Source organism: Streptomyces sp. CA-288835 (assembly GCF_050936385.1).
In the GTDB taxonomy this organism is placed as follows: domain Bacteria; phylum Actinomycetota; class Actinomycetes; order Streptomycetales; family Streptomycetaceae; genus Streptomyces.
In genome coordinates this window covers 962,634-1,076,745 of the sequence record NZ_JBNJMW010000001.1, presented here as the reverse complement: position 1 = coordinate 1,076,745, position 114,112 = coordinate 962,634, and the positions used below count along the sequence as shown (strand labels likewise).

The 114,112-nt window shown below is 69.9% G+C and carries 98 protein-coding genes and 5 pseudogenes (2 of these 103 only partly in view); 45 read left to right on the top strand and 58 right to left on the bottom strand.

Annotation, left to right across the window (positions count from 1 at the left end; genetic code table 11):
* A protein-coding gene (locus tag ACQEVY_RS05045) for a helix-turn-helix transcriptional regulator (RefSeq protein WP_432945223.1) crosses the window boundary here: on the top strand, window positions 1-15 show its final stretch. 834 nt of this gene lie to the left of the window's left edge; 15 of the gene's 849 nt are visible here — the last part of the coding sequence; its start codon lies off the left edge, out of view; its stop codon occupies window positions 13-15.
* Window positions 16-21: 6 nt separating this feature from the next.
* Here the strand turns inward: ACQEVY_RS05045 and ACQEVY_RS05040 are convergent, their stop codons facing one another.
* From ACQEVY_RS05040 to ACQEVY_RS05030, 3 genes are all read right to left on the bottom strand, one after another.
* Window positions 22-456: a hypothetical protein gene (locus ACQEVY_RS05040; RefSeq protein ID WP_432945221.1), complete on the bottom strand. Its 435-nt coding sequence runs from the start codon at window positions 454-456 to the stop codon at window positions 22-24.
* A 79-nt stretch (window positions 457-535) separates the two neighbouring features.
* Window positions 536-2,116 carry a tryptophan 7-halogenase gene (locus ACQEVY_RS05035; RefSeq protein ID WP_432945219.1) on the bottom strand — a complete coding sequence of 527 codons (1,581 nt, stop codon included), beginning with the start codon at window positions 2,114-2,116 and terminating at the stop codon, window positions 536-538.
* Window positions 2,113-10,257 (bottom strand): SDR family NAD(P)-dependent oxidoreductase, encoded by an 8,145-nt coding sequence (locus ACQEVY_RS05030; protein ID WP_432945217.1) that lies wholly within the window; start codon window positions 10,255-10,257, stop codon window positions 2,113-2,115. The genes ACQEVY_RS05035 and ACQEVY_RS05030 overlap by 4 nt, the downstream gene beginning before the upstream one ends.
* A gap of 203 nt (window positions 10,258-10,460) precedes the next feature.
* Between ACQEVY_RS05030 and ACQEVY_RS05025 the strand changes: the two genes are divergently transcribed.
* The 7 genes from ACQEVY_RS05025 (at window position 10,461) to ACQEVY_RS04995 (ending at window position 17,273) form a co-directional block, all read left to right on the top strand.
* Complete coding sequence (locus ACQEVY_RS05025) at window positions 10,461-11,681, top strand: acyl-CoA dehydrogenase family protein (RefSeq protein ID WP_432955062.1); 1,221 nt, start codon at window positions 10,461-10,463, stop codon at window positions 11,679-11,681.
* A gap of 66 nt (window positions 11,682-11,747) precedes the next feature.
* A complete protein-coding gene (locus tag ACQEVY_RS05020; protein ID WP_432945215.1) occupies window positions 11,748-12,206 on the top strand; it encodes an RrF2 family transcriptional regulator in 459 nt (152 codons plus the stop codon).
* Between the two features lie 168 nt (window positions 12,207-12,374).
* Entirely contained in the window at window positions 12,375-13,253 is an 879-nt protein-coding gene (locus ACQEVY_RS05015; protein WP_432945213.1) for an alpha/beta fold hydrolase, read from the top strand.
* Between the two features lie 163 nt (window positions 13,254-13,416).
* On the top strand, window positions 13,417-13,824 hold the full coding sequence (locus ACQEVY_RS05010) for a winged helix-turn-helix transcriptional regulator (RefSeq protein ID WP_432945211.1): 408 nt from the start codon (window positions 13,417-13,419) through the stop codon (window positions 13,822-13,824).
* 483 nt (window positions 13,825-14,307) lie between these two features.
* Complete coding sequence (locus tag ACQEVY_RS05005) at window positions 14,308-15,651, top strand: SCP2 sterol-binding domain-containing protein (protein WP_432945209.1); 1,344 nt, start codon at window positions 14,308-14,310, stop codon at window positions 15,649-15,651.
* A gap of 55 nt (window positions 15,652-15,706) precedes the next feature.
* Window positions 15,707-16,669, top strand: a complete 963-nt coding sequence (locus tag ACQEVY_RS05000) for a PDR/VanB family oxidoreductase (protein ID WP_432945207.1) — start codon at window positions 15,707-15,709, stop codon at window positions 16,667-16,669.
* A gap of 232 nt (window positions 16,670-16,901) precedes the next feature.
* A complete protein-coding gene (locus ACQEVY_RS04995; RefSeq protein ID WP_432945205.1) occupies window positions 16,902-17,273 on the top strand; it encodes a DUF1330 domain-containing protein in 372 nt (123 codons plus the stop codon).
* Between the two features lie 325 nt (window positions 17,274-17,598).
* Here ACQEVY_RS04995 and ACQEVY_RS04990 read toward each other — a convergent pair whose 3' ends face one another.
* The gene (locus ACQEVY_RS04990) at window positions 17,599-18,303 is read right to left on the bottom strand and encodes a GntR family transcriptional regulator (protein ID WP_432945203.1); all 705 of its coding nucleotides are present in this window, start codon (window positions 18,301-18,303) and stop codon (window positions 17,599-17,601) included.
* A gap of 159 nt (window positions 18,304-18,462) precedes the next feature.
* Between ACQEVY_RS04990 and ACQEVY_RS04985 the strand changes: the two genes are divergently transcribed.
* The 7 genes and pseudogenes from ACQEVY_RS04985 to ACQEVY_RS04955 all read left to right on the top strand — a co-directional run bounded on the left by ACQEVY_RS04985 (window position 18,463) and on the right by ACQEVY_RS04955 (window position 25,166).
* Entirely contained in the window at window positions 18,463-18,996 is a 534-nt protein-coding gene (locus ACQEVY_RS04985) for a YbhB/YbcL family Raf kinase inhibitor-like protein (protein WP_432945201.1), read from the top strand.
* An 8-nt stretch (window positions 18,997-19,004) separates the two neighbouring features.
* Window positions 19,005-19,697: a metal-dependent transcriptional regulator gene (locus ACQEVY_RS04980; RefSeq protein ID WP_432945199.1), complete on the top strand. Its 693-nt coding sequence runs from the start codon at window positions 19,005-19,007 to the stop codon at window positions 19,695-19,697.
* A gap of 305 nt (window positions 19,698-20,002) precedes the next feature.
* Window positions 20,003-20,545 carry a hypothetical protein gene (locus ACQEVY_RS04975; RefSeq protein WP_432945197.1) on the top strand — a complete coding sequence of 181 codons (543 nt, stop codon included), beginning with the start codon at window positions 20,003-20,005 and terminating at the stop codon, window positions 20,543-20,545.
* 325 nt (window positions 20,546-20,870) lie between these two features.
* A complete protein-coding gene (locus ACQEVY_RS04970; RefSeq protein WP_432945195.1) occupies window positions 20,871-21,968 on the top strand; it encodes an NmrA family NAD(P)-binding protein in 1,098 nt (365 codons plus the stop codon).
* Window positions 21,969-22,579: 611 nt separating this feature from the next.
* A pseudogene (locus tag ACQEVY_RS04965) lies at window positions 22,580-23,777 on the top strand (RNA-guided endonuclease InsQ/TnpB family protein).
* Between the two features lie 57 nt (window positions 23,778-23,834).
* Window positions 23,835-24,401: a tripartite tricarboxylate transporter permease gene (locus tag ACQEVY_RS04960; protein ID WP_432945193.1), complete on the top strand. Its 567-nt coding sequence runs from the start codon at window positions 23,835-23,837 to the stop codon at window positions 24,399-24,401.
* A 195-nt stretch (window positions 24,402-24,596) separates the two neighbouring features.
* The gene (locus ACQEVY_RS04955; protein ID WP_432945191.1) at window positions 24,597-25,166 is read left to right on the top strand and encodes a TetR/AcrR family transcriptional regulator; all 570 of its coding nucleotides are present in this window, start codon (window positions 24,597-24,599) and stop codon (window positions 25,164-25,166) included.
* A gap of 101 nt (window positions 25,167-25,267) precedes the next feature.
* Here ACQEVY_RS04955 and ACQEVY_RS04950 read toward each other — a convergent pair whose 3' ends face one another.
* From ACQEVY_RS04950 to ACQEVY_RS04935, 4 genes are all read right to left on the bottom strand, one after another.
* The gene (locus ACQEVY_RS04950) at window positions 25,268-26,302 is read right to left on the bottom strand and encodes a 2Fe-2S iron-sulfur cluster-binding protein (protein ID WP_432945188.1); all 1,035 of its coding nucleotides are present in this window, start codon (window positions 26,300-26,302) and stop codon (window positions 25,268-25,270) included.
* Window positions 26,299-27,567: an aromatic ring-hydroxylating oxygenase subunit alpha gene (locus tag ACQEVY_RS04945; RefSeq protein ID WP_432945186.1), complete on the bottom strand. Its 1,269-nt coding sequence runs from the start codon at window positions 27,565-27,567 to the stop codon at window positions 26,299-26,301. Before ACQEVY_RS04945 ends, ACQEVY_RS04950 begins: the two co-directional genes overlap by 4 nt.
* Before the next feature lie 45 nt (window positions 27,568-27,612).
* Window positions 27,613-29,664: an FAD-dependent oxidoreductase gene (locus ACQEVY_RS04940; protein WP_432945184.1), complete on the bottom strand. Its 2,052-nt coding sequence runs from the start codon at window positions 29,662-29,664 to the stop codon at window positions 27,613-27,615.
* Window positions 29,665-29,891: 227 nt separating this feature from the next.
* Entirely contained in the window at window positions 29,892-30,674 is a 783-nt protein-coding gene (locus ACQEVY_RS04935) for an IclR family transcriptional regulator (RefSeq protein WP_432945182.1), read from the bottom strand.
* A gap of 266 nt (window positions 30,675-30,940) precedes the next feature.
* Here ACQEVY_RS04935 and ACQEVY_RS04930 point away from each other — a divergent pair, with 266 nt between their 5' ends.
* From ACQEVY_RS04930 to ACQEVY_RS04920, 3 genes are read left to right on the top strand one after another with little or no spacing between them, the layout of a single operon-like run.
* Entirely contained in the window at window positions 30,941-32,095 is a 1,155-nt protein-coding gene (locus ACQEVY_RS04930; RefSeq protein WP_432945179.1) for a quaternary amine ABC transporter ATP-binding protein, read from the top strand.
* Window positions 32,088-33,032, top strand: a complete 945-nt coding sequence (locus tag ACQEVY_RS04925; RefSeq protein WP_432945177.1) for an ABC transporter permease — start codon at window positions 32,088-32,090, stop codon at window positions 33,030-33,032. Before ACQEVY_RS04930 ends, ACQEVY_RS04925 begins: the two co-directional genes overlap by 8 nt.
* Window positions 33,033-33,072: 40 nt before the next feature.
* Window positions 33,073-33,996: a glycine betaine ABC transporter substrate-binding protein gene (locus ACQEVY_RS04920; protein WP_432945175.1), complete on the top strand. Its 924-nt coding sequence runs from the start codon at window positions 33,073-33,075 to the stop codon at window positions 33,994-33,996.
* A 31-nt stretch (window positions 33,997-34,027) separates the two neighbouring features.
* Here the strand turns inward: ACQEVY_RS04920 and ACQEVY_RS04915 are convergent, their stop codons facing one another.
* A complete protein-coding gene (locus tag ACQEVY_RS04915) occupies window positions 34,028-35,752 on the bottom strand; it encodes a CocE/NonD family hydrolase (protein WP_432945172.1) in 1,725 nt (574 codons plus the stop codon).
* A gap of 68 nt (window positions 35,753-35,820) precedes the next feature.
* Entirely contained in the window at window positions 35,821-36,507 is a 687-nt protein-coding gene (locus ACQEVY_RS04910; RefSeq protein WP_432945170.1) for a DUF3159 domain-containing protein, read from the bottom strand.
* Window positions 36,508-36,699: 192 nt separating this feature from the next.
* On the opposite strand from ACQEVY_RS04910, the gene ACQEVY_RS04905 reads away from it, so the two are divergent.
* Together ACQEVY_RS04905 and ACQEVY_RS04900 are read left to right on the top strand one after the other, a co-directional pair.
* Window positions 36,700-37,443, top strand: a complete 744-nt coding sequence (locus ACQEVY_RS04905; protein ID WP_432945168.1) for a MerR family transcriptional regulator — start codon at window positions 36,700-36,702, stop codon at window positions 37,441-37,443.
* Between the two features lie 46 nt (window positions 37,444-37,489).
* Window positions 37,490-37,785: pseudogene (locus ACQEVY_RS04900) on the top strand (transposase); the annotation flags it as partial.
* A gap of 84 nt (window positions 37,786-37,869) precedes the next feature.
* Here the strand turns inward: ACQEVY_RS04900 and ACQEVY_RS04895 are convergent.
* The 3 genes from ACQEVY_RS04895 to ACQEVY_RS04885 form a co-directional block, all read right to left on the bottom strand.
* Window positions 37,870-38,613, bottom strand: coding sequence for an ASCH domain-containing protein (locus ACQEVY_RS04895; protein WP_432945166.1), 744 nt, complete (start codon window positions 38,611-38,613; stop codon window positions 37,870-37,872).
* A 63-nt stretch (window positions 38,614-38,676) separates the two neighbouring features.
* Window positions 38,677-39,183: an NAD-binding protein gene (locus ACQEVY_RS04890; RefSeq protein WP_432945164.1), complete on the bottom strand. Its 507-nt coding sequence runs from the start codon at window positions 39,181-39,183 to the stop codon at window positions 38,677-38,679.
* 21 nt (window positions 39,184-39,204) lie between these two features.
* Window positions 39,205-39,891: a TetR/AcrR family transcriptional regulator gene (locus ACQEVY_RS04885; RefSeq protein ID WP_432945162.1), complete on the bottom strand. Its 687-nt coding sequence runs from the start codon at window positions 39,889-39,891 to the stop codon at window positions 39,205-39,207.
* Between the two features lie 99 nt (window positions 39,892-39,990).
* Here ACQEVY_RS04885 and ACQEVY_RS04880 point away from each other — a divergent pair, with 99 nt between their 5' ends.
* The 4 genes from ACQEVY_RS04880 (at window position 39,991) to ACQEVY_RS04865 (ending at window position 42,553) form a co-directional block, all read left to right on the top strand.
* Complete coding sequence (locus ACQEVY_RS04880; RefSeq protein WP_432945160.1) at window positions 39,991-40,929, top strand: NADP-dependent oxidoreductase; 939 nt, start codon at window positions 39,991-39,993, stop codon at window positions 40,927-40,929.
* 34 nt (window positions 40,930-40,963) lie between these two features.
* Window positions 40,964-41,644: an SDR family NAD(P)-dependent oxidoreductase gene (locus tag ACQEVY_RS04875; protein ID WP_432945158.1), complete on the top strand. Its 681-nt coding sequence runs from the start codon at window positions 40,964-40,966 to the stop codon at window positions 41,642-41,644.
* Window positions 41,645-41,766: 122 nt separating this feature from the next.
* Window positions 41,767-42,138: a DoxX family protein gene (locus ACQEVY_RS04870; RefSeq protein WP_432945155.1), complete on the top strand. Its 372-nt coding sequence runs from the start codon at window positions 41,767-41,769 to the stop codon at window positions 42,136-42,138.
* A 31-nt stretch (window positions 42,139-42,169) separates the two neighbouring features.
* On the top strand, window positions 42,170-42,553 hold the full coding sequence (locus ACQEVY_RS04865; protein WP_432945153.1) for an NAD(P)-dependent oxidoreductase: 384 nt from the start codon (window positions 42,170-42,172) through the stop codon (window positions 42,551-42,553).
* A 35-nt stretch (window positions 42,554-42,588) separates the two neighbouring features.
* Here ACQEVY_RS04865 and ACQEVY_RS04860 read toward each other — a convergent pair whose 3' ends face one another.
* Both ACQEVY_RS04860 and ACQEVY_RS04855 read right to left on the bottom strand, forming a co-directional pair.
* On the bottom strand, window positions 42,589-43,266 hold the full coding sequence (locus ACQEVY_RS04860; protein WP_432945151.1) for a response regulator: 678 nt from the start codon (window positions 43,264-43,266) through the stop codon (window positions 42,589-42,591).
* Window positions 43,263-44,468, bottom strand: a complete 1,206-nt coding sequence (locus tag ACQEVY_RS04855; protein ID WP_432945149.1) for a sensor histidine kinase — start codon at window positions 44,466-44,468, stop codon at window positions 43,263-43,265. The genes ACQEVY_RS04860 and ACQEVY_RS04855 overlap by 4 nt, the downstream gene beginning before the upstream one ends.
* Window positions 44,469-45,024: 556 nt before the next feature.
* Between ACQEVY_RS04855 and ACQEVY_RS04850 the strand changes: the two genes are divergently transcribed.
* On the top strand, window positions 45,025-47,223 hold the full coding sequence (locus tag ACQEVY_RS04850; protein ID WP_432945147.1) for an MMPL family transporter: 2,199 nt from the start codon (window positions 45,025-45,027) through the stop codon (window positions 47,221-47,223).
* A gap of 58 nt (window positions 47,224-47,281) precedes the next feature.
* Here ACQEVY_RS04850 and ssuE read toward each other — a convergent pair whose 3' ends face one another.
* The 9 genes from ssuE to ACQEVY_RS04805 form a co-directional block, all read right to left on the bottom strand.
* Entirely contained in the window at window positions 47,282-47,839 is a 558-nt protein-coding gene (gene ssuE, locus ACQEVY_RS04845) for an NADPH-dependent FMN reductase (RefSeq protein WP_432945145.1), read from the bottom strand.
* Between the two features lie 29 nt (window positions 47,840-47,868).
* Window positions 47,869-49,254 carry an FAD-binding oxidoreductase gene (locus ACQEVY_RS04840; protein WP_432945143.1) on the bottom strand — a complete coding sequence of 462 codons (1,386 nt, stop codon included), beginning with the start codon at window positions 49,252-49,254 and terminating at the stop codon, window positions 47,869-47,871.
* 49 nt (window positions 49,255-49,303) lie between these two features.
* The gene (locus ACQEVY_RS04835) at window positions 49,304-50,407 is read right to left on the bottom strand and encodes an LLM class flavin-dependent oxidoreductase (protein WP_432945141.1); all 1,104 of its coding nucleotides are present in this window, start codon (window positions 50,405-50,407) and stop codon (window positions 49,304-49,306) included.
* Window positions 50,408-50,414: 7 nt separating this feature from the next.
* Complete coding sequence (locus tag ACQEVY_RS04830; RefSeq protein WP_432945138.1) at window positions 50,415-51,398, bottom strand: ABC transporter substrate-binding protein; 984 nt, start codon at window positions 51,396-51,398, stop codon at window positions 50,415-50,417.
* 23 nt (window positions 51,399-51,421) lie between these two features.
* On the bottom strand, window positions 51,422-52,165 hold the full coding sequence (locus tag ACQEVY_RS04825) for an ABC transporter ATP-binding protein (protein WP_432945136.1): 744 nt from the start codon (window positions 52,163-52,165) through the stop codon (window positions 51,422-51,424).
* Between the two features lie 5 nt (window positions 52,166-52,170).
* Complete coding sequence (locus ACQEVY_RS04820) at window positions 52,171-53,073, bottom strand: ABC transporter permease (protein WP_432945134.1); 903 nt, start codon at window positions 53,071-53,073, stop codon at window positions 52,171-52,173.
* A 37-nt stretch (window positions 53,074-53,110) separates the two neighbouring features.
* Window positions 53,111-53,971 carry a sulfurtransferase gene (locus tag ACQEVY_RS04815; RefSeq protein ID WP_432945132.1) on the bottom strand — a complete coding sequence of 287 codons (861 nt, stop codon included), beginning with the start codon at window positions 53,969-53,971 and terminating at the stop codon, window positions 53,111-53,113.
* Window positions 53,968-54,714: an alpha/beta hydrolase gene (locus tag ACQEVY_RS04810; protein ID WP_432945130.1), complete on the bottom strand. Its 747-nt coding sequence runs from the start codon at window positions 54,712-54,714 to the stop codon at window positions 53,968-53,970. The genes ACQEVY_RS04815 and ACQEVY_RS04810 overlap by 4 nt, the downstream gene beginning before the upstream one ends.
* Before the next feature lie 198 nt (window positions 54,715-54,912).
* Window positions 54,913-55,074: a hypothetical protein gene (locus ACQEVY_RS04805; RefSeq protein WP_432945128.1), complete on the bottom strand. Its 162-nt coding sequence runs from the start codon at window positions 55,072-55,074 to the stop codon at window positions 54,913-54,915.
* Between the two features lie 96 nt (window positions 55,075-55,170).
* On the opposite strand from ACQEVY_RS04805, the gene ACQEVY_RS04800 reads away from it, so the two are divergent.
* Entirely contained in the window at window positions 55,171-56,052 is an 882-nt protein-coding gene (locus tag ACQEVY_RS04800; RefSeq protein WP_432945126.1) for a LysR family transcriptional regulator, read from the top strand.
* A gap of 97 nt (window positions 56,053-56,149) precedes the next feature.
* Here the strand turns inward: ACQEVY_RS04800 and ACQEVY_RS04795 are convergent, their stop codons facing one another.
* From ACQEVY_RS04795 to ACQEVY_RS04730, 14 genes and pseudogenes are all read right to left on the bottom strand, one after another.
* On the bottom strand, window positions 56,150-56,572 hold the full coding sequence (locus tag ACQEVY_RS04795; RefSeq protein WP_432955061.1) for a nuclear transport factor 2 family protein: 423 nt from the start codon (window positions 56,570-56,572) through the stop codon (window positions 56,150-56,152).
* Window positions 56,573-56,577: 5 nt separating this feature from the next.
* Window positions 56,578-57,384: an MBL fold metallo-hydrolase gene (locus ACQEVY_RS04790; RefSeq protein ID WP_432945124.1), complete on the bottom strand. Its 807-nt coding sequence runs from the start codon at window positions 57,382-57,384 to the stop codon at window positions 56,578-56,580.
* Window positions 57,385-57,443: 59 nt separating this feature from the next.
* Window positions 57,444-57,566: pseudogene (locus ACQEVY_RS04785) on the bottom strand (DsbA family protein); the annotation flags it as partial.
* Between the two features lie 187 nt (window positions 57,567-57,753).
* A complete protein-coding gene (locus tag ACQEVY_RS04780; protein WP_432945122.1) occupies window positions 57,754-58,284 on the bottom strand; it encodes a MarR family winged helix-turn-helix transcriptional regulator in 531 nt (176 codons plus the stop codon).
* 68 nt (window positions 58,285-58,352) lie between these two features.
* The gene (locus ACQEVY_RS04775) at window positions 58,353-60,311 is read right to left on the bottom strand and encodes a DUF2264 domain-containing protein (RefSeq protein ID WP_432945120.1); all 1,959 of its coding nucleotides are present in this window, start codon (window positions 60,309-60,311) and stop codon (window positions 58,353-58,355) included.
* A gap of 34 nt (window positions 60,312-60,345) precedes the next feature.
* Window positions 60,346-61,326, bottom strand: a complete 981-nt coding sequence (locus tag ACQEVY_RS04770; protein ID WP_328773951.1) for a hydroxyacid dehydrogenase — start codon at window positions 61,324-61,326, stop codon at window positions 60,346-60,348.
* A gap of 83 nt (window positions 61,327-61,409) precedes the next feature.
* Complete coding sequence (locus ACQEVY_RS04765) at window positions 61,410-62,279, bottom strand: carbohydrate ABC transporter permease (RefSeq protein WP_432945118.1); 870 nt, start codon at window positions 62,277-62,279, stop codon at window positions 61,410-61,412.
* Entirely contained in the window at window positions 62,276-63,253 is a 978-nt protein-coding gene (locus tag ACQEVY_RS04760; protein ID WP_432945116.1) for a carbohydrate ABC transporter permease, read from the bottom strand. Before ACQEVY_RS04760 ends, ACQEVY_RS04765 begins: the two co-directional genes overlap by 4 nt.
* Before the next feature lie 9 nt (window positions 63,254-63,262).
* A complete protein-coding gene (locus tag ACQEVY_RS04755; protein WP_432945114.1) occupies window positions 63,263-64,573 on the bottom strand; it encodes an ABC transporter substrate-binding protein in 1,311 nt (436 codons plus the stop codon).
* Window positions 64,574-64,760: 187 nt separating this feature from the next.
* A complete protein-coding gene (locus tag ACQEVY_RS04750; RefSeq protein WP_432945112.1) occupies window positions 64,761-65,876 on the bottom strand; it encodes a LacI family DNA-binding transcriptional regulator in 1,116 nt (371 codons plus the stop codon).
* A 248-nt stretch (window positions 65,877-66,124) separates the two neighbouring features.
* Entirely contained in the window at window positions 66,125-67,528 is a 1,404-nt protein-coding gene (locus tag ACQEVY_RS04745; RefSeq protein WP_432945110.1) for a UDP-glucose dehydrogenase family protein, read from the bottom strand.
* A gap of 194 nt (window positions 67,529-67,722) precedes the next feature.
* Complete coding sequence (locus tag ACQEVY_RS04740; protein ID WP_432945108.1) at window positions 67,723-68,898, bottom strand: right-handed parallel beta-helix repeat-containing protein; 1,176 nt, start codon at window positions 68,896-68,898, stop codon at window positions 67,723-67,725.
* Window positions 68,885-70,843, bottom strand: a complete 1,959-nt coding sequence (locus ACQEVY_RS04735; RefSeq protein WP_432945106.1) for a right-handed parallel beta-helix repeat-containing protein — start codon at window positions 70,841-70,843, stop codon at window positions 68,885-68,887. The genes ACQEVY_RS04740 and ACQEVY_RS04735 overlap by 14 nt, the downstream gene beginning before the upstream one ends.
* Window positions 70,844-71,043: 200 nt before the next feature.
* Window positions 71,044-72,273, bottom strand: a complete 1,230-nt coding sequence (locus ACQEVY_RS04730; protein WP_432945104.1) for a glycosyltransferase family 2 protein — start codon at window positions 72,271-72,273, stop codon at window positions 71,044-71,046.
* A gap of 572 nt (window positions 72,274-72,845) precedes the next feature.
* Here ACQEVY_RS04730 and ACQEVY_RS04725 point away from each other — a divergent pair.
* Window positions 72,846-73,997 (top strand): acyl-CoA dehydrogenase family protein, encoded by a 1,152-nt coding sequence (locus ACQEVY_RS04725; RefSeq protein ID WP_432945102.1) that lies wholly within the window; start codon window positions 72,846-72,848, stop codon window positions 73,995-73,997.
* A 130-nt stretch (window positions 73,998-74,127) separates the two neighbouring features.
* Here ACQEVY_RS04725 and ACQEVY_RS04720 read toward each other — a convergent pair whose 3' ends face one another.
* A complete protein-coding gene (locus ACQEVY_RS04720) occupies window positions 74,128-74,343 on the bottom strand; it encodes a hypothetical protein (protein ID WP_432945100.1) in 216 nt (71 codons plus the stop codon).
* Window positions 74,344-74,527: 184 nt separating this feature from the next.
* Here ACQEVY_RS04720 and ACQEVY_RS04715 point away from each other — a divergent pair, with 184 nt between their 5' ends.
* A complete protein-coding gene (locus tag ACQEVY_RS04715; protein WP_432945098.1) occupies window positions 74,528-78,343 on the top strand; it encodes an XRE family transcriptional regulator in 3,816 nt (1,271 codons plus the stop codon).
* Between the two features lie 24 nt (window positions 78,344-78,367).
* Here ACQEVY_RS04715 and ACQEVY_RS04710 read toward each other — a convergent pair whose 3' ends face one another.
* Entirely contained in the window at window positions 78,368-79,345 is a 978-nt protein-coding gene (locus ACQEVY_RS04710; protein WP_432945096.1) for an NAD(P)-dependent alcohol dehydrogenase, read from the bottom strand.
* Window positions 79,346-79,449: 104 nt separating this feature from the next.
* Here ACQEVY_RS04710 and ACQEVY_RS04705 point away from each other — a divergent pair, with 104 nt between their 5' ends.
* The 5 genes from ACQEVY_RS04705 to ACQEVY_RS04685 all read left to right on the top strand — a co-directional run bounded on the left by ACQEVY_RS04705 (window position 79,450) and on the right by ACQEVY_RS04685 (window position 82,787).
* Window positions 79,450-80,124, top strand: coding sequence for a TetR/AcrR family transcriptional regulator (locus ACQEVY_RS04705; protein WP_432945094.1), 675 nt, complete (start codon window positions 79,450-79,452; stop codon window positions 80,122-80,124).
* Between the two features lie 113 nt (window positions 80,125-80,237).
* Entirely contained in the window at window positions 80,238-81,107 is an 870-nt protein-coding gene (locus ACQEVY_RS04700) for an alpha/beta fold hydrolase (protein ID WP_432945092.1), read from the top strand.
* Between the two features lie 142 nt (window positions 81,108-81,249).
* Window positions 81,250-81,486, top strand: a complete 237-nt coding sequence (locus ACQEVY_RS04695; RefSeq protein ID WP_432945090.1) for a hypothetical protein — start codon at window positions 81,250-81,252, stop codon at window positions 81,484-81,486.
* Complete coding sequence (locus ACQEVY_RS04690) at window positions 81,486-81,869, top strand: toxin Doc (RefSeq protein WP_432945088.1); 384 nt, start codon at window positions 81,486-81,488, stop codon at window positions 81,867-81,869. Before ACQEVY_RS04695 ends, ACQEVY_RS04690 begins: the two co-directional genes overlap by 1 nt.
* A gap of 105 nt (window positions 81,870-81,974) precedes the next feature.
* Window positions 81,975-82,787, top strand: a complete 813-nt coding sequence (locus ACQEVY_RS04685) for an SAM-dependent methyltransferase (RefSeq protein ID WP_432945086.1) — start codon at window positions 81,975-81,977, stop codon at window positions 82,785-82,787.
* A 160-nt stretch (window positions 82,788-82,947) separates the two neighbouring features.
* Here ACQEVY_RS04685 and ACQEVY_RS04680 read toward each other — a convergent pair whose 3' ends face one another.
* The 8 genes from ACQEVY_RS04680 to ACQEVY_RS04645 form a co-directional block, all read right to left on the bottom strand.
* Window positions 82,948-87,039, bottom strand: a complete 4,092-nt coding sequence (locus ACQEVY_RS04680) for an amino acid adenylation domain-containing protein (RefSeq protein WP_432945084.1) — start codon at window positions 87,037-87,039, stop codon at window positions 82,948-82,950.
* A gap of 65 nt (window positions 87,040-87,104) precedes the next feature.
* The gene (locus tag ACQEVY_RS04675; RefSeq protein WP_432945082.1) at window positions 87,105-87,929 is read right to left on the bottom strand and encodes an SDR family oxidoreductase; all 825 of its coding nucleotides are present in this window, start codon (window positions 87,927-87,929) and stop codon (window positions 87,105-87,107) included.
* Window positions 87,930-87,952: 23 nt separating this feature from the next.
* Window positions 87,953-88,669, bottom strand: coding sequence for a thioesterase II family protein (locus ACQEVY_RS04670; RefSeq protein WP_432945080.1), 717 nt, complete (start codon window positions 88,667-88,669; stop codon window positions 87,953-87,955).
* 249 nt (window positions 88,670-88,918) lie between these two features.
* Window positions 88,919-89,728, bottom strand: a complete 810-nt coding sequence (locus tag ACQEVY_RS04665; protein WP_432945078.1) for a creatininase family protein — start codon at window positions 89,726-89,728, stop codon at window positions 88,919-88,921.
* A complete protein-coding gene (locus ACQEVY_RS04660; protein ID WP_432945076.1) occupies window positions 89,725-90,726 on the bottom strand; it encodes an aldo/keto reductase in 1,002 nt (333 codons plus the stop codon). The genes ACQEVY_RS04665 and ACQEVY_RS04660 overlap by 4 nt, the downstream gene beginning before the upstream one ends.
* 16 nt (window positions 90,727-90,742) lie before the next feature.
* Entirely contained in the window at window positions 90,743-92,068 is a 1,326-nt protein-coding gene (locus ACQEVY_RS04655; protein WP_432945074.1) for an NAD(P)/FAD-dependent oxidoreductase, read from the bottom strand.
* A gap of 3 nt (window positions 92,069-92,071) precedes the next feature.
* Window positions 92,072-92,386, bottom strand: a complete 315-nt coding sequence (locus tag ACQEVY_RS04650; protein WP_432945072.1) for a MocE family 2Fe-2S type ferredoxin — start codon at window positions 92,384-92,386, stop codon at window positions 92,072-92,074.
* Window positions 92,387-92,567: 181 nt separating this feature from the next.
* Entirely contained in the window at window positions 92,568-93,629 is a 1,062-nt protein-coding gene (locus ACQEVY_RS04645; protein ID WP_432945070.1) for a fatty acid desaturase family protein, read from the bottom strand.
* A 286-nt stretch (window positions 93,630-93,915) separates the two neighbouring features.
* On the opposite strand from ACQEVY_RS04645, the pseudogene ACQEVY_RS04640 reads away from it, so the two are divergent.
* The 4 genes and pseudogenes from ACQEVY_RS04640 to ACQEVY_RS04625 all read left to right on the top strand — a co-directional run.
* Window positions 93,916-94,053, top strand: a pseudogene (locus ACQEVY_RS04640) (DUF899 domain-containing protein); the annotation flags it as partial.
* 156 nt (window positions 94,054-94,209) lie between these two features.
* Complete coding sequence (locus tag ACQEVY_RS04635; protein WP_432945068.1) at window positions 94,210-95,283, top strand: hypothetical protein; 1,074 nt, start codon at window positions 94,210-94,212, stop codon at window positions 95,281-95,283.
* A gap of 19 nt (window positions 95,284-95,302) precedes the next feature.
* On the top strand, window positions 95,303-96,268 hold the full coding sequence (locus ACQEVY_RS04630) for a zinc ribbon domain-containing protein (RefSeq protein ID WP_432945066.1): 966 nt from the start codon (window positions 95,303-95,305) through the stop codon (window positions 96,266-96,268).
* Window positions 96,269-96,301: 33 nt separating this feature from the next.
* A pseudogene (locus ACQEVY_RS04625) lies at window positions 96,302-96,856 on the top strand (DUF899 family protein); the annotation flags it as partial.
* Between the two features lie 243 nt (window positions 96,857-97,099).
* On the opposite strand, the gene ACQEVY_RS04620 reads toward ACQEVY_RS04625, so the two are convergent.
* The 3 genes from ACQEVY_RS04620 to ACQEVY_RS04610 all read right to left on the bottom strand — a co-directional run bounded on the left by ACQEVY_RS04620 (window position 97,100) and on the right by ACQEVY_RS04610 (window position 99,544).
* Window positions 97,100-97,570 (bottom strand): nitroreductase family deazaflavin-dependent oxidoreductase, encoded by a 471-nt coding sequence (locus ACQEVY_RS04620; protein ID WP_432945064.1) that lies wholly within the window; start codon window positions 97,568-97,570, stop codon window positions 97,100-97,102.
* A gap of 103 nt (window positions 97,571-97,673) precedes the next feature.
* Complete coding sequence (locus tag ACQEVY_RS04615; protein ID WP_432945062.1) at window positions 97,674-98,531, bottom strand: enoyl-CoA hydratase/isomerase family protein; 858 nt, start codon at window positions 98,529-98,531, stop codon at window positions 97,674-97,676.
* A gap of 662 nt (window positions 98,532-99,193) precedes the next feature.
* A complete protein-coding gene (locus tag ACQEVY_RS04610; protein ID WP_432945060.1) occupies window positions 99,194-99,544 on the bottom strand; it encodes a winged helix-turn-helix transcriptional regulator in 351 nt (116 codons plus the stop codon).
* Between the two features lie 150 nt (window positions 99,545-99,694).
* Between ACQEVY_RS04610 and ACQEVY_RS04605 the strand changes: the two genes are divergently transcribed.
* A complete protein-coding gene (locus ACQEVY_RS04605) occupies window positions 99,695-100,060 on the top strand; it encodes an MBL fold metallo-hydrolase (RefSeq protein WP_432945058.1) in 366 nt (121 codons plus the stop codon).
* On the opposite strand, the gene ACQEVY_RS04600 is transcribed toward ACQEVY_RS04605, so the two are convergent.
* From ACQEVY_RS04600 to ACQEVY_RS04570, 7 genes are all read right to left on the bottom strand, one after another.
* On the bottom strand, window positions 99,993-100,331 hold the full coding sequence (locus ACQEVY_RS04600; RefSeq protein ID WP_432945056.1) for an inner-membrane translocator: 339 nt from the start codon (window positions 100,329-100,331) through the stop codon (window positions 99,993-99,995). The genes ACQEVY_RS04605 and ACQEVY_RS04600 overlap by 68 nt on opposite strands.
* A 164-nt stretch (window positions 100,332-100,495) precedes the next feature.
* On the bottom strand, window positions 100,496-100,990 hold the full coding sequence (locus ACQEVY_RS04595) for a PaaI family thioesterase (protein ID WP_432945054.1): 495 nt from the start codon (window positions 100,988-100,990) through the stop codon (window positions 100,496-100,498).
* 43 nt (window positions 100,991-101,033) lie between these two features.
* The gene (locus ACQEVY_RS04590; RefSeq protein WP_432945052.1) at window positions 101,034-102,008 is read right to left on the bottom strand and encodes an LLM class flavin-dependent oxidoreductase; all 975 of its coding nucleotides are present in this window, start codon (window positions 102,006-102,008) and stop codon (window positions 101,034-101,036) included.
* 27 nt (window positions 102,009-102,035) lie between these two features.
* Entirely contained in the window at window positions 102,036-104,450 is a 2,415-nt protein-coding gene (locus ACQEVY_RS04585; RefSeq protein WP_432945050.1) for a GNAT family N-acetyltransferase, read from the bottom strand.
* Between the two features lie 49 nt (window positions 104,451-104,499).
* Window positions 104,500-105,579, bottom strand: coding sequence for an amidohydrolase family protein (locus tag ACQEVY_RS04580; RefSeq protein WP_432945047.1), 1,080 nt, complete (start codon window positions 105,577-105,579; stop codon window positions 104,500-104,502).
* A gap of 70 nt (window positions 105,580-105,649) precedes the next feature.
* On the bottom strand, window positions 105,650-106,615 hold the full coding sequence (locus tag ACQEVY_RS04575) for an electron transfer flavoprotein subunit alpha/FixB family protein (RefSeq protein WP_432945045.1): 966 nt from the start codon (window positions 106,613-106,615) through the stop codon (window positions 105,650-105,652).
* A 42-nt stretch (window positions 106,616-106,657) separates the two neighbouring features.
* Window positions 106,658-107,443 (bottom strand): electron transfer flavoprotein subunit beta/FixA family protein, encoded by a 786-nt coding sequence (locus ACQEVY_RS04570; RefSeq protein ID WP_432945043.1) that lies wholly within the window; start codon window positions 107,441-107,443, stop codon window positions 106,658-106,660.
* 175 nt (window positions 107,444-107,618) lie between these two features.
* Between ACQEVY_RS04570 and ACQEVY_RS04565 the strand changes: the two genes are divergently transcribed.
* The 7 genes from ACQEVY_RS04565 to ACQEVY_RS04535 all read left to right on the top strand — a co-directional run.
* On the top strand, window positions 107,619-108,926 hold the full coding sequence (locus ACQEVY_RS04565) for a phenylacetate--CoA ligase family protein (RefSeq protein WP_432945041.1): 1,308 nt from the start codon (window positions 107,619-107,621) through the stop codon (window positions 108,924-108,926).
* Window positions 108,926-109,636: a hypothetical protein gene (locus ACQEVY_RS04560; protein WP_432945039.1), complete on the top strand. Its 711-nt coding sequence runs from the start codon at window positions 108,926-108,928 to the stop codon at window positions 109,634-109,636. The genes ACQEVY_RS04565 and ACQEVY_RS04560 overlap by 1 nt, the downstream gene beginning before the upstream one ends.
* A gap of 153 nt (window positions 109,637-109,789) precedes the next feature.
* Entirely contained in the window at window positions 109,790-110,704 is a 915-nt protein-coding gene (locus ACQEVY_RS04555) for an SDR family oxidoreductase (RefSeq protein WP_432945037.1), read from the top strand.
* 11 nt (window positions 110,705-110,715) lie between these two features.
* Window positions 110,716-111,192, top strand: a complete 477-nt coding sequence (locus ACQEVY_RS04550) for a Zn-ribbon domain-containing OB-fold protein (RefSeq protein WP_432945035.1) — start codon at window positions 110,716-110,718, stop codon at window positions 111,190-111,192.
* A complete protein-coding gene (locus tag ACQEVY_RS04545; protein ID WP_432945033.1) occupies window positions 111,189-112,340 on the top strand; it encodes a thiolase family protein in 1,152 nt (383 codons plus the stop codon). Before ACQEVY_RS04550 ends, ACQEVY_RS04545 begins: the two co-directional genes overlap by 4 nt.
* Window positions 112,341-112,354: 14 nt before the next feature.
* The gene (locus tag ACQEVY_RS04540) at window positions 112,355-113,599 is read left to right on the top strand and encodes an acyl-CoA dehydrogenase family protein (protein WP_432945031.1); all 1,245 of its coding nucleotides are present in this window, start codon (window positions 112,355-112,357) and stop codon (window positions 113,597-113,599) included.
* Window positions 113,596-114,112 carry the 5' end (the start) of an acyl-CoA dehydrogenase family protein gene (locus ACQEVY_RS04535; RefSeq protein WP_432945029.1) on the top strand. 599 nt of this gene lie beyond the right edge of the window, so 517 of the gene's 1,116 nt are visible here — the first part of the coding sequence; its start codon is at window positions 113,596-113,598; its stop codon lies off the right edge, out of view. Before ACQEVY_RS04540 ends, ACQEVY_RS04535 begins: the two co-directional genes overlap by 4 nt.

The following is a 114,112-nucleotide window of genomic DNA, read 5'->3' as shown; positions in this document are numbered from 1 at the left end:
CAGGTTCACGAGTAACTCAACTCAAGGACGCCAGCCACCGTGGCCCAGCCGCTCCTGCTGCCGTACACGCCGCCTCATGGTGATCGCGGGGATACCGAGCCCCACCAGCACCGGGACCGCGGCGGTGATTCCGAACCAGAGGAAGATCGCGAGATAGCCGTAGACGGCGTTGTCCACGTGCGCGTCTGCCTTCACCAGAAGGAAGAAGCTGGCCACGAACGCGACCACCATCAGCCCCGCGAGGGCGATCGAGAGCCAGAGCAGGATGCCGGCCCAACGCCGGTACCTGGCACTGACTTCCTGGATCTGTGGTGGCCCGTATCCGCCGGGTGGACCGTACGCGCCGGGCGGTCCGTACCCGTTGGGCGGCCCGTACGCGCCGGGTGGCCCGTACCCGCCGGGCGGACCGGGCAAGGGCCTTGGCGCCGGGTGTTGGGTCGGCCATTGATCAGGCATGAGGCCCAGTTCTACGGGGCGTGGCACCGGAACGCCAGCTTCCGCCGCCACCGCACGTACCGCGCCGGAAGGTCGTGGATCACCGCGCGCCCGGATCCGCCCAGGCCAGGCCGTCCTCCGTGGCGACCAGGCCGCCGGGAGACAGGGGTGCCTCGTCCTCCAGGGGGCCGCCGAAGAGGCCTCGTTCCTGGAGGATCGTGCCCTCCTGGAACACCTGGCGGATGTTGGGGGACTCGAAGAGGGGGTTGCGCAGGCCGTCGGAGTCCGGGAGGCGGCCCACCGCCTGGTCGAGGGCCGAGGAGGCCGCCGTCAGGCGGGTGCCCGCCTGGCTGGGAGCGGTGAGCGAGGCGTCGCCGGACGCCAGGCCGCCCACCAGCTCGACGAACGCCTCCAGTTCCGTGGCGCCGACGTTGGTGACCTTGCGTGCCTTCCAGAAGTACGAGCGCTCGTCCTGGTGCATGTCGTAGAAGGAGACCAGGAACTCGTAGAACAGGGCGTACTCGTGGCGATAGCGAGCCTCGAACTCGTCGAAGCAGTGGTCCTCGTCCAGAGTTCCGGCAGTTCCGGCGGTTCCGGCGGTTCCGGCGGTTCCGGCGAGGACGGTGTTGATCGACCGGGCCGCGAGCAGGGCGCCGTACGTGGCGAGGTGCACACCGGAGGACAGGACCGGGTCGACGAAGCACGCCGCGTCACCGGTCAGCACCATGCCGGGCCTCCACAGCCGGGACTTCCAGTACGACCAGTCCCTGCGCACCCGCACCTGGTCGTACGGTGCCTCGGTCGCCTGCGGGACCCCGTCGAGGAGGCCCCGGACTTCGGGGCACGAGTCGATCAGGCGCCGCCACGCCGCCGCCGGGTCCCGCTGGATCGCCGCCGCGTTCTCCCGGCTCACCACCGCTCCCACGCTCGTCAGGTCGTCCCGGAGCGGGATGTACCAGATCCAGCCCTCGTCGAAGGCGGCGCAGAAGATGTTGCCGTCGTTCGGCGCCGGCAGGCGCTGGCCGCCGGCGAAGTAGCCGAACACCGCGATGTTCCGGAAGAAGTCGGAGTACGTCCGCTTCCCGCCGACGTGCGTGTGGATCCTGCTGCCGTTACCGGAGGCGTCCACGACGTACCGGGCCCTCGCCTTGCGTGTCCCGCCGTTCGGGCCGGTCCAGGTCACGCCGCGGACCCGCTCCTCGTCGGCGAGCACGGTCGTGACGCGGCAGCCTTCCCGTACGTCCACGCCGACGCGGCGGGCGTTGTCCAGGAGGATCGCGTCGAACCGGGACCGTTCGACCTGGTACGCGAACGAGGTCGGGTCGGCCAGCCGGGGTGACAGCGCGAAGGAGAACTGCCACGGATCCCGGTTCCGTCCCCACCGGAACGTACCGCCGCGCTTGAGCTTGAAGCCCGCCCGTGCCACCTCGTCCTCGACGCCCAGGATGCGGCACACGCCGTGCACGGTGGAGGGGAGCAGCGACTCCCCGATCTGGTACCTGGGGAACCTGTGCTGCTCGACGAGGAGAACGCGGTGGCCCCGCATGGCGACGGCCGCCGAGACCGTCGCCCCGGCCGGACCGCCTCCGACGACGATGACGTCGTACTCCTCGGCCTCCTCCGCGTGCTTCCCCTCCGCGTTCCTCTCCGTATTGCTCTCTGTGTGCTTCGAGAAACTCACTGATTTCCTTTCGCTGTACGTGAGTTCGCCGTGCGTGAGGCGATCCAGGTACGGATGGCGGATGCCGTGGTCCCGGCGTGCTCCCGCATCATCGTCAGGTGGTCGCCGGGCACGTCCACGCAGTCGTGCGGCAGCGGCCAGGACGTCCGCCAGTTCCCGTTCCGCGCGTCCGCGGACGCCACCATGGACGGGGCGGGCTCTGTCGCGCGCACCAGGAGGATGGGGGTGTCGACCGGCTCGGGTTCCCAGCCGAGGAAGATGCGGTTGTACGCGCCCATCGCGGCCAGAGCGCCGTCGTCGTCCGCGGTGAAGGCGGGCTGTCCGAGGCCCTGGACTGACGGGGCGGCCAGGGAGACCAGCCAGTCCTTGTCGGTGTTGTCCTCGTTGATGTGGTACGTGTCGATCAGGACGAGGCCGGCGGGAACCGTGCCGATGCTCTCCAGGTGGTGGGCCACGGTGTGGGCGACATTGCCGCCCGCGGAACTTCCCACGATCACAAAAGGCTTGTCCCCGACATGCCGCAGCACGGACTCGGCCTGCGTACGAGCCAGCGTGGCGTGGTCCTCCGGCACCGCGGTGCCCGTACCTATGCCGGGGTGCGGGAATTCCAGGACGTCCAGTTCGCCCTGGAAGTGGCCGTGGAAGTGGGGGAATTCGCCGCCATCGGACGGGTGCGAGGGGTGGTAGGCCGGGAAGTAGACGATCGTCGGGCGGTCGGAATCGCCGCTTCCGTCGGCGCGGCGGATCGGGGGCAGGGCGTGATCGCGGCATGCGGCGACACCGTACGTCGGCAGCGCGTAGGACGCGGTGACCAGCATGTGCATCGCCGCCACCGCGCGACCGCTCTCGCTGACCTTCCGGAACAGCGAAGAGAGGGTGTGCGTATGCGGCTTCCGCGTGTGCCGCTCCGGCTCCGGCGCGGGCAGCGCATCGTCCAGCAGACCGAGCAGATGCCGGGCCAGTCCCTCCGCCGTGGGGTGCTCGAACACCGCGGCGGCGGACAGCCTGAGCCGCAGGGCCATACTCAGCCGATTGCGGACCTGAACCGCCGTCAGGGAGTCGAAACCAAGATCGGCGAAGGTCTTGCCGGTCGGCAGTGCGGCGGCGTCCCGGTATCCGAGGACCGCGGCCACGTCACCGCGCAGCAACTCCGCGAGCGCCACCTCCCGTTCACTGACGGGCAGGTCGGCCAGCCGCTTCCGCCACGCTCCCGGTTCCAACACCTGACTCGTGGGGCCGGTTCCGGGATCGGAGCTGGCTGCCGTCGGGCGGACCGGGCGCACCAGCCGTCGCAGCAGTGGCGGGAGGTCATCTCCGGCGGATCGGAGGCTTGTCCGGTCCAGCAGGATCGGGGCCAGTACGGGCTCTCCCGCGCCCAGCGCCGCGTCGAACAGCGCCAGCCCCTGCGCCGGGGAGAGCGCCCGGAACCCATCGCGGGAACGGGAGGCCGAGGACTGTCCGCTCTCTGCGAGCTGGGCGGCCATACCCCCGCCGAGCTCCCACAGTCCCCAGGCCAGGGAGACGGCCGGCAGCCCGAGTGCGGTGCGATGGCGGGCGAGCGCGTCCAGGAAGGAGTTCGCCGCCGCGTAGTTGCCCTGGCCGGCCCGGCCCAGCAGGCCCGACGCCGAGGAGAACAGGACGAACGCCGACAGGTCCAGATCCCGGGTCAGTTCGTGCAGGTTCCAGGCCGCGTCCGCCTTCGGCCGCAGTACCGCCGCCATCCGTTCGGGGGTCAGCGCGGCCAGTACGCCGTCGTCGAGCACGCCCGCGGCGTGCACCACGGCGGTCAGCGGGGGCTCGCAGCTCTTGATCACCTCGGCCAGCACGGCGCGGTCGGCCGCGTCACAGGCGACGATCTGGACTTCGGCTCCCAACTCCTCCAGTACGGTGCGCAGTTCGTCGGCGCCGGCCGCCTGTGGGCCGCGACGACCGGTCAGCAGTAGATGCCGTACGTCGTGCGAGGTGACCAGGTGCCGGGCCACTTCGGCGCCCAGGGCTCCGGTGCCTCCGGTGATCAGTACGGTGCCGTCCGGACCGAACGAGCCGCTTCGGGTGTTTTCGCCATCCGTGGTCGCCCCGACCAGTCGTGGAACTGTCATCTGCCCTGCGCGGATGGACAGTTGGGGCTCGCCGGTGGCAACGGCGGTGGGGAGCAGGCGCAGGGATTCGGGTTGACCGTCCACGTCGACCAGGACGACGCGGCCGGGTAGTTCCGACTGCGCCGTACGCACCAGTCCCCAGACCGCGGCGCCCGCGAGGTCCGGCACCGGTGCGGTGGCGTCCCTCGTCACCACCACCATCCGTGACCCTGCGGTCCGCGGATCGTCCTGCCAGTTCTGCAGGGTCTGAAGCACCCTGCCGGTGAGGAGGTGTACGGCGGACGGCGGGTCGGAATCCGTCGCCGGGCCGAGTGCCGCGAGGGCCACGATGCCCGCTTCGGATGCCGTGGGGTCCTTGCTGGTGGGGAGGAACTCGCCGAGGTTCAGTTCGTCCGGGCCGAGGACCGTCCAGACTCCGTGGTCCGCGTCTGTGGGCGGCTCGACGGCGACCCAGTCCGGGCGCAACGGGGCGCGTCGTACTGCCTCGTCCGCCAAGTGGCCGTGTCCAGCGGGAAGTTCGCGAGTGGAGAGTGAGTCGATCCGTGCCACCGGGCGGCCTTCCGGGTCGGCCAGCGTCAGTGTGACCGTGTCCGTTCCGGCCGGGGCGACGCGTACGCGCAGCTCTGAGGCTCCGGCGGCGTGCAGACGTACGCCGTTCCACGCGAACGGCACCCGAACCGCGTCGGGTTCGGGGTCGGCGAGCAGGACGCTGTGCAGTGCCGCGTCCAGCAGCGCCGGATGGATCCCGAAGCGATGGGCGTCCGCCGTCTGCGGCTCGGGCAGCCGTACCTCCGCGAACAGTTCCTCGCCGCGCCGCCATATCGCCCGTACGCCCCGGAAGGTCGGCCCGTAGGCGAAACCGCCGTCCGCCAGGGTGTCGTACGCGTCGGAGAGGTCCATTTCAGCGGCGCCCTCGGGCGGCCAGGTCGTCAGCCCGCTGTCCGCCTCCTGGGGCGCCGCCTGGCCCAGCACTCCGGTGGCATGCCGGGTCCAGTCCGCCTCCGGGCCTTCTGCCGCGGATTCCTCGGGCCGGGAGTAGATGTCGACCGGGCGGCGGCCGGAGTCGTCCGCCGCCCCCACGACGGCCTGGACGCGTATCCCGGTCGCGGCGGGCAGTACGAGCGGTGCCAGGATTACGAGTTCGTCCAGCATGTCGCAGCCCACCGCGTCGCCCGCCCGGACGGCCATCTCCACGAACGCCGTCGCGGGTACGAGGACCGTCCCGGCGATCACATGGTCGGCGAGCCAGGGATGGTGCGCGGTGGAGAGTAGCCCGGAGAGCACGGTCCGGTCGGTGCCCGGTACCGCGAAGGCCGGACCGAGCAGTTGGGCGTCGGCCGTTGTCTCGGGGGTGTGCGGTACGTCGAGCCAGTAGCGCTGCCGTTGGAAGGCGTACGTCGGCAGGTCCACCTGCCGCGCCCCGGTGTTCGCGTACACCGTCGGCCAGTTGACCTTGACCCCGCGTACGTGCAGGCGGGCCACGGCGGACAGCAACGTCTCCGTTTCCCGCTCACCGCCCCGTGTGGCCGAGACGCACCCTCCGGCGACACCACCGTCTGCGGCGGTCAGGCACTCCTCGGCCATCGCCGTGAGCACAGGACCTGGCCCGACCTCCAGAAATGCGGAAACCCCATCGTCGTCAAGGCACCGCACGGCGTCGGCGAACCGCACCGGCAGGCGAGCGTGCCGTACCCAGTACTCGGGGGAGCACAACTCCTCGGCGTCCGCCTGCCGCCCCGTCACGGCGGAGATCACCGGAATCCGCGGCGGCCGGAAGGTCAGCCCTTCTGCGACCCGGCGGAACTCGTCGAGCATCGGCTCGATCAGAGGCGAGTGGAAAGCGTGGCTGACGCGCAGGCGTACTGTCCTGCGGCCGCGCGCCTCGAACCCGGCCGCGACGGCGAGTACGGCGTCCTGCGCGCCGGAGATCACCACCGACTCGGGCCCGTTCACGGAGGCGATCGCCACCTGGTCCCCGACGTTCGCCAGCGCGGGCAGGACCTCCGCCTCGGCCACGTGCAGCGCGACCATCGCCCCGTCCTCGGGCAACGCCTGCATCAGCCGCCCGCGCGCCGCGACGAGCGCCGCGGCGTCGGCCAGGTCCAGGACACCGGCGACGTGGGCCGCCGCCAGTTCCCCCACGGAGTGACCGGCCAGGAAGTCGGCCCGCACGCTCCAGGAGTCCAGCAGGCGGAACAGGGCGACCTCGAAGGCGAACAGAGCGGCCTGAGTGAAGTCCGTACGATCGAGCAGGCGGGCCTCAGGCGCATCCTGCTCGGCGAACATCACCGTACGCAGCGGCCGTTCGAGACGTCCGTCCAGCTCCCGGCACACGTCGTCGAAGGCCGTGGCGAAGGCAGGGAACGCCGCGTACAACTCCCGCCCCATACCAGCGCGTTGAGCTCCCTGGCCGGTGAACAGGAACGCCGTACGGACACCCGGATCCGCGATGCCGCGCACCGCGCCACCATTCGCGCCCTCGCCGAGTGCCCGCAGCGCCTGAAGCATCTGCGCCCGGTCGCCAGCCGGAACCGTCGCCCGGTGGGGCAATCCTGACCGTGACACGGCCAGCGTGAACCCGATGTCGGCGCCGGACAGTTCAGGCCGGGTCTCGACCGCGGCTGCCAGCCGTCGCGCCTGGGCGCGCAGGGCGGTTTCGTCGGCTCCGGAGAGCAGCCAGGGGACCGCACCGTCGTACGGCACGTCACTGCCACGCGGAACTTCACTGTCGTACGGAACTTCACTGTCGTACGGCATCTCCTTCTCGGAGACCGGTCCGCCGGGCGACGGCGGCGGCTCCTCCAGGATCACGTGCGCATTGGTCCCGCCGATCCCGAAGGCCGAAACCCCGGCACGCCGCGGCCGGTCCGCCGACGGCCACGGCCGGGCCGAGGTGAGCAGTTCCACCCGGCCGGACGACCAGTCCGCGTGCGGGGTAGGGGTGTCCACATGCAGGGTGCGGGGCAACTCCCCGTACCGCATGGCCTGCACCATCTTGATCACGCCGGCGACTCCCGCCGCCGCCTGGGTGTGCCCGAGGTTGGACTTGACCGATCCCAGCCACAGCGGCGGCTGCTCCTCGGTCCGTCCCTGGCCGTACGTGGCCAGCAGCGCCTGTGCTTCGAGGGGGTCACCCAGCGTGGTGCCCGTGCCATGGGCCTCCACCGCGTCCACGTCGCCCGTGCGGAGCCCGGCGTCGGCCAGCGCCTGCCTGATCAGTCGCTGTTGTGCCTGCCCGTTGGGCGCCGTCAGTCCGTTGGACGCGCCGTCGGAGTTGACCGCGGAACCGCGCAGCACGGCCAGCACCGGGTGACCGTTGCGCCGGGCGTCGGACAACCGCTCCAGCAGCACCAGTCCCGCGCCTTCGCCCCAGGCGGTACCGTCCGCCGACGACGAGAACGACTTGCAGCGCCCGTCGGGGGAGAGGCCGCGCTGCCTGCTGAACGCCAGGAATGGCCTCGGCGTCGCCATCACGGTGACCCCGCCGGCCAAGGCCAGCGAACACTCGCCCGAGCGCAGCGCCCCGGCCGCCCAGTGCAGCGCCACCAGCGAGGAGGAGCACGCGGTGTCGACCGTGATCGCGGGACCGCGCAAGCCGTACGCGTACGAGATCCGGCCGGAGGCCACGCTGCCGGCCGAGCCCAGGCCCAGATGCGCCTCCAGTTCGTGGGAGCGGGTGAACCGGGCGGAGTAGTCGCCGTACATCACCCCGACGAACACCCCCGTGTCGCTCTCCTTCAGCGACGCCGGGTCGATTCCGGCCCGCTCCCAGACCTCCCAAGAGGTCTCGAGGAGCAGCCGCTGCTGCGGGTCCATGGCCAGCGCCTCACGGGGCGAGATCCCGAACAGCCCCGCGTCGAACTCCGCGGCCCGGTGCAGGAATCCGCCGCTGCGGGTGTACGTGGTGCCGATCCGGTCGGGATCGGGGTCGTACAGGGTGGCGGCCGGATCCCAGCCCCGGTCGGCCGGGAACTCCGAGATCGAGTCCTTGCCCTCCGACACCAACTGCCAGAGTTCTTCTGGGGAGTTGACGTCGCCGGGATAGCGGCAACCCATGGCGACGATCACCACGGGGTCCTCGTCGTCCGGTCCGGGATCCCGGAGAGCCGGGGCGTGGCGGTGGGTCTCCGGGGAGAAGAGGGCGTCCCGCAGGTACCGGGCCACATCGGCCGGTGTGGGGTGGTCGAAGACCAGCGTCGTCGGCAGGCGCAGTCCGGCCCGTACGCTGAGCCGGTCGATCAGCGTGAGGGCGCCCATGGAGGTCAGCCCGAGGTCGGTGAAGGGGCTGTCCGCGTCGAGCCGGTCGTGGGGTGCGCGTCCGAGGACCGTGGCCGTCTCGGCGAGTACCGTCTCGTGGAGCGCGCGTTCCTGTGCCTCGCGTGAGAGGGGCAGGAGCCGGTCGCGCAGGGATCCGTCGGCCGGGGCCGCCGTCAGGGAAGCAGAGGCGGCGAAGCGCATGTCGGGCGCGGGCCGGGCGAGGCCCGGGACGACCGCGTGACGGGCGATCTTGCCGGACGCGGTGCGCGGGAGGGCGGCGATCTCGTGGATCTCGGCGGGAACCTTGTAGTCGGACAGCCGGGCGCGGCAGTCGGCCAGTACCCGCTGGTGGTCGATCCCGTCCGGGCCGGGGACGAGGAAGGCGACCGGTACCTCACCGAGAACGTCATGCGGCCTGCCCACCACCACGGCGTCGGTCACACCGGGACAGCGCAGCAGAACCTCTTCGACCTCCGTGGGATGGATGTTCTCGCCACCACGGATGATCAGTTCGCTGACCCGGCCGGTGAGGACGAGATGCCCGTGCTCGACGCGGCGGCCGAGGTCCCCGGTGCGGTACCAGCCGTCCTTCAGCGCGGCGGCCGTCGCCTCGGGCTGGTTGTGGTACCCGGACATGAGGCCCGGTCCGCGCACCCAGATCTCGCCCTCGTCGCCGTCCCTGACATCGTTGCCCGAGCCCGGGTCGACGACCCGTACGTCCATGCCCGGGACCGGCGGTCCGCAGGAACCCTCGACTCGGGGACCCTCCGGCCGGTTCACGGCGATCATGCCGCAGGTCTCGGTGCTGCCGTACGCGTCGAGCAGCGGCGCCCCCAGCGCCTCCTCCACCGCCCGGCGCAACGACGGGGAACTCGGTGCGCCCGCCACGATGCACGTCCGCAACCCTGTTGGGGATGCCGGGGCCTGTCCGGCCGACGCCACCAGCTGGTGGTACGTCGCGGGCACCCCGGCCAGGACGGTGAAGGGACCGCCGAGTTCCTCCGGCGGTGCGTTGAGTGCTCCCAACAGACCGCCGGGCGGCAGGAGTTCGTCCGCGATCCTGGCGCTCGCACCGACCGCCGTCACACCCAGGATCGCGAGGGAGTGGCCGAAACTGTGGAACAACGGCAGTGGCCAGAGCAGCCGGTCCTCGGGTGAGAGCCCGAAGATTGGCGCATAGCAGGCCGCCACCGACCACAGGGCGCTGCGCTGCGTGGACAGCACGCCCTTGGGGCGGTGGGTGGTGCCGGAGGTGTAGAGCATCCAGGCCGGCTCGTCGAGCCCGAGATCGTCCCGGGGCGCCTGACCGGGCTCGTCGGCCTCGGCCGCGCTCTGGAAGAGGACGGTGCCGTCGGGGGCGCCCGCAGGGACGGGCCCCGTACCGGTGAGCAGGACGCGCAGCCGGCGGTACGCGGGACCCAGGCGCCCCAACTGCGCAAGGTGCGCGGAGTCGGTGACGACCACGGAAGCGCCGCTGTCCTCGAGGAAATGGGCGAGCTCGGAGTCGGAGCACCGGGGATTGAGAGGGACGCCGATCGCTCCCGCCCTGACAGCGGCGAGGCAACTCTCCACCATCTCCACGCAGTTACCCAGACAGAAGGCGACCCGGTCACCGCGGCCGACGCCCGTCCGGGCGAGATACGCGGCCAGCCTGCCGGTGCGCCGCTCCAACTCGGCGTAGGTGACGCTGCGTAAGGAGTCGGCGAAGGCGACACGTTCCCCCGATTGCTCGGCGTGCGCCTTCAACAACTCCGGCAGCGGCCGGATCAGCTCGTCGTGCCTCATGTGCCTGCCTCTCCGGGGAGCCGTCAATCTCCTTGATCTACAACCCTGTTGAGCGTACGTCGATCAGGGCGTGGAGATCGAGAAAGCGGATCGGACCTGTCGGTGTTTCCGGCGAATACGCGCCCCGCCTGCAGCCGATTCCCTAGTATCCCTACTGATTTACTAGGGAAACATGGATGCCGATCGACAAGGCGAGTAGACGGATGACGTACATCGAGGAGACCGCCGACGAAGGGGCCGGGCACGCACACCTGTTGCGTACGGCCCGTGAGCTGGCAGACGACCTGGCCACAGACGCCGTCCTGCGTGAGCAGGCCGGCAAAGCGCCGTTCGACGAGGTCGCCCGACTGCGTGAGGCGGGGCTGCTGAGCCTGCTGGTGCCGGCCGAACACGGCGGAGGAGGCGCGGACTGGCGTACGGCCTACGCCGTCGTCCGGACGATCTCCGCGGCCGACGGGGCGATCGGCCAACTACTCGGCTGCCACCTCTTCCTGTCCTACAGCGCCCGGTTCTTCGCCGCCCCCGCCCAGGCCGCCCGCATCGAGGGGGAGTCCGCGGCGGGGCAGTGGTGCTGGGGCGGCGGCATCGCCGCCCACGAGCCGCGACTCACGCTGACTCCGACCGCGGACGGCTATCTGCTGGACGGCCACCGGAGTTACGCCGCCGGAGTCGCAGTCGCCGACCGCCTTCTCGTCCGTGCCGCCCGGTCCGACACCGGCGAACCGCTGGCCGTCCTCGTCGATCCCGCCCACCCCGGCGTCGTATGCGGCAACGAAGGGGACACCTTCGGCCAGCGGCTGGCGGCCGGTGGCAGCGTGGAGTTCGACTCCGTACCGATCACGGCTGACGACGTGTTCGGCTCCCTCTCCTCGGACGAGGGCGCCCTGTCACCCTTCGCCGGACTGGCCGCGCCGACCGCACGGCTGGTTTCCGCACAGTTCTGTCTCGGCGTCGCCGAAGGGCTGCTCGCCGAAGCCCGCGAGTACAGCAGGACCGTCGACTCCTCCTGGCAGCCGACCCCGCAACGGTCCTGGCCAGGCAGCCCGCCGCAGGACCCGTACGTGCTGACGGCCTACGGCGAACTCGCCGTCGCCGCACACGCCGCATCCGCCCTCTCCGACCAGGCGGTGGACGCTCTGATACGTGGCCTCGCGCGGGGCGAGGACCTCAACGACGACGAATGCGCGGAGATCGCCGTACGTGCAGGCGCGGCCGAAGTCGCCGCCTCCCGGGCTGTGCAGGAGATCACCACACGTGCCCTGGACGCCATCGGCGCCCGCGCCGCCTCCTCGCGGCACGGATTCGACCGCTTCTGGCGCAACGCCCGGACCCACACCCTGCGCGAGCCCGTCGGCGACCGACTCCGCGAGGTCGGGGACTACTTCCTCAACGGTGCGCACCCGCCGTTCACGCTCCCCTCCTGACCGCGCGCCGATCCCGCGATCGGTGACCGGTGACGGTCGTACGCCGCAGTGGCGGATAATCGCGGCATGCGGATCTCGGCGAAGGCGGACTATGCGGTACGGGCGGCGTTGGAGCTGGCTGCGGCAGGTGAGGAAACGTCGGTCAAGGCCGAGGCGATCGCCCAGGCGCAGGGCATCCCGCACAAATTCCTGGAGGGCATCCTGGGCGACCTGCGCCGAGGCGGTCTCGTAGTCAGCCAACGGGGCGGAAAAGGCGGCTACCGGCTGGCCCGCCCCGCGAACGCGATCGCCATCGCAGACGTGATCCGGGTCGCGGACGGACCACTGGTGTCCGTACGGGGCGTACGCCCGCCCGAGCTCTCCTACTGCGGTCCCGCGGAATCCCTGCTGCCACTGTGGATCGCGGTACGCGCCAACGTCCGGAAGATCCTCGGCGAGGTCACCCTGGCCGACGTGGCCGCGGCCAAACTGCCCGACGAGGTCATGGGCCTGGCCGAGGACCCCGGGGCCTGGACGAATCCCTAGGCAATCCTGGCCACCAGCTCGCTGGCATCTGGGACAACGAGGCCAGCGTCGGCAAGGACAGGGATCGCGCTCACCGACCCGCATCAGCTCCTGCTTGTACTTGCGCCTCAAAACCGATCGGTTTACCTGATTGGAAACCGATCGGTTTATCAGTCAGGAGTCGGCGAGATGTCCAACCACGAGTCGCGGCCCACGATTCACATTCCGGGGACCACCAGCCACACCATCGCCCCACGTGCGGGACGCCATGGCCGCGAGGGAACCCTGCGCTACCTCAAGGCGGGCACCGGTGCCCCCTTGGTCCTGCTGCACACTCTGCGGACGCAGGCCGAGCACTTCCGCCACCTCATCCCGCTGATCGCGGACCGGTACACCGTGTACGCCCTCGATCTGCCGGGGATGGGCTACTCGGAGATCGTGCCCGGCGCGTCGTACGAAGAGCCGGCGCTGCGGGCGGGAGTCGAGCGGCTCCTGAGCGAACTCGACCTCTACGACGTGACGTTGGTCGGGGAGTCGTTGGGCGGGGTGCTCGCCCTGACCACCGCGGCCGATCTCCCGGAGCGGGTACGGCGCGTCGTCGCGGTGAACGCGTACGACTACCGCGACGGCATCGCCCGCTCCAGTGTCCTCGCGCGCGTGGTGACCGGCGGGATCATCGCTCCTGGGGTCGGCCCGGTGATCGCCCAGCAGGAACCCAAGCCCGTCCTGCGCAGAATCCTGCAGGGCGGTGTGGGCGACAAGACCGCTTTTCGGGAGGACTACCTGGACGAGCTCCTCCAGTCAGGCAGGCGTCCCGGCTTCCCGATCGTCGCCCGCGCTCTGTACCGAAACATGGCCGGCCTCATCGCGGCCCGCGCGCGCTACCCCGAGGTCAAGGCCCCCGTTCACCTCGTCTACGGGGAGAACGACTGGTCCCGGCCCTCGGACCGCGAGGCCAATAAGAGGCTGCTGCCCGCCGCCGATTTCACACAGGTGCCAGGAGCGCACCACTTCCTCGCGCTCGAGAGCCCGGAGGTGGTGGCCGACCTGTTGAACGCGGTGGCATGATCGCCCCCAGAGCGCTGTGGCCACTCCCATTCCGTACGGGGATGGAGCGTGATGAACTTCGACTCGAAGCCGTCAGTTGCTTGACGCAACGTGCTAAATTCGCAGCATGTTGGGCCGAACATACGACAGTCAACTGTGCTCCATCGCCCGGACTCTGGAGATCGTGGGCGAGCGCTGGACCTTGCTGATCATTCGCGACGCGCAGCTCGGCCTGCGCCGGTTCGAGGAATTTCAGGACAGTCTCGGTATCGCCCGCAATGTACTCACCAACCGTCTCTCCAAGCTGGTCGACGACGGGCTGCTGGATCGGGTCTGTTACCAGGAGCGGCCCGCCCGCTATGAGTACCGGCCGACGGGCAAGGCCAAGGACTTGCTCACGGCGGTGCTTTCTTTGATGCACTGGGGCGATGAGCACGCCGGGGATCCGGCCGGCCCTCCGCGGATCACGAACCATGTCGGATGCGGAGGTAACGTTCGGGAACAGCTCGTGTGCACCCACTGCGGAGAAGTGGTGGGCCCGGACGCCGTTCAGCTGCTTCCCGGCCCGGCACTTTCCGACTCGCCGGCCTGACATCCGAGTTCCTCGATGGACTCGCCACCACCAGCTGGGGCGTGTACCGAGTCGCGATCAGTGCGCGGCCCGTGTGACGTCTGTTCCGCCGCCGGGAATCTGCTTCGACATGCCGCCCGATTGCTTTGCCGACGCCGCGGTAAGCCGCCCTTCTGTCGCCTTCTTAGGCAGACGCGGTGGTGGACGGCCGGCCAGATGACGAGCTCGTGCCGCATCTCCCACCCCTCCCTGCCAGGCGTGAACTACCAGAGCACACCCCCTTTCCGCTGCCGTAGCTGCTAGAAGTACGCGCCGTTCCCGCGGTTCGGCGCATGTGGCACGCCGAACTACCCCTCTGTGCTGGGCAGTTGCAGCCGCATCCAGCAGAAGACTCAGCGGGATGATCACAGCTCGACCGTAAGTTGCTTCACGAAACTCACCCAGCTAGGGTGCGAGTTGCTTCATGAAACTCGTACGTATCCCGCCCCCGTGAGGTGACGCTCGATGGCCAGGAAAAGGCTCGAAGACCATCCCACCGTCGTCCAAGCCCGTCGGCGCGACCGCATGGTTGCCCGCCCCGCCGAGCCGCTGGACGCGTCGTGGCTGCGCCAGCTGTGTCTCGACGCGGGTGCGGACGACGTCGGCTTCGTCGAGATCGACCGGCCGGACATCGCCGACCAGCGAGAGGACCTGAGCGCCGCGCTGCCGGGCGTCCGAACGCTGATCAGCATCGTGTCCCGAATGAACCGGGAGAACATCCGCACTCCCGCACGCTCGGTCGCCAACCTGGAGTTCCATCACACCGGCGACCACTCCAACGAGGTCGGCCGGCACGTGGTGGGCGAGCTGGAAGCGACGGGCGTGCGCGCCATCAACCCCGCGATGGGTTTTCCGATGGAGATGGACAAGTTCCCCAGGAAGGCGTGGGTCGTCTCGCACAAGCCGGTCGCCGTGGCGGCCGGGCTCGGCAAGATGGGTATCCACCGCAACGTCATCCACCCGAAATTCGGCAACTTCATCCTGCTCGGCACGATCCTCATCGACGCCGAGGTCAGCGAATACACCCGGCCTATCGAGTACAACCCCTGCCTGGAATGCAAGCTGTGCGTGACCGCCTGCCCGACCGGGGCGATCGCCTCCGACGGCCACTTCAACTTCTCCGCCTGCTACACGCACAACTACCGCGAGTTCATGGGTGGCTTCGGCGACTGGGCCGAACAGGTCGCCGAAAGCCGCAACGCACACGACTACCGCTCGCGAGTGAGCGACAGCGAGAGCGCCTCGATGTGGCAGAGCCTGTCCTTCGGCGCCAACTACAAAGCTGCCTACTGCATGTCGGTCTGCCCGGCCGGCGAGGACGTCATCGGCCCCTGGCTGGACAATCGCAAGGCACATCTGACCCAGGTCGTGCGCCCACTGACCGACAAGGAAGAGACCGTCTACGTCGTCCCGGGTTCCGACGCCGAGCAGCATGTGGCCGACCGCTTCCCGAACAAGCGCACAAAGCATGTGGCGATGAGTCTGCGTGCGAACAGCATCGACGGTCTGGTGGAAGGCCTGCCGCTGATCTTTCAGCGCGAACAGGCCAAGGACATGTCCGCCACCTACCACTTCACCTTCACCGGCGACGAGTCCCGGCAGATCACCGTGACCATCCGCGACCGCGAACTCGATGTCTCCGACGGACATCACGGCGAACCGGATCTCAGGATCACCGCCGACACGCGCACCTGGCTGCGCTTCCTCGCCAAGCCGTCACTGTTGGCGTGGGCACTGGTACGTCGCCAGATCAAGCTGCAGGGATCCCCCCGACTACTGCGCGACTTCGGCCGCTGCTTCCCGTCCTGATCAGTCAGGAAGAAAGCATCACCGAATTATCACTGTGAGAAAGGAAATGCGGATCATGAGCACTCTCAGCACCGAAGTCGAGCTCGACCTCGTATTGGAACGGAAGGAAACGATGGCCGAAGGCGTCGTGCTGCTGACGCTGCGTGACCCGGAAGGCCGTCCACTGCCGGAATGGCAGCCGGGAGCACACATCGACCTGATACTGCGAGCCGACCTGGTCCGGCAGTATTCACTGTGCGGGGACCCGGGGGACCGGTCCCGTCTTCAGGTCGCGGTGCTGCGTGAACCGGAAAGCCGCGGCGGTTCGAGTCACGTGCACGACGGGCTCACCGAGGGTGAGTCGGTGCGCATCCGCGGGCCACGCAACCACTTTCCGCTCGTGAAGGCCAAGAAATACTTGTTCATCGCGGGCGGCATCGGGATCACCCCCATTCTGCCCATGCTGGCAGCCGTCAACGCGACCCGCGCAGACTGGCGCCTCCTCTACGGGGGCCGCACCCGAGCTTCGATGGCATTCGGCGAGACCCTGCAGCGGGCCTACGGAGATCGGGTGAGCCTGCGGCCCCAGGACGAGTACGGGCTGCTGGACCTGCCTTCGCTACTCGGCAAGCCGCAGCGGAAGACAGCCGTCTACGCCTGCGGTCCGGAACCGCTGCTTGCGGCTGTCGAGGCCGGCTGCGAGAAGTGGCCGAGCGGATCTCTGCACCTGGAGCGCTTCGCCCCGAAGAAGGACGCCACCGCCGGGCCGCAGAGCAGCTTCGAGGTCGAGCTGGCCCAGTCCGCCAGAAAGCTGATGGTCTCTGAGGACATATCCATTCTTGAGGCCGTCGAAGGTGCCGGTGTGCCGGTGATGACATCGTGCGAGGAAGGTATCTGCGGAACCTGCGAGACGAAGGTGTTGTCCGGGGAGATCGACCACCGCGACTCGGTCCTGGACGCCCAAGAGCGCGCCGCAGGCGACACCATGATGATCTGCGTCTCCCGAGCCAAGGGCAACCGCCTGGTCCTCGACCTCTGACGGCTGGTTTCCGCAGCACACGAGGCCAAGGTGGCACCGAGGCGGTTCCCTGAGGTCTGCGACAGGTAGCCAGGGCAGGGAGGCGCCGGCACGGCCAGATGCCGCCGGAGCACCCAGCTGCAAACCAGCGACGAACCGCGAGGCCCCTGCGTGCACCGTCTTCGCCCAGACTTGCGCGCGAAAACCGATCGGTAGCGAACACCAGTTTCCTGAGACCGGAGAGGTATTGGCAATGAGTGAGAATTCGCAGAAGAAGAAGTTTTACGCCCTGAACATGTTCGACGTGGTCGACGTAGAGAAATACCTTGCGTATTTCAGTCGTTTGCCCGAAGTGGCTCCGCAATATGGTGGTCGCATGGTGGCGTTCGGTCGTTTCCGGGAAGATGTAGTCGGTGACCTCGCGCCACGGCAGGTTCTGTTTCTCGTTGAATGGGAGTCCGAGGATGCGTTCAACAGCTTCCGGGACGATGCGGAATTGGCCGACTTGCATCCGTTGCGGGAGAACGGGACGGCGTCCTATATCTGGCAGACGTTCGATGGTTCCGATATGAGCGACCCCGCCAACGTATCGCTTGACGATGTACTGGCGGTGCTCAAGCCTTAAAACCCGCATCGCCACGGAGCCGGAGCCGATGAGCCGACTGATGTCGGCGTTCGCAGGAAAGTGCCCCGCCCGGTAAGGGCGAACGTGCCCACCAATAGCGGCGGTGTCGTGTCGTCACTGCGCAGGACTGGACGACCTGGACGACGGCCCTTCGACCTCCACACACGCAGAGTCCGCGTGGTCCAGGCGTTCCACCGCCTTACTCCGCCGGTGGAGCGCCCGCCGCACAGGCCGCGGCCTGAGCATCACCCGGCGGTCGGCTGGAGGCAGTTCCGGTGGCGCTCATCGGAGACTGCGGCCCGTCCGGCCGGGTTGGTGAGGCACGTCAGGCGTCCTTCGGGGGTTCGTGATGTGTACGGCCGGTGAGTGCGGCCGCGGTCTGGGTGAGGTGCTGGGCCAGGACCTCGGCCGCGGTGTCGGCGTCGCGGGTCAGCGCCACCTCTTCCAACCGGCGATGCTCGTCAATGCCGTCCCGTTCGGGGGTGCGGTGCGCCGCCCAGCGGCGAGCCAGCTCGCTCGCGGTCCACATCCGGTCGAAGGTCTCCAGCAGGACGGCGTTGCCGCAACCTTCCAGCAGGGTGCGGTGGAAGACCCGGTGGGCTTCGGACCATGCGCCGCTGTAGTAGGCGCCCTCCTCCGGCACGTACGCCGGGGTGCGGGCCAGACGGTGGTGGGCGGCTCGTACGCGGGCCTCCCAGTCGACGTCGCCGCGCTCGATGGACATACGCAGCACGACCGGTTCGATGGTCCGGCGGGCCTCCGCGATCTCCTGCCAGCGGCGGTCGGAGAGGGCCGGAACGGCAAAGCCGCGGTTGGGCAGCCGGTCGGCGAGGCCCTCACCGACCAGCCGCACGAGCGCCTCGCGCACAACGGCCAGGCTCACGCCCTGCTCCTTGGCCAGGGCCTGCGGTTTGAGGGGGTCACCGGGGGCGTAGTCCCCGCGCATGATCGCGTCCCGCAGGTGGGCGTAGACGTGCTCGGAGAGCATCTGCTTCCCCGGCGATGTCGAGGTGTGGGCCGTCTGAGTCATGTCGCCATCATAGACGATCCAGTAAATAATCGATTATTGATGTTATGGTCGATCCAGGTGGCCGATCAAAGGCGCCTGCGGTGCCGCTGCGCGACGCTGCGGGCCCCGTCGGCCGCATCGCCGCCACACCCCACAGCACGGTCAGAAAGGAACGACGCGATGAGCGCCAACGACCCCTTCGCCCGCCTCCCCGAGGCGGCCTCCTTCACCGTCACCAGCACCACCGTCACCGACGGCGCCTCCTGGTCGCCCGAGCAGTTCTCCTCCGGCGTCCCCGGCGGGAAGGACCTCTCCCCGCAGCTGTTCTGGAGCGGCGCCCCGGAGGGCACCAAGAGCTACGCCGTCACCGTCTACGACCCCGACGCCCCCACCGGCTCCGGGTTCTGGCACTGGGCGGTCGCCGACATCCCCGCCACCGTCACCGAGCTGCCCGAGGGCGCCGGCGACGACACCGGCTCGGGCCTGCCCGAGGGCGCCTTCCAGCTGCCCAACGACGCCCGCGCGGCCCGCTTCATCGGCGCCGCCCCGCCGGCCGGGCACGGCCCGCACCGCTACTTCATCGTGGTGCACGCCCTCGACGTCGAGTCCATCGGCGTCCCGGCCGACGCCACCCCGGCCGTCCTGGGCTTCACCATGGCGGGCCACATCCTCGGCCGCGCGGTCCTGACCGCCACCGCCGAAACCCCCGCCTGACACACGGCATGTCCCAACTCATCGACACCACGGAGATGTATCTCCGAACCATTCTGGAGCTCGAGGAGGAAGGAGTGGTCCCCTTGCGCGCCCGCATCGCCGAGCGCCTGAACCAGAGCGGCCCCACCGTCAGCCAGACCACCGCCCGCATGGAGCGCAACGGCCTGCTGCACGTCGCCGACGACCGGCACCTGGAGCTGACCAAGGAGGGCCGACGGATCGCCGTACGCGTGATGCGCGAGCACCGGCTCGCCGAATGCCTGCTCCTCGACGTGATCGGGCTGGAGTGGGAGCAGGCCCACGCCGAAGCCTGCCGCTGGGAGCATGTGATGAGCGAGGCCGTCGAACGCCGCATCCTTGAGCTGCTGCGGCACCCGACCAAGTCGCCCTACGGCAACCCGATCCCGGGCCTGGAGGAACTCGGCGAGAGGCCCACCGTGGATCCGTTCCCCGGCGAGAGCATGGTCAGCCTCAGCGACCTGGAGCCCGGGCCGAACGGCGCAAGCGCCGTCGTGCGGCGCATCGGCGAGCCGATCCAGACCAACCCCCAGCTGATGCACACCCTGCGGCACGCCGGGGTGCGGCCCGGCGCGGTCGTGAGCGTGACGTCGTCGCCCGGCGGCGTGATGGTCGGCAGCGGCGGCAAGGCCGCCGAACTCCCCACGCAGAACGCCGCGCACGTCCTGGTGGCCAAGCGCTGAACCCAGCCGGCCGCCGACCCGTTGCCGCGGCCCGTGCAGGCACGAGGATGGCCCTCGACCACCACCATGGCCGAGGGTCATCCTCGTCTGTGCGGTGAGAACTCGACACGTGGCCCCGGCACCCACAGCGGGAGCACTGGTCAAGTTGAGCCGTACCTGCCTGGGCACATTCGGTTGTACGCCGCCAGCTGACGAGTCGTCGGCTGGCGAAGGGTATCTCCGACAAGCGCGGACTCCATTGACGGGCGGCGGCGGCCATGCCGGCGACGGAGGTGTAGCCGCCGTCGACCAGACCCTGCCCGGGCATGGATGCCAGGCAGGGTCTGGCTTTCCGCGCCGGAGACGACGGTGGCTACGTCGGTGATGATGTTGGCGCGCTTGTCGTCGCAGCCCTCGGGCACGCGCGCGAGGTGGCCGGTCCAGTAGGTGCCGCCGCGGCGCGTCCAGCGGGCCTCGGTCTCAAGCGGCGACTCGATCCGTATCCGAGAGGGCTGCTGGCCACCGCGCTCGGTGCGCGGCCGGAACCGTCCGCGCCCGACCACCAGAAAGTGCTGCACCAGGATCGTTCGGAGCTCCTGGACCCGCGCCGGAACGGCGCCGCCGGGGAAGCGGGCGTGAAGCCGCTTGAGCAGTTCGCGGGCGTCGGCCCCCGCCTACCCGAGGCGGGCGACGGGGTGGCTGGGCCGGGAGCGCAGGCGCACCGGCCGCCCGTAGCGTTCGGCCCCCTCGGCGTGACCAGCTCATCCAACAGCTCCGGTGCGTCTCGGGCCATGTCCTCCAGCGCGGCGCGGACGGCCTCGGTCTCCCGCTCCAGGCGGGTCAACTCCCGTGCGGCGGACGGGACATAGGTGGAGTCGGTGCGCTGCTTGCCACGCCCCTTGAGCAGGCCGGCCCGCCGGATCCGCGTGAGCGCGAGGCTCTGCATTCGGTCGGCGCGGTCACCCTCGGCGAACCGGTCGCGGAAGTCGGACAGGACACTTGCCGCTTGGAAACCGATCGGTGTACGGTGTGGGAAACCGATCGGTTTCCGCGGCGCTTATGGCCCACGAGCATCGTCGTAGCGTCAGTCGGTCGGTGCTGTTGATCGCCAAGCCGAGGCAGGGAGCAGTCCCGAATGCGCCGCGCCCGGCGCGTGCTGATCGCGTACGTACTTAACGTCCGGAGTGAAAAACCATGTCTTCTCATGCCACCTCCACCATCTTCGTCATCGGCGGTACAGGGGCCCAGGGGATGCCCATCGTCCGCGCTCTTGTCGCCGACAAGAAGTACTCCGTCCGGGTCCTCACCCGGGATGCCACCTCCCCCCGGGCCCAGGCTCTCCTCGCGCTCGGCAACGTCTCCATCCTCGAGGGGTCATTCGCCGACGAGGACGTGCTGCGTGAAGGATTTCGCGGCTGTGACGGGGCGTTCATCAACATCGACGGGTTCAACACCGGCGAGAAGGCCGAGACCTACTGGGCCATCCGCACGTACGAAATAGCGATCGAAGAAGGAATCAAGTTCTTCGTCTACGGAAACCTCGACTACGCCCTCAAGAAGTCAGGCTACGACTCCAGGTTCCGCACCGGCCACTATGACGGCAAGGGCCGCATGGCCGAATGGGTACTGTTCCAGAACGAAAAGAACAGGGACCGCATGGGAGCAGCGGTCTTCACCTCGGGTCCCTACATCGAGATGGTGATCTCGCCGCTCACGCCCATGCAACCCAGCATCGAGGACGGCGTCGTCACCTGGCGAGTTCCGCTTGGCGAGGGAGCCGTTCCGCATGTCGCTCTCGAAGACTGCGGATTCTATGTCCGCTGGCTCTTCGACCACCCGGAACGGGCCAATGGCATGGACCTCGAAGTCGCCATCGAGCACATGACCTACACCGATATGGCCGCGGCATTCGAGAAGGTCACCGGGCACCCGGCCCAGTACATCGACACCGATCTGGACACCTATTGGAACAGTCCGGACCTGAAGGGGATCGCTGATCACCCTGCCGGATACAACGCCGATCCCAACGACAAGAGCACCATGAGCTTCCGCGACAATTTCACGGGCTTCTGGAACGTGTGGAAGCACGGAATCATCACCAGGGACTACGCCCTGCTCGACGAAATCCACCCCAACAGGATCCGAAGCGCTGAGGAGTGGTTCCGTCGCGAAGACCAGCTGGGAAGGGAACTCGGCAAGGGAAGTCTCTGGGAGAGGGTCCAGCCGGAGAACTGGAGCATGGACTCCGCGGTCCTCAAGAGCAGCGCGGATTTCAGGACGGGCAAGTTGTAGACGGACGCGATCGGCGCCGCCCACGGCCCGTCCAACATGGTCAGGAGCGGGCGATCGGGCATTCCGGCAGGGGAGTGCTTCCACTCCGACAGGCCGACGTGCCGATGACGTACGCCCGGGCCGCTGCACCCCCGACCCGGGCTCGCAGGCTTGCGACGCCGCGAAGGCGGCTTGGAGGCTGAACTCATGCCCCAGGTGGCACAGCGACCGCCGTCTGGTGAGGACAAGCTGACCAGTGGGTCCCGGCAGTTGACCGCGTCCGTCATCGGACGGTTCGGGCAGGCGGGCTGGAGGTTCCGATCCTTGAGGCCGGCAGCGGGCCGCTGGTCCTCTGCCTCAGTCCCAGCGCTGCCCGAAACTGGCCAAGTGCGGTGACGGCACGGACACGGTCGTCACAGCCGGCCTGGTCAACGGTTCGGGCAGCGGCTGTCCCGTCGGGCGGACGCCCTACGTCATCTGGATTCCTCCGTGGATACCCCCGCCTTCAGGCGGGGGAGGAAACGGACCCCTGCGGAGTAGGGCGGGGAAAGCCGATTCGCCTCCTGGGCGGACCGGCGTCCATCGCCAACTACCCGCACATGGTCACAAGTTGGTGTGCTAGTTTTTGAGCCATGGCCACTGGCGTGAAGCGGGCCTTCAAGTACCGCTTCTATCCGACCGATGCGCAGGCAGCCGAGCTGTCGCGCACCTTCGGATGCGTGCGCAAGGTCTACAACATGGCCCTCGCCGCCCGTACCGAGGCCTGGGCCAGGCAGGAATAGGGTCAACTACAACCAGACCTCGGCCCTGCTGACGGCATGGAAGAAGACCGAGGAACTGGCCTACCTCAACGAGGTCTCCTCCGTCCCGCTGCAGCAGGCCTTGCGGCACCTGCAGAGCGCCTTCGCGAACTTCTTCGCCAAACGCGCCCAGTACCCGCGCTTCAAGGCGAAGAAGACCTCCCGGGCGAGCGCGGAGTACACCTCCTCCGCCTTCCGGTTCCGCGACGGCCGGCTGACACTGGCGAAGATGGCCGACCCGCTGGACATCGTCTGGTCCCGTCCCCTGCCCGACGGAGCCGTGCCGACCACGGTGACCGTCAGCCAGGACAGCGCCGGACGCTGGTATGTCTCGCTGCTGTGCGAGGACCGGTACGTGAAGCCGCTCGCGGCTGCCGATACGGCAGTGGGTATCGACGTCGGCCTGGACCACCTGCTGACCCTCTCCACCGGGGAGAAGATCGCCAACCCCCGGCATGAGCGCCGCGACCGCGAGCGCCTGGCCAAGGCCCAGCGGGAGCTGTCCCGCAAGGCCAAGGGCGAGGGCGCCAACCGGCGCAAGGCCCGTCAGAAGGTCGCCAAGATCCATGCCCGGATCGCCGATCGCAGGCGGGATGTGCTGCACAAGCTGACCACTCGACTCGTGCGTGAAAACCAAACGCTCGTGATCGAGGACCTGACCGTACGCAACATGGTCAAAAACCGGAGCCTGGCCCGCGCCATCTCGGATGCCGCGTGGTCCCAGTTCCGCAGCATGCTGGAGTACAAGGCCGACTGGTACGGGCGGCAAGTGGTCGCGGTGGACCGCTTCTTTCCCTCCTCCAAGCTGTGCTCCGCCTGCGGCAGCCTCGCTGAGGCGATGCCGCTGCATGTCCGTACCTGGACGTGCAGCAGTTGCGGCACGGCCCATGACCGGGACGTGAACGCGGCGAAGAACCTTCTGGCCGCCGGGCTGGCGGTGTCTGTCTGTGGAGCCGGTGTAAGACCTCAACGGAGAACTCCGGGCGGGCAGTCGGCGACGAAGCAGGAAACCCCACGGCGCGAGCCGTAGGAATCCCCTCGATCACGAGAGGGAGGAAGCCAACGACTCCATGTACATCGGCTCGGCTTGGCCGGGCCGACCGGCGGCGGCGGTCGGCGGTCGGGAGGGGAGGGGATCGGGAACCTGTTCCTGATCATCCTCAGCATGCCGCTGATCGGGCTGTTCGTCCGCGTGCTGCGCGTCCGGGCCAGCGTCCTGGCGCCGCTGACCGTGCTCATCACCATGATCGGCGTCTACACGATCCGCTCCAGCATCTTCGACATGCTCGCCGTGGTCGTGCTCGGCGTCGCCGGCTACCTGATGAAGAAGGTCGGCTTGCCACCCGGCCCGCTCGTCCTTGCCTTTGTGCTCGGCAACCTGCTGGAGACGGACTTCCGGCGCTCGATGCGGATGTTCGACGGCGACGTGACCGGCTTCCTGGGCCGCCCCGTCTCCGCCACGCTGCTCGCCTTGGTGGTCGTCTTCGCGGTCGCCGTGCCCCTCCTCAGCCTCCGCAAAAAGCGCCGACAGCCCGCACCCCCCGACACCACGACCACTGTGGAGCGAACCCCGGACCACCCCCGCACGGCGGCCGAACCCGGCGGCCCCAGCGAGGAGCGACACCATCCGGGCTCGCCCCTGGACCGGCCGTGAGGATGACGCCTCGTCGACCTGCACAGTCGGGCGGCCGCACCCGGCGTCAACCCGCCTGCGGGCACTCCCGGCGGGACATGCTCCACGCGCTCCGACACACCTACGCGAGCTTCCCCAGGCGTCGCCGGGCCTCTGCCCGGAACCGTGGGAAACCGATCGGTTTGCTTTTTCTCTGCTTCGGGTTAACCTCGCGATATGACCACCGAAGTGAAACTGAGCCCCAGGGAGCGGCTGCTGGAGGCGGCGGCCACGCTCACCTACCGAGACGGCGTCAGCATCGGCGTCGAGGCGCTGTGCAAGGCGGCGGGGGTGTCCAAGCGCTCCATGTACCAGCTGTTCGAGAGCAAGGACGAACTCCTGGCCGTAAGCCTGAAGGAGCGCGCCTCCGCCTACGTGGCAACTCTTCTGCCCGCGGCGGACGACGGCCGGTCGCCCCGCGAGCGGATCCTGCACGTCTTCGGGCAGGTGGAATCGCAGGCAGGGGCACCCGAGTTCCGAGGCTGCCGATACCTGGCCGTGCAGATCGAACTCAAGAACCAGAGTCACCCCGCGAGCCAGGTCGCCCATCAGGTCAAGGCGAACCTGACCGCCTTCTTCCGCACTGAGGCCGAGCAGGGCGGGGCGAGCGATCCCGACCTGCTGGCCCGGCAGCTCAGCATGGTCTTCGACGGCGCCAGCGCCCGCGCGGGTATCCAGGCCGACAACCTGACCGGGCTCGTTGCGCCCACGGTGACCACCCTGCTCGACGCGGCAGGCGTGCGCTGACGCATCGCACCTTCAGAGACCTCGCCGATCAGGTCATTACCTTGCGCCTCGGCGGCCGCCACGGCGACGTATCCCTGCATCTGTATCAGCAGCACCCGGCATCATGCCTCGATCACAAGGTCCTCCAACGGCTTCGAGCAGCAGAGAAGGACCTTGTTCTGGGCGATCTCGCGCGGGCGGATGCCTCCGTTGTGCCGCATGTCGACGGAGCCGGAGAGCAGGGTCGCCTTGCAGGTGCCGCACATGCCCTGGGCGCAGGAGGCCGGCAGGCTGAGGCCGGCTCGGGACGCGGCGGCGAGGAGTGCCGTGTCGGGGTCGCATTCGATCGTGCGGCCGCTGCGGGTGAACTCGACCTTGAAACCGGCGGAGGTTCCGGCGGCGGGCGGGGCGGTGGCCGCGGCGGCCTGTGTCTCGAAGGTGAAGCTCTCCTCGTGGTAGTGGTCCATGTCCAGGCCCGCGTCCGCGAGCATGGCGCGGACGGCGGCCATGTAGCCGGTGGGGCCGCAGGTGAAGACCTCGCGGTCGAGGAAGTCGGGGGCGACCTGGCGCAGCGTTTCGAGCGTCAGCCGGCCGCGGTATCCGCCCCAGGGCGCGTACGGCCGATCCTCCTCGCAGACGTGGACCACGCGGATGTTGGGCGCGGTCGCGGCGATGAGGTCGAGTTCGTGGCGGAAGACGATGTCCGCCGGGGTCCGGGCGCTGTGCACGAACACCACGTCGGCCGGATCGGCCAGGTCGTACAGCGTCCTGGTCATGGCCATCGACGGGGTCACGCCCACGCCCCCGGACAGGAAGAGGTACTTCGACGCCGGATGGCGGGCCGTCGAGAAGTCGCCGAGCGGGCCGTGCGCGCGCACGGTGTCGCCTGGCTCGAGGTGGTCGTGCAGCCAGTTCGACACGAGTCCGCCCGGTACGCGCTTCACCGTGATCGTGAGCAGGAAGGGGCGGGTGGGCGGGGAGGAGATGGTGTAGCAACGCTGGACCGGCCGGCCGTCGATGTCCACGGTCAGTGTCACGAACTGGCCCGGGTCGTGCCGGAACAGCCGGGGTTCGGCGTACTCGAACACGAAGGTGGTGACGTCGTGGGTGAGCGGGTGGACCTGACGGCACACCAGCAGTTCTTCGCTCTCGGTCATCGCTGCCGCTCCAGGTGTGACAGGTGTGCCTTGAGCCGGGTCACGTACCAGTTGACGAACGCCTCGACCTGCTCCTCCGCCGGGGCGTACGGGCCCGGTACATAGGCCGGGCTGCTCACGCCCCGCTGGGCGCGCTCGACGAAGACGGCGTCCTGGTCGTTCGTGGCCTTCCACACCTTGGTGAGCGTGCCGAGGTCGTAGTCGACCCCTTCGACGGCGTCGGCGTGCACGAGCCAGGTGGTGCGCACGAGGGTGCGGTCGGGGCCGAGGGGGATCGAAGAGAACGTGATGGCGTGGTCGGCCATGAGGTGGAACCAGGCGTTCGGCTGGGTGTGGAAGGACAGTCGGCCCAGGCGGGCGGTGGGGAAGCCGGCCAGCAGGCGCTTGCAGGCAGTTGTGCCGTCGAGCGTGTAGGACTCGCCGGCCCCGTCGAGGGGTTCGCGCTGGATGCGGAACCCGGTGGGGCGGGTGTCCAGTTCCTCGATCGTGGCGTAGGGCAGGCCGAGTGACTCGTAGGTCGTGCGCGCTTCGGCGTCGGCCCGCTGGAAGCGCTCGTACGTCGGGCGCAGTACCGCCGGGATGTCCTGCTCCTGGTAGCCGTAGATGGGGAAGTAGCAGGCCTGGAGCTCGGGGTGGCCGGTGCAGTGGTAGCACTCCCGGTTGTTCTCCAGGGTCAGCTTCCAGTTGGCGTTCTCGATCAGGTCGGTCTGCGTGGCGACCTTCGCCTTGGCCAGGTTGTGCGGTGCGAGGTACGGCTCGACGCGGGCGGCGATCTCGTCGAAGTCGGCGGGGGGTTCGGCGGCCAGGCAGATGTAGACCAGTCCGGCCAGGGTGCGCACGTGGACGGTTCGCAGCCCGAAGCAGGACGGGTCGAAGCCGGGTGCCTGGGACTCGGCGTGCAGCAGCTTGCCGTCCACGCCGTACGTCCAGTGGTGGTATCCGCAGACGATGTTGCCGACCGAGCCGCGGTCCTCGTTCAGGATGCGGGCGCCGCGGTGGCGGCAGACGTTGTGGAAGGCCCGTACGTCCTCGTCGTCGTCGCGCACGACGATGACCGAGTACGGCCCGATGGTGACCGTCACATAGTCGCCGGGCTCGGGGACCTCCGCCTCGGCGGCGACGAACAGCCAGTGCCGGGCGAAGATCGCATCGATGTCGAGGCCGAAGAACTCCTCGCTGACGTAGAACGGGGCCTCCAGGCTGTGTCCGACGGGACGCCGGGCGACGAGGTCGCGCACTTCGGCGTCGGGTGTCGCATGGTTCATCGCAAGTCTCCGGTGAATCTCAGGAGTTGAAGTGGCGTTCGGCGCTCAGATCGGCAGGCACAGCCGAAGTGCGTCGTAGATCGCGGCGTGGATGTTGCGGGAGGTGACGGCGTCGCCGATGCGGAACAGCTGGTAGCGGCCTTGCTCGTTGCGAATCACCGTCTGTTCGCGGTGCGCCAGCAGGGCGCGGAGGTCGACTTCGCCGAGGTTGGTCGAGCCGGGGAGGAGATCGACGTACAGCTCGTCGTTCGGCAACGTCCCGTGTTCTACGACGACTTGGTCGACGATCCGCTCGGTCTCGGCCTCGGTGTACTCGCTGTAGAGGGTCGCGGCGAGCCGTCCGTCTGCGGTGCGGCGTACGGCGCGTAGCCGCTGGGCGAGCGTGGTGACGACGTCGTGCGCGGTGAAGGCCCGTAGGTAGGCGGGGGAGTTCATGCTGCCGACGTCGGGGGCGAGGGTGCGCTCCGGGGTGACGTACTCGATCCAGGCGCCGGATTTTGTGAGGACCTCCACGGCGTCCATGGCCGGGTAGCCGCCGTGGTCGTCGTAGACCAGGATCTCTCCGCGCGGATTGCGCAGCGAGCCCGTCAGCACGTCCCAGGTGTCGGAGACCAGGCCTTCGCCCTTGGTGAGGAAGCTGCGGTTGGGCATGCCGCCGGTGGCGACGATCACGAGGTCGGGGTGTTCGGCGAGGACTTCGTCGGCCTCGGCGTACGTACCGAGCCGGAGGTCGACGCCGAGATGCTTGCACTCGATCAGGCGCCAGTCGACGATCTGGATCAGATCGTGGCGGCGGGGGTTGGACGCGGCGAGTCTGATTTGCCCGCCGGGCTGGTCGCTCGCCTCGAACAGGACGACGTCATGGCCGCGTTCGGCCAGCACCCGGGCGGCTTCGAGACCGGCGGGCCCGGCACCGACGACCACCGCCTTCTTGCGGCGGCCGATGGTGGGCGAGATGACGTGGGGCAGCTGGAGTTCGCGGCCGGCGGCCGGGTTGTGGATGCACTTGGTGTCGCCGGAGTCGTAGATGGCGTCCAGGCAGTAACTCGCCCCGACGCAGGGGCGGATGCGGTCCTCCTGGCCTGCCTTGATCTTGGCGACCAGATAGGGGTCGGCGATCTGGGCACGGGTCATGCCGACCAGATCAAGGAGTCCTTCGCGCACCGCATGCCTCGCGGTGGCGATGTCGGCGATGCGGGCCGCGTGCATCACCGGGATGGCGAGCCGGCGTTTCATCTCGCCGGTGAAGTCCAGGTACGGGCCGAGCGGGGTGCCGATGGACGGGATGGTCTTGGCCAGGGACGCGTCGCTCTCGATGGAGCCGCGGATGGCGCTGATGAAGTCGATGCCGTCGGCGGTGAACTGCTCCGCGGCGGTGAGCGCTTCCTCCGACGTGAGGCCGCCGGGGCGCGCCTCGTCGAACGACATCCGGATGCCGACGACGAAGTCCGGTCCGACGGCCTCGCGGACGGCGCGGATCACGCGCCGCGAGAACGCCATACGGTTCGCCAGGCTGCCGCCCCACTCGTCGCCGCGGTGATTGGTGGACGGGGACAGGAAACTGTCCAGGAAGTGGCCGTACGCCTCCAGCTCGATGCCGTCGAGTCCGCCCTCCTGGCAGCGGACGGCCGCGGCGGCGTAGTCGGCGACGATCCGGTCCAGATCCCACTCCTCCGCCGCCTTCGGGAAGGCGCGGTGGGCGGGTTCACGCAGCGGCGAGGCGGACACCACCGGGAGCCAGTCGCCGGCGTAATTGCTGGTACGGCGGCCGAGATGGGTGACCTGACACATGACCGCGGCCCCGGCCTCGTGTACGTCGTCGGCGAGCCGGCGCAGCCACGGCACGATCTCGTCGCGGTACAGCAGCAGGTTGCCGAACGCGGGCGGGCTGTCGGGGGAGACCACCGCCGAGCCGCCGATCATCGTCAGGCCGACCCCGCCCCGCGCCTTCTCGACGTGGTAGGCGCGGTAGCGGTCCTTGGGCATGCCGTCCTCGCCGAACGCCGGTTCGTGGGAGGTGCTGACCACGCGGTTGCGCAGGGTGAGGTGCCGTAGCTGGAAGGGCTGGAGCAGGGGATCCACGGTGGTTGAGGGCACGGCCACTCCTCCGGACGCTCTGGGCTGGTGACGTCGGCCGCGCTTGATCGCGCCGCGCCTTCGGAAGGGATCAGCTCTGGTCGGCAGATCGCTGTTTCGCTATGCGATACACAATCGCTATACGAGACAGATGGTGAGCCTGGATATCCCCAGCCGTCAAGAGCCCTCGTCCTGCTCGATCCGCTCCGGCCGGGCCTCGCCGGGCCCGTGTCGGTCGGGTGCCGTGCTCAGCCGCGCTTCACGTACCCGCGGCGCCAGGAGATCTTCGCGGCAGCTGCCATGAGCTGTTCCGCGAGGCCGGGAACGGTGTCCTCGTTGATGCGGAAGGTCGGCCCGGACAGCGTCACGGCCGCGATGACCTGGCCGTTCAGGGAGTGGATCGGGGCGGCGATGGCGGCCAGTCCGACCTCGTGTTCCTCGCTGGTGACGGCGTATCCCCGCTCGCGGACCGTGTCGAGCTCCGCCGCCAGGCGTGCCGGGTCGACGATCGTGTGCGGGGTGTACTGCTTCGGCTGCTTCGCGAAGATCTCCGCGACCTCGTCCGGGGTCATGTGCGCCATGAAGAGCTTGCCCGACGAGGTGGCGTGTATCGGGGTGCGCTTGCCGACCCAGTCGATGCTCATGATCGACGAGCCGATCGCCTGGTCGATGCTGATCACGTCGTCCCCGTCGCGGATCGCGATGTTCACGGTGTCGCCCACGGCCGCGGCCAGCTCCTGGCAGATGGGGTGGCCCAGCACGGACAGGTCGTTCACCTTGCCTGCCCCGGTGGCGAGTTCGACCACGGTGTAGCCGATGCGGTACCGCCCGCGCTCGGCGTCCTGCTCCACCATGCCCCGTGACTCCAGCGTCGCCAGCAGCCGGAACACGGTCGACTTGTGAACGGCCAGCGCCTCGGCGATCTCGGTCACGCCACTGGGGCCCTGCTTGGCCAGAACCTGAAGGATCGACACCGCCCGGTCGACGGACTGCACCGAGTGGTCACGTGGGCGGCTCCCGTTGCTGGTCATGGCGGAAGGGTAGCCGAGCGGCCGGGGCGTTCCGGCGGGTCCGGTCCGGCCGGTTTTCACGCAGCTGTCATGGCCGTGCGGCGCACCTGCCAGTGATCAGGGCGCGGCGTTAATTCGCCATTTCCTCCCTGCGTGGGCCTTGACGAGCTGCTCTGTGCGGGGACATCGTCGTACCGTAATACACAACTGTTTCGCAAAGCGAGACAGCAGCCGCGAAGGCTGGCTCACTTTCCGCCCCCGCGCGGATCCCCCGGAGGTGGGGCACGGTGATTGAGGCATCCCGTCTGAAAAAGGTCTACGGTTCGCCGGCCGACGGAGTGCACGCGGTCGATGGCGTGACGTTCGACGTGGCACCCGGAGAACTCTTCGTGATCATGGGGCTGTCGGGTTCCGGCAAATCGACCCTGCTCCGCATGCTGAACCGGCTGGTGGAGCCGACCTCCGGCACCTTGCGCATCGACGGCCGCGATGTGCCGGCCATGGGCGACGCGGAGCTGCGGGAGCTGCGCAACAGCAAGATCAACATGGTGTTCCAGCACTTCGCGCTGTTCCCGCACCGCACCGTCCGCGAGAACGCCGCCTACGGCATGCGCATCCGCGGAGTCGACAAGGCCGAGCGGCTGGAGCGCGCCGACTGGGCGCTGAAGACGGTCGGCCTCGGCGACCGGGGAGACGCCCGTCCCGATCAGCTGTCCGGCGGCCAGCGCCAGCGCGTGGGGCTCGCCCGCGCGCTCGCCACGGACGCCGAGATCCTGCTGATGGACGAGCCGTTCAGCGCGCTCGACCCGCTGATCCGCCGGGACATGCAGGACCTGCTGCTCTCCCTGCAGCGCGACCTGCGCCGCACGATCGTCTTCGTCACGCACGATCTGAACGAGGCGATGCGCCTGGGCGACCGGATCATGGTCATGAAGGACGGGCGGGTCGTGCAACTCGGCACCGCGACCGACATCCTCCACACCCCGTCGTCCGACTACGTCCGCGACTTCGTCTCCGACGTCGACCGCTCCCGCGTGCTGACCGCGAGCACCATCATGAGCGAGCCGCTGATGACGGCCGACATCACCGAGGACCCCCGCGAGGTGCTGAGCCGCCTGTCGCGCATCGAGGCGATCGGCGTCTTCGTGCTGAAGGGCGGGCGCATCGCCGGCGTGGCCCACGACGGCCTGCTGGCCCAGGCGGTGAAGGAGGGCCGTACCTCCCTGCACGACTGCCTGACCGACGACTACGAGCAGGCCGGCCCCGACACCCTGCTGGTGGATCTGTGCCAGCGGGTGGGGCGGCATGTCGTGCCGCTCGCGGTGACCGACGACGACGGAAAGCTGCGCGGTGTGGTCCCCCGTGCCGCCCTGCTGACCGCGCTATCGGACACCCGCACCACGGACTCGAGCGATACACCGAAAGAAGCGGCCCATGTCTAGCCTCTCCGCCGACACCCTGTTCACCATCGACCTCGGCACCCCGGTCAGTACCGCCGTCGACTGGCTCACGGAGCATCTGGGCGGCTTCTTCGACGCCGTCTCCTCGGTGATGACGGAGCTGGTCAACGCCGTCCTCTTCGCCCTGACCGCACCGCACCCGCTCGTCATCACGGCCGTGTTCACGGTGCTCGCTTTCTTCGCCCACAAGTGGGGCTTCGCCGCCTTCACCGTCGTCGCCTTCCTGCTCATCCAGGGCATGGGCCTGTGGACCGAGGCGATGCAGTCCCTCGCCGTGGTCGTCGTCGCGTCCGTCCTCGCCGTGGCCATCGGAGTGCCGATCGGCGTGTGGGCCGCCCGGGGCCGGCTGGCCAGCGCGATTGTCCGCCCGGTGCTGGACTTCATGCAGACCCTGCCGGTGTTCGTCTACCTCATTCCCGCGGTCTTCTTCTTCGGCATCGGCCTCGTCCCCGGCGTCGTGGCCACCACCGTCTTCGCCATCCCACCCGCCGTACGCCTCACCGAACTGGGCATCCGACAGGTCGACAAGGAGGTCGTCGAGGCCGCACACGCCTTCGGCGCCAAGCCCCGCCAGATCCTGCGCGAGGTCCAACTCCCGCTCGCCCTGCCCTCGATCATGGCCGGCGTCAACCAGGTGATCATGCTGGCGCTGTCCATGGTCGTCATCGCCGGCATGGTCGGCGCCGCCGGCCTCGGCACCGTCGTCGTCCGCGGCATCAGCCAACTCGACGTGGGCGTCGGCTTCCAGGGCGGACTCGCCGTCGTCTTCCTCGCCATCTTCCTCGACCGCACCACCGGCGCCCTGGCCGCGCCGAGGCGACGCCGACCCCGCAAGAACCGCACCCGGCCCACCCCGACGGCCGACGAGACACCCTCGACCCCCGCCCCCGAGCCGGCCGCCGCTCCCGTCTCGGTGTGAAGGCCCCCTTGAGAACACCCCTGAGAACAGGAAATCGCTCATGAACCGCACCTCGCGCCACCCCCGCCGCTCGCTCCTCGTCGGCTGTATCGCCGCCGCCCTCACCCTGGTCACCACCGCGTGCAGCGGAGACACCGCGACCGTCGACTCCGGCTCCGGAAGGGACAGCGGCGACAAGAAATCGGTGAAGATCGCCCTCGTCGCGGGCTGGGACGAGGACATCGCCGCCACCTACCTGTGGAAGCAGATCCTCGAGGACAAGGGCTACCAGGTCGACGTCCAGGAACTGGACGTCGCCAGCACCTACACCGGCGTCGCCAACAAACAGGTCGACCTCTACCTCGACGCCTGGCTGCCCTCCACCCACGAGACGTACTGGAAGAAGCTCGGCTCCAAGATGGAGAGAGTCGGAGCCTGGTACGCACCGGCCGACCTCAACCTGACCGTCCCCACCTACGTCAAGGACGTCAACACGATCGCCGACCTCAAGGCGCACGCCTCGGAGTTCGGCGGCCAGATCGTCGGCATCGAGGCCGGCTCCGGCCTGATGCGGCTCACGCGCGAGAGCGCCATACCCGCGTACGGCCTCAAGAACGACTACCAGCTCACCGAGAGCAGCACCTCCGCCATGCTCTCCGCACTGCAGACCGCGATCAACAAGAAGAAGCCGATCGTGGTCACGCTGTGGCGACCCCACTGGGCGTACGCCAAACTGCCGCTGAAGGTCCTCAAGGACCCCAAGGGCGCCTACGGCAAGCCCGACTCGGCCGAGATCGTCGCCTCCAAGGGCTTCTCCGACAACCACCCCGAAGTCGCCGGCTGGCTCAAGAACTTCAAACTCACCTCGGACCAACTGGGCAGCCTCGAACTGCTCATCCAGGAGAAGGGCCAGGGGAAGGAGCAGGAAGCCGCCAAGGAATGGATGGCCCAGAACAAGTCGGTCGTCGACGCCTGGCTGAAGTGAGCAACACAGTGGGAAGCCGCCTGCGCCCGGTTCAGTCACGCGCCATGGGAACCGTGAACGACGGGGGCCGCGCGGCCAGTTCCTTCGTCGTGTACGCCTTCACGTAGGTGTCGAGGTACGGCGAGCGCTTGCCCTCGGTGGGCCGGTCGTCGGCAGGGTCGTCGACGGAGAGGCTGAGGCGTGCGTTGGTCACCTTGATGCGGTCACCGGTCGGGGTGTCGATCCACGCGCCGTCCTGGACGGTGCCGATCTCGACGGCCAGGGAATGCCCCGCCGCGAGCTGCCAGTCGGTCGACTTGAGGTCCACGGCCACCTGCCCGGAGGCGTCCGCGACGGCGACCTGCTGGTCGAACATGACGGCGGAGCCGTCCGGTGCGACGTCGTACAGCTTGGCCATGACGTTGCCGATGCCCTCGGTCTCCATCCGGATCCTTGGGGTGCCGGTGACGCGGACGGCGTGCTCGATCGGCTCGGACCACGTGAGGAAGCTCGCCGAGCCGCCGGGCTCGCCCCGGTCCACGTAGAACCCGTCGCGCAGCGGTACGTCGGCGGACCGGTCTGAGAGGGGCCAGGTGCTCTGGGAGCGCCAGGTTCCGGTGCTGTCCTGGATGGCGTAGGCCGGGTAGTCGGTCGTGGGGTCGATGCCCTTGAGCTGCTGGTCGTAGAAGGACATCACCTCCTTGAACCAGCCCGCGCGACCCATCTGCAGCCGCCCGTCCTCGGTGCGTTCGTTGCCGCGCACGTGGTCCCACTGGCCGAGCCAGCCGCGCTCGGTGCCCTGGTGGCCAGCGAGGTACTCCTGCATCGCCTCCGGCGTGGTGTTCGACTCGATGAAGCCCTGGGTGAAGAACAGCGGGGTGTCGCTGCCCTCGGCCTGCTTCGCCAGATCGCGCTGCCGCCAGTACGGATCCTCGGGGTCGGGCTTGAGGTTGTTGTCCGTGTTGTACGCGGCGCATTCCGGGTGCTTCAGCTCGTACTGGTTGTTCTTCCGGTAGCGCTCCTGGTCGTCGGGCAGCGGCGGCAACTGCGCTATCTGGTTGTAGGTGTTGGGGGCGAGGGCGCCGCCGAGCTTCGGGACCCGGCTGGAGCGGGTCAGGCGGTACATGTCCCAGACGGGTTCCTGGGCGACGACGGCCTTCAGCGCGTCCTGGTCCAGGTTGTTGCCGACCAGGACGGTCGTCGCGTCGTACGACTTGCCGTACATGCCCACTTTGCCGGTGGACCACGGCTGTTTCGCCGCCCAGTCGATCGCCGCCTTGACGTCGGCCTGTTCACCCTTGCCCATGTAGTCGAGGCAGCCGCTGGACCCGCCGAAGCCGCGCAGGTCCACCTGCACCAGGGCGTAGCCCCGCTCGAACAGGTCGCCGCCCTCGGCGAGGTCCTTGAAGCGTGCGGACGGGCCGGTCTTCTTCCACTTCTCGTCCGTGAGCTCTCCAGAGTGCCCGAAGTAGGCGCCGACGGAGAGGATGACGGGCACCTTCTCGCCCCGGGGCAGCTCTTCCGGCAACAGGACGTCGGCGTGCAGCTCGGTGCCGGAGCCGTCCGAGGACGGGAAGTAGTGCTGGGTCCACGCCGCGCCCTTGGGAACACGCTCGTTGTCGCTGTGCGTCACCGCGTCATCGGCGGCGGATGCCGCGGGGGCGGCGGACGGTGCCGCGCCGGCGGGAGCGACGTGGGCGCCGGCCAGCGCCAGGACGGCGACGGTGGCGGTGGCGGTGGCCCGTGCAGTGGTTGTGGGCAGGGGGATCTTCTTCATGGTCTCCTCCGGAGATGGTGTGGCAGCGTGTCGTCAGATGGGTGTGGCAGCGGGTCGTCGCGGTACGGTCAAGGCCGCTGGACAAGCCGCTTGGTCGACCGGCGGAACGCCCACAAGACGACCAGCAGGGCCGGCGCGAGCAGGGGCGCGCCCATGCCGACCTTGGCAACGGCCAGCCAGCCCGTGGAGTCGTTCTCGTACAGCCACAGCTGCACGCCGAACCGGGTCGCGAACAGGACGGCGAGGGTGGCGGTGGCGACGTCGTGCGCCAGCACGCTGGGACGGTCGTTTCGCCACGGGTGCCGGTTGCCGTGCAGCGCGTTCCACAACAGGCCGGTCAGCGGCCTGCGGGCCAGCAGGGATACGGCCGTGAGCACCGCGCCCGCGCAGCTCGCCCAGATCCCGATCAGAAAGAACCCGCCCGCCGAGCCGACCCATGCCGCGACACCGCCCGCGGCCGCGACGCCGAAGAGACCGCCGCCCGCCGCGGTGAACGGCTCCCCTCGCGCCATCCGCCACACGGTCACGAACATCGCCACGGCGAGCGCGATGCCGATCGCGAGCGGCAGCCGGCCGAGCGCGGCGTTCGCGGCGACGAAGGCCGCGATCGGGATGGCCGAGTACGTCATCCCCTTCGTACCGCCGAGCTGGTCGAGGAGCTTCTGCTGCGCCTGGCTCTGCTGGGCGGGCTCTGCGGGTGGTGTCGGGTGGGCGAAGGTGGGTCCGGTCGTTTCTGTGCCGTGGTGCTCGGTCATGGCGTCTCCTGGGTCGTCGCGAATCCGTGCCGTCGGTGCGCTGAGAGCCAGGAGAAACTGCGCCGTCGCGGCACAGTCAAGCCCGTTGGGAAGGGATGGAGGGGCGCTTGACCATGCCGCGACGGCATGGTTTCGAATGGCATGAGCAACGGCCCGCGCCGAACCGCCAGGAGTCGAAGGGAGTGCGAAGCAATGGCATGGAGCACGCGTGAGATCGCCGAGCTCGCGGGCACCAGCCTGCGGGCCGTACGCCATTACCACGAGGTCGGCCTGCTCGATGAGCCGGAGCGCCGGGCCAACGGCTACAAGCAGTACACCGTGGCCCACCTCGTCCGGCTGCTGCGCATCAAGCGTCTTGTCGACCTGGGGTTCCCCCTCGCCCAGATCGCGGAGATGGGCACGGCCGACGATCACCCGGAGGAAGCTTTGCGTACGCTCGACGCGGAACTGGCCGCCACCATCGAACGGTTGCAGCGGGCCAGGATGGAACTCGGGTTCATCCTGCGCAAGTCGGTGCCGACCGACCTACCCCCGGAGTTCGCCTCGGCGGCGGCGCCCGAAACCCCGATATCCGAGACGGATCGCTCGTTCGTCACCGTCATGAGCACCGTGCTCGGCCCGAAGGGCACGGCGGCCTACGCCGGCCTGATAGAGAACCCCGTCATCGATCCGGCCGGCGCGGCGTTCGAGGAGCTGCCACCCGACGCCGACGAACAGACCCGCGCCGACGTCGCCGAACGCCTGGTCCACTTCGTGCAGTTGCTGCAGCGACAGCACCCCGGCTTGAGCACCCTGCCCGCCGACGCCCCTAAGGGCGAGGCCTTCGCCAAGAAGACCGTCGACAAGGCCGTCCAGGACCTCTACAACGACGCCCAGGTGGACGTCCTCCGCCGCCTGCGCATCCTGCTCACGGAAGCACGGCAGACCACGGAATAGCCGGGCGGCACAGGACGGCCCGGGGGCACGCCTTAGACGTCATCTCATGTGGATCGCTGGTCTGTCGGTCGTGGTTTCGGTCGTGCAGCGGCTGGGGCAGGATGAGTTGTGGGAACTGTTCCAGCGGGTGGTGCCCGAGGCGCCTTCGCAACCACAGGGCGGCATGGCGATCGGGATGCGCTGGCCGCGATCGTGTTCGCAGCGACTTCCGGATGCACGTGGCAGCAGCTTCCCGTCGCGTCGTTCGGACCTTCCGGTGCGACGGCTCACCGCCGGTTCGCCGAGTGGTCGAAAGCCAGGGTGTGGGCCAAGCTCCACCGCCCGGTCCTCAACGAACTCGGCTTTCCACGCCGCCTATTTACGCGGGCTCTAACGCCCCGGGATTGCAGGGCGTCCGCACTGCAATCCCATCGGGCGTGGAGCTTTTCACGCTGCATCACTCACGGCGTCGGACGCTTCGACGGTAAACGTCGCAAATTCGACTTCGGCATCGGAGGGCAAGTCGGGATAGTGGCCCTGGAGGCCCTTCTTGAGCTCGTCGATGCTTGTGAATCCATCGAGCCGAGCTTGTTCGGCGGTGAGGCGATCGAGCCGGTGGCGTTCGACGCCAGTGATGGTGCCCTTCAACGTGCGGTGGACCTCGTCGTCCTCGAAGAGAAAAATCGCGGGACCCAGTGCGATCGGATCGTCATAGCGGACGGTGGACGTCTTCCGCGCGGCGGCGATGTCGTCGTAGTAGCGCTTGTTGAACCGAACAATTCGACGCGCATCCGCATCGGGGAAGAAGTAGGTGTCCGGCAGAAGCTTTCGAATCGGGCGCAGTGTCGGCCCGTCGTCGGTCGGTACGGCGACGAAGACGTCGGGATGGAGGTCGAGAAGCGCTTGGCGGCAGCGGCCGCACGGCGGGATGAGACCGCGACCCCGATCTCCCGCGGCGGCGATGGTGACGAGCGGGCCGGCTCCCGCTGCTGCGGCGGCACCGAGTACGACGAGCTCGGCGCACGGTCCGCCGGTGAAGTGGTAGACGTTGACCGCCTCATGGATCCTGCCGGCCGTGTCCATCGCCGCTGCGGCCACGGTGTGGTTCGGATCGCTCCCAAGGGCAGTAGCGAGCCGTTCCGCAGCCTCGATGACGCGGCGCTCGGAGTCGAAGAGCTTCATGAAGACCATGGCGCCGACCCTAGATCGGCCCAGCCGGACTCCTCGACACATTTGTTCTGATGGGCCTCATCCTCAGCGTGGTCGGTGGCTTGACATCAAGACCCGCACATTAGAGGGGTGCCCGCGACGATCGTCTACGACCGCACCAAGACCGTGGTCCGTCGCCACGTCGCGCCGGGCAAGGCGGCCCCCTGCACCCGGAGGCCGTCGCCTGAGCCGGGCACTACGACTTCGATGGGGACGTGCTGGCCGTCTACCGGCCACGGCGATGTTGTCGAGGCCGTCGGAGCCGACGGCGGCCAGGGCCCGCGCCCGGTGGAGGTGAAGCTTCTCCAGTACGGCGCGGTCGCCACCATGGCCGGCCAGGACGGGGATGCCCAGGGAACGGGCGAGGCGAACACCCAGGGCGGGGGGATCTCGCTCCACACCGACCACGCAACGGAGACGAACCTGCGCCGACTGAGGCAGGAAAACACTGACCTGCGCCGCCCCTTCAGCTGTACGAGGAAGCCCTCCGGCAGCCCCCTGGCCGGAGGGGGTGCGGCCTTTCTTGTGCGGCGGGCCCTGATCGGCCCTCATCTGGCCGTGTGTATCGGGGGTTCAGGGGGCGCCGGACGTGGGGCGGTTGAGTCGGATCATGGCGCGGTAGAGGGCGCGGGGTGCGGGAGCCGGCGACAAGGGTGGGAGTTCTGTTCCCGGGGTGGCGTAGGCGCGGAGCATCTGGCCGACCAGGCGGCGCCAGGCGTCGGGAGCCGCGTCGCCGGTGGCGGCGACGACGCCGGCGTTGGCCATCAGCAGGACGACCAGGTCCTGAGAGGTGAAGTCGTTGCGCAGGCATCCGGTGGCCTGGGCGCGGCCGATGAGTTCGGCAAAGCCGTTGTACGCCTCGGTGCGTCGTGCTTCCAGAACCTTGGCGGCGGGGAAGGTCATGGTCAGGACGTCGGCGAAGCCGCGGTCGGCGGCCTGCATGGCGCAGACGGCTTCGATGTAGCCGATGAAGCCGTGCCAGGGATCGGGGTCGGCGAGAGCTTCGGTGACGGCTTCGGCGTAGGCGTCCATGCGGTCGGCGAAGACCGCGGTGATCAGTTCCTCCCGGTCGGCGAAGCGGCGGGAGAGGGTCGCCTTGCCCACGCCCGCCTCGCGGGCGACGGAGGCCATGGAGACGCCCAGGCCCTCGGTGGCGTACAGGCGGCGGGCGGCGGCCAGGATGCGGTCTCGGTTGCGTTCGGCATCGACGCGCAGACTCTGCTCGGGCTGCTGGCGCGGGGGTTCGGCGGGTGCACTCATGTCTCCACTCTACCGAAGTGGAACGCATGGCCCACTTGTGGTTATGGTGGCACCACAGAAGCGGGAAGGCCGTTTCACTTTTTTGGATGGGTGAGTGCTATGCGTGCCGTGACACTGGAGGCCGTCCCCGGGGCCCCCGCGGTGACCGAACTCGAAACCCCGCGCCCGGCGGCCGGTGAGCTGCTGGTGAAGGTGGCCGCCGCCTCCCTGAACGGCTTCGACGCCGCCACCGCCGCCGGCTACCTGCAGGGGATGATGGAGCACCGTTTCCCCTTGGTGGTGGGCAAGGACTTCGCGGGGACCGTCGAGGCGCTCGGTGAGGGCGTGGACGGCTTGGCGGTGGGCGACGCGGTCTTCGGCGTGGTGGCGAAGCCGTACCTGGGCACCGGTTCGCTCGCGGAGTACGTCACCGTCCCCGCCGCCCATGGTGTCGTGCCCATCCCCGAGGGGCTGAGCGTGCGGGACGCCGGAGCACTGGGCCTGGCCGGGACCGCCGCGCTGGACAGCCTGAACGCCGTGGCTCTGGACAAGGGCGAGACGGTGCTCATCTCCGGAGCGACCGGCGGCGTCGGTGCGCTGGCCGTGCAGATCGCCGTGGCCCGTGGTGCCAAGGTGATCGCCACCGCCCGTCCCGGCGCGCCGGCGGAGTTCGTCGCCGGACTGACCGACGCCGAGGTGCACCTGGTCGACTACACCGGCGACCTGGAGGCCCAGGTCCGCGCGCTCGCGCCCGGCGGGGTGGACGCGTTGGTGCACCTGGCCGGCGACGGTGTTCTGCTCGCGGGGCTGCTGCGGCCCGGCGGGAGGCTCGTCTCCACCGCCGGCTTCGACCCCGCCGCCGTCGAGGGCCAGGACGTCACCGTCCACGTCCTGATGGCAGACCCGAACGCCGAGACCCTCAGCGCGCTGGCTGAAGGCGTCGCCTCCGGCCCGCTGCGGGTACCGGTTACCGCCGTCTACCCGCTCGAGCAGGCTCCGGAGGCGTTCGCCGCGTTCGGTTCCGGCGCCCTCGGCAAGATCGCCATCTCCTGCTCCTGAGCACCCTCACCCCTTCACGAAGAGAGATCTGATCATGCCCACGATCGCCATCATCGGAGCCGGCCCCGGCATGGGCCTGGCCATCGCCCGCACCTTCGGCAAGCGCGGCTTCGACGTCGCCCTCATCGCCCGCACCAAGGAGAAGCTGGACGCCCTCGTCGACCAGCTCGGCCAGGAGGGAATCACGGCCGCCGCGTTCCCCGCCGACGTCCTGGACCGGCCCTCCCTCACGGAGGCCCTCGACACGGTGAAGACCCACTTCGGCGGCATCGACGTGCTGGAGTACTCCCCGGCGCCGCACTCGCCGGTGCCCGGTTTCACTGTGGCCAGCCCGAGCGAGTCCACGGTGGAGAACCTGCAGCCGCAGATCGAGTACAACTTCTACGGCGCGATCGCCGCCGCCGGTGCCGTGCTGCCCGCCATGCGGGAGGCCGGAGCCGGGACCCTGCTGTTCACCACCGGCGGAGGCTCCGTCGACCCCAACCCGATGTTCGGCAACGTCAACGCCGCGTCCGCGGCACTGCGCAACTGGGTGCTCAACCTGTACAAGGAACTCGCGGACAGCGGTGTCTACGCCGCGCATGTGGCGATCAGCGTCTGGATCGGCGACGGCGGCCCCGAGGGCATTCCCTCCGCCACTCCCGAGCAGATCGCCCCCCTGTACTGGGAGCTCTACGAGGTCCGCGACCGGCCCGAGGCCGTCTTCACCGCCTGACATCCGCTTCAACGGCTGACGTCCGCCGGAACACGGTTCGCCGCCCACGGGCGGCGAACACTCCCGCTCGCCTCTTTTCCCCTTCTCCCCTCCCCAGCCCTCCCCGAAGGATCTCCGTCCCCATGAACGTCTTCCTCTGGATACTCCAGGCCGTCCTCGCCGCCATGTTCGCCATGGCCGGTGTCATGAAGTCCACCCAGCCCAAGGACAAGCTCGTCGAGAAGCTGCCCTGGGTCGCCGACTTCTCGCCCGCCACCGTCCGCTTCATCGGCATCGTCGAGTTCGCCGCCGCCCTCGGGCTCATCCTGCCGCCGGCCACCGACATCGCGCCCGTCCTCACCCCGCTGGCCGCGACCGGCCTGGTCATCACGATGATCCTTGCCGCGATCACCCATGCCCGTCGCAAGGAACCCTCGGCGATCGTCTTCAACGCCGTCCTGCTGGCCCTGGCCGCCGTGGTCGCTTGGGGCCGCTTCGGCCCCTACTCCTTCTGACCCACTCCACCGGCCCGGCAAGGAACCCGCAATGCGTGTCACCGTCTTCGGCGCCACCGGTGGCATCGGCCGCCTCGTCGTCCAGCGACTGCTGGACGACGGCCACACCGTCACCACCCTGGTCCGCAACCCGGCCAAGCTCGGCCTGACCCACCCCCAACTGGCCCTGATCACCGGGCAGTTGTCCGACCAGGCCGCCGTCCGGACTGCGGTGGCGGGAGCCGACGCGGTCATCAGCGCGCTCGGACCGACCCTCGAACGCTCCGCGACCGGCACGCCGGTGACCGAGGGCACGAAAGACATCGTGGCGGCCATGGAGAGCGAGAAGGCGACCCGCTACATCGGTCTGGCCACCCCGTCCCTCACGGACCCGAAGGACAACCCTCACTGGACCAGTGCCTCGAGCGCCTGTTGAGCGCTTACGAACAGCCACCAGAGCAGGTCCGCAGCTCAGTGGCCGACCTCGTGGTCGCCCGCTTCGATGAGGCCGCTTTCGTAGGCGCAGATCACTATCTGGATGCGGTCGCGCAGGCCGAGTTTGGTGAGGATGCTCGACACATGTGATTTGACGGTGGCGGGGCCGATGACGAGCTGTTCGGCGATTTCCGCGTTGCTCGCGCCCCGGGCGACGGCGGTCATGATCTCGCGTTCGCGGACGGTGAGGCGTTCCAGGCGGGCGGCGACGGCGGTGTTGACCGTACGGCGCTGTGTGAACCGGTCGATGAAGCGCCGGGTGATCGAGGGGGCCAGCAGCGTTCCGCCTTCGGCCACGGTGCGTACGGCGGTGGCCAGTTGCTCGGGGGGAATGTCCTTGAGTACGAAGGCACTGGCGCCGGAGCGCAGCGCCTCGTAGACGTACTCGTCCGGGTCGAACGTGGTCAGGATCAGCACTTTGGGACCCCAGTCGGCCTCCTGAAGGATCCGGGAGGTCGCCTCGAGGCCGTCCATCTCGGGCATGCGGATGTCCATGAGGATCACGTCCGGTCGGTGCCGGCGTGTCGCCTCGACGGCCTCGACGCCGGTGCCCGCCTCGGCCACGACCTCGATGTCGTGGTGGACGCGGAGAATCATGGCGAAGCCGCGCCGTACCAGCGCCTGGTCGTCGGCCACGACGACGCGGATGCTCACGCGGGCTCCCCTTTGACGGGCAGACGGGCGGTGAGGCGGAATCCGCCGCCGGGGCGCGGCTGGGCGTCGAGGCTTCCGCCGAGCAGGTGGGCTCGTTCGCGCATGCCGACGATGCCGTGGCCGGGCGGGCCCTTGTGCGCGGCCGGTACAGCCTGGACGGCGGCGCCGTGACCGTCGTCGAGCACCTCGATGGTGAGGCCGTCGCCTTCGTCGCGCAGGTGCACTTGGGTGTGGGTGCGCGGTCCGCTGTGTTTGAGCACGTTGGTCAGGGCCTCCTGGACGATGCGGTACGCCGAGAGGTCGACGCGGGCCGGGAGAGGGTCCCGGATGCCGTTGGTGACCGAGACGTCGAGGCCCGCCTCGCGGACCTCCGCCACGAGCCGGGGCAGATCGGCCAGACCCGGCTGGGGCCCCAGACCGTCGCGTTCGGAGTCCGGCCGCAACACTCCCAGCAGGTGCCGTAGTTCGTCCAGCGCCTGGCGTCCCGCCTCCTCCACCGCCGCCATCGCCTCCAGGGCGCCCTGCGGATCCTCGGCGGCCACCATCCGGGCCGCGCCGGCCTGCACCGTCATCATGCTCACCCGATGGGCGACCACATCGTGCAGTTCCCGGGCGATGTGAGTGCGCTCCTCGGTCACGACCCGCCGTGCCTCGGCGGCCCGCTCCTGGACGAGCCGGGCGGCCCGCCAGGCACGCATCCGCAGGCGCCGGCCGAGATACCACGCGCCGGACATGACGAGGGCGCCGAAGAGGTCCCCCGAGGGAGAGTTGAGGAGAAGGCCGTCGATGACGAGGCCGGCGACGGCCGCGACGACGGCGAGCGGGCCCCACCGCTGGTCGTCGGCGTGCCGCCCAACGCTGTACAGCGCGACGATCACCAGGACGCCCAGCGTGGAATAGCTGCTGCCCAGCGTCGGCGCCCACATGGCCAGCACCACGTACGCGACCGCGACCGGCCGCGTACGGCGGACGTAGAGCGCCGCACCGGCCACCATGGAGAGCAACAGGGCGGGGTGGAAGATGCCGGTGGCCGGGCGGACGGCCATCGAATCTCCCGCGGCCTCCTCGAGGAGCGCCACCCACAGGAACAGCGCCGCCGCGAGGACGGCGTCCGCGGCCCGCGGCCAGCGCGTGAACGGGCCGCGGAACCTGCGCGGCACGCTGCGGCCCGGCGTCTCGGCATGCGGCGCCCTGCGATTCATCGTCGCTCCAACAAGAGGCGTCCGGTGCCCTGGTGGGACGGTGCAGGTCATCGGGACGCACCGGGCACGTCATCGTAAATCCGGCTCGTAGGCACCGTCACCCGCCTGGGGACGGATACGGTCTCCGCCGCCGGCAGGAGGCGCCGCACGGTTCTCCCCGCCGCGCGCCGGAGGACCGAACCCGCCGTGCGGCGGGAGACGGCACCGGCGCTGTCTCCCACGATGGGACTGCTCACTCCTGCTGCCGCCGCACACCGATCAGTTAGGGCCGGTCGGCAACCGACCACGGGAGCCCAGCCGGCAGTTGTGGCCGGTCGGTAACCAACTACGGGAGCCAGCTGGCAGTTGTCGCCAGCCGGCCAACGCAACCACAGGAGCCCGCCCGGCAGTTGAGGCCGGTCGGTCACCCAACCACGGGAGTCGGCCCGGCAGCTCTCGCCGGTCTGCACCCAACCACCGCAGCCCGCCCGGCAGTTGTCGCCGGTCGGCCACCCAACCACCCGAGCTCAGCCGACACGTGCCGTCAGCCGGCACCCGTCCCTCAGGAGCCACCACCATGAACCACATCACGCGCCGCATCGGCGACGCGAGCGCCCGCCGGCCATGGGTGACCATCGCCTCCTGGCTGGCCGCCCTGGTCCTCGTGCTGCCTCTGGCCGGCCTGGCCGGTGGCTCGTTCGTCGACGACCTCGTCGCTCCCGGGAGCCAGAGCGAGGAGGCGATGGAATTGCTCGAAGAGCGGTTCCCCGAAGCCTCCGGCGGGAACGCCATGGCGGTGTTCGCCGCGCCGGAAGGGGAGCGGATCGACCGCCACCGGCCCGCCATCGAGGCGGCGGTCGCCCGGATCGCCGAGGTCGAGCACATCGCTGCGGTCACCGATCCCTTCACCGTCGGCACGATCTCGCCCGACGGACGGATCGGCTACGCCCAAGTCACCTTCCACGTACCGACGATGGAGGTGAGCCCCGAGCAGATCGATGCCCTGAGCGGCGCGATCGAACCCGTACGCGGCGAGGGTGTCGTCGCCGAACTCGGCGGCGACACCGTCTTCATCAACGCCGAGACGCCGACATCGGGCGCGGAGGCGGCGGGCCTGCTGGCCGCCCTGGTCATCCTGGTGGTCGCGTTCGGCACGATCGTGTCCGCTCTGGTCCCGATCGCGCTCGCCCTCGTCGCCGTCGCCGCCGGACTGGGCGGCATCACGCTGCTGGCCCATGCGCTGGACGTCTCCACCGCCGCCCCCACGATCGGCGCGATGATCGGTCTGGGCGTCGGCATCGACTACGCCCTGTTCATCATGGCCCGCTACCGCGAGAACCGCGTCGCCGGCCAGGACAACTCCACCGCACTGTCGAACGCCATGGCATCGTCGGGCGCGGCCGTCCTGTTCGCCGGCGGCACCGTCCTCGTGGCGATGACCGCACTCGCACTGACCGGCCTGGGCTTTCTGACCTCGATCGGTCTGAGTACGTCGCTGGTCGTACTGTTCGCCGTGGCGACCGCCCTGACGCTGCTGCCCGCACTGCTGGCACTGCTGGGGGATCGCGTCCACAAGGGGCGGCGCCGGAGCTTCCGTACGCGCCGGGCGAAGAACCCCGACAACCCCGAGAACCCCCACAGCGTCAAGAACCCCGAGAACACGGCATGGTGGCGATTCGCCCACCGCGTCTCCGGCCGTCCGTGGCCATACCTGCTCGCCGCGTCCGCGGCACTGGTGGCGCTGGCGCTCCCGGCACTGCGCATGGAGACGGGCTTCCCCGACGCCGGCAACGACGCGACCAGCACCACCCACCGCCGCGCCTACGACCTACTCGCGGAGGGCTTCGGCCCCGGCTTCAACGCCCCGCTGCTGATCGTCGCCGACCTGCGCAGCCCCGGCGTAGACGCCGAGGGCATCCCCGAACTGTCCCGCCGCCTCGCCGACGACCCCGGCATCGCGTCGGTCGGCGAGCCCCAGATCTCCGCGGCGGAGGACACCGCCGTCCTGCCCACGCTCCCGACCACCGCCCCCGCGGACGCCGCGACCTCCGACACCCTCGAACGCATCCGCGACGTCGTCCCCGACAACGTCGCCGTGTCGGGCCTGACCGCCATGACCGACGACCTCACCCGTCAACTCGCCGACACACTCCCGGTGTTCATCGCCGCGATCATCGTGGTGTCGTTCCTGCTGCTGGTGCTGGTGTTCCGCTCCATCGTGGTACCACTGAAGGCCGCCGTGATGAACCTGCTGTCCATCGGCGGCGCGTACGGCGTCGTCGTGGCCGTCTTCCAATGGGGCTGGCTGGGGGAGCTGTTCAACCTCGAGGAAACCCTGCCGATCGCCTCACCCATGCCGACGATCTTCTTCGCCGTTCTCTTCGGCCTGTCCATGGACTACGAGGTGTTCCTGCTCTCGCGCGTCCGAGAGGAGTACGACGCCACGGGTGACCCCAAGGAGTCGGTGGCCCGCGGCATGGCGGTCACGGGCCGCGTCATCACCTCCGCCGCGTTGATCATGACGGTGGTCTTCCTCAGCTTCGTCGTCAACCCCTCACCGCTCGTCAAGATGATGGGCCTGGGGCTGGCGACGGCCATCGTGCTCGACGCCACGATCGTCCGGATGGTGCTCGTACCCGCAGCCATGGCGTTGCTGGGCCGCGCCGCCTGGTGGCTACCCGGTCCCCTCGACCGCCGACTGCCCCGCATCGGCACGGAGGTCGCCGCCCCTGTCCCGTCCCCGCCGGAACCCGCGCTCGCTCCCAACCGTCAGTGACGGGGAACTCCCTGGGGCCAATCCTGTGCGGCGTGGCTCCAAGTCCGGCGCGGGGCGGTCACGCCACCACTCCCAGCGGCTCACGGTCGCCGAGTGCGGCGGAGAACTGGTCGACGACCTGCTCAAGCGCCTCCCTCGTCCCCGGCTCCAGGACGATGCCGCTGTCGTCCCGTCGCACCTCGATGTGCTGGTCGAGCACGAACCAGCCCGGCGTGATGTGGGCGGGACCCATGGAGGCGAGGACCGGGCGCAGGGCGTAGTCGATGGCCAGGACGTGGGCGGTGGTGCCGCCGGTGGCGAGGGGAAGCACGGTCTTGCCCGTCAGGGCGTACTGGGGGAGCAGGTCGAGCAGCGACTTGAGCAGTCCGGAGTACGCGGCCTTGTAGACCGGGGTGCCGATGACGATGCCGTCGGCCCGGTCGAAGAGCTCCGTGGCCGCGACGATCGCCGGATGGCCGAAGTCGGCGTGGAGCAGGGCCTCCGGCGGGAGGGTGCGGACGTCCAGGGGGACCACCTCGTGCCCCTGCGCCGTCAGCCGGGCGTCGAGGTCGCGCAGGAGGCGGGCGGTGCGGGAGGTGGGGGAGGGGCTGCCGGAGACGGAGAGGACGGTGGCCATGACGGAGCTCCAATGGAAGGAGGGGGCGGTTACAGGGCCTTGCCCGGGTTGAGGATGTGGTGCGGGTCGAAGGCCGCCTTGATGCGTTGCTGCAACGCGTGCTGGGCGGGGCCGAGTTCGTCGGCGAGCCAGCGCCGTTTGAGCGTTCCCACGCCGTGCTCGCCGGTGAGGGTGCCGCCCAGGCGCAGCGCGGCGGTGAAGATGTCGCCCGCCGCCTGCCAGGCCGCATTCGAGATGTCCGGCGAGGCGGGGTCGAGGACGAGGATGGGGTGGAGGTTGCCGTCGGCGGCGTGGGCGAAGGTGAAGATCCGTACGTCGTGGCGTTCGGCGATGGCCGTGATCTCCCGTACGGCGGCGGTCAGTTGGGACCTGGGGACGGCGATGTCCTCGATCAGCACACGGCCCAACCGCTCCAGGGAGGGCAGAGCGAGCCTGCGAGCTGCGAGCAGTCGTTCCGCCTCCACCGGGTCGGAGGTCGTCTCGACCGACGCCGCACGGTCCCGCAGCAGCCGTACCGCCAGCTCCGCCTCCGCCTTGGCCGCCGCGGACCGCCCGTCGCACTGCAGAAGCAGCAACGCACCACCGCGCGACCGCAGGTTCGTGCCCTGCGCCTCATCCACGGCTCCGAGCACCGGGCCGTCCAGCAGCTCGGCCATGGAAGGCTCAAGGCGGGCGGCGGTGAGCGCCGACACCGCCTCGGCGCCCTCGGCGAAGGTGTCGAAGCAGGCGGCAACGGTGGCGGTCGCCTCCGGGACCGGGCGCAGTCGTACCGTCGCGGCGGTGATCACGCCCAGAGTGCCCTCCGAGCCGGTGAGCAGGGCCGTCAGGTCATAGCCGGTGACCCCTTTGACGGTGCGCCGGCCGGTCCGTATCGGCGTCCCGTCGGCGAGCACCGCGTCGAGACCCAGCACCGCGTCCCGGGTCACCCCGTACTTGGCGCAGCGCAGCCCGCCCGCGTTGGTCGCGATGTTCCCGCCCACCGTGGAGATCGCCGCGCTCGCCGGATCGGGCGCGTAGCGCAGTCCGAACTCGCCCGCCGCGCGGTCCAGTTCGGCGGTGATGACGCCTGGTTCGACGACGGCGATCTGGTCGTGCGGGTCGAGGGCGAGGATGCGGTTCATCTGTGACAGGTCGAGCACGACGGTGCCCGCTCCGGCGTTCGCCCCGCCGGACAGTCCGGTCCCGGCCCCGCGCGGTACCACCGGCACCCGCAGGGCATGCGCGTGCCGCAGAGTCGTCTGTACGTGGTCGGCGTTCGCCGCGTGGACGACGGCGAGCGGCACGCCGTCCGGGTGGCTGCCGGAGCGGTCGGTCGCGTACGGGACAGCCCGGGCGCCGGTGCTGAGCGCGGGGGCGGGCAGCTCGCGGCGCAGTGCCGTCAACAGGGCTTCGTCCGTTCCGAGTTGGAGGGTCATACGCCTGCCCTCCAGGTCTCGTCGTCGACGAGCGCGCGCCCCGTCCGGCTCACGCGGCCGCTCCCGAGGCGGCGCGGTGGGCCAGCTCCTGGCGGACCAGGGGCAGCACGTGACGGCCGTAGTCGATCGCGTCGTTGAGCGGGTCGTAGCCGCGGATGGAGAGGAGTTCGCAGCCGATGTCGACGTAGTCGAGGAGCGCCTTGGCGACCGTCTCCGGGGAGCCGACCAGTGCGGTCGAGGCGCCGGCGGCGTTGGTGGCGGTGGCCGGCGCGGTCCACAGGCAGCGGTCGTGCACCTCGCCGCGTTCGGCGACGGCCAGCAGGCGCTGCGAGCCGACGTTGGCCGGGGCGCCCTGGCCGAGCGCCGGGTAGTGGCGCTGCTTGGCGCGTTCGGCGTGGTTGGCCTTGACCGTGCCCAGGATGCGGTGTGCCTTCTCCCAGGCCAGTTCGTCGGTGGGGGCGATGATCGGGCGGAAGGACACCCAGATACGGGGGTGGGGCCGCCCGGCGGCGTCCGCGTGCGCGTTCACGGCCGCGATCTGCTCGGCGGTCTCCTTGAGAGGTTCGCCCCACAGTCCGAAGATGTCGCCCAGTTGCCCGCCCACCCGGTAGGCGTCCTCCGAGGAGCCGCCCACGGAGATGGGGATGGTGTCCTGGTAGGGGGTGACGTCGGAGCGGAAGCCCTCGAAGCGGTAGTACGGGCCCTCGTGGGAGACCGGTCCGTCGGCCGACCACACCTTGCGCAGGATCCGGATGTATTCGTCCGAGCGCGCGTACCGCTCGCTCTTGCTCAGGTAGTCACCCTCGCGGCGCTGTTCCTCGTCACTGCCGCCGGAGATGATGTGCACCGCCAGCCGGCCCTCGCTGATCCTGTCCAGGGTGGCCAGGGCACGGGCGGCGTGGGTCGGGAAGATCACCCCTGGGCGGTGTGCCAGGACCGGCTTGATGCGTTCGGTGTGGTTGGCGACGAACTGCGCCAGCTGCAGCGCGTCGGGAGAGGCCGAGTGGTAGGTGACGAGGGTGTAGTCGAAGCCGCCGTCGTCCAGGGCGCGGGCGTAGCGGCGGGCGTAGTCGACGTCGATGCCGGAGCCCGCGGTGGGGTCGCCCTCGGTGGCGGGGTTGGGGTGGACGGCGCTGATGAACTCGACGGGCATGGCGGGGTCACTCCTTGACGAGGCTGGTGTCGACGTGGTCGGCGACGGTCGGGTTCGGGGTGAGCACACCGATGCCGTGCATGGTGTCGCCGACCTTCTGCACGGCGTCGACGACCTGCGAACTCACCGGCAGCAGCTCGCTGTTGGCCTGGCTGACCAGCGTCTTGGCCACCTCGGGAGAAGCACCGTTGTTCTGCTGGATGGCCTTGGCGTAGTCGTCCGGGTGCTTCCGCGACCAGGCCAGTGCCTTGTCCAGGCGGCGCAGGTAGTCCGCGACGGCGGCCTTCTTGCCCTTGTCGGCGAGTGCCTTCTCGGAGGCGCCGATGAACCCGTAGCCGCTCACGCGCCCGTCGGCACCGTTGACGAGGAGCCGGCCGCCCTGCTGCTCGGCAACCGCCTTGTAGACCCCGAACGTGGCCCAGGCATCGATCTTCCCGGAGGTGAACGCGGCCTGGGCGTCGGTCGGCAGCAGGTACTGCACCTTGACGTCGGAGTAACTCAGCCCCGCCTGCTCCAGCACATGCGCGAGCAGATACTCGGCGATGGACCCCTTGGCCGAGGAGACCACGACCTTCTTGCCCTTGAGATCCTTGACGCTGCGAATCGACGAGCCCTCGCGGACCACGATCCCGGTGTGCGTACCGTCGTTGCGCAGCGCGCCCACCGCCTTGACGGGCACGGAGCCGGACAGCGCCTGGAGCGTGGGCAGATCAGCGGCGTACGAGGTGTCCGCAGCCCCCGCCTGCACGGCCTGGAAGAGCGGCGCCGCGCCCTCGAACTCGGCCCACTTCACGTCGTACGACGTCCCCTCGAGCGCGCCGGAGGCGTTCAACAAGGTCTGCAGGTTCTTGGCCTGGTCGCCGATGGTGAGGGTCACGTCCGACGAGCTTCCGTCGGACGCGGCTTCGCTGTTGCCGCCGCAGGCGGTGGTGGCGAGCAGGGCGGCGAGGGAGAGGGCGGCGCCGAGGGTGCGTACCGTGCGGGTGGTCATGCGGTTCATGGGATTCCTGTGGTTCATGCCGTGGCCGCCGTTGCGGCCGTGGGCTCTTCGAGTTGTGCCGAGGCGTCGTGAACACCGAGCCGGTGCAGCAGCTCGCCGCGCAGCCGTACGAAGTCGGGGGAGCCGAGGTCGCGCGGGCGCTCCAGGCCGACTTCGGCCTCGTACGCGATCCGCCCGCCGTCCATCACCAGGACCCGGTCGGCGAGCAGCAGTGCCTCCTCCACGTCGTGGGTGACCAGGAGCACCGAGCAGCCGTGGCGTTGCCAGAGGTCGGCGACAAGTCGCTGTGCCTTGCCGCGGGTGAGGGCGTCGAGTGCGCCGAACGGCTCGTCGAGCAGCAGCAGTTCGGGCTCGCGTACCAGTGCGCGGGCCAGCGAGACGCGCTGGGCCTGGCCGCCGGAGAGGGTCTTGGGCCAGGTGCCCGCGTACTCCTCGATGCCGACCTCGGCCAGATAGCGCTCGGCGAGCGCCCGGTCGGAGGAGGCGGGCAGGCCGAGCACGACGTTGCGCCAGACCCGCAGCCAGGGCATGAGGCGCGGCGACTGGAAGGCCACGGAACGGCGCTCGGGTACGGTCACCTCGCCTTCGGTCTCGCTGTCCAGACCGGCGAGGATCTTCAGCAGGGTCGACTTGCCGCAGCCGCTGTGGCCGAGCAGGGCGACGAACTCGCCCTGGCGGATGGTGAGATCGAGTCCGTCGATGACGGTCTTGTCGTCGAAGGCCCGGGTCAGCCCGCGTACTTCCACGTTCGTGGTCATCTTCGTCAGGCTCCTTCTCCGTCGTACGAGGCCCGCCAGGCCAGCAGCCGCCGCGACAGCAGCCGTACGGCGAAGTCGCACAGCAGCCCCAGGACCGCGTAGACGGCGAGGCACAGGACGATGACGTCGGTCTGGAAGTACTGCTGGGCGTTGCTCATCAGGTAGCCGATGCCGGCGTCGGCGTTGACCTGCTCGGCGAAGACCAGGGCCAGCCAGGCGGTGGACAGCGCGTAACGCAGGCCCACCAGCGCGCCGGGCAGCGCGGACGGCAGGATCACGTACCGGATCAGACCGAGGCGGCCGAGCCCCACCATCCGCCCGGCTTCGATGAGTTGGGCGTCGGCGGAGCGGATGCCGCCGTAGATGTTGAAGTACAGCGGGTACGTGACGCCGAGCGCGACGAGCGCGATCTTCGGGGTCTCGTCGATGCCGAACCAGACGATGAACAGCGGGATCAGCCCCACCCAGGGGATGGCCCGGAACATGCCCATCGACGCGTCGATCACATCCTCGCCCAGCCGGAACAGCCCGGCGGTGAGCGACAGCGCGAGCGCGACCGTCGCGCCGATGAGGAACCCGATGGCCGCCCGGCGGCCGGACGCGGCGATGGCCTGCGGCAGTTCACCGGTGTCGGTGAGGTCGACGGCGCGCTGGAGGACATCGACGGGGGAGGCCAGTACGGTCTCGGGCAGCACTCCGGTGGTGCTCGCCAGGAACCAGACCAGCAGCAGCCCGAGGGGCCCGACGGCCCGGCGCACACCACGCGGGACACGAAGGGCGCGGGGCTTGCGCGGGGTCGCGGGGCGGTCGGCCTTCGTGAGGGACGGGGCCGGTGGGTCCGTATGCGGTGGTGGTGGTGCGTGTGTCGGTGGGGAGGTTCCGGATACAGCGGTGTTCGGGGCAGGCATGTTCGGCCTCTCGTGGGGACGGGGGAGGGAGGGCGGTTCAGTACGGTCGTTCGCCCAGTACGGCAGGGCGGTTCGAGTCGGCGGACCAGGCGGACCATGAGCCGGGGTACAGCGCGGCGGGGATTCCGGCGTGGGCGAGCGCCGCGATCTGGTGGGCGGCCGTCACGCCGGAACCGCAGTAGACCCCGACCTCGATCGCGTCGTCGGCGCCCAGTGCGGTGAACCGCACGGCGAGCTCCTCCGCGTCGCGGAAGGTGCCGTCGGGGTTGAGGTTGTCGCCGGTCGGGGCGGACAGGGCGCCGGGGATGTGCCCGGCACGCGGATCGACCGGCTCGCTCTCACCGCGGTACCGCTCGGCAGCGCGGGCGTCCAACAGCACGCCGTCGCGGGCGACTTCGGCCGCCGTGTCGGCGTCCAGTACCGGCAGCCGTCCCGGGCTGAGCACGATGTCGCCCGGCGTGGGTGTGTCGGGCTCTCCGGTCTCCGTCGGCAGCCGGGCCGCGCGCCAGGCGCCCAGCGCCCCGTCGAGCAGGGTCACGCGCTCGACTCCGGCCCAGCGCAGCAGCCACCAGGCACGGGCGGCGGCGGTGTTGCCGTTGTCGTCGTACACGACCACCGGGCGGTGCGCGGTGACACCCCAACGACGTGCGGCTGCCTGGAGTTCGGCCGGGTCGGGAAGGGGGTGGCGGCCGTCTTCGGGGGTGGGCGGCGCGGCGAGTTCGGTGTCGAGGTCCACGTATACGGCGCCGGGGATGTGTTCCTTGAGGTAGTGCTCGCGGCCGTGCGGGTCGCCGAGCTGCCACCGCACGTCGAGGACGAGCGGTGCCGGATCGGCGGCGTCGCCGATGCGCAGCCGGGAGTACAGCTCCGCCACGCTCGTTAGGACGGGGGCGGTCATGCGAGGTCCTCCCGAGTGGCGATGGGTGCGAGGGCGTGTCGCCCTCGGTCCGGGGAGAGCCGCAGCCGCTCCAGGAACAGCACGACGGTCGCGGCGGCCGTGCGGTGGGTGAGGTCGTTGAGGGCGTCGTGCCGGGTCCCGGCCAGGCTGACCAGTTCCACGCCGGGCAGTGCCCCATAGGCGCGGCGGGCGTCCGGGAGCGGGCTGACCGTGTCGTCGGCGCCGTGCAGGGCGAGTACGGGGAGGAAGATGCCGTCCAGCGCGGGCAGTTCGGCCGGGGGCGTGTCCGCCAGGGCGCCGCGGCGGAGCGCGGCGTCGGAGGAGAGCTTGCCGCGGTGGGTGGGGCAGGCGGTGCGCTGGTCCAGTTCGTCCTCCCAGTCGCGCGCCGTCGCGGTGGCGTGCGGTGCTGCGGGCAGTCCGGCAAGGATCAGGGCGTCCAGGCCCGGGGTGCCGTGGGCGGCGAGTTGTGCGGCGTACAGCGCGCCGGTGTCGGCGCCGACCAGCACCCGCGGGCCCGGCAGTGTCTCGTCGCGCAGCAGCTTGGCGGCCTCGTCCAGGACCGCGTCCGGGTCGAGGGCCGCGTCGCCCAGTGCCCGGACGCGATAACCGTCGGCGGCGATACGGCGGCCGAACCGCTCGTACACACCGCCGTGTTCACCGCGGCCGGGGAGCAGGACGAGGGTGCCGCGCGGGGCGATTCCTGGCGGTTCGTCCCAGGCGTGGACGGACTGAGGGGAGTTCATGGTGACTGACTCGATTCGTCGTGGGCTGGGGAATGGCTGACGGGCGGGGGAGCCTTGGTGGGGGTGTCCCGGAGGCCATCCGGTGGGAGAGCACACACGGCGCAAGCCCGCGCGGCGCCGGAGGCGTGCGGGATCAGCTCAAGGACGGGTTCGGCTCAACGGAGAGACGCGCGTGGGGAGTTGCGCGCGTGCGTGGATTCAGCGACAGCGCATGGTGACGGCGCGGCCGAAGTCGACCACGCGGCGCTGGGTCAGCCAGATGCCCGCGCCGCAGCACACGGCCGACCCTGCGGCCGACGGCCGGGGTCCGGTGCTCTCGGGGCGCGACCCGTGGGCCGGCGCGTTGGCTGTACGCAGCATGTGCTCAGCATGCAGGAGCCAAGCGCCGTACGTCCAACGACGATTCGCCATCAAAATCGATCAGGATCCGTAATCAATGGGTGCTAGCGTGCGCCCATGCGACCGGTTCTGGACATCGTGGCGTTGCGCAGCCTGATCGCCGTCGCCGACTACGGCGGCTTCCACCGGGCCGCCGGCGCCCTCGCGCTCAGCCAGTCCGCGGTCAGCCAGCATGTGCGCAAGCTGGAGAAGTCGTTGGGTCGCCCCGTCGTCGAACGCGACGGCCGCAGAACCCGGTTCACCGCGCACGGCACCCAACTGCTCGAAGAGGCCCGCCTGATCGTCGGCGCGCACGACGCGGCGGTACGCAGGCTTCTGGGCGAGGACGGCGAACGGGCGGCCCCCATCGTCATCGGCGCCACCGAGCACGGCGCCGACCAGATCCTCCCGGTGCTCACCGACGCCGTACGGGAGGTGCGGCCCGGTGCCGAAGTGCGGGTGCGGATCGACCGCTCCGTGCGGCTGACGGAGGCGGTCGACCGTGGCGAGGCCGACCTCGCCGTCTACGTCACCGAGGCGACGGCCACGGCGGGCACGCCCGTGGGCGGACTTCCCCTGCGCTGGTACGCCGCCCCCGGCTGGCAGCCGCCGGCCGCCCCCGCCCCGCTGCCGCTGGTCGCCATCAACGAACCGTGCGTCATCCGCCGCCGCGCCCTCACCGCGTTGGCCGCCCACCACACTCCGGCCACCGTGGTCGCCGAAGCCGGATACCTCGCGGGCGTCCTGGACGCCGCCCGCGCCGGGCTCGGCGCCGCGCTGCTCGCCGTACCCGGCGGCCAGCACCCGGAGGGGCTGACCCCGGTCGAGAGCCTGCCCGCCCTTCCCCCGGTCCGGCTCAGCGCGCGCCCCCGGCACGGCGCCGACCCCTCCGTGACCGGCGCCGCCATCGAAGCGGTCCGCGCGCTGCTCACCGCCTGCGAAACCGACTGGGCGGCCTGACCGCTTCGCCGGTCCGTCGGGGGGTGGCTCGAGAGCGCCGCCAGGAAGTCCAGCAGATGAAGTCGCGGCCCGTCCCGAGGAAAGGCTGGACCGACACCTACCCGCGCATGGCGTCGCGTACGAGGGCGGTGTCGACGAACTGCTCGAAGCGGACGATCAGGCCGCCGCGGACCACGAAGTGGTGGGCGACGCGTACGTCGATCGGCTTGCCGGTGGCCTTGTTGGTCGCGCTGTAGCGGGCGAGGACGACGACGTTCTCTCCCTCGACGACATAGGTGTCGTCGTGCGCGGTCCAGCCGTCCCACTCCTTGCCCAGCTGCTCCATGACGTGGGAGGTGACCCCCTCGGGGGTGCGGTAGGTGCCGGCGAGAGGGAAGCCTGCCATCTCCTTCCACTCCACGTCCGGCGCGAGGGTGGCGCGCAGGGCCTCCAGGTCGCCGGCCGCGGAGGCCAGGTACTGGCGGCGGACCACATCGGCCGGGGCCGTGGAGGTCGCGAAGTCGGTGTGCTCGTACGTCATGACGTTCAGCCCCACTTCATCTCGCCCTTGGCGACCTTCGCCCCGATCTGGGCGGCGATCAGCATGCCGTTGCCGGGGTAACGCTTGACGAGTGCCTCGGTCAGCGCGGCGCCGTCGGCCGCCTTGCCGGACTCCTCCTCGAAGGCGACGAGGTAGTCGCGGGTGGCGGTGATGGCGGAGGCGTCGGCCGCCGTGCCGGGCAGGCGGTGGCCGGGGACGACCAGCTCCGGCTGCAGCGAGGCCATCTCGTCCAGAAGCTCGATCCAGACGGAGCGGTCCTCGGGGGTGGGGGTGTCGGCGACCCAGACATGCTCCTGCTGGAAGAGCAGGACGCCGCCGAGGAGGGCACGGTGCTCGGCCTGCCACAGGTAGTGGCGGTCGGGCAGGCCGGCCGGGCCGCCCTTGAGCTCGAAGCGGTGGCCTTCGAGGGTGAGGTCGCCGGTCAGCGGGGTGAGGTCCACCAGGCGGGTGGGCAGGTTCGGGCCGAGGGCCGCCCACGCCTTGAGCTTGCCCTCGTAGGAGTGCTGGATGTGCTCGATGACGATCGGGGTGGCGACGAAGGTGGCGTCGGGGAAGGCGTCGGCGAGGACTTCGGCGCCGAAGTAGAAGTCGGGGTCGCCGTGGCTGACGTAGACGGTGGTCAGCTGCTTGCCGGAGTCGAGGATCTCGGCGGCGAGGCGGTGACCGTCGGCGCGGGTGAAGGCGGCGTCGACCAGCAGTGCCTCTTGCTCACCGGTGATGAGCGTGGCGGTCTTGTTCTTGCTGCCGGCCGGGAAGTCGAGGTCGAGGACCTTGAAGGAGAGGGCGCTCATGGGGGCTCCTGTGGGGATGGAATTCAGTGGGTGCGGGCGGTGGTCAGGGCCGCCAGTCGCCACAGACCGCCGGAGACCACCTCGACCGGCAGCTCGGGATGACTGGAGACGGTCTCGCGCAGGGTTCCGGAGAACCCGTGCGACCAGCCGCAGTAGGCGTCGAAGACGTAGACGAGTTTCATCGAATGTCCCAGCAAGGGTGTGGCGCTCGCCGAATGCGAGCGATTCGACTGAGAAAACAGTAACTGACTCGTCAGGTATTTCTCTACCTGGATGACGCCCGCCACCCCTCGGCCCCGCTGTCAGCGCATCAGTGCATCAGCGAAGCCGCACGGCCGCAGCCCGCACGGCCGCAGCCGGAGGGGCCGCTCAGGGTAGGCGGGGCAGCTCGTCCCGTGCGGAGTGGCTCAGGATCCGCAGGTCCTCGGCGAACCGCTCCCGGTCCTCGGGAGGCAACGGCGCCAGGAAGTAACGCCGGATGTTCTCCACGTGCAGCCGGGACGCCCGCACCGTGGTCTCTTCCCCCAACCGGGTCAGCCGGACCAGCCGCCCGCGCCTGTCACCGGGATCCTCGGCGCGCTCCACCAGCCCGGCCGCCTCCATCCGGTCCACCAGACGCGTCGCCCCGCCCGTGGTCAGCACCTGTTCCTGGGCGATGGCCCGCATCGACAGCCCGGGATCGCCCGCCCGCCCGAGGACGAGCAGCACCTCGAACATCAGATGACTGATGCCGCACTCCACCTCCAGCGACCGCCCGAGGATGTACTCCAGCCGGTTCGCCGCCCCCTGCAACCGCCCGAACGCCAGCACCAGCGCATTGTCCGCGGCCTCCTTCGGCGACGAGATCTCCGTTGGCTCTCCCACGTTCCCCCCACCCGACTGGTCTTCTGCACGACGCATCCACTGATCATGCCTCGTGCGGGACCTGCCTCACACCGAGCCGCCGCCGGGGCCTGCGCGGCCTGCCGTCACGTCCGCACCTCGGTGACCGTAGGGAGCGTGAGCTCGCCATCGCCGAAGTCCACGACCGTACGGGTCCCGTCGGCCCAACGCACGGTGACGGTCAGGCCGTTCACCTCGGCGCTGGCCTGACCAGCGAGCGGGGCCACGCCGCCTTCGCCCGTGAGGGAGGCCAGGGCGACGAACACCGTCGAGGCCGAGTCCTCGCCGACCGTCCCGGTGAGTTCGGGGACCAGGGCCCAAGGACCGTACGCCGTGCCCTGTGGGGCGCGGACCGTGCTCTGCGTCTGCCAGCCGTGCAGGCCGAGCAGTTGACTGGTCACCTCCGGCCCGGCGAGACGTAGCTCCGCGGCCTGCTGGGTCTCCGCTTCGGCGGTGGCCTCCGGTGACAGGGCGACGGCCCAGCCGCTGTGGTGGATCAGCGTCCCGGCCGGTACGCCGACGGTGCGGTGCACGCGCAGTTCGAGCCTGCCGCGTGCCAGTGTCAGGCTCTCAATCCGGACCGAGGGCAAGACAGGGCCGTCCTCCGGGAAGACCGGCCGGTGCCAGGAGGCAAGCCAATTCGGGCCCGCCGCAAGGGGGTTGATGCGGATACGGGCGCTTCGAGTGCCGCGGACTGTCAGCGCGATGTGGTTGTCGGGGGTGTTGGCGGCGCTCGTCGGGCCGGTGCGCGTGGAGTACGCGAGGCGGGCATAAAGCGGGTTGCCGGGGGCCCGCTCCGGCTCCCCCGAGAGGAGTTTGTAGCTGCCGTGGTTGTGCAGGCGTACGAGTCCGTCCCGGGCCGTGGTCTGGATGAGCAGCCCGGGGGCGGGCAGGGCGAGTGCGCGGTCGGGGCCTTCTGAGGGAGCCTTCTCCTCGGTGGCCGTCCACACCGGGTCCTCGGGCGGGAGAAGCAGTCCCAGGAAACCCTTCGACGCCCAGTACGGGGAGCCGGGCCCCGAGTAGCGCTGGAGCGTGGCCTCGTGCGGCCCGTACCAGCCGAGGCTGAGGATGCCGTCGTCGGTGAGCGCGCCGCGGTCGAGGAAGTGGCGCAGCGCGCCGCTGAGGATGCGGCGCGTGACGCCGGGGGCGAGTGGCGTCGCGCCAGTGAGGGCGCCGAGGGCCACGGCTGCGACTGCCGCGAAGCGGTACGTCAAGGAGCGGCCGTGGTGGATGGGGGCCCCGTTCGCGTCGAAGAGCAGGGCGAAGCCCTCGAGGAACTCCCGTAGTCGCGGGCCGAGTTGGTCGAGCAGCGCCCGGTCACCGGCGAGGTGGGCGTGGAGCAGCGGGTACATGTGCAGGGCCCAGCCGTTGTAGTGGTCGAAGGCCCGGCCGTCGCCGTCGGAGTACCAGCCCTGCCCCTGGTACCAGCCCTCCAGCAGACCGAGCCCGCGCTCGATCGCCCCACGCGTCTCGGCGTCGCCCCGCCCGGCGGACTCCAGGAAGCCCGCGACGGTCAGCGGGAACAGGTACCAGTTGTTGGGCGCGGGCGTGTGCCGCAGCGCGCCGCGCAGCCACTCCTCCACGCGGTCCTGGTCGTCGGCGGGCAGCGTGTCCCAGGTCCACGGCGCGGTCAGCCGCAGCGCCAGCGCCACGGAGGCGGACTCCACCATGGGCTGGCCCTGGATGTTGTGGTGGCCGATCACCGGCCAGGACTCCAAGTCGCCGCGGCCCGGGGTGCGGGTGCCGCGCGCGAGCCCGGCCGTGTAGCGCTCCAGGAAGCCGTGCGGATCCTTGCCGGACGCTCCGGCGGTACGGAACGCCGCCAGCAGGAACGTACGGGCGAAGCCTTCCAGCCCGTCCGAGCGCACCCCCGACTTCGAGGGCGGGCCCGGCAGGTCGATCAGGGCCTGGCCGGGGGTGGCGTAGCGGAGGACGGCCGCGAGCAGCCGGTCGGCGGTGGCCTCCCAGTGGGCGCGGGTGTAGCCGGTGTAGGGGCTCAGGGTGCGGTTTTCGGCGGGCAGCGGATGCTCTGACACTCCAGCCACGTCTCCTGTTCGTTTCCGGCTCCGGCGGACGCGCTCAGGCGAGCCGGGCCAGATGTTCGGGCCGTACGGGATGGGCGAACGGGCGGCCGAGGGCGTACGACTCGACCTCGGCCAGCGCCAGATCGGCGAGACGGCGCAGCTCGCCGCCCTTCGAGCCGGCGATGTGCGGGGTGACCAGGACGTTGGGGCAGTCGAACAGCGGTGAGTCGGCGGGTAGCACCTCCGGCTCGGTGACGTCCAGGATCGCGTTCAGCCGCCCGGAGACCACCTCGCGGGTGAGCGCGGTCTGGTCGACGACGGCGCCGCGCGCGGTGTTGATCAGCGTGCCGCCCGTGCGCAGCCGCGCCAGCAGATCGCGGCCGACCATGCCGCGGGTCTCGGGCAGCAGCGGTGTATGCACACTGACGACATCGCTCTGCTCGAACAGCTCCGGAAGCGCGACCGGCTGCGCCCCGAGCGCACGCGCCTCGGTGGGCGTGACGTACGGGTCGTGAAGCAGCACCGTCAGATCGTGCGGGCGGAGCAGGTCGATGACGCGGCGTCCGATGATCGAGGCGCTCAAAATGCCCACGGTTTTACGGTAGTTGCCCGCGTCGGGGTGGCGTTCGTTCCAGTCGATGCGGCGGCGCTCGGTGCGGTAGACGCGGGCGGTGTCCAGGACCCGCTTGTTGGCGAGCAGGATCATGGCGAGGGTGTACTCGGCGACCGGCACGGCGTTGGCCGCGGCGGCCGACGACACCGCGAGGCCGCGGTCCCAGCAGGCGGGCGTGATGTGGTGGCGTACGGTCCCTGCAGTGTGCACGACCGCGCGCAGCCGGGGCGCGGCATCCAGGGCCGCCGCGTCCAGGGGCGGGCAGCCCCAGCCCGTGATGAGCAACTCCGCGTCGGCGAGCGCGCGGTGCGCGGTGGGCGTGGTCAGGTCGTCCAGGACGAGGTGCGGATCGATGTCGGTGAGGGCGGCGAGACGGGTCCGTACATCGGTGTCGAGGACCTGTTCCGCGGTCTTCTTCGCCATGGCCAGTACGGCGCACGGCCGGGGCCGGGGGGCGGGATCGGTGACGTGGGTTTCCGTACGGTGCAACTGGCGCTCCCTGCTGGTCACTTGACGCTTCCCGCGGTCAGTCCGGACTTCCAATAACGCTGCAAGGCGACGAAGGTGACGATCAGCGGGACGACGGCGAGCAGCGAGCCGATGACGACGAGCGGGTAGTACTCGGGGGAGACGGTGGCGGAGCTGTTCCAGGTGTAGAGCCCGAGGCTGAGCGGATACAGGTGCTGGTCGGACAGCATCACCATGGGCAGGAAGAAGTTGTTCCAGATCGCGGTCAGCTGGAACAGGAACACGGTGACGAATCCGGGGCCGAGCATGCGCAGGCTGACGCGTATGTACGTCTGGAGTTCGCCCGCGCCGTCCACGCGGGAGGCCTCCAGCACCTCGTTCGGTACGTAGCCGCTGCTGAGGATGCGGGCGAGGTACACGCCGAAGGGGTTGAACAGGACCGGGATGAAGACCGCCCAGAAGGTGTTGACCAGGCCGATGCCGGACGCCACCAGATAGAGCGGGAGGGCCAGCACGGTCTGCGGGACCATGACGCCGGTGAGGACGAGCCCGAACAGCTTCTCCTTGTGCCGGAACTCGTACTTGTCGAAGGCGTACCCGGCGCTGACGCTGATCAGCGAGCCGACGAGGGCGCCGACGACCGCGTACAGCAGGCTGTTGAGGTACCACTCGCCGTAGAGGCCGCCGTCCATGGCGAACAGGTCGGAGAGGTTCTGGCCGATGGAGAAGTCGCTGAGCGAGAAGATGTCCGAGCCGAACAGGGCGTCGGCGTTCTTGGTGGAGGCGAAGAGCAGCCACAGGGCGGGCAGCAGGGTGTAGAGGGCGGCGATCAGGACGACGACGTTGGCGACGCTGCGGCTTGTGAGTCTGCTCGTGGCGATCCTGCCAGGGGTGGTGGTCGTGGTCATCGAGCGCTCCGTTCCCTGCGGCCGGCCCAGCGCGTCACCGCGTACGACAGGGCGCAGGTGACGATGAGGAGGATGACGGAGGCCGCGGAGGCCAGTCCGTAGTTGTTGCGGCGGAAGGCCGCGTCGTAGATGTACATGTTCAGCGTGAAGCGGGAGTTGACCATCGGCGTGGCCTGGTTCATCAGCATCGGCTCGGTGAACAGCTGCAGCGCGGCGATCAGGGAGAACATGCACACCATGAGAACGGAGCTCCTGATGATGGGCACCTTGACCAGCAGCGCCGTACGCACACCGCCCGCACCGTCGATACGGGCCGCCTCCAGCACCTCGCGCGGGACGGCCTGCAGCGCCGCGTAGAAAATCACCATGTTGTAGCCGAGGCCGCTCCACAGCGCGATGTTGACGATCGACGGCAGCACGGTGTGCAGTCCGAGGAAGTCGATGGTGATGTCGGCCTCGGCGAAGAGCTTGATGACCGGGCTGAGGCCGGGGGTGTAGAGGTACAGCCAGATCACGGCGGCGATGATGCCGGGCACCGCGTGCGGCAGGTAGAGCAGCATCTGCGCGGTACGGCGCAGCCGGACCAGGCCCGAGTCGAGCAGCAGGGCCAGCGCGAGGGCGCCGATGACCACGGCCGGGACGAAGATCACGCAGTAGAGGGCGACGCTGCCGAACCCGGCGAGGAAGCTCGGGTCGCTCAACACCGCGATATAGCTGCGCAGTCCGGTGAAGACGGTCTCCCCGCCGCCGAACCCGAGGCCGTCGTGGTCCTCGGAGAAGAAGCTGAGGCCGATGGCGTAGCCGACGGGGACGAGGAACACGGCGACGAGCAGTGCCGTGAACGGAGCGAGCAGCGCGACGGTGGCGAACGTCTGCTGCCGGCGTCCGGCGCGGCGGGTGCGGACGGGGCTCGCGGCCGGCGGTGCTGTGCCGGTCCGCTTGCCCCGCTTTCCTGGGGTTATCACTGTGCTCACGGCTGCACCTCAGTGGGTAGTGACCGACAGGCCGAGGCTCTTCAGATCGGGCAGGGTCTTGCTCTGCGCTTCGCGGAGGGCGTCCAGGACGGTGCCGCTGCCCGCACCGGCGCGCGCGAGCCCGTCGTCGCCGGAGCTGATCGTCGACACCATGCGCGGCCCCCACTTCCAGCGGGGGTCGATCAGCTCGGCTTCCTTCTCGAAGAGACCGAAGATGTCCTGGCCCGAGAAGTAACTGGTGTCCATCTCCTTACGGGCCACCGGCACCAGATCGGGCACGGACGGAGACGCACTGCTGATCCCGCTGGAGAGCTTGGCGCGCAGCGCGTCCGCGCTGGTGATCATCCAGGAGATGAACTCCAGGGCTTCCTTGGGGTGGTTGCTGTCCTTGGTGACCATGAAGGTCGAGCCGCCCTGGGTGCCGAGAACCGGCTTCTTCAAGTCCCACTGCGGCAGGGGAGCGATGGCCCACTTGCCCTTGCCGCCCGGTGTGGAGGCCATCATCGAACCCGCCGCCCAGGCGCCCGCCAGCCAGCCCGCCGTCTCACCGCTCTGCAGATGCGCCCGCCACTGCTGGCTGGACGCGGGCTCGACCCGCACCAGGTCGTCGTCCAGCAGGCGCTGCCAGTACGCGGCGACCTTGCGGGTGGGCGCGTCGTCCATCGAGATACGCCACGTGTCGCCGGAGGTGTCGTACCACCGTGCGCCCGCCTGCCAGGCGTAACTGGCCAGGTAGAGCGTGCCGTTGGTGGTGAAGAGGCTGGCGATACGGGAACGGGGCTGGGCCTCCTTGAGCTTGCGGGCCGAACTCTCGAACTCCGCCCAGGTCTTGGGCACGGGGATGTCGTGCTCGGTGAACAGGTCCTTGCGGTACAGGAAGACCATCGGCTCGATGTCGACCGGCACGGCGTAGGTGCGCCCGTCGAAGGTGGTGAGGTCCATCGCCTGCGGCATGATCCGCCGGCGTACGGACTCGGGCAGCATCGTGGTGATGTCGCGGGGCACGCCGTCGATGGCGAAACCGGGTAGCTGGGGGTACTCGATGGTGGCGACATCGGGGGCGTTGCCGGCCCGCGCGGCGTTGCTGAGCTTGGCCCAGCCGCCCTGGTCGCCCGAAGGGACCTGCTCGAAGTCGACCTGGATCTTGGTGTGAGTGCGGTTGTACTCGTCCACCATCTCCTGGCTGCCGCGCAGCGGTGACCAGAAGCTGAGGCGAACCGGCCCGCTCTCGGCGGTATCGCTGCCGCCGGAGGCGGAGCAGCCCGCCAGTAGCAGGGTGAAGATCATGAGCAGTACAGCCGGGCGTCCTCGACCAGGCATGGGCCCTCCCGCGTCCTTGCTGGGGTTATGGGCATCCTGACCGCTGACAGAAAAAAGCGTCAATACATCGAACAGAAGAAACTGAATCGGTCAAACGCTCACGATGTGTCGAGGAGGCATCCGGCGGGCCGCTGAGGAGTCCTCCGGCGGGCGGCTGGGTCGCCGTCCGCGCCGCTCGGCCGCTACTTCAACTGCTCGACCGTCGACCTGTCTTGGACGCGGGCGCGACGGCCGTGGACTCCCTGATCACCAGGCCCGGCAGCAGCTCCAGATGACGGGTGGCACCGGGACGCAGACCGTCGCGCGCCGCGTCGAGCCGGCGCAGCAGCAGGTCGATCCCGCTCCGGCCGAGCTCCGCCTTGGGCGGGGCGACCGCCGTCAGCGGTACGGGCCCCATGTCGGCGACCACATCGTTGTACGCGACCACCGAGCAGCGTCCCGGCACATCGATCCCCGCCGCCTGCAGCCGCTGCACCAGCACCAGAGCGTCCCGGTCGCTGTGGATCAGCACCGCCGTCGCGCCGCTGTCGCCCACGACCTCGGCCAGGTCCTCCGCCCGCGGGTCCGCCACGCTCGGGTCCGGTCCCGCGGTACGCGAGCTGAGGATCGTACGGCAGCCCTCGGCCAGCCCCCGTGCGGCGGTCTGCTCGGCGAACTCGGCGCGGATCACGCGTGCGGTGGGGCTGTCGTCGCGCGCCGCCAGTACGATCCGCCGGTGCCCGAGGTCGGCCAGGTGCCCAAGCGCCAGATGTACCCCGTACGCGTGGTCCGAACGCACGCAGTCCAGCGAGTAGATCCCACTGGTCCGCGCCGGACGCCGCTCCACCAGCACCGTGGGCACATCCAGCGCGGACAGCCACGAGTGGTCCGCCTCCGCCTCGGCCTGCGTGCGCCAGTGCGGCGACAGCAGCAGCCCGCGCGCCCCCGCGTCCAGCGCCTGGCGCACCGCCTCCCGCTCCGCCCCGCGCTCGTCGGCGGCGAGGTGCAGGGCGAGCCGCAGGCCGGCCTTCTCCGCGGCCTCCCGCGCCCCCTGCACGGCCTCGGTGAGATAGGTGTTCCGCTCGGAAACGACCATGGCGACCGCGTCACCCCCCGCGGCACTCACCTCGGGCACCGGCCGCAGCGAACGCGCCACCCCGTGCCCGCGGCGCACCTCTCCGCGCTGCGCCAGCTCCTCGACATCCCGCCGCACGGTGACGACGGAAACGCCGAGCTCGTCGGCAAGATCGGTGATCCGCGCGACACCCCGGTCCCGCACCACCTCCGCAATCCGCTCCTGCCGCTTCTGCGCCGACTCCCGCATATCCCCACCGCTTCCGTCCGCGTCGGCCGCACCGCCGGGGCGCGAGCGCGCGGCGGCTTGCGCGATCGAATTCGCACAATGGGGCCATGATAGCGATCAATCGATCAGAAGGGGGCGGGGTAGTTTCAGGAGCGCCTCGGGCGGTCTCGGGTGTCCGTCACATGCCGGAGGCGGCTTCATGGCGAAGCCCGGTCGGGTCCGACATCCGACCGGGCTTCGGTGCTGCTGTGGCTGACCGCGCGGTGGGGTCAAGGGCGGCCCAGGGCCCGGTACTCCCAGCCGGCCGCGCGCCACTGGGACGGGTTCAGGGCATGGCGGCCGTCGACGATGCGGCGGTGGGACACCACGGTGGCCATGGCGTGTGGGTCGATCTCGCGGAACTGGGTCCACTCGGTGAGCAGGACCACCACGTCCGCTCCGGCGGCTGCCGTGAGGGCGTCGGAGCCGTAGGTCAGTTCCGGGAAGGTGCGGCGGGCGTTCTCCGTGGCCGCCGGGTCGACGACCGTGACGTGGGCGCCCGCTTGGTGCAGGGTCCGGGCCACGTCCAGGGCGGGGGCGTCGCGGATGTCGTCCGAGTTGGGTTTGAACGCGGCGCCGAGGGCGGTGATGCGGGCGCCGGCCAGGTCGCCGCCGACGAGTTCGCGGACCAGGTCGACGGTGCGGGCGCGGCGGCGCTTGTTGATGGCGTCCACCTCGCGCAGGAAGGCGACGGCCTGGCCGACGCCCAGTTCCTCGGCGCGGTGGCTGAAGGCGCGGATGTCCTTGGGCAGGCAGCCTCCGCCGAAGCCCAGGCCCGGCTTGAGGAAGCGTCCGCCGATCCGGTCGTCGTAGGAGAGCGCCTCGGCCAGGCCCGTCACATCGGCGCCGGTGGCCTCGCAGACCTCGGCCATGGCGTTGATGTACGAAATCTTGGTGGCGAGGAAGGAGTTGGCGGCGACCTTGACCAGTTCGGCCGTGGTGAGGTCGGTGACGACCACCGGGGTGTCGCGGGCGATCACGGGGGCGAACGCGGCCCGCAGCCGTTCCTCGGCCCACGCCGACTCCGTGCCGAAGACCAGCCGGTCGGGGCGCAGGGTGTCGTCGACGGCGTAGCCCTCGCGCAGGAACTCCGGATTCCAGGCGAGTTCGACGTCGGTTCCCGCGGGGGCGACCCGCTGCACCAGTTCCGTCAGCCGTGCCGCGGTGCCCACCGGCACCGTGGACTTGCCGACGACCAGCGTGCGGCGGCGCAAGTGCCCCGCGAGTTCGGTCACCGCGCTGTCGACGTAGCGCATGTCCGCCGCGTCGGAGCCCTTCTGCTGGGGGGTGCCGACGCAGACGAAGTGGACGTCGCCGAAGTCACCGGCCTCCGCGAAGTTGGTCGTGAAGCGCAGCCGGCCGGAGTCCAGAGCCTTGGCCAGCAGTTCGGGCAGGCCCGGCTCGAAGAAGGGGACCCGACCCGAGTTCAGCCACTCGACCTTGACCGGGTCGACGTCCACGCCCAGGACCTCGTAGCCCAGGACAGCCATGCAGATGGCGTGCGTGGCGCCGAGATAGCCGGTGCCGATGACGGTGAGTCGGGGGACGGGGGCGCCGGAGACGTCGAGTACGGCGGCCGTGTCGGCGTCGGGTCTCAGGGCGCTGTCCGGCCCCGGGTCGGTGGCGAGGGTCATGGCGTGCTCCTTGTGAAAGGTGAGGGTGGTGCTCGCTTTGGGCATGGGTGGGCCGGCACAGGGGCCCTTCGGCCGGCGGCTGCGGTGGCTCCGCGGGCACTGCGTGGAAGCGGTGTGCGAGTGTTCTGTCGGACCGTCAGGAACCATCAGAAACCGTCAGGAACTGGCTGGACTGTCAGGAATGGGCTGGACCGTCAGGAACCGGCGCAGTCGACGTTGGCCAGGCCCTCGGCCGCCCCCTCCGCCTTGTTGTCGCAGGCGACCTTGTTGCCCTCGACGGGGGTGAGCTTGAAGCCGTAGCCGGGTCCGTTCACCTCCGCGGTGTTGCCCTTGAACGTGTTGTCGGTGCCCCAGCCATCGATGATCTCGTGGGTCTGGAAGCCGTCCTCGAGGGCATTGCGGCCGGTGTTGCTCTGGATCAGCCAGCCGTTGCCCTTGACGTCGACCCAGGAGTCGTTGTGGGAGCCGCTCAGACGCGAGCCGTCGAAGGTGTTGCCGATGACCTTGCCGCCGCTGGTGCCCTCCTTGATGTCGATGGACTCGGCGGTCGTGGCGCTGATGTCGTTGCCGCTGATCACATTGCGGTCGCTCGCGTCGGGCTTGCAGTCCGAGACGGTGCACCAGTTGGACTCGGCGGAGCCGATGTAGACGCCCTCGCCGAACTTCTCCTTGCGCTGGCCGGTGTCGCGGACCGTGTTGTTCAGCACCATGTTGTCCGTGCTGAAGTTACGCAGATGGATGGCCTCGTCGCCGATCTGCTCGACCGTGAGGCCCTGGATGACCGAGCCCTGCACACGGTCGGCCATCACACCCTTCTGGCTGTTGCGGACGGTGAAGCCGACCAGGCGCCAGTGGGCGGCCCCGTCCAGATGGAAGCCGTAGCCGCCGTCGGTGCCACCGCCGTCGATCACCGCACCCGGGCCGCCACAGACGAAGACCGGCTGGTCCGCGGTGCCCGGAGTGGTGGCCTCGAAGCGGCCCTCGTACGTGCCGTCAGCGAGCCCGATGCTGTCCCCGGGCCCGGCGTCGGCCAGGGCCTCCTCCAGCGAGTCGGCGTCGTTCACCGAGACGGTGGCCGCCGGGCAGCTGACCTCCTTGGCTGACCCCGCGCCGCCGCCGGACGTCGCGCCCGGAGTGGACCCGGTGGCGGGGGTGCTGGGCGGCGCGGACGGTTCGGCGGTGTCCGTCGGCGCGTCGTCCTTCGAGGCAGTCGGCTTGCGGCTGGTCGCCGTGGGGCCGACCTCACCGGTGGCCCCGGCCGTGCCCGGGGTGGACGAGTCCCCGCCGGAGGTCAGGGCGACGATGAGGGCGATCACAGAGCAGATGAACGCCCCCGTGGCCAGCCACAGCACGCGGTTACCACTGGTCATGCGTCATCACCGGAACCCGGTTGTGTGGATGCTGTTGGTTCTGTGAGTGGTTTTGGCTCTGTGGGTGGTGTGCGGCCAGACGGATCTCCGTGGGCGGAGGAACCGGCAGGGGCTGCTTGTCGGCGTAGGGGTGGGCGCGTCCGCGGCGGCCTCGTCCCCGGCTGCCGTGCCGTCGCTGCCCCATCACCGCCGACAGGAGGATGAGCAGCAGGATGAAGGCCCACAGCAAGGTCATCGGGCTGGCGTAGTGCCGGAACTTGGTCCAGAAGGAACTGGTGTCGTGCCAGGCGAAGGTCTGGTTCTTCTTGATGTCCATGTCGCCGCCCGCGCGGACGGTGTCCACGGCGCTCGGCCCGACGCCGGCGATGACGTTGTACGAGATCGTCGAGCCGCCGACGCCGCCCACCATGGAAACGCCGTGGTTGGTGGCGTCCTGGACGGTGTTGCCGCGCACCTCGGCGACCGAGTCGCGGATATAGACACCGGTGTCGGCGTTCTCGACGATGTTGCCGGTGATCTGCGCCGCCGTCACGCCGTCGCGCACCGAGATGCCCTGCCGGATCTGGCCCTTGAGACGGTTCCCGGTGATGGCCACCTTCGAGGCGTCCTTGCGGGCGACGATGCCCATGTCACCGCCGCGGACGTTGTTGTTCTGCACGCCGACGTCCACCCCGCCGAGGATTTCGATGCCGTAGCGGCCGTTGTCCTCGGCGGTGCTGTTGGAGACCGAGTTGTTGCCGTAGCTGCTGATGGACTCGCCGGAGGCGGAGGGACCGCTCGCCAGGGGCCGGCCGCTGAGGGTGAAACCGTTGCCGCCGTTGCCCCGCGCGGTGGATCCGGTGACCTGGACCTGCTGGGTGGCGCGGGCGAGGACGAAGCCGTTGCCGCCGTTGTCCTTGGAGAGGGTCCGTTCCACGTCGGCGTTGGTGACGTAGCGATGCAGTACGAGGCCGTCCTGGAAGCTCTTCAGCACCTTGGTGTCGGTGATGCTGACCCCGGTGGCGCCGGAGATGAACAGTCCGTAGGTGTTGCCCGTGACCGTGGAGTGGTCGACCTCAGCCGACACATACGACATGTCAGGCACGGTGAACCTGCTGTCCGGTGTGGTCAGTTCGCCGGGCGGTTGGGCGAGCACACCGCCGCTGCTGGGCGTCTGCTCCGCCTCCTCCTCCGCTTTGTCGGCGGCCTCCTCCCGCTCGCGCTGGTTGAGGTCGTCGCCGGTCGGGGTGTCCGGGCCGTCGATGTTCCCCGTGTCGGGACGGTCGGTCCCCGTGAGGCTGAGACCGCCGGTGCGGCCGCTCCAGAAGCCGAGGTCGCCGACGGTGGCGTACTTCATGTCGAACTGGCCGCCGATGGCGCGGATGTAGGCCCGGCCGTCCCGTACGTCGGTGTCCGGCTTGTTGGTACGGGTGTCCCAGCTGCCGATCTTCATCTGCGCCTGTGCGGTGCCCTCCAGGGTCAGCCGGCCGCCGAAGGAGACGATGGAGACGAAGCCCTTGTTGCTGCTGGCCATCCGTACCGTCAGGCCGCCCGGGTTGGACAGTTTCAGCTTGGCGCCGGCGTTGAGGTAGAGGTTCTCGGTCAGCAGGTAGGAACCGTCGCGCTTGCGGACGAAGGTCTGCGGGGCGAGGGAGAGCAGATCGGAGATGCCGTACGGCTTGGTGCGCCCCGTGAGCACCAGCGTGTAGCCGCTGCCGGTGTCCAGCCGGTACGGCTTCGACCACTTGGCGCCCTTGAGCGGGGCGACCGCGGCGACGGCGCGGACCTGGTCAAGCCGTTTGTCCTCGGCGGCGACCAGGGCCGCCTGAGCCTCGGACTCCTCGGGGGTGAACGCCTGTTCCTCGCTGTCCTCCGCGGCGCCGGCACGGACTCCGGCCGGCACACTCTCCGCGACGACCGTCTTCGGCGCGGCATGGGCGACGGGCGCGGACCCGAGGACCGCCACGGCGACCAGGGGCAGGGAGGCGGCGGCTGCCGCCGTGCCGCGCAGCGTTCGGAAGGCGTGAGCGGTTCGCAGGACGGCTCCCGGTGAGAATCGAGAGCGGTGTCCCGGCCCGCGGGCGGTCCGCTCTGTCTGAAGTGGTGCCTGGTGGTCTCGCTGAGGGTGCGCCTCGTGGTCTCGCCGAGGCTGTGCCTGATGGAGTGTCACGGCTGGAACACTCCCTCGCGGTGGCCGCCGGCGGGCGGCCGCTGGGAACCGTTGCCCGAAAGGGACGCGGCACTCTGGCCTTCGCCGCCGACACTGGTGCTGGAGCGGGTCAGCCAACCCTGCTTGTTCATGGTGATGAAGGCCCACAGCTTGATCGGCAGGGAGATCATCACGACCACGAGGGCCAGCAGCGGAAGCAGCAGCAGCTCCTGCGGATGCCTGCGCAAGTGCGAGTAGCCCCGGATACCGCGCCCCACGAAGAGCCAGATCAGAACCAGGACCACCCCGCGGCCGGTCAACTCCAGCCGGCTGAGCAGCAGATAGCCCAGCGCCATGCCCATGGTCACGGGCGTCAGCAGGATCTGCAGCACGGTGATCTTGGTGACCAGCGGGACCCGCCACAGCCAGCCCTTGTGGATCGCCGTCAGATAGCAGCGGTAGGAGTTACGGCTCCAGCGCACCCGCTGCTTGACGAAGGCCCGGAACGAGGACGGGAACATGGACAGCGCCCGCGCACTGCTCTGGTGCACGGTCTTGTACCCGGAGGCCAGCACCAGCCAGGTCAGCCGGCCGTCGTCGCCGGCGACGCAACGCCGGCCGAGGAAGAACTCGTTCTCCAGGTTCTCCAGAACGGGCTCTATCGCCGCCCTGCGGTAGGCGGCGGTGCGGCCGGACAGACACGCGACGGCACCGGCCCGGCCCATGGCCGGCACATAGTCGTAGTAGCGCAGGTTGACCAGCCAGTCGGCGATACGCCGCCACACACTGCTCCGGCGCATGAAGACGTTCTGCTGGGTGCCGACTCCGCCGACCTTGGGATCGATGAAGGGCATCTGCACGGCGTCGAGCAGCCCCGGCTGCCAGCGGGTGTCCGAGTCGACCAGCACCACGAGTTCGCAGTGCGCGGCCCGGATCCCCACACCCAGCGCGGACCGCTTGCCCCGGTGCTCGAACGCCAGCACCCGCACCCGCCGGTCCTGCACCTCGGACAGCCTGCGGATCACCTCGTGGTCCTGGACGTCGGGGACGATGATCACCTCGTCGGGCCCCTGGGCCAGCCAGGTCTCCAGACAGTCGAGCAGGATGTCCGGGTCCTCGCGATAGGCGGGGACCACGACGGAGACCGAAGTCCGGTAGTCGTTCACGACCGGCGTGGCAAAGCGGGAAAGGATCGCCCGGTAGAGCCAGAGCCCCCAGACGAACGCCCCGGCGATACCCAGCGGCATCACCTCACGCCACGACGTCTCCCCAACCGCCGCAACGATCCATGACCAAAAAGCATCGAAGTACTCCGACATCAACAGGTCCCCCCAGGAACGCACCGGGACTGAGCAAGATCCCAAAAGTGCGGAGTGCCTCATATATGGCGGGGACTCTAGAGGGGTATCCATCGTTCCTTCACAGCAGAAACACAAACGTCACCGGAGCTCTGGCGGCGGGCGGGGTGAAGGGTGGCCGCCCGGGGCGGGATTTGGCGACGGGAGAGGGGCTGTTTTTAGCCGCGTGTACATGACCTAACGGATAGCCATATGCCCTTGCATGCAGGGAAGTTACCTGAGGTAGCAGGCATTGCATCTGTTGCCGTGCATGTCGGGCGGGATTGGCGAGGAGTTCGGTGACATCCGAGGTGGATGTGGCGCAAGTCACAGCAACGTAATCGTCATCGGTGGCCGCGGCGGCCCTCCGTGTTACGCCCGTCGACACCCGGAAGGTATGGGGGTGGAACTGGCCTGCATCCGCTAACATAGAATAATTAGCTAGATGAATCGGCGGATTTAGCAAGCTGCGAGGAGTGGCCGTGGACTTCGGGCTGACCGACGAGCAGGACCTGTTGCGCGCGACGGCACGGCAGTTCGTCGCAGACGTCTGCCCCGCCGAGAAGGCGAAGGAGTGGGACGAGGGCGCAGTCGTACCGCCCGAACTGTTCGCGGGCATGGCCGAACTCGGCTGGTTCTCGCTGCCGTTCGCCGAGGACGAAGGCGGTGACGGCGGGGGACCGCTGGAGCTCGTCCTGATCGCCGAGGAGCTCGGTCGGGCCAGCTTCGACGTGGCCATGTGCTACATCGGCGTACTCATCCCCGGCATCACCGTGTTCCGCTGGGGCAACGAGGAACAGCGCCACTTCATCCGCGACCGCGTCATGACCGGACGCCACCGACTCGCCGTCGGCCTCAGCGAACCCGACAGCGGCTCCGACGCCGCCGCGTTGCGCACCACCGCCGAAGACCACGGCGACCACTTCCTCGTACGCGGCCAGAAGGCCTGGTGCACGGGCGGCGGACTGCCGGACACCACCATCGCGACGTACGTGCGTACGGGCCCCCGCGAGCCCAAGCACGGCGGCATCAGCCTGCTGCTCGTCGACCCCAAGACCGAGGGCGTCGAGGTGCGGCGGACGCCGACCCTGGCCCGGCACATCCTCGGCACCAACGAGGTCTTCTTCAACGACGCCCTCGTACCGAAGGAGAACCTGGTCGGCCCGCGCGACGAAGGCTGGAAGGTCATGCTCTCCAACATCGAGCTGGAGAAGGTGATCATCAGCGGCGGCTATCTGGGCGCCGCCCAGGCCACGTTGGACGAGATGCTGGAGTACGCACGGACCCGGCACGCCTTCGGCCGCCCGATCGGCAACTTCCAGTCCCTCGCCCACGCCATGGCCGACCTGCAGACCGAGATCGACTCCGCCCGCCTGCTCGCTTACCGCGCGGCCTGGCTACTGGCCCAGGGCAAGCCCTGCACCAGGGAGGGCTCGATGGCCAAGCTGAAGGGCTCGGAGACATACGTGGCCGCCGCACGACTGGGCATGCAGGTCTGCGCGGGCCACGGCTTCTCGACGGAGAGCGTGATGAGCTTCCGCTACCGCGAATCCATCGTCGCCACGATCTCCGGCGGCACGAGCCAGATCCAACGCAACGGGATAGCCCGCAGCATGGGTCTGCGGTCCTACTGAGTGCGGAGCTATCTCAACAACCCGAAACGGCTCGCCAGTTGGCCTGGCGAGCCGTCACGAAGGATCGAGACTCAGCAGCTGTACAGCTCAATCTGGTCGGTGATGTTGTCCCGGTAGCGCTCGGACCGTCTCAGGACCAGTGCTGGGTCGTGCCGCCGTGGCAGCCCGCCGTGCGGAGCCCACGGTCGCTGTCGTCCAGACAGCGGCCCGTGCCGGCGTTCTTGAACGTCTGCGGGGCAAGCACGGCGACGTCCCCCGCGTCCGCCGCCATGGCCTGCGTGCTCAGCTCACCGCTCAGCGCGAGCGCGCCGCCCGCCGCCGCGAGTACGAACCTGTTTCGCCTCATCTCTCGTCTCCTCCCATGGAGCCCGGGCCCTGCGCGGAGTGCCGCCGGGCCGTTCGCCCCCAGGTGTAGCGGCCCACGAGTTGTTCGCGTTCGGTCACTGGTGCCGAAGAGATAAGTCCTGAAAAATGTGACGGTCGCAGCGACCACTGCGACACGGGGGAAACCACGCGGGGGAGGTGCGGCGATGCCGCGCAAGGAGCGACCGCTGGACGCGGAAAGCGGTCCATTACTAGAACTGGCCGCCGGGCTACGGCAGTTGAGGCAGAAGGCCGGCAACCCGCCCTACCGGGAGCTGGCGAACAAGGCGCACTATTCGATCTCGACCCTGTCCTCGGCGGCGTCCGGCCAGCGGCTGCCCACACTGGCGGTGACGCTGGCGTACGTACGCGCCTGTGACGGGGACCTGGAGGAATGGGAGCGCCGCTGGCGGGAGGCAGCGGAGTGCCTGGGCAGCGAGGCGCACACCGACCCCGACTCGGCGGAGGCGTGCGGCACGCCCCCGCCCTACGCCGGTCTGCGCTCGTTCCGTGAGCAGGACGCGGAGTGGTTCTTCGGCCGGGAGCGGCTGGTGGAGGAGCTGGCCGAACGGCTGGAACGACAGCGGTTCGTGGTGGTGATCGGGGCTTCGGGTTCGGGGAAGTCGTCGCTGTTGCGGGCGGGACTGGTGCCGCTTCTGCGGCCCGTGGCGACCACGGTGGTACTGACGCCGGGGCCGCGGCCGCTGGAGGAGTGCGCCGTGCGGCTGGGTGCGCTGGCGGGAGTCACGCCGGGCGGACTCTACGAGGAGTTGAGGGAGGACCCGGCGAACCTGGGCCGGGTGGTGCGACAGGCGATCGCTCGTTCTGGAGCTGACGAACTGGTCCTGGTCGTCGATCAGTTCGAGGAGACCTTCACGCTGTGCCCGGACGACACCGAGCGGAACCGCTTCATCGCGGCACTGGTCACCGCCGCCTCGGCCGAGACCGGCCGCTGCCGGGTGGCCCTGGGCGTACGCGCCGACTTCTACGCACACTGCACCCACCACGCGCCGCTCGTGGAGGCGATGCGCGACGCGCAGGTGCCGGTCGGGCCGATGAGCCTGGACGAACTGCGCCGGGCGGTGGTGAAGCCGGCCCAGCAGGCCGGACTGACCGTCGAGGGCGCGCTGTTGGCCTCGCTCACGGCGCAGGCGCACGGCCAGGCCGGAGTACTGCCCCTGCTGTCGCACGCCCTGCTGCAGACCTGGCGGCGACGACGCGGCAACGCGCTCACCCTGGCGGCGTTCGACGCGGCGGGCGGACTCGAGGGCGGCCTTGCGCGCACCGCCGAGGACTTCCACCAGCGCCTCGACCCGGAGCAACGGAAGCTGGCCCAGGGCGTGTTCATGCGGCTGACCGCACTGGGGGAGGGGACGGAGGACACCCGGCGGCCGGCGCGCCTGGAGGAGCTGGACGGGCTGGCCGGGGCCGACGGCGGGGACGTAGGCGCCGTACTGGATCGCGCGGCCGCGGCGCGGCTGCTGACCGTAGACCGTGAGCGGGTGGAGCTGGCCCATGAGGCGCTGATCCGGTGCTGGCCCAGGCTGCACGGATGGCTGACCGAAGACCGGGAGGCCGTACGGGCCCTGCGCCAGCTCACCGAGGCCGCCCAGGCATGGGAGGCGCTGGGCCGAGACCCCGGCGCGCTGTACCGCGGAACCCGCCTCGACCTGGCCACCACCCTCGAACGCGCGTCCTTGTCCGCGCGGGAGCGGGAGTTCCTCGACGCGAGCCTCGCCGCCCGCGCGGTGGAACGCGCGGCGGTACGGCGACGCGCCCGATTCCGGCACGGCGCGCTGGCGCTGCTGACCGTACTGCTCGTGCTGGCGAGCACGACCGCGGTGTTCGCCGTACGGGCGCAGCGGGCGGCGGACCGGCAGCGCGACGCCGCCAGTTCGCAGCGTGCCGCCGAGCGGGCGGCGGCACTGCGGGCGGCCAACCCCGCGCTGGCCGCCCAGTTGAGCCTCGCCGCCTACCGACTGTCGCCCACCCCCGAGGCCCGCGGCAGCCTGCTCAGCGCCTTCGCCACCCCGTACGCCACGCAGTTGCCCGGCCAGGCGAGCGCGGTCAGGGCGATGGCGTTCAGCGCCGACGGCCGCGTGCTGGCCACCGGCGACAACGACCGGACCGTGCGCTTGTGGGCGGCCTCGGATGCTCACCGGCCGCGGGAGTTGAGTACGCTGCCGCGCTTGCCAGGTCCTGTGCGCGCGGTCGCCGTCAGCCCCGACGGCGGTCTTTTGGCGGCGGGAGACGAGCTCGGGACGGTCGGGGTGTGGGACATCGGCGACGTACGGCGCCCTCGGCTCGCGGCACGCCTGCCGACCGGTGTGGGCGCGGTTGTCGGAATGGGCTTCGCTTCCGGCGGGCGGACCCTGGTGACAGCCTCGGCCGGCGAGATTCGGCTGTGGCAGGTGTCGGATCCCCGCCGCCCACGTCCCCTTGCCGCGGTCCGTGCGACCGCCGACGTGACCGCGATGGCGTTCCGCCGGGACGGGCGCATGCTGGCCACGGGCGATTCCGACCGTACGGTGCGGCTGTGGGAGGTGACCGATTCGGGCGGGCGCCTGCGGAAGCTGCCGCCCGCGACCGGTCACAGCGGCGAGGTCAAAGCACTCGCGTTCGCCCCGGACGGCCGCACGCTGGCGACCGGCAGCGCCGACTTCACCGTGCGGCTGTGGGACGTGGCCGGGCCACGCAAACCCCACGCGACGGAAGTCCTCTCCGGGCACACCGACGCGGTCAACGCCGTGGGCTTCACCCCCGACGGCCGCACCCTGGCCTCCGCGGGCATCGACGGCACCGTACGCCGCTGGGAACTGACCGGCCCCGGCCCCATCCGCGAACCGGCCGTCCTCAAAGGCCATACCGGAAGCATCGGATCGCTGGCGTTCAGCCCCGACGGCCGCACCCTGGCCACCGGCAGCGAAGACCAGACCACGCGCCTGTGGGACTTTCCCGGTCCGGCCATGACCGGCCACACCAGCTCGGTCTACTCCGTCGCCTTCAGCCCCAACGGACGCCTGCTTGCCACCGGCAGCTACGACCGCACCGTACGCCTGTGGAACCTCGCGAACGCCCGCCGCCCCCGCGAACTGGCCCCGCTCACCGGCCACACAGAAGCCGTCAACTCGGTGGCCTTCCGGCCGGACGGACGCGTACTGGCCAGCGGCAGCGCCGACGGCAGACTACGGCTGTGGAGCCTGGGAACACCGCGAACTCCCCAACTCCTGACCGCTGTTCCCTGCCGCATCGGCCACGTCAACTCGGTGGCGTTCAGCTCCGACGGCCGCACCCTCGCCACCGGCGGCGAGCAGGGCGGCGTACGGCTGTGGGACACAACAGACAAGCGGCATCTGCGACTTCTGGCCGCACTGCGCGGAAACAGCGCGGTGGACTCCGTGTCCTTCGCCCCCGACGGACGCACCCTGGCGGTGGCCACCCGAAACCGTACGGCCCTCCTGTGGAACGTGGCCGACCGACGCCAACCCAAACGTCTGGCCGTCCTCTCCGGCCACACCGACGCGGTGAAATCGGTGGCGTTCAGCCCCGACAGCCGCACCCTCGCCACCGGCAGCGAAGACCGCACCGTACGCCTGTGGGACCTCACCGATCCGCACCACCCGCTGTCCCGGGACCGGCTGGCCGGCTACACCGACGGCGTCATGTCCGTCGCCTTCGCCCCCGGCGGGCGGACGCTGGCCGCCGCGAGCTCCGACCACACCGTACGGGTGTACGGCCTGACCGGTCGCGGTGCCGCCCGGGAACTGGCCCTGCTGGCGGGCCACACCAAACCGGTGGACACCCTCGCCTTCAGCCCCGACGGCCGCACCCTGGCCACCGGCAGCGAGGACTGGACCGCCCTGCTGTGGGACCCCGACGTCCGGCGCGTGGCATCCCGGATCTGCGACACCGCCACCCCGACCATCACCCGCGCCGAATGGCGGCAGTACTTCACTCAGCACAGGTACCGCCCACCATGCTGAGGCGCCCACGCGAGCCACACGCCCCTAGATGGTGATCACGAGCTTGCCGCAGGTCCGCCCCTCCAGCATGTACCGGATGGCTGCGGCGGCCTCGTCGAGCGGGTAGGTCCGGTCGATGGTCGGTGAGACCTTGCCCGACTCGATGAGCTCGCGGAGGGCTTCCAGGTCTTCGGCGTTCTCCGAGGAGATGAAGGTCCCGAGCTTCTGGCCGATGAACGGGGACAGCGCAATTGCCCGGAGCTGACGGTCGGTTCCGCCGAGCCACCGGCCGTCGGTCTCGCCGCCGACGATGACCAGCCGCCCGGTCGGGGTGAGGGCGCGGCGCAGCTGCGACAGGCGGCGGTTTCCGCCGATGTCGAGGATGACGTCGTAACGGTGGCGGCCGTCCGCGAAGTCCGCCTGGGTGTAGTCGATGACATGGTCTGCGCCGAGCGCGCGGACCGCTTCGACCTTTGAGGTACTGCACACGGCCGTCACTTCGGCTCCGTACGCCTTGGCGATCTGCACGGCGAAGGTGCCCACGCCTCCCGAAGCGCCGACGATCAGCACTTTCTGTCCGGCCCGGACTTGCCCCTGGTCGCGAACGGCCTGGATGGCGGTGAGCCCGGAGACGGGTACGGCAGCCGCCTCACCGAAGGAGACGTCCGCCGGCTTCGGGGCGAGCCTGTCGGTGCGGACACGCGCGTACTGGGCGAACGAGGCATCGCAGATGCCGAACACCTCGTCACCCGGCTTGAAACCCGTCACGTCGCCGCCGATGGCCTCGACCGTTCCCGCCAAACTCCGGCCCGGGTTGGGGTACTTGGGCCGACGGACACCGAACCCTGCCGCCCGGACGGGATACGGCAGACCGGACATGAGGTGCCAGGTGCCGCGATCCACGCTGGCCGCGTGCACCCGGACCAGGACCTCGTCCCGCCCGATCGTGGGCTTGTCGATCTCTGCGAGACGCAGAACGTTCTCGGGCGCAGGTCCGTACCGCTCCTGGACGATCGACTTCATGGTTCCCCCTCAGCGGCCATGGCGGCCAGTTGTTGTTCCTTACGCCGTAAGGTTCGTCCTTACGGCGTAAGGTTGTCAAGGCCGAACGAGTAGGAGGACCACAAATGACCCCGCGGACCGGACGCGATCGAGCACCCCGAATCCCGCTGAGCCGCCAAAGAGTGCTGCACGCCGCTGTCACCCTGGCCGACGAGAGCGGACTCGAAGCGCTCAGCATGCGCAAGCTCGGGGAGGCGGTCGGGGTCGAGGCGATGTCCCTCTATACACACGTCGCCAACAAGGAAGACCTCCTCAACGGCATGATCGACTTGGTGTTCAGCGAGATCGATCTGCCCTCCAGCGAGGACGACTGGAAGACGGCGATGCGTCAGCGGGCGCTCTCGATGCGCCGGGTCCTGTCCCGCCACCGCTGGGCGATCGGCCTGATGGAATCGCGGACCTCACCCGGGCCGGAGACGCTGCGGCATCACGACGCCGTCCTCGGATGCTTGCGCAGAGCCGGCTTCTCGATCGCGCTGACCGCGCACGCGTACTCGGCCCTCGACAGCTACATCTACGGATTCGCCCTGCAGGAACGCGACTTGCCGTTCGACACACCCGACGAGACCGCGGAGCTGGCGCAGGCCATCCTGGCGCAGGTCCCGGCCGACCAGTACCCGCATCTGGCCGAACTGACCACCGAGCACATCCTCAGCCCCGGCTACGACTACAGCAACGAATTCGAATTCGGCCTCGACCTGATCCTCGACGGACTCCAGAGAGCCGGACAGGTCACGTGACGGGCGGCTCCAGATGGGGGCCCGACGCCGCGCGACGCCGTCCGCGCCAAGGCCGTCGGGGCTGCGGGCACAGGGACCGATGAGTTTCCGACGGGGACGAGGTCTACACAGTTATGAACACACACAAGCTCGAGACCCCCGAGGTCGACCTCGTCTACGACGTCCACGGCCCGCTGCCGACGGCCGACGGACGCCCACCGCTGGTCATGATCGGCCAGCCCATGGACGCCAGCGGCTTCCGCGTGTTGGCGTCGCACTTCCCCGACCGCACCGTGATCACCTACGACCCGCGCGGCCTCGGCCGCAGCACCCGCAAGGACGGCCGCGTCGACCACGTACCCCAGACCCAGGCAGCCGACGTGCACGCCGTCATCCAGGCGCTCGGCGCGGGCCCGGTCGAGATGTTCGCGAGTAGCGGCGGTGCGGTGACCGCGCTCGCCCTCGTGGCGGCCTACCCCGAGGACGTGACCACCCTGGTGGCGCACGAGCCGCCGCTCATCGAGGTGCTCCCCGACGCCAAGGCCGCCGAGCGCGCCCGGGCCGGCTTCCGGGATGCGTACCAGGAGAAGGGCTGGGGTGCCGGCATGGCGGCGTTCATCGCGATGACGTCGTGGGAGGGCGAGTTCACGGACGACTACTTCGCCCAGCCCGCGCCGGATCCGGCCGCCTTCGGGATGCCGGCCGAGGACGACGGCTCTCGTGACGATCCGCTGCTGTCGGACCGGTCCTGGGCGGTCAGCAGTTACCAGCCCGACGTCGACGCGCTCACTGCGGCGCCGACGCGGATAGTGATCGCCGTGGGCGAGGAGACCGGGGAGACCTTCACGGGACGCACCTCGGTGGCGACGGCCCAGTTGCTCGGTCAGCAGGCAACGGTGTTCCCGAGCCACCACGACGGCTTCCTCGACGGCGAGTTCGGCTACCCCGGGCAGCCCGAGGCCTTCGCGCGCAAGCTGCGTGAGGTCCTCGACAACGCCGGCTGACGGTCGTACTGGAGCAATCCGGTGCCCTCACGGGTCGGCGCAGGCGACCGTGCGCACGCCCAGTAACCGCGGGGTGACTCCGTCCACGGCTAACGGAGTCACCAGTTCCCACGGACGGCACCTACTAGGTACCATCCGGTGTATGCCATCCCTGAACGTGTCCTTCACCGACGAGGAGCTCGAGGGCGTGCGCGCGGCCGCCGCGGCCGAGGGCAAGAGCCTCAAGCAGTATCTGCACGACCTCGGCGTCCGCGAGATGCAGCGCCAGCGGTTCGTCGCCGGCGCCACCACGTGGGCCGACAGGCTGCGCGGCGAGTTCGACGAGGCCTTCCCCGACGAGGTGCCGCCCTCCGAACGCGACGGGGCCGCGGCCGCCTGATGCCGCCCATCCTCTACATCGACGTCCCCTGGCTTCTGGACGTCCAGGAGGCCGCCCTCGGACACGAGGACATGACGGTTTCCGACTACTCCGCGCTCGTCGCGGCCGTCGGGCGCCACAAGACCAAGCTGCCGACCCTCCAATCCTCCGACCCGGACGCCGCATGGCGTGCGGCCGCACTGATGCACACGCTCGTGCGCCTTGAGCCGCTTCCGCACCGCAACGGCCTGTTTGCGGCGTTCGTCACCGCGCAGTACATGGACCAGTCCGGCGAGGGCATCGACCCGCCCTACGGCGCCCTGTCCGACCTCGTACGCAAGATCCGCGACACCCGTCTGAGCGTCCACGCGGTCGCCGACCAACTGCGCTCCTGGAGACTGTGACCCAGCCTGGGTTCGCCGTGCGGAGGCTGAACTCGCTGAGAAGCAGGGGCCGTTGCGACTAGGTTGAGTGAGAGCCACTGGACGCGCAGCAGGAGGGTGCTCTCCATGGGGGACGACGACTCAGCACGGCAGGTAGGGGCCAGGATCGATACGTCGGTGCCGCACTCGGCGCGGATCTGGAACTACTGGGTGGGCGGCAAGGACAACTACCAGGTCGACCGCGAGGCCGGGGACCAGGTGAAAGAAGTGTTCCCGGGCATCGTCGACGACGCCCGTCACACCCGGGCGTTCCTGGCGCGTGTGGTCCGCTATCTGGCGGGCGAGGCGGGCATCCGGCAGTTCCTGGACATCGGCACGGGCCTGCCGACCGCCGACAACACGCACGAGATCGCTCAGCGGGTGGCGCCGGAGTCACGGATCGTCTACGTCGACAATGACCCCCTCGTACTGAGGCACGCCCAGGCGCTGCTGACCAGCACCCCCGAGGGCGCCTGCGACTACATCGATGCCGACGTATGCAACCCGGACCTGATCCTGGCCGAAGCTGCCAAGACGCTGGATTTCAGCCGCCCCATCGGCTTGATGATGCTCGGGATTCTGGGCAACGTCCCCGACTACGAAGAGGCGCAGGCCGCCCTGAAGCGCCTGCTGGACGCCCTGCCCTCCGGCAGCTACCTCGTGGTCAACGACGGCACAACCACCGACCAGAATCGGAACGAGGCCGTCCGCCAGTTCAACGAGAACAGTGGCAGCCCGCATCCCTACACCAACCGAAGCCCAGAACAGATCACCGCATACTTCCGCGGCCTGGACCTCGTCGAGCCCGGCGTGGTGCCCACCTCCACCTGGCGGCCCGACCCCAGCCCGTGGCCGCCCGGCGACGTAGCGGTGCTGTGCGGTGTGGGTCGTAAGAGCTGACGCTGACTCGGCTCCGCGTACCCGCACGATCGATCGACGGCGGCACGGCCGCGTGTGTTTGGCGTGCCGGTCCCCGACCTTGCTCAGAGGGCGACCAAGCCTGCGTCGACGTTGAGGGCGGTGTCGGTGGTCGAGCAAGCGACGGAAGACGGTGAAGGCGTCAGTCGGACTTCTCGATGATGCCAGCCACCAGCTCGGCCACCTCCTCCGGGCGGGTCCGGGTGAAGTAGTGGCCGCCGCCGTTGATCTCGTGCAGGTTCGGGCGGTCGATGAACAGTTCCCACTCGCGGTGGCTGTCCTGGTAGCCGGGGGTCAGTGGATCGTCGGTCGCCATCACCACGGTGCATGACGTGGTCAATTGGTGTCGGTTCCCGGACTCGCGCCCGGCGAGCAGGTATTCGTTGGCGAGCAGCGCGTCGTGTCGGAACGTACGGGTCACCAGGTCCTCGAAGTCACCGCCGAGACCGTCCAGTTCAGTGGTGCCGGTCCACTCGGCGAGATATTTGCGGACGTCGGCGACGGTGAGCGACTCGGTGTCGCGCAGCGTGTCCCTGATGTGCTGGGCCGACTGGAACAGCATGGCCGCGAGGAACAGGTGCCGCACCTCGCGACCGCGCTCGGTGAGCAGCCGCGTGATCTCGATCGCCAACGGCGAGCCGTTGCAGTGGCCCCACAGCACGACCGGTCCGGTCACCGTGCGTTCGATCTCCGCGGTGATCAACTCCACGGTGTCCGCGAAGCTCCGCAGGTCGTCCTCGGTGGATCCTGGCGCGTGACCGGGAAGTTCCGCGGCGACCACCATCAGCCGGTCGTTCTGCCGTACGAGGGCATCCGCGACCGGTTTGAAGTGCACGGCGTTGCCGCCCGCGTAGGGCAGGCACACGACCGTCGCCACCGGATCCGCGATCGCGGCCGTGAGGCGGACCAGCACATCCGTGTTCTCCGGGGGCGCACCGGCGGCCCGCTCCGCCGCGTCGATCAGTTCCGTCAACCGGGAGCACCGCATCACGTCCCTCAGGGTGACCAGATCGTCGAGCAGGAGCGCCACTTGCATGGCCGCGAGCGAACTGCCGCCGATCTCGAAGAAGTCGTCGCCGAGCTCGATCTCCCCGGCCGGGATATCGAGCACCGCGGCCCAGGCCGCATGCACTCGCCTGCCGACCGGCGTCAGCTCAGCCGTGGACAGCTCGCCCGCCGCCGATTCGCCCGCCATCGATTCGACCCCTGCCAGCTCTGTCGGTCGCGGCGGGACCCTCTCCATGCCATCAGCGACACCGTCACCCGCCGAACCGTCCCGTGCCGGCGTGCCGTTGGTGTCCGGCGACACCGTCTGCCCAGGGGACGCGGCGGGCACGGCGGACTCACGGGCGGAGACCAGCGCGCTCACCTCGGCCGGGGTCGAGTGCACGTACAGCTCACGCAGCGACACCGCCGGCAGTCCGGCTCTGCGCAGTGCACCGGACAGCCGTACCGCGAGCAACGAGTTGCCACCGGAGGAGAAGAAGTCGTCGTACGGGCCGACGTGTTCGCCCAGGATCTCCCGCCACACCCGCAGTACCGGGTCGTCCGCGAGGTCCTTCGCGTGACCGACCGAGGTGACCGGGGTGTCCGTGCTGGCCTGGGTGACCGGTGTCTCGGCGACCGCCTTCAGCCTGCTCACGTCGACTTTGCCGTTGACGGTCAGCGGCAGTTCGGGGAGCAGGGTGATGGTGGCCGGGAGCATGTGGTCGGGCAGCACTCTCGCCGCCCGCCGTCGCACGTCCTCCACGGACACGGCGTCGCCTGCCACCACGTGGGCGTCCAGGCGGACGTCGGCCGCGTCCTCGGTGTCGCCGGCCAGGACGACCACCGCCGCGGTCACGTTCTCGTCCTCCAGCAGGACCGAGCGGATCTCGTCGAGTTCGATGCGGAATCCGCGTACCTTGACCTGACCGTCGATCCGCCCGAGGTGGTCCAGCCGTCCGTCCGGGCGCAGTCTGCCCAGGTCACCGCTGCGATAGACGCGTTCTCCGGTGACCGGATCGCGTACGAACCGGTCGGCGGTCAGCTCCTCCCGGTTCAGGTAGTGGGAGGCCACGCCCGCACCGCCGACATGGATTTCGCCGGGCACGCCGAACGGCTGGATCCGTCCCGCGGTGTCCCGCACGGACACCGACCAGCCGGGCAGCACCCGGCCGACCGAACGCGTACGGGTGCCCACGTCCTGCGGCGTGAGGGTCTGGCTGGTGACGTGCACGGTGGTTTCGGTGATGCCGAACATGTTGACCACGCGGCATCGCGTATGCGGGTGCCGACGAAACCAGTCCTCGAGGATCCGCGGGTCCAACGGCTCGCCGCCGAAGATGACCAGACGCACCGCAAGGTCGGCGGAGCGCCGCAGGTCGACCTCCTTGAGCGCGGTGAACGCGGACGGGGTCTGGTTCAGGACGGTGACCCGGTGTCGTACCAGCAGGTCGTGAAAATCCTCCGGATCACGCGTGGTGAAGTACGGCACCACGACCAGATGTCCGCCGGACAACAGCGCGCCCCAGATCTCCCAGACGGAGAAGTCGAAGGCGCTGGAGTGGAACAGGGTCCAGGTATCCCAGGGGCCGAGCTTCAGATCCGCCGTGGTCGCGTCGAGCAGCGCGCCGACGTTGCGGTGCGGCACCGCGACCCCCTTGGGGCGGCCGGTCGAGCCGGACGTGTAGATCACGTAGGCGATGTCGTCCGGGCCGACGTCCGCGTCCGCAGTCGGTGAACCGCCCGCCGGGGACAGCTCGTTGGGGCGCAGCACCGTCACCCCGTCCACCGTGGGGAACTCCTCCGAGGTGGAGATCACCATCCGAATCCCGGCGTCGGCCACCGTGTAGGCAAGCCGTTCCGCCGGATACGCGGCGTCCATCGGAACGTAGGCGGCACCGGCTTTGACCACGCCCAGCAGAGCGATCACCAGGTCGGCCTCACGGTCGAGGCACACGCCCACACGGTCTCCAGGCACCACCCCGCGGCCGCGCAGCGCACCGGCGACCGCATCGGACAGGGCGTCCAGTTCGGCATAGCTCACCGTGCGGTCCGCATCGGTCAGCGCGGGAGCGTCCGGCTGAGCGGCCGCCACCACCCGGAACAGTTCGTGGATGGGCGCGGCCGAACCGTCCGTCCTGGCCGCGGTGCGCCCCGCAGCCACGATGCCGACGGCCTCGTCGGCGTCCACCAGCTCGATGTCGCCGACACGGCCCGGTGCCGGGGTCCGTCCCAACGCCTCCACCACGCGGCAGAGATGTCCGGCGAACTGTCCGGCGATCACCGGATCCAACACGCCCTCGTCGTAGTGCAGGACGCCGCTCAGGCTGCCGTCCGTGCTGTGCTCCCACGCCAGCGTGACCGGGAAGACCGGAGCGAGAGCGGGCCGATAGACGTCGTCGGCGCGGCCCGCGGTCACCAGTACCCCGATCACGGGCGCTCCGGACGGCCCTTCGCCGCCCGGAGCGGCGGCGCCCGCGGCGGCGACCGCGGCGGCGTCGAGCAGCTCGGCGGCCGACTCCGACGCGTCGACCGGAAGCATGACGGACCGCTCCGTGGTCGCCACCTCCGGACCCGCGGTGACCAGGGCGAACTCGGCCTGCTCCGTCGCGCCGTAGCGGGTCAGTACGATCGCCGTCGCCGCCACGAACAGCGCTACCGCGTCAGTTGCGACCGCAGTGGTGGTCAATGCGACCGTGCCCGTCCGGCCCGCCCTGGATGGTTCCCCCAGGCCCCATGGCAGGGCGGACCGGAGATCCTGGCCCTCCGCGTCAGCTTTCGGTTCGGGTAACGCCGCCGCAGGATCGGGCAGCACCACCGGACGTAACGGGTCGCATAACGCGGTGGCCAACTGGTCGAGCGCGCGCCGGTCCACGACCCGGCGATCCGCCACCAGCACCAGGTCGGCCGCGCCGTCGGCGTAACCGAGCACGACGACCCGCGCGACGAGGCGGGCGCCGCCCACACCGCGGCATGCCTCCCGTGTGCGGCGGGCGTCCGCGACCACGTCGTCCGACCTCACATGCAGCACTTCGTCGAAGACCTGGATGTCACGGAGTACGGCATGCTGCTCGGCCAGGGTTTTCAGGTTCGCTCGTACGGCCATCGAGTCGATCCCCGTCGGCAGCCGCCTGATCAGACTGTGGCAGGCGCGGGCCGGATCCGCGGTGTAGGCGTTTCCGGCGAAGAACCGACCGCTCGCACGGTCGTTTCCGGAGATTTCCCGGACCGCTTCGCTGGAGAGGGACATCACTGACTCCAATGTCGTGTGGCGCAGGCACATCTGGGGGCGCGGGCGCGCGAAGAGGGAGCTGATCAGCGGGCGGAGAAGCCCGCGTCCACTGTGATCACCGTTCCGGTGACCTTTCGGGAGTCGTCACCGGCGAGCCAGACCGCGGCACCGGCGACATCGGCCGGGTCGACGAGTGACTTCGTCGGCACCGACTCCAGGTCGACGGCTACCTGCTCCTCGAAGCTGATCCCGAGCGCGTCGGCGACCACCGCGGTCATGTGACCGTCGACGGCAGGGTCGTCACGCACCGGCCCCGGGCACAGTGCGTTGACGCGGATGTTCAGCGGCGCGTAGTCGAGCGCGGCCGACTTGGTCAGGCCGATCAACCCGTGCTTGGAGGCCACGTACCCGGCGAAGTAGCGGTAGCCGACGAGGCCGGCCGTCGACGCGACGTTGATGATGCTGCCCGACTGCTGGGCGACCATGACCGGTGCGACCGCCGTGATCACACGCCACGGCCCGGAGAGGTTCACATCCAGTACGACGCGCCACTCGTCCTCGGTGAAGTCATGCGTCGCCTTGCCCGCCGGTGCCCCGATCCCCGCGTTGTTGATCAGAACGTCGATCCGCCCGAACCGGTCCACGGCGGCCGAGACGGCCGACTGCACGGCGGACGGCGAACGCACATCCACCGCGGCGAGGAGCACGGACGCGCCGTTCTCGCGGCATAACTCCGCGGTCTGTTCCAACTGCTCCGCGGTACCGAGCGAGTAGGGGATCTCCGGCTGGTCGTCGGCGATGTCGGTCAGGACGACGTCCGCACCCTCCTCGGCGACTCGCACGGCGCAGGCACGTCCGATGCCCCTGGCCGCTCCGGTGATCAGGACCGTTTTGCCTTGCAGTCCCACGATGAACCTTTCGACCTGGGTACTCAGCGTGCAGCAATCGTCGTGGAAATCAATTCGAGCAATGGATGGACGTTGTTGGCCAGATACATGTGTTCCCCGCGCATCTCGACGAGGGAGAACTCGGCGGTGGTCACTTCCTGCCACTTGCTCACGTCTTCGCGGGAAACGAATGCGTCGTCGTCGGCGAATACGGCGGTCACCGGCACGTCGAGCGGTACAGCACTCCGTGGAACATAACTCTCGTCCATCTCGAAATCCGCACGGAGTGCCGGCATCAGCAGCTCTCGAACTTCCAGGACGTCGAATGCGGCGTGCCGATACCCGGTCATCTTCTCGACGTATGCAAGGAATTCCTCGTCGGACATTCCGGCTACGTCGCTGACCCGGCCCGAAGATGGCGGACGCGCCGCGCTGATGAACAGCCGCACCACCTCGACGCGTCCGGTCACCGTGATGCGCCTGGTGAGTTCGTAGGCGAGTGCGGCACCGAGGAAGCAGTGTCCGAACAGCGCGATCGGCCCGCTGCCTGCGGCTTCGAGCGCGTCAGGGAGCAGTCCATCCGCCGCGGCGTGCAGGTCCCGGTAGGGCTCCTCGTCCAGCCGCCGCTCGCGACCGGGCAACTGCAGCGGTGTCGCCACCACCCCGTTCAGACCGAGCTTGTTCCACGGATGAAAGAAACTCGCCCCGCCTCCGGCGAACGGCAGGCAGAGCAGCGGAATTCCTTTGTGCTCGCGACCCAAGACAGCAACAACTCCTCGACAGCGTAGGGAAGTACGCACCCGAAGTCCGCGCAGCCGAGAAATCCGACCGGAGCAGGTCGGCCGGGCGGGCCGACTCGGCACGCGCAATTGCTTGCTGTGCGGCCTCTCAGCGACGATTACGACAACTCACTGAATCATCGCGTGAATCCCGGCGACCATACGTCTTGAGCTCAAGTCCATACGCGTCTGTGCCGCGCCCTACCCCCCTGGATCCGCGCCCGCGTCCCTTTACTCCCGAAGGGTGCACCATTCGTCCGAGCGGGCGGCGACACGCTGCCAGACCTCCTCGGCCTCCTCGAACGACATGAAAGGAGCGTCCGCTTCAGGAAGCGGACGGCACCCGTCCACGATCGCCTTGATCGCGTCGAGGCTGGCCTCGATGATGGCCCGGCCCTCGCTCTCGCTGGCGAGATGGGCGTCGTCGCCTTGGGCGAAGCGGCCGAGGGGTGTGGTGTTGCGGTCGTCGAGGCGGGTGAGGTCGACCAATTCGGGTCGGACGTACATGAGTTGGGAGACCTCGTAACGGCCTGCGTGGTCGCCCTCGAACTGGCCCATGACCAGTTCCGGGTCGCTGACCGCGGTGATCGGGATGTCGCGGGCGCGGCGGAACTCCTCGACCGCCAGGCGCAGATCGGGCTGGTTGGCGTTGTGGCCCGTCAGAATCACGGCAGCGCGGAAGCCCGCGTTGACGAAGGCCCTGAGCTGGTAGACCAGCAGCCGCAGGACCACGTCGGGCGGGAGGCTGCCCATGCGCGGATTGACGTCGCCCATCACTTCCTTGAGCCACGGCCGGTGGTAGCCGGTCTCGTGGATCTGGTACGTCTGCGTCGGCGCGACGATGCCGCCGAAGCGCCGCGCGGCCTCATCGCACAGGTAGACGGCCTTGTGGGTGTCCAGGCCGAACGCGGCGACGTGGCCGTGCGGCTCACACAGGCCCATCGGCATGTAGACCAGGGGCAGTTGGGCCAGGCGCTCTTCGAACTCGCGCGGCAGCAGGTCTTCCCAGCGGACGGTGTCCGGCGGTGTGCTGGTCGTCATCGGTACTCCCCAAAGATCTTGGTTTCGTTGAAGTTCTTGATGAAACGGTGCTTGAAGCGCAGCAACTCATGGATTTCCGCGGGGAGTTCGGGCTCTTCCAGCGCCGCGATGTTCGCCTCGCAGTACTCCCGGACCTGCATCGAGGAGATCGCCGTGGTGACCCCGGGTGCCTGGACGACGAACTTCAGGGCGAGCGCTGCGAGCGAGCCGGCGTACCGGGGCACGTACTGCCGTAGTTCGTCGACCTTCCGCAGGTAGACGGAGCGCGGCACGATGTCGTCGAAGTAGCCGTACCGGAAGTCGTCCTCGGCGAAGACAGTGTCCTCGGTGAGGGTGCCGGTCAGTCCGCCCTCGTCCAGGACGCAGCGCGCGATCACGGCGACGTCGTGCTCGACGCAGGCCGGCAGGAGGTTGTCCAGGGCGATCGGATCGAAGATGTTGATGATCGTCTGGACGGAGTCGATCAGCCCGGACTGCACCAGCGGCAGCGCCATGTCGGATCGGTGGTCCGGGATGGAGATCCCGATGTGGCGTACGAGTCCTTCCTGCTTGAGCTGTTGCAACTCGTCCATCCAGTGCCCGCTCACGCCCCAGGTGGGCCACCAGATGTGCAGCTGGAGCAGGTCGACGTGGTCGAGGCCGAGTTCGGTGAGCGAGCGCTGAGTGCTGGCCATGATGTGGCCTCGCGGGTGGGCGAGTTCGGGGTCCACGGGGGTGCCCCAGCCGCGCTGCCCGGAGAGGTTCTCGACCTTGGTGGCGACGAAGGGACGCGTTCCGGACCACTGGCTCAGCGCTTTGCCGACGATGCGTTCGGAGTTGCCGTAAGCCCGGGCGGTGTCGATGAAGTTCACGCCCCGGTCCAGCGCGTACAGCAGGCTGTCGATCCAGTGGGACTCCGAGTCGTCGGCGTTGCCGCCGAACCAGCCGGCGAATCCCATGGCCCCGAAGCCGAGTTTGCTGATCGGTTCGCCGGAGCGCGGGAAGGACGAGTGGTGCATGGAGGGTGCCTCCTGTTCAGCTCGGTACCTGCCGCAGCAGGGACTTGAGCGGTACGGCTGGGTCGGCCAGGGCTGCCGGGTCCGGGACCGCCCGGCGGGCGATGAGCATCTCGGCGAGGCGGATGTCCTTGGCCACGGCGTTGCCGGCGCCGACCGCGGCGGCGGACAGCAGCCGGCCGTCGTCCCCGAGGCCGAACCGGATCGTCACCCCGTCCGGACGGTCGCGTACGACTTCTCGCGCTGCGGCGTCGGGCAGTCCGGCGATCTGCAGGGTGAGATCGAACTGGTCGGACCAGAACCACGGGACGGCGGCGAACGGCTGCTCGTCGCCCAGCATGCTCCGCGCCACCGCCCGGCCCTGGTCCTGGGCGTTGCGCCAGGCTTCCAGGCGGATGCGGCGCCCGCCGTAGAGAGGGTGCGGGAAGGAGCAGCAGTCGCCGGCGGCGAAGATGTCGGGGTCGGAGGTGGTGAGACGGTCGTCCACCCGTACGCCGTTGTCGATGGCGAGGCCGGCCTTCTCCGCGAGCGCGGTCTCGGGTACGGCACCGACACCGGCGACGACGGTGTCGAAGGCCAGCGGCAACGCCTCTGAGGGGCGCGGGGCTGTGTTCGTATGCTGCTCGGCCGCAGGGCGCGACGATCCCGGCACTTCCGGCGGAGCGCCAAGCTCCAGCAACAGCGCGCCATCCCGGCGCGTGAGCCGTTCCACCGCCAGCCCGCAGCGCAGATCCACGCCGGCCTGCCGGTGGCGGTCGGCCACCGTGGCGGCGATGGCGGCCGGCACCGCCCGGCTCATCGGGTGCGGCGCCGCCTCGATCACGGTGACCTCACAGCCCCGCGCGGCCGCCGCCGCGGCCAGCTCCAGCCCGATGAAACCCGCGCCGATCACGCTGATCCGCGCCCCCGGCCGCAGCCGGTCCCGCAGGACGATCGCGTCCGCACGGCTGCGCAGATAGCGCACGCCGCCCGCTTCGATGCCGGCCACCGGCAGCCGCCGGGCACTCGCCCCCGTCGCCAACAGCAGCCGCTCGTACGGGATCCGGCGCCCGTCGGCGAGCACGGCCTCGTGACCGTCGCGGTCGATACCGGTGACGGTGGCCCCCGAGACGTACTCGATCCCGGCGTCCCGCAGCGCGCCGTCCTCGTACAGTGCCGGGGGCTCGACGTTTCCCTCGGACCCGGTGAGCACGTACTTGGACAACGGCGGCCGTTCGTACGGCCGCGAGTGCTCCGCGCCCACCAGCGTGATCGCGCCGTTCCAGCCCGCCTCCCGCAGCTCGAACGCGGCCCGCGTACCGCATTCACCGGCCCCGACGACCACCATCCCTGGTGCGACGCCCACGGGTCAGCCGATCCCGATGAAGACGGTGCCGTCCTCGACCCGGACCGGATAGGTCTGAAGGTCGACGAGGACGGGAGCGCCCGCGGCTCTCCCGGTGGTGTAGTCGAACCGGCCGTTGTGCTTGGGACATTCGATGGTGTTGTCCATGACCAGGCCGTCGCAGAGGAGCATCCGTTCGTGGGTGCAGTGCCCCGCGGTGGCGTAGAAGTCGTCGTCGGGGGAGCGGTAGATGGCGTAGTCAACACCCTCGTGCTGAAAGGGGATGACGTCTTCAGGGTCGATGTCGTCGGTCTGGCATGCGGCGATCCACGTGGACATGTGGGTGTTGCCTCCTCGTTGGCGGGGTGCGGCAGGGGGCTGGGGAAGCGGCCTTGGCGAAGTCCCGGTGCGGTAACCGCGCCCGCCTGAGGGGCCGCAGGCCCCGATAGGGGCGCGGGGCTGTATCAATATGCGGCTCCGCCGCGTGGGCGCGACCAGCCCCCACCGGCCCGCGGTTTCATCACTGTGCTTCAAGCGGAGCGCCCTGCGGCAGTTCACGCCGCACGTAATACGTCGGGTCCTTCAGCTGGCGCAGCACCGCCGGGATGATCTCCTTGTACGCCGCCCACAGCGACGGGTACGCGGGTGCCAGCTGGTCCTTGATCTCCTCGTGCAGCTCCGGGAGCCGGTGGTAGGGGATCATCGGGAACATGTGGTGCTCGACGTGGTAGTTCATGTTCCAGTACAGGAACCGGTGGACGCGGTTCATGTGCACCGTGCGGGTGTTGAGCCGGTGGTCGAGTACGTTCTCGCCCATCCCGGCGTGCTGCGTGAGGCCGTACACGTAGAGCATGTAGCCGCCGTAGATCCGCGGCAGGCCGACGAACATCGCGGGCAGGATCGAGCCGGTGAGCACGCAGGCGGCGATCACGGCGGCGTAGATCGCCAGCCAGATGCGCGCCGTGCGGAACACCTTGGCCCGCTCGGTGTCGGGCACGTACGTGCGCTGCTCGGCGGTGAGCCGTCCGAACGTGTGCAGGACGGTGTCGCGCAGCGCCACGGGTACGTCGACCAGGCCGAAGAAGTTGGCGAGAAGTTTGGCCAGCCGGGCCGGGCGCATCACCTGGATCTCCGGGTCGCGGCCGAGGATCAGCGTGTCGGTGTGATGCCGGGTGTGGCTCCAGCGCGACACGGTCGGGTTCCTCATGACCATGAAACAGGCCAGCTGGTACACGGCGTCGTCGAGTCGGCGGTTCCTGAAGGCGGTGCCGTGCCCGCACTCGTGCCAGCGTGAGTCGGACGCCGACCCGTACAGCACTCCGTACGCGGCGAAGAACGGCACCGCGAGCCAGCTGCCCCAGAAGACGGCGCCCAGGGTGCCGAACACCGCCATGGCGCCCAGCCAGATGACCGTGTCACGGATCGCGGGGCCGTCCGAGCGGCGCATCAGCTCCTTCATCCGGCGGCGCGGCACGTCGCTGCGGAACCAGTCGGTGCCCTCCGCGAGCCCCGCCTCCACGGCACGTTCGCCCTCAGGGCCGACCAAGCTGTAGCGCTGCAGACGTTCTCTGGCCTTCACCATGCATCCCTGTCCTCTCCGTCGAGTCGGTCATGCCTGGGAACTGGAGCGCGCTACTGGAGCGCTCTAATTCCGGTAATGGTGAGAGTGGCCACCGCACATGTCAAGACATACGGTTGCAATAAGTTTCGGCTGACGACTGGAGCGCTCCGCTGGGCGGCGGGAGGTGGGCACGCCCGGCCGTACCACCTGCCGGTGGGACCAGGGCTCATGACGGTGATCCCGACCGGCGACTACGTTGCTGAGGAGCGACCCGTAGTCACAACGAAGTGAATCCCAGGAGCCGCTGATGTCCGAGAACCTGAGCAAGGCGCAACCGCCGGTCGTCGACCGTGCGACCTTCGAGCAGCAGTTGGACGGGCTGCGGGCGAGGGAGAAGGCCCACACCCGCGAAGGCGACGCGATCGCCGCCGCGCGCCGCAGGGTCTTCAACTGTTGGCGGTTTTGCTGCGTTTTCCTGTGCGATTCGGGCGGTGTCGGCCGGCTGCCGTGTCATTGTGCGGGGGTCGGTCGTTAGGCCGATCGGGTGCGCGAGTGTGTCCGGTCCGAGGTGGCGTGGCGGGGGGTGGGTGTGGGCCGGTTGATGGCGACGGCGCCGTGTGCCGCCTTCGGTGGCGTACTCGAGGCCAGCGGCGAGCGGGTCAGCCAGGCCCTGCTGTACCAACGGGTGGATTTTCTCGCCCAGTTGAGCCGCGAGCTGACCTCCGCGCTGGTGGCCTCCCGGCGGGACGAGGCCTCGCTGGAGGTACTGGCCGCCGGCCTCGACGAGCAGGGCGAGAAGCTGCCCTCCAAGGGCTGGATGGCGCTGCGCCGCCTGGACTGGACGAAGGATGCCGCACCGGCCGCGGGGGTGTACGTGTCGGACCGGGTGCGCCGGGGTGCCGAGGAGTACGCGGCCCGCACCCTGCGCCTGGCCCTGCACCGGCGCACTGTGGTGGCAGCGGTCCTGGCGACCTGGCCCGCCGATCCTTTCCGGCGCACCCAGGCGGAGTGGACCGCGCTGCGGGCGCTGCTGCCGGGCGGGGTCAGCCATGCGGAGATCCGCAACCGCACCCGGCAGGTCCGCGCCTATCTGGCCGAGCACGGGAAGCTGCCCGCCGGTGTGTGTGAGCTGGAGGAGCCGCCCGAGATCGCCGGGCAGGTGCTGCTGGCGGCGATGGACCGTCAGCAGGTCACCCTGCAGCGGGTGGATGCGGGGCTGGCCCGGCTGCGGGTAAAGCTCCCGCTGTGCGCCGCGCCGGCCTCGGGGCGGGAGTGGGCCTGGCATGTGATCGATCTGCGGCTGCCGGGCACCGTCGCGCCGGACGCCGTCTTGCACACCCCGACGCTGCGCCCCACCCGCAGCGGCCGGATCGCGGTGGACCTGCCGCACTCGACGCCGCTGGCCGCCGTCCCGGCCGCCGGGCACACCGTGGCACTCGGCTTCGACTGGGGTGTGAACACGCTGCTGACCGGCACGGTGGGCCGCCTGGCCGGCCGGGGCGGCGCCACGGCGCGGGTGGTCACCGACGGCCGTCCGCTGTTCTTCGACGCCACCGCGATCAGCGCGAAGCTGCACCGGCTGCGCCGTCACCGCGAACACCTCGCCACCCGACGCGACCACTACCAAGCCCTCGCCGACGGACTCGGCTCCCCCCCCCCACCTCGCCTGGGCTGACCTGCTGGACAAAGCAGCGGTGCTGGAGGTGGAGCATGCGCGGGTGTGTGCCCGCATCCGCCGCCTGAACCAGGCGCTGGCCTGGTCGGCGGCCCGATGGGCCGTCGACCAGACCCTCGCGCTCGGCGCGAGCGTCATCTACCTGGAGGACCTGGCCACCCTGGAGGCCCGCGGCAAACGGCGCGGCAACGCCCGCTTGTCCGGGCAGGTCCGCGGCACCCTCGTCGAGGCGATCCGGCACCTGGCCGCCAAGGCGGGCATCGCGGTGGTCACCGTCCCCGCACGGGGCACCTCCGCCCGCTGCCCGCGCTGCCTGGGCCCGCTGGGCCACCATCCCGCCCCGGACCGGCTCGGTGAGCGCGGCTGGGCCTGGGCGCATTGCCCGGGCTGCCACCTGTCGCTGGACCGCGACCACGCGGCCGCCCGCCGGATCGTCTCCCGCGGCCTGCTCGCCCAGGCCCACACCAGCACCGACCGCACCACCGGTATCCGGACCATCCGCACCACCGTCGACGGCACCGTCACCTGCGTGCGCCGGCCGAAGAAGACGACCCGTCGGCTGCGCCGCGCGCAGGCCCTCCCCGCCCGGCCGCCCGGCCCGAAGACCACCCCCGGCAAGATGCGTCCCACCCCGGCCCGGCCGTCCCCGGCCCGCCGGACGAAGACTTCCCGCCGTACGCCCGAGGTGCGTACGGTCCCCGCCACCACCCCCCTCGGGGTGGTCCAGCGTCCGGCGGGGCATGACACCCAGACACCAGCCCCCTTCCCGGGGCGGGTGCCAGGTCATGGAGTACCCGCCCCCCACCGGCCGGAGTCTCCTCCAGCCGGGCGGGTGCGGCTCTCTCGCGGAACCTGTCGGCGGCGCAGCCGCGCCGCCCAGCGGACCGGCTTCCACCACGTGCACGCCACCGAGGTCCACCCCCTCACCCCGAGGTTCGGACCCCACCGTGACGGCACACGGCCACACCGCGCCCGAAAAGCCTGAGTTACTCAGGCACACACAGAGTTCCAGAGACGCTGTACCTGGGTGATGAGCCACGTGGGCGAGCTGGCCTATCTGCACTCCCGCGACATCACCTTCGCCGTTTTTTCTCAGGGGCGGAACACCGCCTACGGCTTCGCGGACGCGCAGACGTCGTACGAGGAGAGCCTGCGCTACCGCGCCTTCATGGGCTGGGCGATGCCGTGGTACTCCGCCCATCCCTCGCTCGAGTCGCTGCTTGCCGGCCGGGAGCTCGGCTTGTTCCACCTGGTCTGCTACCTGCGCTGCGGCGACCGTGTCTTCGAGACGTACTGGACCAAACGTCGCGGGGCCGAGGCGGTGGACTACAGCTACGCGCTCATGGATCTGACAGCGTTCGGGCGTCAGGAGGACTGGGAGGACTCACCGCCAGGCTGGCCGCGCCTCGGGCAGGCCACGCGGACCCTGGGCGGGGCTCCGGACTGGCCACCGCTGTGGGAGTGGCCGGGTGGACGTCCCACCGCACAGTGGCCGCGCCTCGACGCCGACCACTCCGATGACCTGGGCACCACCGGCACCGGCCCGGCGACCGGGTCCGATCACTGCCACTGATCACGTGACGGGTGATTAGCCGGCGGCCCGTGGCACGGCGCAGGCCCCGATGGCGGTCCGAGAACGCACCCCATCTCGTCGCCCTCGTCCGAGCTGGAGCCCGCTTCGAACGCGGTCGTCTCGTCGAACGCCCCGGAGACGATGCGGCCTAGTCACGATCGATCTTGAGCTTACGTGTGCGTAAGCGGACCTGGCGCTGCGAGCGCCATGGCCCCTCTCCGGATATGAACCAGCTGTGCCGCGTCAGTGCTCCTCGGCCGCCGGCTCCAGAACGAAGACCGGGATCTCCCGGTCCGTCTTCTTTTGATGGTCGGCCAAGTCCGGGAACGCCTCGACGGCGCGAGCCCACCAGAGGGCCTTCTCGTCCCCGGTCACCTCGCGTGCCACCATGTCCTGGCGCACCGGGCCGTCCTGAAGCTCCACCCGGGAGTCGGCCACCACGTTGTGGTACCAGACCGGGTGCTTGGGGGCTCCTCCCATGGAGGCGACGGCGACGTAGGAGCCGTCGTGCTCCACCCGCATGACCGTGGACTTGCGGATCTTGCCGCTCTTCGCGCCCAGGGTGGTCAGGATGACGACAGGCAGATCCCGCCCATCCGGACCCATCAGCTCGTTCAGCGTCGTTCCTTGAGTACCACCGGAGCCTTCGTACAGCTCCACCTGGTCACGTACCAACTGCATCGTGCTCGGCTCATACTCGCCTTTAAGTGGCATGTCGCCATCTCCAGACTGTCGAAGAGTCTTAGTTGCGCACAGCCTTCGTGTAGCACTCCGTGTGACGGCGCACAGGTGGGGCTGCCCGCAGGCTGTGTCTGGGTCAGGCCTGTGCGGCGAGTTCGTCGGTGAGCTGGGCGACGACGTCGGGGAGGTTGAGTTCGGTCTTGCTGTCCTGCCCGAAGCCCTTGGAGATCATGAGGCCGATTCGGGCCTGGGCGGCCGGCGTCTGGATCAGGTCGAGGATGGTGCGGAACGACTGCAGCAGCTCGCCCTCGCTGGGAGGCGCGGTCCGCTCGTTGACCAGGCGCTTGGCGGTGGCCAGCGCCCTGCGCTCGAAGCCGGCGACGCGGCGGGCGAAGGCGTCCACGAAGGCGTCGAGTTCGCTGTCGGGTACCGAGCGGTTGATCCAGCCGTAGAGCTCGGCGGTGTCGGCGTCGTAGTCCTCGCCGCCGACCGCGATTTCCAGTGCCCGGGAGCGGCCGACCAGGCGCGGCAGCCAGTCGAGGCCGCCGCCGCCGGGCACCACGCCCGTGCCGATCTCGGTCTGCCCGAACAGGGCGGGCTCGCGGCTGGCGAACCGGATGTCGCAGGCCAGCGCGAACTCGTTCCCGATGCCCCTGGTGCGGCCGCGGACGGACGCGATGCTGATGACGCCCGCATGGGCCAGGCGGTTGACGAAGTGGTGCCAGTCGGCGGACAGGTCGGCTGCTCCGGGCACGTCGGGCACCTCGGCCATCCGGATGACGTCGAGGTGGGAGATGAAGTAGTCCGGGTTGTCGCTGTCGAACACGACGACGCGGACCTCCGGGTCCGTCTCCAGGTCATCGAGCAGCACCCGCAGGGCTGCGAAGGTCTCCGGGTCGAAGAGGTTGATCGGCGGGTTCTGGAAGGTCACGCGCCAGTAGCCGGACGTGACCTTGTCGACGCCGAGAACGGCCTGGGTGGTAGTGGCAGTCATGGTGAAACTCCTTCTGGGTGCGGGAGGGCCCGGGACACGCGCCGGATGACGTCGGTGTACTCCGAGGACCGCGGGGGAACAGCCCGGGCTCGGATGCCGGCTCCGTTCCGGTCCGGATGGCGCGGTGCACGGTGCAGAGCGCCCCGCGGCTTAGCGAGTTCGATTTACTGACTCACAAAGGACCGTAGCATAGTGAGTCCGAAAAAAAGACCTACCCCTTCGGGGGCTTGCGCTGGAGGCAGGTCGCCGGCGGCGGCCAGGCAGGCCCTGGATGCGGCCTGCGGCAGTGGAGCGGTGGAGAAGTCCTGCTTGCGCGCGGAGCACTGCTCACTGCCTCGGGGGCCGTCGGCACGGCGACGAGTCAGCCTTGCGGGTGGTAGGTCGGGCCGCCTGGTGCCCCCGGTCCCGGTCGCGGGAGGACTGGTGCGGCGAGGGCGCGCAGCGGTCGGACCGAGGTGTCCGTGGTCGGCGCCCGCAATCCGTGGACCTGTTGGGACGATCGATGTCACACAAGGCGCAGCGAGATGGTCTCCCCCTCGCCCTGGGGCCGTTCCGGAGGGGGTGCGCCCAGGCAGAGAAGGAGCGGGCGGAGGGCTTGGCGCGAAGCCCTGGCGTCACTCCACGCCGCCGGCGAGGGCCGCGCCGGGTGGCGCCGTTGCATTTCAGGATGCGCGGGTGAGCGGGGTGGCGTGGGTCTCGCCCCACTCGCGCAATGCGGTCAGAACGGGAAAGATGTCCTTGCCCGCCTGGGTGAGCACGTACTCGTCACGCGGCGGATGCTCTGAATAGCGGCGGCGCTCGACCAGTCCGGCCTCCTCGAGCTTGCGCAGCCGCAGGGCGAGCGTCTCGCGGGGCGCGCCGGTGTTCGTCTGGATGTCGTTGAAGCGGTGCACGCCGAAGCCCAGCTCGCGCAGGACAAGCAAGGTCCAGCGCTCGCCTACGACGCCGAGCGCATCGGCGATCGAGCACACGCGCGGTGCCCCGAGGTTCGTTGGTTCGCTGCCCTGACTCACTCCTCCATAGTAGGGCCGGCCCTTGTGCACAGGACCGGGCAGCTGGGCGCGCAGCGCGGGGGCTGCGGACCCACACTGTTGACGTGTACGTCGCGCCGATGCGTCCGTTCGCAGGTGCTCCCGCGCAAGGACGACCCGATGTGGTTGCCCATGAGCAGCACTCTGATCGCCTGCGCTGAGGAAGCCGTCCTCGTCGACACGCTCGTCACCCTCGACCAGGTCGACGCGCTCGCCGAGTGGGTGCGCGGCTTCGGAAAGCGCGTCACCGGCGTCTACATCACCCACGGCCACCAGGACCACTGGATCGGCCTCGCCCGCATCCAGGAGCACTTCCCCGAGGCCCGCGGCATCGCCACCCCCGCGGTGGTCGAACGCGCCCGGTTCGAGGCCACCAACCCGGGGCTGTCCGCCTACTGGAATGCTTCCGATGGCTGTGACTACCTCTGGGTCAGGGCCAGAAGCTCAGCGTGTGGACTGCCAGGAGAACGCAGAACATCAGCTGCACCGTCCCGATGACTTGGTGCCCGACCCACAGCAGTAGGACGGCCGTTACGCCGACCGCCAGGGCCAGAGCGCCGAAGCCCAGCACTGGCGCCCAGTCCACGGGTGGCACGCTGGTCGCTGTCTGTCCGGCGCTGGCGTCCATCCGGCCCAGTCCTCGGACGGCGAGCACGATGACGACCAACAGCCCGGCCGCCACGTCCGCCACCAGTACGAGAAGCAGGAGACAGCCTGAGGTGAGGGCACGCTCCACGCCGGAGGGCTGCTTGTCGGCAAGTTCGGGCATGCCTCAACGATCGCCCGGAATCCACCCTTCCGAACGGTCCGTCGCCGATTCGCTACCCAGGCGTACTCCGCTCTTTGCGGACCCCCGCCCGAAACCTGTGCCAGCTGGCGGCACAGCAACGGACGAGGAGGCCTGAATCCCCGAGCGCCCGCCCGAGGAGCAAGTCACTGGTCCGCCAGCCACGCCTCGTGGCGCGCGAAGTGCCCCGGATCCCGCGTAACCCAGATCCCCGACGCCCGCGCCAGCACCGCGCCGCTCGGCAGCAGTGTCATCTCGCCGGCGATGTACCAGCGTGAACCCTCGCGCCGCTCGACCCAGGCTCGTACCTGGACTGGTCGTTCCACGGGAACCGGCTTCACGAAGCTCACCGTCAGTTCGGCCGTTACGCTCAACACCCGGTTCAGCAAGGGGAGATGGCCCAGGCACTCGTCCATGACGGCGGCCGTCCAGCCGCCGTGGGCTACGTTCGGCCCGCCTTCCTGGGAGCGGGGACAGGCCAGTTCGAACCAGGCCACGCCGTCGTCGCCGAGCCGTTCCTTGTCGACGCCCAGACGGCACGCGCCGGCCGCGCGGCAGGCTCCGCACAGCGCGACACCGCCTGGCGTACGCGGCGGCTCCTGGAAGTCCGATCCGGCCCACTCGGGGTTCGGTGTCGGCATGCGCGCACTCTCTCGTTTCGAAGGTAGGCAGGTCATCGGCGGATCAGACGTCGGCCAGCAGCGGTCGCAGCTTCCCGGCGATCAGCTGGACCTGCCGGGCGACCATCTCCTCGGGCATCCCGGCCAGTGAAGCCCACAGGAACACGCCCTCGGCCGGCAACCCGGCCACGTACTCCTTGATGGCCCCGGCAACCAACTCCGGCGTACCGTAGAGGAATTGGGCGAAGCCGTTCGCACGCAGGCCGGTCTCCCGCCACTTCTCCGGATCGATGGGGCGGGGGAGCGGCTGGTCGGTGCCCTCCACCATGTAGCGGCGGTAGCTGTCCCATTGGTACGCCAGGTGCTTGCGGACCACCGGCCAGTCGCCGTCCGGATCCTCGGTGACAAAGGTCGTGAACGAACCTTGCATCCGCGCCACCGACTCCGCGTGTCCGCCCTCCGCGAGCCCCTCCCGGTACGGCGCGAGCAGTGCGGGATTCAGCGACAGCAGCCCTGTGCCCAGCCTGCCCGCCCGCCGGGCCCCTTGCGGGCCCTGGTAGCCGAGCCAGATCGGCAGCGGATCCTGGACCGGACCCGGGGTGACCGTAGCCGAGGCCCACAGTTCGCGGATCTCGCGGACCCGCCGGTCGGTGGTGGAGTAGCGCTTGGCGAGATCCGTCCCGTACAGCTGGTATTCGGGTACGCGATACCCGGTGCCGAGCCCGAGATCGAGCCGCCCGTCGCTCAGGATGTCCACGAGTGCGGCCTGTTCGGCGATCTCGGGTGCCGCGTGCAACGGTGCGGGGATTACGGCCGTGCCCAGCCGTACGCGGTGGGTGCGGGCTGCTGCGGCGGCGGCCATGGTGAGTGGCTGTGGGAGGTAACCGTCCTCGAAGCCGTGGTGCTCGGAGAACCAGACCGAGTCGAGCCCCAGCCGGTCGGCCTCCTCGCACATCTCGAGGGCGAAGCCGTAGACGCGGGACCAACTCCGTTGCCAGGGCGGGGGGTTGCGCAGATCGAAGTAGATGCCGACCTTCATGACTCAGACCACCTCACGGTCATTCACTCAGACTGCTTCCCGGCTCTTCGGCTCGCAGAGCCGGATCTTCGCCCGGGTGACGGCGACCCCTTCCCCGGGAGGCGAGAGTCGTACCGGTCGCAGGTCCATTGCCTCGATCTCCGGGAGGTCCTCGACCATCGCGGAGATCCGCAGAACGGTCTCTTCCAGTGCCGCCAGGTCAACACCGGGTCCGCCCACGCGGCCGTCCAGCAGCGGCGCCGCCCGCAGCGAGCGGATCATCTCGCGTGCGTCGCGGTCGCTGAGCGGAGTGACGCGGTAGGCGATGTCCGCCATGAGGTCGGCGTAGTCCCCTGTGAGCCCGAACGCGACCACCGGTCCGAAGACGGGATCGGCGTCGACGCGCAGGAACGCGTCCCGGCCGGGACTGGATCCCGTTTCATCCCGTACCTCGATGCCGTAGCACCCCAGCAACTCCCTGGCCACGGACGCCGGAACCGCGCCCGCGGACACCCCGGCGAGCAGCGCCCGTGCCCGCTCCGTGTCGATGCCGTCGAGGTCCGGTACGAAACCGGCCGGGCGGCTCCGCCACGCCTCGTACGCCGCCGCATGGCCGAGCGAGGCAGCGGCCGACTCGGGGAACGCGTAGGTCGGTACGACCAGTTCGCCCCGGCGCAGCAGATCGGCGACGCCGGCGCCGCCGAGGAAACTGGTCACCACCGGTTTCGACGGCTGGGCCGATGCCGCGTCGAGGATCGCGGACGCCACCTCGTCGGCTTTGTCCGCCAGCGGAGGCATGAACAGCACGATCGCGGCGTCCACTTCGTCGTCGGCGAGTACGGCGTCCAGCGCCTGTCGGTAGTGAGCGGCGGTGGCCATCGGCGTCAGGTCGACCGGGTTGGCGACCTCCGCCTGGGGCGCGAGCGCCGCGCGGAGCGTCTGACGGGTGCGGTCGCCGAGCGTGGCGACCCGCAGGCCACTCGCCGCGCAGGCGCCGACCGTCAGTGCGGCCGGGCCGCCCGCATTCGTCAGCACGGCGACCCGGTTGCCGGGCGGGGGAGGTTGATGCGACAACAGCAGGGCGACGTCGAACAGTTCCTGGAGGCTCCGGGTGCGGATCACCCCGGACTGTGCGAACAGCGAGTCGACGGCCGTGTCCGCGTGCCCGGGATGGACCGCGACGATCGGCTTGCGCGGGGCGACCCTGCGGGCGATACGGGCGAACCGGCGTGGATCGCCGAAGTGCTCGACGTGCAGAAGGATCACCGAGGTGCCGGGGTCCTCGTCCCACCACTGGAGCAGGTCGTTGGTGGACACGTCGACGGAGTGCCCCACCGATACGAAACCGGAGAAGCCGAGGCGCAGCCGCCGGGCCAGATCCAGCACGGTGAGCCCGAGCGGTCCGGACTGGCTGGACATCGCGACCCGGCCGGGCGCGGGCAGGGCGGGCGAGAAGGTAGCGGCCAGACGCGCCCCTGAGCTGGTGTTGACCACGCCCATGCAGTTCGGGCCCACCAGCCGCATCCCGGAGGCCCGCGCGAACCGGGCCAGCTCCAACTCGGCCGCGCGCCCGTCGGGACCCGTCTCCCCGAAGCCTGTGGATACGACAACCACCGCCTTGACGCCGACCTCCGCACACTCCCGTACGACTCCTGCAACTGCCTCGGCCCGTACGGCGACCAGCACCAGATCCGGAGGCTCAGGCAGCTCACGGACGCTGGGATAGGCCCGCGCCCCGGCGATCTCGTCGGCGTGCGGGTTGACGGGGAACACGCCGCCGGGGAAGCCGCCCCGCAGCAGGTTGGCGACGATCTCGTGGCCGATGGTCAGCGGGCTGCGGTTGGCGCCGACGACGGCGACGGAGCGCGGTTCGAGCAGGGGACGCAGTGAGCGCCGTACGGCCGTGTGCTCGCGACGCTCGGCCCGGGCGACGGCCTCGGCCTGCGGGTCGATGGCGATGTCGAAGTGGATGATCTGGCCGGGCGGGCCGGTCTCGACCCGGTAGCCGGAGCCGAGGAACACATTGATCATGCGTGCGTTGTCGGCGAGCAGGTCCGCTTCCAGGACCCGGATCCCGCGGTCCCGTGCCGCCGCGGCGATGTGCTCGAGCAGCAGCCGCCCGAAGCCCTCGCTCTGGTGGTCGTCCCGGATCGTGAACGTCACCTCGGCGTGGTCCGGCCGTTCGGCGTCGCGCAGATAGCGGACCAGGCCGACGATGTCGTCACCGGCCAGGGCGACGAGGGCCAGCTCGTTGAGGTAGTCGACGTGCGCGCCGCGCCGGATCACCTCGTCCCGGGCCCGGACCACCGGGCCGAGGGAACGGAACGCCAGAGTCGCCCGCGACAGCCGGCCGACGAACTCGACCAGCCGGTCGGCGTCGTCCGGCCGGATGGGACGGATGAACGTCGACCGGCCGGTCCGTACGAGCCCCGGCTGTTCCAGATCCTCGGGATATCGGGTCATGAGTGGTGCTTCGCGCCTCCTCGCAGGGGCGAGTTGAGCAGATGGCGGTTCAGACGGCGGCCTCTTCAGGGGTCTGCTCCGGCGGGCTGAACAGTTCGTTGAAGGTGCCGCGGGTGACCCGCTCACGGATCTTGTCGTCCACGCCCTCGAAGAGTTCGCGCAGCGTCGACTGGGTGTGGCCGTACGTGCCCTCGAGGTGGGGATAGTCGTCGCCCCACATCACGTTGTAGTAGCCCGTCGCCTCCACGACCTCCACGGAGCTCTTGTCGTGCTGGAAGGACGCGTACACCTGCTGCCGGATGATCTCGCTTGGCAGACGGCTCAGCTTCGGCCGTACGAACATGCCGTGCTGGCGGTAGGCCTCGTCCATCCGGTCGCCGATCGCCGGCACCCACCCGGCGCCGCCCTCGGCGATGAGGATCTTCAGGTCGGGGTGGCGGTCCAGGGCGCCGCCCGCGACCATGTGGGCCACCACGCGCATGCCCGGGTAGGTCGTCTCCATGTAGTTGACGACCGCGCCGCCGGGGCCGCGGAAGACGACGTTCTCGCCGCCGGTACCGATGTGGAAGGCGAGCACCACTCCGGCCCGTTCGGCGGCGGTCCACAGCGGCTCCCAGCGGTCCAGCGCGTACTCCTCGCCGGGCCGCGTGGAGCACGGCAGGAACACCGACTTGAAGCCGAGCTCCGCCACGCGCTCGACCTCTGCGACCGCGTCGTCGATGTCGGCCGTGGAGACACAGGCGGGGGTGATGACGCGCTTGTTCTTGCCGAGGATCTCGGAGTGCGCCCAGTCGTTCCAGGCCTTTACGGTCTCCCGGGCCAGCTCCCGCTCGGTGATCGAGACCAGCCAGAACCCCATGGAGGGGAAGGCCAGTTGGCTCCAGACGCCCTCCTGGTCCAGGTCCTTCAGGCGTACGTCGAGATCCTTGGCGCCCGGCGGGCGCATGGCGTCCATGAAGTCGTTGAGCTGGCGGTCGATGCGCTCGCCGTCGATGTAGAGCACCTCGTACTTCTCGCCGCGCTCACTGCGTGGCGCCCGGTCGGCGAGACGCGGCGGCAGGGCCTCGGTCCACAGGTCGTCGGGCTCCATCACATGGGAGTCTCCCGAGTTGACCCAGATCTTCGTCATGGCGCTTCCTTCGGGGTAATGGATGCAATTAGTTAGACACTTTAGTTGTTGCTTCGGGCTACGGGAAGCCTCAACCGCGCCGCCGGTCGATCTCCTCGACCAACTGCGGCAGCACCTTGAAGAGATCGCCTACGACGCCGTAGTCGGCGAGCTCGAAGATCGGGGCGTCCGCGTCCTTGTTGACGGCGACGATGGTCTTCGAGGTCTGCATGCCCGCCCGGTGCTGGATCGCTCCGGAGATCCCGGCGGCGATGTACAGCTGCGGGGAGACCTGGGTGCCCGTCTGCCCGACCTGGTGGCTGTGCGGATACCAGCCGGCGTCCACTGCGGCCCGCGAGGCGCCGACGGCCGCGCCGAGCGCGTCCGCGAGCCGCTCGATGACGGCGAAGTTCTCGGCGCCGTTCACGCCCCGGCCCCCGGAGACGACGATGTCGGCCTCGGTCAGCTCGGGGCGGTCGCCGCCGACGCGGGGCGTACGCGACAGGATGCGGGTGGCGGTGGCGGCGGGGCCGAAGGTGACGTCCACCTTTTCCACGACGGGGGTGGTCGGTGCGGGCTCGGGGGCGGTGGCGTTCGGCTTGACCGTGATGACCGGGACGCCCTCGGTGACATGGGCCGTGACCTGGTACGTCGCCGCGAACACGGACTGCTCGGTGACCGGCCGCCCGTCGTCGTCCGCGGTGATGTCGACTGCGTCGGTGATCAGCCCCGACTCCAGTCGGACCGCGAGCCGTGCGGCGGTCTCCTTGCCGTCGAGGCTCGACGGCAGCAGTACCGCGGCCGGTCCGCTGGTCGCGGCGATCTGCGCGAGGGCGTCGACGGCCGGAGTGACCAGGTGCTCCGCGACCTCCGGGGAGTCCACGACGTACACCTTCTGTGCGCCGTAGGTGCCGAGGACGTCGGTCGCGGCGTCCGCGCCCGGCCCGAGAAACACGGCGGAGGGCTCGCCCAACCGGCGTGCCAGGGTGAGGAGTTCGAGGGTCGGCTTGCGTACGGTGCCGTCGACATGGTCGACGAGGACGAGGATCTCGGCCATGGTGAAGTACTCCTTGCGCGACAGGCGTGGTAGCGGACTCGGTCAGACGAACTTCTTGGCGGTGAGGAACGCGGCAAGCCCGACGCCGCCCGCCCCCTCGTCCGCGACGATCTCTCCCTTGGTGCGCGGCGGGCGCTTGGCCGTGGTGCCGACCGCCGACCGGGCGGCGGACCGGCCGCTCCACTCCGGCTCGATGTCCAGATCGGTCAGATCAAGGGTCTCCACCGGCTTCTTCTTCGCCGCCATGATCCCTTTGAAGGACGGGTAGCGGGCGTCGCCGGACCGGTCGGTCACCGACACCACGGCCGGCAGTGTGCCCTGGACGCGTACGGTCGCGGACTCGCCCTCGCGGCGGCCGGTCACCGAGCCGTCTTCGACCGAGACCGCGAGCTCGTCGAGGTGGGTGACGGCCGGGACGCCGAGACGTTCGGCCAGCATCGCCGGGACGACGCCCATCGAGCCGTCGGTCGAGGCCATCCCGCAGACGACCAGGTCGAAGCCGTGTCGCTCGATCGCCTTCGCCAGCACCAGTGACGTACCGAGCGCGTCACTGCCCCGGATGTCGTCGTCGCTCACATGGATCGCGCGGTCGCCGCCCATCGCGAGCGCCTTGCGCAGGGCGTCCTTCGCGTCGTCGGGGCCGATGGTGAGGTACGTGACTTCGGCGTCGACGCCCGACTCGGTGATGCGCAGGGCCTGTTCGACGGCGTACTCGTCGAGTTCCGACAGGACGGAGTCGACCGCGTCCCGGTCGGTGGTGCCGTCCTCGGTGAACGTCCGGTCCGCCGTGGCGTCCGGCACGTGCTTCACGCAGACAACGATCTTCAACGCGGTACCTCCACTCTGGTTGAATGAGTGCTAATAGTTAACTATATCGTGAGGGCTGACGCGAGAGATGGCTCGGTGTCGATCGGAGTCTCGAGTCGATTCCGACGAATTAGTTGACTCATTACGCTGATAGCTGGAAGATCTGGGCAGCCGAACGAGGCTGCGAGGAGGCGCCATGGCCGGTGACAGGTACTTCGAGCCACACGTGGAGACGATGCCCCGCGATCAGCTCCGTGCGAGGCAGCAGGAGCGGGTCGTGGAGCTGGTCGAGTACGCGTATGGCAATTCGGCCTTCTACCGCGAACTCTGGGACGAACACGGGGTACACCCGCGGGACATCCGCTCCCTGGAGGACTTCCAGGAACGGATCCCCTTCATCACCAAGGACATGGTGCGCGCCTACCGCGCCCGCACCAAGGACCCCTTCGGCGGACTGCTCTGCGTCCCGCCCGAGGAGCTGACCTCCGTGTCCTCCAGTTCGGGCACCACGGGCGACCCGGAGTTCTTCGCGGAGATCTGGGAGGACGCACCGCCTCTGGTGACCGCGCAGGTGCGGGATCTGTGGGAGGTCGGGCTGCGGCCCGGGGACCTGGTGCTGAGCCCGCCCGGGACCTTCCGGAACTTCATGGACGGCGGCTACCAGGCGCTCGGTGCCGTGGTGGTCGAGGTGGACACCTGGCTCGGCAAGATGCACGAGGTCGTCGAGGCCGTGCGTACCTACCGGCCCGCCTACCTCCAGATGATCTACCCACAGCTGGTGGAGCTGGAGCACCTGGCCGACAAGATGGACCTCAAGGAGGCGTTCTCCTCCCTCAAGGGCGCCTCGTGCGCCGGCCAGCCGCTCAGCCGCAGGATGCGCGAGCGGGTCCGCGACGACTGGGGCATCGACGTCTACGAGTACACCAGCGCGGCCGACACCGGCACCGCCTGGGAGTGCCGGGAGCACGACGGCTTCCACCTCTGGGAGGACACCGTCTTCGCGGAGTGCCTGGACATCGACGACTCCGGTTCGCGGGAGGTCGGGGAGGGCGACGTGGGCGAACTGGTCGCCACCGACCTGGACAACCGGGCCGCGCCGCTGATCCGGTACCGCAGCGAGGACCTCGTACGGCTGTCCCGGGGCACCTGCGGCTGCGGACGCACCCACGCCCGGATGTGGGTGGCGGGCCGGCGCGGCGACGAGACGCTGGTCCAGGGGCGTTCCGTGGTCCTGCGGGACATCTGGCAGGCGGTGGAGGAGCAGCCCGAGACGGTGGCGGGCGTCTTCCAGATCGTACGAGCGTCACGCGAGGTCGACGAACTGCGGCTGCGCGTCGGCTACGACCCCGAACTGACCGGCGACGTCGAGGCGTTGGCGGGGCGGCTCGGCAAGGCCGTGCACGAGCGGACGGGTGTCGAGCCGGTGCTCGACCTGCGGACCGAGGAGGAGCTGTTGCAGACCATGACCAGCGTCGCCAAGTTCCCGAGGGTGGTGAAGAGCTGATGGCACGCGCCGACACTCTGGCCAGGGCCCGCGAACTCGACCGGCCCCAACTCGCCTACATCGTGCGTTTCCCCACCGCCGACGGCGTGCGGGACACCGAACTGACCTGGGCGCAGATGGACCGCGACGCCGCGTGGGCCACCGAAGCGCTGCGCGGCCACCAACTGGCCGCCGGACAACGGGCGTTGCTGACCGCCTCCGGATTCGAGGGCTTCTGGGGCCGCTCGGTCATCGGGGCGCTGCGCACGCTGAAGGTGACGTACGGAATCGCGGAGGCGATGGGCTGGGACCACCGCCGCACCGCGGTCTTCCACCGGGAACTGAAGCCGCACGCGGTGATCGGCCTGTCCGCCGAGACCCTGGAGGGGCTCAGTGGCGGAGCCGACATCGGCGAGATGTTCCGGGCGACGCAGGTCGTACTGGCCCGCCCGGCCGCCGTAGCGGTGCTGCGCCAGGCGGGCGTGCCGGCCGTACTGATGACGACGGTGGGCCCGGCGCTGGCCCTGGAGTGTCCCGAGCGGGCTGGGGCGCACGTCGACGGCGCCGAGTGGCGGGTCGGTGAGCGGGACGGGGGACTGTTCATCGCGGCGGGAGAGGGGCGCGGGTCCGGGCTTCCGGAAACGCCTCTGGGCATTGCGGGTCAGGTCGTCACCGACAGGTGCGGCTGCGGCAGCGAGGACCCGCGAGTGCTTCTCGCGGAGATCAACTAGGGGCCATGGTCGGGGCTGGTGTGGGCCCGCGTCCGCTTGAGGGGCCGCAGGCCCCGAAAGGGGCGCGGGGAACTGCGCGACCAGCCCCCACCGGACCCGCGGATTCATCACTGCGCTTCCCGCGGAGCGCTTACGTGTCAACGAGGAGTTGGGATGTCGCAAGGAGTGGTCGACGACCGAGTCGTGGTCGTCACCGGAGCCGGCAACGGAATCGGCCGAGCCCACGCACTGGCCTTCGCCGCGCAGGGCGCAAAGGTCGTGGTCAACGACCTCGGCGGCTCACGCGACGGCGGGGGCGCCTCGGCCGGCCCCGCCCAGACCGTGGTCGACGAGATCACCGCGGCCGGCGGCAAGGCGGTGGCCAACACCGACGACATCTCGTCCTGGGACGGTGCCGCCCACCTCGTCCAGCAGGCCGTCGACACCTTCGGCGGCCTGGACGTACTGGTCAACAACGCGGGCATCCTCCGCGACCGGATGATCGTCTCGATGACCGAGCAGGACTGGGACAGCGTGCTCGCCGTCCACCTCAAGGGCAGCTTCGCCACCCTGCACCACGCGGCGGCGTACTGGCGCGAGCGTGCCAAGGCCGGGCAGCAGAACGACGCCCGCGTCATCAACACGACGTCCCCGTCCGGCATCTTCGGCAACCCCGGCCAGTCGAACTACGGCTCGGCGAAGGCCGGTCTCGCCAGCCTCACCATCATCGCCGCCGCCGAACTCGCCCGGTACGGAGTGACCGTCAACGCCATCGCGCCGACCGCCCTCACCCGGCTGACCGAAGACATCGAGATGATGAAACGGGCCGCCGAGACACAGGACCTGACCCCGGAGGCCATCTCACCCCTGGTGGTGTGGCTGGGTTCGGCCGCCTCCCGCGAGGTCACCGGCCGCGTCTTCGGCGTCATGGGCAACCGCATCACCGTCCTGGAGGGCTGGGTCAACGGCCCCGGCGCAAGCGCCGAGTCCCGCTGGACACCCGAGGAACTGTCCTCCGTCGTCCCGAACCTCGTGGCCAAGGCAGCACCGAACGCCGACGCCCTGGGCAACCGCAACGGCACGGCGTGAAGGGTCACGACATGATGCAGCAAAAGCCTGTAGCCGACGGCCTGTTCACCTGGCCGCCCTCCACACAACCCCGGCTCATCGGCACCGAGTGCACGGCCTGCGGACTGGTCAGCTTCCCCACCGAGTCTCACTGCGTGCGCTGCGGGAGCCCGGACGCGAAGGAGCGGCTCCTGGCCGACAGCGGCACGCTGTGGACCTTCACCACCCAGGGCTTCCGCCCACCCTCACCGCCGTACGACGGATCCGACACGGCCGCCACCTTCGAGCCGTACGCCATCGGATACATCGAACTCCCCGGCGAGGTCCTGGTCGAGGCCCGGCTCACCGAACCAGACCCGGAGAAGCTGAGCATCGGGCAGCGGATGCGGCTCACGCTCGTGCCCTACACCGTGGACGCCGACGGCACCGAGGTCCTGACCTTCGCGTTCGCCCCGGCCGACGAGCCGAACCAGCCCGGCGAGCCCGACCAGCCCGAGGAGCAGTCATGACGGAAGCGGTCATCATCGGAACGGGACTGCACCCCTTCGGCCGCTTCCCGGGCAAGCCCGCGATGGACATGGGCGCGGACGCCGTACGCATGGCGCTCGCCGACGCGGGCGTCAACTGGCCCCAGATCCAGGGCGGTTACGTCGGCAGCTTCGAGGTCGCCAACCCGGACGCGATCGTCGGCCGCCTCGGCCTGACCGGCGTACCACTGCGCGGCGTCTTCAACGGCTGCGCCACGGCCGGTACGGCGGTGGCGATGGCCGCCCGCGCCATCGAGACCGGCGAGCACGACCTGACGATCGCCATCGGCATGGATAAGCACCCGCGCGGCGCCTTCGCCGCCGACCCGTCCGTCGCCGGAATCCCCTCCTGGTACGGGCAGACCGGACTCTTCCTCACCACCCACTTCTTCGGCATGAAGATCAACCGCTATATGCACGACCACGGCATCTCCCACGAGACGCTCGCACGCGTGGCCGCGAAGAACTTCGGCAACGCCGCAGGCAACGAGAAGGCCTGGCGACGCACGCCGCTCACGGTTGAGGAGATCCTCGCCTCACCCGTACTCAACTACCCACTGCGGCAGTTCATGTACTGCGGACCGGACGAGGGCGCCGCCGCCGTCGTCATGTGCCGGGCCGACCAGGCCCACAAATACACCACCACGACGCCCATACGGGTCCGGGCCACCGCCCTGCGCAGCCGCCGCTTCGGCGCCTTCGAGGTGCAGAGCCCGTCCGTGCCGGTGGGGGAGCCGGTGCCGAGTCCGACCGTGGACGCCTCCCGCGCCGCGTACGAACAGGCGGGCATCGGACCCGAGGACGTCGACATCGCCCAACTCCAGGACACCGACGCCGGATCCGAGATCATCCACATGGCCGAGAACGGTCTCTGCAAGGACGGCGAGCAGGAACGCCTCATCGCCGAGGGCGCCACCGAGATCGGCGGCCGGCTCCCCGTCAACACCGACGGCGGATTGCTCGGCAACGGCGAGCCCATCGGCGCGTCCGGACTGCGCCAGATCCACGAGATCGTGCTCCAGCTGCGCGGCACCGCAGGGACCCGGCAGGTCCCCGGCACGCCCCGCGTCGGCTACACCCACCTGTACGGCGCGCCCGGCGTGTCGGCGGTGACCATCCTGTCCACCTGACCGCGGAGCCCCAAATGGAACACGACATGCAGGCCTTCGCCGCCGAGGTACGCAGCTTCCTGGACGCCCATGTGGCCAAGGCCCCCGACCGGACCGCCGTCACCTGGGGCGAGGGCGACGACTCGATGGCGTACTTCAGCTCGCTCGCGCCCGAGGAGGAGCGGGAGCAGGTGCAGCGGGCGCGGGAGTGGCAACGGATCCGTTACGAGAACGGCTTCGGCTGGATCACCGGCCCGCCCGAGTACGGCGGACGCGGACTCACCCCCGTACATGAACTCCTCTACGACGCGATCGAGTCCGAGTACGACGTCGCCGACACCGGAACGCTGAGCGTGATCGGCCTGGGCATGATCGGCCCGACGATCCTCGCCCACGCCCCGCAGCCGCTGAAGGACCACTGGCTGCCGGCGATGTACCGCGGGGACGCCATCGCCTGCCAGCTGTTCAGCGAGCCCGGCGCCGGCTCCGACCTGGCGAGCGTGACGACCCGCGCGGTACGCGACGGCGAGGACTGGGTGCTGAACGGTCAGAAGGTGTGGACCTCGGTCGCCCAGCACAGTCAGATCGGCCTCGCGCTCACGCGCACGAATCCGGACGCGCCCAAGCACCGCGGCATCACCGCCTTCCTCGTCCCCATGGACACCCCCGGCGTGGAGGTCCGCCCGCTGCGGCAGATGACCGGTGGCGCGGACTTCAACGAGGTGTTCCTCACCGACGTCCGCATCCCCGACGACCACCGCCTCGGCGAGGTCGACGGCGGCTGGACCGTCGCCCTGACCACCCTCATGAACGAGCGCGCCACGGTCGGCAGCCAGGGCGCCGGACCGGTGGCCGGCGCCCTGTCCGCGGACCGCCTCTCGGCACTGATGCGCGCCACCTGGACCTGGGACGACCGCGCCCTGCGCGGCCGCCTCGCCGAACTCCTCGTCGACGTCCTCGCCACCGAACACCTCAACGCACGCGCCCTGCGCAAGCTGCAGGCGGGCGTCGCCCCCGGCCCCGAGATGTCCGTGTCCAAGCTGCTCTACGGCCAGAACCTCACCAAGGCCGCGCACTTCGTCTCGGACGTCCTCGGCCCGCGCGCCATCGCCGACACCGGTCAGTGGGGCACGTACGCCTGGAACGAACTCCTCCTGGCCACCCCGGCGTTGAGGATCCTCGGCGGCACAGAGGAGATCATGAAGAACATCCTCGCGGAACGCGTCCTGGGCCTGCCCAAGGAACCGGTGACAACCGCTGCCAAGGAGGTACGTCAGTGACCGCCGACGAGAGCGCATTGGACGAACTGCGGTCTGCTGTACGGGACTTCCTGGAGGCCAAGTCGCCCGAGGAAGCCGTCCGCAAGCTCATGGAGAGTGAGCCGCGCTACGACCCCGCCGTGTGGGCCCAGTTGACCGAGCAGCTGCGGCTGCCGGGCCTGGCGATCCCCGAGGAGTACGGCGGCGACGGATTCGGTCCCGTCGAACTCGGCGTCGTCCTCGAGGAGATGGGCCGCGCCCTGCTGTGTGCACCGTACTTCGCGACGGTCGTTCTGGCCGCCCAGGCCCTGCTGGCCTCGGGCGACACTGACGCCTGCGCGCGCCATCTCCCCGGTATCGCCGCGGGAACGACCACGGCCACGCTGGCCGTCGCCGAGAACAGCGGTTCCTGGGACCCGGCCCTGATCTCCGCGCGCGCGGTGCGCGACGGGGAGGGGGCCTGGAAAGTGACCGGCCGCAAGAGCTTCGTCATCGACGGTACGACGGCTGACCTGGTCTTGGTCGTCGCTCGTA

Bases quoted from the DNA above. Each gene is read 5' to 3' on its own strand.
- ACQEVY_RS04995 (WP_432945205.1), top strand. From the start codon at position 16,902: ATGAGTGAGAATTCGCAGAAGAAGAAGTTTTACGCCCTGAACATGTTC.
- ACQEVY_RS04855 (WP_432945149.1), bottom strand. From the start codon at position 44,468: ATGAATCGCAGGGCGCCGCATGCCGAGACGCCGGGCCGCAGCGTGCCG.
- ACQEVY_RS04830 (WP_432945138.1), bottom strand. From the start codon at position 51,398: ATGACCACCCGCACGGTACGCACCCTCGGCGCCGCCCTCTCCCTCGCC.
- ACQEVY_RS04565 (WP_432945041.1), top strand. From the start codon at position 107,619: ATGGCCGGTGACAGGTACTTCGAGCCACACGTGGAGACGATGCCCCGC.
- ACQEVY_RS04915 (WP_432945172.1), bottom strand. From the start codon at position 35,752: ATGAAGAAGATCCCCCTGCCCACAACCACTGCACGGGCCACCGCCACC.
- ACQEVY_RS05030 (WP_432945217.1), bottom strand. From the start codon at position 10,257: ATGAGGCACGACGAGCTGATCCGGCCGCTGCCGGAGTTGTTGAAGGCG.
- ACQEVY_RS04815 (WP_432945132.1), bottom strand. From the start codon at position 53,971: ATGACCGCCCCCGTCCTAACGAGCGTGGCGGAGCTGTACTCCCGGCTG.
- ACQEVY_RS04605 (WP_432945058.1), top strand. From the start codon at position 99,695: ATGAGCAGCACTCTGATCGCCTGCGCTGAGGAAGCCGTCCTCGTCGAC.
- ACQEVY_RS04620 (WP_432945064.1), bottom strand. From the start codon at position 97,570: ATGCCACTTAAAGGCGAGTATGAGCCGAGCACGATGCAGTTGGTACGT.
- ACQEVY_RS04695 (WP_432945090.1), top strand. From the start codon at position 81,250: ATGCCATCCCTGAACGTGTCCTTCACCGACGAGGAGCTCGAGGGCGTG.
- ACQEVY_RS04650 (WP_432945072.1), bottom strand. From the start codon at position 92,386: ATGTCCACGTGGATCGCCGCATGCCAGACCGACGACATCGACCCTGAA.
- ACQEVY_RS04850 (WP_432945147.1), top strand. From the start codon at position 45,025: ATGAACCACATCACGCGCCGCATCGGCGACGCGAGCGCCCGCCGGCCA.
- ACQEVY_RS04645 (WP_432945070.1), bottom strand. From the start codon at position 93,629: ATGGTGAAGGCCAGAGAACGTCTGCAGCGCTACAGCTTGGTCGGCCCT.
- ACQEVY_RS04980 (WP_432945199.1), top strand. From the start codon at position 19,005: ATGTCCCAACTCATCGACACCACGGAGATGTATCTCCGAACCATTCTG.
- ACQEVY_RS04765 (WP_432945118.1), bottom strand. From the start codon at position 62,279: ATGACCACGACCACCACCCCTGGCAGGATCGCCACGAGCAGACTCACA.
- ACQEVY_RS04870 (WP_432945155.1), top strand. From the start codon at position 41,767: ATGAACGTCTTCCTCTGGATACTCCAGGCCGTCCTCGCCGCCATGTTC.
- ACQEVY_RS04910 (WP_432945170.1), bottom strand. From the start codon at position 36,507: ATGACCGAGCACCACGGCACAGAAACGACCGGACCCACCTTCGCCCAC.
- ACQEVY_RS04635 (WP_432945068.1), top strand. From the start codon at position 94,210: ATGGCGACGGCGCCGTGTGCCGCCTTCGGTGGCGTACTCGAGGCCAGC.
- ACQEVY_RS04950 (WP_432945188.1), bottom strand. From the start codon at position 26,302: ATGACCGAGAGCGAAGAACTGCTGGTGTGCCGTCAGGTCCACCCGCTC.
- ACQEVY_RS04810 (WP_432945130.1), bottom strand. From the start codon at position 54,714: ATGAACTCCCCTCAGTCCGTCCACGCCTGGGACGAACCGCCAGGAATC.
- ACQEVY_RS04555 (WP_432945037.1), top strand. From the start codon at position 109,790: ATGTCGCAAGGAGTGGTCGACGACCGAGTCGTGGTCGTCACCGGAGCC.
- ACQEVY_RS04705 (WP_432945094.1), top strand. From the start codon at position 79,450: ATGACCCCGCGGACCGGACGCGATCGAGCACCCCGAATCCCGCTGAGC.
- ACQEVY_RS04745 (WP_432945110.1), bottom strand. From the start codon at position 67,528: ATGACCCTCGCCACCGACCCGGGGCCGGACAGCGCCCTGAGACCCGAC.
- ACQEVY_RS04770 (WP_328773951.1), bottom strand. From the start codon at position 61,326: ATGGCGAAGAAGACCGCGGAACAGGTCCTCGACACCGATGTACGGACC.
- ACQEVY_RS05005 (WP_432945209.1), top strand. From the start codon at position 14,308: ATGGCCAGGAAAAGGCTCGAAGACCATCCCACCGTCGTCCAAGCCCGT.
- ACQEVY_RS04945 (WP_432945186.1), bottom strand. From the start codon at position 27,567: ATGAACCATGCGACACCCGACGCCGAAGTGCGCGACCTCGTCGCCCGG.
- ACQEVY_RS04560 (WP_432945039.1), top strand. From the start codon at position 108,926: ATGGCACGCGCCGACACTCTGGCCAGGGCCCGCGAACTCGACCGGCCC.
- ACQEVY_RS04905 (WP_432945168.1), top strand. From the start codon at position 36,700: ATGGCATGGAGCACGCGTGAGATCGCCGAGCTCGCGGGCACCAGCCTG.
- ACQEVY_RS04540 (WP_432945031.1), top strand. From the start codon at position 112,355: ATGGAACACGACATGCAGGCCTTCGCCGCCGAGGTACGCAGCTTCCTG.
- ACQEVY_RS04720 (WP_432945100.1), bottom strand. From the start codon at position 74,343: ATGAGGCGAAACAGGTTCGTACTCGCGGCGGCGGGCGGCGCGCTCGCG.
- ACQEVY_RS04680 (WP_432945084.1), bottom strand. From the start codon at position 87,039: ATGTCCCTCTCCAGCGAAGCGGTCCGGGAAATCTCCGGAAACGACCGT.
- ACQEVY_RS04585 (WP_432945050.1), bottom strand. From the start codon at position 104,450: ATGACCCGATATCCCGAGGATCTGGAACAGCCGGGGCTCGTACGGACC.
- ACQEVY_RS04875 (WP_432945158.1), top strand. From the start codon at position 40,964: ATGCCCACGATCGCCATCATCGGAGCCGGCCCCGGCATGGGCCTGGCC.
- ACQEVY_RS04955 (WP_432945191.1), top strand. From the start codon at position 24,597: ATGACCACCGAAGTGAAACTGAGCCCCAGGGAGCGGCTGCTGGAGGCG.
- ACQEVY_RS04580 (WP_432945047.1), bottom strand. From the start codon at position 105,579: ATGACGAAGATCTGGGTCAACTCGGGAGACTCCCATGTGATGGAGCCC.
- ACQEVY_RS04715 (WP_432945098.1), top strand. From the start codon at position 74,528: ATGCCGCGCAAGGAGCGACCGCTGGACGCGGAAAGCGGTCCATTACTA.
- ACQEVY_RS04545 (WP_432945033.1), top strand. From the start codon at position 111,189: ATGACGGAAGCGGTCATCATCGGAACGGGACTGCACCCCTTCGGCCGC.
- ACQEVY_RS04790 (WP_432945124.1), bottom strand. From the start codon at position 57,384: ATGAGCGCCCTCTCCTTCAAGGTCCTCGACCTCGACTTCCCGGCCGGC.
- ACQEVY_RS05000 (WP_432945207.1), top strand. From the start codon at position 15,707: ATGAGCACTCTCAGCACCGAAGTCGAGCTCGACCTCGTATTGGAACGG.
- ACQEVY_RS04710 (WP_432945096.1), bottom strand. From the start codon at position 79,345: ATGAAGTCGATCGTCCAGGAGCGGTACGGACCTGCGCCCGAGAACGTT.
- ACQEVY_RS04595 (WP_432945054.1), bottom strand. From the start codon at position 100,990: ATGCCGACACCGAACCCCGAGTGGGCCGGATCGGACTTCCAGGAGCCG.
- ACQEVY_RS05015 (WP_432945213.1), top strand. From the start codon at position 12,375: ATGTCCAACCACGAGTCGCGGCCCACGATTCACATTCCGGGGACCACC.
- ACQEVY_RS04895 (WP_432945166.1), bottom strand. From the start codon at position 38,613: ATGGTCTTCATGAAGCTCTTCGACTCCGAGCGCCGCGTCATCGAGGCT.
- ACQEVY_RS04750 (WP_432945112.1), bottom strand. From the start codon at position 65,876: ATGCGGGAGTCGGCGCAGAAGCGGCAGGAGCGGATTGCGGAGGTGGTG.
- ACQEVY_RS04780 (WP_432945122.1), bottom strand. From the start codon at position 58,284: ATGCGTCGTGCAGAAGACCAGTCGGGTGGGGGGAACGTGGGAGAGCCA.
- ACQEVY_RS04840 (WP_432945143.1), bottom strand. From the start codon at position 49,254: ATGACCCTCCAACTCGGAACGGACGAAGCCCTGTTGACGGCACTGCGC.
- ACQEVY_RS04890 (WP_432945164.1), bottom strand. From the start codon at position 39,183: ATGAGGGCCGATCAGGGCCCGCCGCACAAGAAAGGCCGCACCCCCTCC.
- ACQEVY_RS04970 (WP_432945195.1), top strand. From the start codon at position 20,871: ATGTCTTCTCATGCCACCTCCACCATCTTCGTCATCGGCGGTACAGGG.
- ACQEVY_RS04825 (WP_432945136.1), bottom strand. From the start codon at position 52,165: ATGACCACGAACGTGGAAGTACGCGGGCTGACCCGGGCCTTCGACGAC.
- ACQEVY_RS04600 (WP_432945056.1), bottom strand. From the start codon at position 100,331: ATGCCCGAACTTGCCGACAAGCAGCCCTCCGGCGTGGAGCGTGCCCTC.
- ACQEVY_RS04700 (WP_432945092.1), top strand. From the start codon at position 80,238: ATGAACACACACAAGCTCGAGACCCCCGAGGTCGACCTCGTCTACGAC.
- ACQEVY_RS04990 (WP_432945203.1), bottom strand. From the start codon at position 18,303: ATGACTCAGACGGCCCACACCTCGACATCGCCGGGGAAGCAGATGCTC.
- ssuE (WP_432945145.1), bottom strand. From the start codon at position 47,839: ATGGCCACCGTCCTCTCCGTCTCCGGCAGCCCCTCCCCCACCTCCCGC.
- ACQEVY_RS04865 (WP_432945153.1), top strand. From the start codon at position 42,170: ATGCGTGTCACCGTCTTCGGCGCCACCGGTGGCATCGGCCGCCTCGTC.
- ACQEVY_RS04730 (WP_432945104.1), bottom strand. From the start codon at position 72,273: ATGCCGCTGGGTATCGCCGGGGCGTTCGTCTGGGGGCTCTGGCTCTAC.
- ACQEVY_RS04590 (WP_432945052.1), bottom strand. From the start codon at position 102,008: ATGAAGGTCGGCATCTACTTCGATCTGCGCAACCCCCCGCCCTGGCAA.
- ACQEVY_RS05040 (WP_432945221.1), bottom strand. From the start codon at position 456: ATGCCTGATCAATGGCCGACCCAACACCCGGCGCCAAGGCCCTTGCCC.
- ACQEVY_RS04575 (WP_432945045.1), bottom strand. From the start codon at position 106,615: ATGGCCGAGATCCTCGTCCTCGTCGACCATGTCGACGGCACCGTACGC.
- ACQEVY_RS05020 (WP_432945215.1), top strand. From the start codon at position 11,748: ATGCGGATCTCGGCGAAGGCGGACTATGCGGTACGGGCGGCGTTGGAG.
- ACQEVY_RS04820 (WP_432945134.1), bottom strand. From the start codon at position 53,073: ATGCCTGCCCCGAACACCGCTGTATCCGGAACCTCCCCACCGACACAC.
- ACQEVY_RS04795 (WP_432955061.1), bottom strand. From the start codon at position 56,572: ATGACGTACGAGCACACCGACTTCGCGACCTCCACGGCCCCGGCCGAT.
- ACQEVY_RS04800 (WP_432945126.1), top strand. From the start codon at position 55,171: ATGCGACCGGTTCTGGACATCGTGGCGTTGCGCAGCCTGATCGCCGTC.
- ACQEVY_RS04880 (WP_432945160.1), top strand. From the start codon at position 39,991: ATGCGTGCCGTGACACTGGAGGCCGTCCCCGGGGCCCCCGCGGTGACC.
- ACQEVY_RS04665 (WP_432945078.1), bottom strand. From the start codon at position 89,728: ATGACGACCAGCACACCGCCGGACACCGTCCGCTGGGAAGACCTGCTG.
- ACQEVY_RS04660 (WP_432945076.1), bottom strand. From the start codon at position 90,726: ATGCACCACTCGTCCTTCCCGCGCTCCGGCGAACCGATCAGCAAACTC.
- ACQEVY_RS04835 (WP_432945141.1), bottom strand. From the start codon at position 50,407: ATGCCCGTCGAGTTCATCAGCGCCGTCCACCCCAACCCCGCCACCGAG.
- ACQEVY_RS04615 (WP_432945062.1), bottom strand. From the start codon at position 98,531: ATGACTGCCACTACCACCCAGGCCGTTCTCGGCGTCGACAAGGTCACG.
- ACQEVY_RS04985 (WP_432945201.1), top strand. From the start codon at position 18,463: ATGAGCGCCAACGACCCCTTCGCCCGCCTCCCCGAGGCGGCCTCCTTC.
- ACQEVY_RS04920 (WP_432945175.1), top strand. From the start codon at position 33,073: ATGAACCGCACCTCGCGCCACCCCCGCCGCTCGCTCCTCGTCGGCTGT.
- ACQEVY_RS04685 (WP_432945086.1), top strand. From the start codon at position 81,975: ATGGGGGACGACGACTCAGCACGGCAGGTAGGGGCCAGGATCGATACG.
- ACQEVY_RS04740 (WP_432945108.1), bottom strand. From the start codon at position 68,898: ATGACCAGTGGTAACCGCGTGCTGTGGCTGGCCACGGGGGCGTTCATC.
- ACQEVY_RS04935 (WP_432945182.1), bottom strand. From the start codon at position 30,674: ATGACCAGCAACGGGAGCCGCCCACGTGACCACTCGGTGCAGTCCGTC.
- ACQEVY_RS04755 (WP_432945114.1), bottom strand. From the start codon at position 64,573: ATGCCTGGTCGAGGACGCCCGGCTGTACTGCTCATGATCTTCACCCTG.
- ACQEVY_RS04550 (WP_432945035.1), top strand. From the start codon at position 110,716: ATGATGCAGCAAAAGCCTGTAGCCGACGGCCTGTTCACCTGGCCGCCC.
- ACQEVY_RS04805 (WP_432945128.1), bottom strand. From the start codon at position 55,074: ATGCTGCGTACAGCCAACGCGCCGGCCCACGGGTCGCGCCCCGAGAGC.
- ACQEVY_RS04925 (WP_432945177.1), top strand. From the start codon at position 32,088: ATGTCTAGCCTCTCCGCCGACACCCTGTTCACCATCGACCTCGGCACC.
- ACQEVY_RS04690 (WP_432945088.1), top strand. From the start codon at position 81,486: ATGCCGCCCATCCTCTACATCGACGTCCCCTGGCTTCTGGACGTCCAG.
- ACQEVY_RS04975 (WP_432945197.1), top strand. From the start codon at position 20,003: ATGGATGCCAGGCAGGGTCTGGCTTTCCGCGCCGGAGACGACGGTGGC.
- ACQEVY_RS05025 (WP_432955062.1), top strand. From the start codon at position 10,461: ATGACGTACATCGAGGAGACCGCCGACGAAGGGGCCGGGCACGCACAC.
- ACQEVY_RS04885 (WP_432945162.1), bottom strand. From the start codon at position 39,891: ATGAGTGCACCCGCCGAACCCCCGCGCCAGCAGCCCGAGCAGAGTCTG.